Here is a 95,446-nt window from a genome sequence, read left to right on the forward strand (position 1 = left end):
ATGCAGTTAAGTTAGTCGGTAAGAGCTATCGTCAGGGCAATAATTTTAGTTATGTAGTAGAGCCAACCCTATACAAAGCTGATGCGACTGAATTTAGTGTTAGCAATAATCTTAATTTTATTAAATTAGTCGGTAACTATATTGGCGAACTAGCTTTCATGGGCCAAGGTGCTGGTAAGTTACCTACTGCAAATGCAATCATCCAAGATATCAATGATATTCAAGAAAATTGTATTAGTAAGAACTATCCTCTGGATAGCAAAATTAATATTAATAATGACATTGCCCAAGGCGAATACATCATACGGACCAAAGCACCAATTGATAAATACTTCGATAAAAACCAAGTTATCAAATCAGATAATGGTTATTACAACATCAAAAATATTTCAGTGGGTGTTTTCCATAAGATTATTAAGAAACTACAAAAAATCGATTCTAATCTTTTCATGGCAAACATTTCTTCTAAACTTGAGGAGGCTAACGTATGATTTTAGCAAAATTTGGTGGTAGCTCAGTCGCTAATAGTCATCAATTTAAAAAAGTAAAAAATATTGTAAATTCAGATGCAAATAAAAAATATGTAGTGGTTAGCGCTCCTGGAAAAGATGAACAGCATGCTTTTAAAATCACTGAACTTTTAATTAAGTTGTATCATGCCCGCCCCAATTCAATTAATTTTAAAAATTTACATGCAGAAATTATGCAACGTTTTTATAACATTATTGATGAACTCAATTTAGATAAAAGTTTAAAATTGTTGGTAACAAATACTTTCAGTAATGTAAAAAAACTAAGTTACGCAAAATTAGTTTCTCGCGGTGAGTATTTAAATGCTCAAATTATGGCTAACTACTTAGGCTGGCATTTTGTCGATACTAATGATTTCTTAATTATCGAAAATGGCCAAATTAATTACGTTGCTTCTCAATTACGGTTAGCCAACATTATGCATAATGACGATAAAATCGTCTTTCCTGGTTTTTATGGTGTGAACTTTAATGGCGAAATTCAATTATTACCCAGGGGTGGTGGTGATACATCTGGAGCAGCAATTTCGAATTTATTAGGTGTTGATAAATATGAAAATTGGACTGACATTGATGGAATTCAAGTAGTTGATCCCCATATTATTAAAAACTCAGTTAAAATTGATAGTTTGTCATACGACGAACTACAGGAATTATCCTATATGGGATTATCAGTATTTCAAGAAGATTCAATTAATCCACTAAAAAATAAAAATATTCCTCTCGTAATTCGTAATACGAACCATCCCCACCGCCTTGGTACTACCATTTCTAATCAAAATTCTAGTAGTGATATCACTGGTGTAATTGGCGATCAGGAATATAGTCTGATTAGCATTAAAAAGTATGGCCTAGCTAAGGAAACTAACAATATGATTGCTATTTTAAATGTACTCAATCAATTCAATCTTGAAATAAAATGTATGGTCTCAGAATTCGATTCAATTAACTTATTTGTCAAAAATATCGAAAAAATAGGGCAGTTAGAAGCCTTCTTAGTTAAGAATAATATTAGTGCTAAAGTGCAATCAAACATTGCCCTGGTTGCGGTAATCTCTCAAAAAGTTCTGGCTAATAATAAATTGCAGCGTCGCATTATTGATATTTTAGAAAAGCACCACATTAATTCATTTATGTTTAATCAAAGTAGCAATGATATTAAATTTTTATTTGGTATTTATGCTAAAGATTATCAACGGGCCATTAAAATAATCTATCAAAGTTTGTTTGAAAAAAATTTGGTAACTCAAGCATTATAGTAAATTATTAAACATATATTTATGTAAAAAAGCTAGCATTTTGAATGCTAGCTTTTTAGTCACACGACTTATTAAATATCTTAGGATTAAAGTTCTTAAACTCAAGCTGATGCTTATCATTTACTTTTCCAACAATATGCTTAGTTTTGCTACTATCTTTCAAATCTATAAAGATTGATTTTCGACTTTGTGTATAGTTTCCAATTACTGTACTTTTAGAATTACGATTATATGTATATAAAATTGCATCATGATTAGAAGCAAGTGTTAAAGAATAAACCTTCCCCTTATTAGAACTTGTATAAACACCAGTTATGTTAGGTGTATAGCTAAGCCACCATAAAAATCCTGCTACTATGACCAGCAAAATTAAAATTAATTTAGGAATATTTTTATTAATATATAAAACCACCCTTTTATTCTATAATGTAATCGGTAGGAGTTTAACACAATTAAAGTTAAGGGGTCAAAATAATGCTAATAGTTAAAAATACTAATGATTTAACTCCAAAGGAACTAGTTAAAATTTTTATGTTGAGAACCAGTGTTTTTGTCGTAGAACAAAATTGTCCTTATCAAGAAGTCGATACAGATGATTTAAACGATATTCATGTTGTACTGGTGGATGATAAAACAAATAATATTAATGCATATACCAGAATTATCGATCATGATAAATATGTATCTTTTGGTAGAGTTATCGTTGCTAAAAACTATCGAAAACAGGGACTAGGCAATAAAATAGTTGCTGAAACGCTCAATGTTATTAATAAAAAATATCCTAAGCTACCCATTAAAATTCAAGCACAAGCCCACTTGCAAAAATTTTACGGAAGTTTTGGATTTAAAAGTACATCTTCTACCTATTTGGAGGATGGCATTCCACATATTGACATGGAAAAAATTGAATAAGCAAAAAAGAGTGGTTGTTACCACTCTTTTTTAGTATAAATTATTAATTAACTTCTCTATTTCATTAGCATTTTCAATTCCCAGAACTAATAAATCATATTTTTCATGATTTAAAGTTATTACCAGCGGTGTTTCACTTTTGGAAACGTTCCAGAAACTTTTCTCACCATCTAGTTGGAAAACACCACACCACTTTTGTCCTGAAACTGACAAGCCTGGACGCTTTAATCCTTTATAAGTATGAACTATATCTTTATCTATGGTGGCACCATTAATATGTTCAAATGGAATTGTTAACTTATTGGTTAATGAAAAAATCTTATCCAACGAGCTAGGTTCAACTATCATTTTATTACCCTTTAAAGTGATTTTATTACTCATGTTTGTCATCTCCATTAATTTTACTGCGTTGAATTATCATTTTTCCTAATTTATCACTCAACTCAGCATCGTTAACATCTACAAAGATAGCTTTTAATTTATCTCGCACGAGTTGATCTTGTGCAGATAATTCCATCATCCCTATTAAAATAATCTCCCATGTATCTTTATCATGTAGATGTTGCTTTAGACATGTATCTAAAACTGACACAAACATTGAACGTTTACTGCCAAATTCGGCATACAAACTCCCTCTCAACAATCCAGTAGCTTTAACTAAATCATCTAAAGAAGTTGCTTTATAACCATTTACTAAAAAAACTTGTTTCATTTTCTGAATGATATTTTTTACATCATATGTTTTTCTTCTTCCCATATCGCTATCATACATATTGTTGACTAATCAGTCAACAATAAAATAATAAAAATATGTTCTCAAATAAATGAAAACATATTCTTAGATTTACAGTATCACCACTGACATGAAATATATCATCAAGGTTAGTATCAGCCATAAACGATAATTACTAAATGCATGCACAGCCGCATATTGCCAACGCTTAGCAAAAGATCCAGTTTGATTTTCTTTCAACTTTATAATTTCATAGACGTACATATATAACAGATAATTACTCATGAGCATTATGAAACCAATAAAGAAATAAATAAACGCCCAACTAAGCACAAAAGATTTTAAAACTGCAATTCCTAAAGTTACAAAGTAAGAAATTCGGATTAATTCAAATCCATAGATAAATAGTAAAACAAATTTATTTTTAAATAATGACGCCACAATGTATAACAGTACTACTAAAAACACTTCATGTGCCCCATCAAATAATCGACCTAAACTGAAACCCAATTCAGGTGTTGGGCCATCTAAACCAGGTAAATTAGAAAAGATTATAGTTACTAAAAAAATGGCTAACACACTACCAACGTTGGTCAAGGGATGTGATTTCATTTTTTCTATCATAAATTATCACCACCAATCTAGTTTAAATGGTATTTTAGTTTATTTATAATAAATTGCAACTTTAGTGTTGTATAATTCTCAAAGTAATATTACAATTATATGTATAAATTGTTACGAAAATGTTACATAGTTTTTAGAAAGCGTGATTATCATGAAAAATATTGCTAAATCAATTTTATTTTTAACAGGAACAACTATTTTAGCACTAAGCTTAACCGTTGGCGTTAAAGCAGACAATCAGTCTATTCAGAAATGGCCTGCGGAACACATTTATGTAGATAAAGCTGTAACTCATCGCCTGCAACAAGAAGGCTACGCATATCGAATTAGTTCATCATCACGCGATGACATTCAAATTTTAGGCCAAAAAAATAAATATAATAAAAAAATAGCTAACAAAATTGTCAAAGATAAAATTAATTTTAAGGTTAAAAAAGTTTGGGTATATAGTGGTGCGACTGGTTCTGAAAGTATTGAATTAGTCTCTAAAAACAATAAATACCACGTTAGCGTGGACTATATCATCGATTACTACCATAAAGACACTAAAATTAAAGCTTTAAAGCCAGTCATTAAGCAGGAATTACGCATGTTAGATAAGAATGAACGTGGCAAACTATTTCAAAAGGATTTTGCTAAATTAAACAAATTAATTATCAAAATTAAGAATCCTAATAATCGTCAGATTGCGGAAAAATCATATCAACAATTACAACAGTTCGTTAAAAATAATAAATACGACATTCCATCTATTTTAGTAGGACAAGGATTTTATTAATAAAGCCTATGATAACCAACTTTACGGAGTTGGTTATTTTTTGTGCTTATTATTTGATAACTAAAAAAATTACATTTAAAGTTAGTAGTATAAATAAAGTTCACGAAAGGAATAAATTATGAAAGTTATTACGTCTAAAAGTGTTAATAAACGCAAAGTAATTGAAAACGCTGATATTCCAACTATTGTTGATGGTCAGGTACTTATCAAAGTCCATAATGCTGGAATTAATCACATTGATTTAACGCAAGCCCAAAATTTTAAAAAAATTGATGAAAAAATCTTAGGAGTAGAAATATCGGGTGAAATAGTTGCTAGCAAAAGTGACAAAGTTGAAGTTGGTCAACGTGTCGCTGCATTATTAGATCAAGGTGGCTATGCTGAATATGTGGCTACTAGTGCTGACCGTATAATTCCAATCCCCGATAACATTAATTACCGTCAAGGTGCTAGCATCCCTGAAAGTTACTTAACTGCCTACCAAGCATTATTTAATATCGGTAATTTACAATCTAATCAAAGCGTACTAATTCATGCTGGAGCGAGTGGTGTTGGTGTAGCTGCTATTCAGTTAGCTAGAGCGATTGCTAATGCTAAAATCATTACTACTTCCAGTAGCAGCAAAACTAAGATTTGCATCAATAATGGTGCAGATAACGCAATCGACTATAAAACTCAAGATTTTGCCGAAGAAGTGGCCAATCTAACTAACACACAAGGTGTTAATTTAATTTTAGATTTTATTGGAGCTAGCTATTTTCAACAAAATATTGATTCATTAGTAATCGATGGAAAATTGGTATTGATTGGAAATCTTGGTGGTAATGAAGTTAAAAAAGTCGACTTATTGCAACTAATGATAAAACGTTTATCAATTACCGGAACGCTCTTGTCATCTCGTTCAGATGTTTATAAAGCGGATTTAATTGCTAAATTCAATCAAAATACTGCCGAAGCTTTTAAAGATAAATCTTTAACACCTAGTTTTAATAAGGTATTCCAGATGGAAGACGTCAAATTAGCTTACGATTACATTAAATCTGGTCAAAATATTGGGAAAGTTTTATTAGAAATGGAATAAACAAAAAGTCACCACTATCGAAATAATAGTGATGACTTTTTTAAATTAATTTCAATAATTCTTGTACATTTTTTTCAGGCGTTGCCCAACAAGTTGAAAATCTAATGACTGAATGCGTATCATCATATCTCAGCCAACGCGCAAACCTTACTTTTTGTGCTAAAGCTTTAATTTTAGTATCTTCTACAATAAAAAATTGTTGATTGGTATCTGAATTTAAATATGGACGATAACCTTTTTCAAGGAATCCTTTTTTAACTATTTGGGACATTTCATCGGCATGTTTACTTAATTCAAAGTACAAATTATTACTAAACAATTCTAAAAATTGAATTCCAATCAGACGACCTTTCGCTAACAAAGCCCCATGTTGTTTTATGGTAGTAATAAAATGTTTAGGCTCATTATCACTGGTAAAGACCACTGCTTCTCCACATAAAGCCCCTGTTTTAGTTCCACCAATATAAAACACGTCACATAGTTGCGCTAATTCTTTAAATGTTATATCAGATGCTGAACTCATTAATCCATAGCCTAAGCGTGCTCCGTCAATAAATAACGGAATTTGATACTCTTTACAAACTTGATGCAACTCGGTTAACTCTTTTTTACTATAAATCAATCCATATTCAGTCGGATAAGAAATATATACCATCCCTGGAAACACCATAAATTCGTGATGGTCATCATCATAAAAAGTTTCTAAATATTTGCGAACTTCCGCAGCTGTTAATTTACCATCAACCGTAGGCAATGATAATAATTTATGGCCAGTATATTCAATAGCACCAGCTTCATGCACGTTCATATGGCCCTTATCAGGTGTAATGACCCCTTCATATGGTTCTAATAAGGCATCAATAACGATTTGATTAGTTTGAGTTCCACCTTGTAAAAAATGAACACTTGCACTGGGATTATCAATTACAGTTTTAATTTTAGCTTTAGCTTGCGCAGTAAAACTATCTTCACCATAACCAGCTTCTTGATGCATGTTGGTTTCCACCAATTTTTGTAAAATTCGGGGATGCGCACCTTCCGAATAATCATTTTCAAATGAAAGCATGTATATTCCTCCGCATAATTATTTATGAATATATATTATTATCAAATAATTATTCAATGTCAATATATTTGAATAATTATTTATAAATGTATTAATAATTATTGTTCAGAAATAATGATACATTTTAATTTTTATGTCTGGTAAACATTTCAACATGCATACTCAATTTATATTTATCTCTCAAATGAGCGATTTCACTCATCATATTACTTTTGTGATGGGCATCTAAATCATCAGCTGTTTTCCATTCATCTATTAATAATAAAGTCTCTGAGTCATTTATCGGAGAAAAATAATCGTACTTAATGTTGCCAGGCTCATTCCTAACTTTTTGAACTAAACCACTATTTATCATATCTTTATAAAATTTATAAGCTGAACCATTGTTACCTTTATAATATATGTTAATTACCAAACTCATCAAAAAACTCCTTTTTTAAACATTAATTTTTATTTTATTAATATCATAATCTGCATTTTTAGGATAAAAAATATCTTTAGAAAGAAGCTCTTTTACCCTAACAATACTATCAACGTTTAGAATTAAAAAACCCGAATGAGTTTTATCTTCATATGCTCCCGATAGAAATAAATGGTTTGCTATAGATTTTAACCAATCACGATGCATTTTTATTTTACTATCAAAATTATTATCATTAATTCTAATATTAACTAAATACATAAAAAGCTCCTTTCTTTATTCAAAATGACCTAGCAAAGATATATTTTCATTATTAATATACTTTAAATATACTTTCGATTGTTCTGATAACTTTTCATCATTAATTGACGATGCACCCGTTGTTACAAATGGTTTTAAAAATTTTGCACCAATTAAGTTACTAGTGGCTTGAAACGGTCTTAAAAAATCATTTACCGTGTATCCAAATCCACTTTCACGTCGGTAATATTCATCTTTTGCTCCGGGTGAAACTGCTATTAATATTTCTTTTCCTTTTAAAGCATTACCTTTAGATCCATAAGCCCATCCATGTGTTAAAACGTCGTCCAACCATTTTTTTAAAAGCGAAGGACTACTATACCAATACATAGGAAATTGTAAAACTATTCTATCAGCATTTAACAACTTCTTTTGCTCTGTTTCAATATCAATATTAAAATCCGGATACAAATCATACATATAACTAATCTTAATATTAGGCTGATCAGATATTCTATCAGCAAGACATTTATTAACATGTGAGGTTTTAATTGTTGGATGAAATACTAAAACTTGGACTTTCATACGTTATCAAACTCCTTAGTGTTTATGTGTTAAATTTTGCTTATTCTTATTATCTTTTTCTATTTCCTTGGCTATTTCATATTCTTCAAAATAACTTTTGTGCTTTTTTATCTCGCCACTATTATAAAGTGCAATCTTACTATTTAATCGGTCAATTGATTTTTGAATATCATTTTGCTTACTAACTAAAATATTAACCTGGTCTCTTAATAAATTTTCACGAGTTTTTAAAGTAGCATCACCAGCTTGTAAAAGCTCAACGTATTCATACAAAACCTCAATAGATATTCCCGAATGCCTTAAACATAAAAGCATTTCTAACCATTTTTGCATTTTATCATTATAATATCGATTACCATTACTTTGACGAGGTACACGTGGCAATAAACCAATTCTTTCATAATATCTAATTGTATTTTGATTAATATTATATTTATTGCTGATTTCTGTAATCGTTAAATTTGACAATTTAATGTCACTTCCTTTCTAAACCTTTAAATGAATTATATTAGTTTGACTAAGGTCAAAGTCAACAACAATTTTTAAATTAATTTTTTATATTATTAATTATGTTCTATAATTAATAATATAAAAATTAAAAAGGCGACAATTAACAGAAAGGCGTTCAAAGTTGCTAAAACATAATGAAAATGAAGACACTAAAATCAAAACCAAAAAGCGTGTATTGTCAGTAGATAAAAGATTTTTAACGGATACTTTTTTATCCATTTATTATGATTTTCACAACGGTAACTGGAAAAATGGTATGTCTTATTTCAGTAAACATCCCGAAAAAATAGTCATTAAACATACAAAGCGTGAATATATAAATACATTAGATGAACTAGAACACATTAAAACTAAGCATACTGTTAAATATCCACTAATTAAAATTACAAAGTATATTACTTCTGGATACTTATTAACTTTTTTATATCAGTATATAAACAGTCTTTCAAAAAAGTGGCTTTATTTATTTGCATTTTTGCCTGGTTTAATTGTTTTTTTATCTGTAATGATTCCATCTTATCTTTCTGATTATTTTGATTACATGAATCCCTTAGCAAAAATTAAAAATCGAATCTATTTTGAAAAATATTTAAGACAATGTATCAATAAAATTGATCAAAGTAAAAAAACAATTAGTTAAAAATAAATTTCAATTAAACATTACATTAAATAAAAAAATAAGCATCTTAAAATCTAAAAACTTTTAAGATGCTTATTTTTATAAATTATGATAAAGATATTTCATATAGAATCATATGGTTAGCAGAATTAGACAACCCACCTATATAAATAGTTTAATCTCCAAAACTTCTAACATAGTAAATTTTTGCACCATTATACTTGTTACTGGATTATTGGAAAATTTTATCGAATCTATGATTAATCAAATACTCATAGGTTCTATAATTGATAAAAATTCTTCTCAAATTCACATCCCTATTCAAAGCTGAACAAAACTGTGACTACATGGAAGTTCATACTGAACAGTGATTAATTGATGATAAATTCAATTATTAAGTATATCTTTGTTTTCAGCTTGCTTTATTTCTGATTCTAGCTGAGCTGTGTGGTCATAAAAGTTAGTGATTTTATAGTCTAAATGATTAATCGCTAGTTGGATGTCATCCCTTTTTTCTTCCATAATAGCTTTTTGTTCTTTTAATAGTTGAAGCTCTTCTTTTTGATGATTTTGCATTGAATCAAAAAGTTTAATATATTTTTTTAGAGCTTCAATAGTCATGCCAGCTAAACGCATTGTTTTAATAAATTTAATCCTACGTATCATATGTTCGTCGATATCTCTAACACCATTTTTGTCACGGCTGATATATGGAATTAGCCCTTCTTTTTCATAATATCGGATAGTTGAAGAAGAAACACCAGTAATCTTATAAGCTTCTTTAATGTTCATTATATTCCCCTCTATTCTGGTCGATTAATTCCTAAACTTTCATGATTAGCATAGTTTAAATTAGTTAAAGTTTTACTTGCTAAATCGGCAATCGCATTCCTAGATACATTATGTCCACCAAACGGACTCCCCTTAGCTGTAATCTCATATTCATCATCTCCATTATCAAACCAAGCGGGTCTAATAATAGTGTAATTTAAATCACTATTTTCTATAATTTTAGCAGCTTCTTGATATGGTTTAAGCATTGCATTAAACTTAACATTTCCCATCGCACCAATTGTATCAGGAATTTCATTATATATTCCCATTGAAGCAATAAAAACTATTTTTTTAACGGAAGTATCAATAACAACCCTAACTATATTTTTTATCATTGCTGGTAAATCCCCGATTAACGCAATAAAAACTGTATCAATATTATTCATAGCAAATTTTAAATCATTGTAATTCATTACATCACCATTAATTCTAGATACATTATCCAGCTTAGGTAATGTAGTTGCTTTTCTGGAAAACAACGTTAAGTTTACATTATATTCATTAACTAACTTGTGAGTTACTGCTTTACCAATAGAACCTGTTGCGCCAATTATTAAAATATTCATAATACATATACTCCTTTAATTTTTTTGAAATGAAATATTAAATACTGCTATTACAGCAATCAACATCAATCCAGTTATAACAATTAATGAATGATTAAATGATTCAACCGGAGAAACATAGTGTCCAGTCAAAGCGATAACTACAGACAATCCAAATGAGCTACCGACTTGATGAACCGTATTTACAACGCCTGAAGCTGCACCTGATATTTTTGCATTGGTATTAGCTACTCCAGAAACTGTTAATGGGCTTAAAGAAAAGCCTTGACCAATTCCAATAATAACCATAGGAATGCCTATTGAAAGCCAATATCCATTTTCAACTCCAATTAGCGTTCCCGTTAATAGTCCTATAAAAGTAGTGATAACTCCAAATAGTAAAAACTGTTTATTGCTATACTTATGATTCAATCTAGTTAATAACGTTGCACTTAAAAATTGCGGAATAGTTTCAGGTAAAAAGCCGATTGCAGCTAAAAGCGGTGTATATCCATAAACTTTTTGCATTGCTTGTGGAGTTAAAAAGAAATAGGCAATCATAGCACCTAAGAAAAAGAATCTAGCAATATAAGCACTACTGCGCTCATTACTTTTAAATATTTCTAATGGCATGATTGGATTATTACTGCGCTTTTCTTGCAAAATAAAAATAATTATAAATAATATTGATAAAGCTAAAAATATAAATCTATTCTTATTGACAGTAATACTATAAATAAGTGAACTCAATCCCAAAATTGACCACAATGAGCCTAGCCAATCTAAAGATTCTTTAATTTTGGTATCTTCCTTAACATACTTAATAGTTAAAATCGACATAATAATTCCTATGGGTACATTTATAATAAATCCATATCTCCAAGAAAAGTAACTGGCAATTAAACCACCAATCACCAAACCTAAACTGGCTCCCAAACCACCAGTCGCTCCATAGTATTCAATAGCCTTAGTTCTCGTTTCGTCATGATAATTATCCATTAACAAAGCTAAAGTTGTGGGAGCTAAAATTGCGGATCCTAATCCCTGAACAGCACGCATCAAAATAATCATTAGACCATTTATAGATAAGCCTACCATTAAAGAACCTACGCTAAATATAATCAGGCCCAGCAAAAAAATTACTTTCCGCCCATACACATCTCCAGCCTTACCCGCTAATAATAAAAAGCCACCAAATGTTAAAGCATAAGCATTAGTAACCCATGATAGAATTTGTGGGCTTAAACTTAATTCATTAGATATTTTAACTGTACTAGTAAAAATAAGTGAATTATCTAATAAAATCATAAAATAGCTTAATAGAATTATAGGTAAAACAATTCCAAATTTATTTCTATTCATAATACTAAAATACTCCTTTGTAATTTGTAAGAGTATCGTAAACCTTAAAGCTAACTTCAAGTCAAATAAATAATCATTAAAGTAGATATTGTTGTATATTAAAAAGGTTTTATCAGGTACGTAATCTAAATTAGCAATTTACAGATAAAAATATGCTAAGATTAAGCTGACTTATGAATTATGAAGGGACTCTTAATTACGAACAATCAAGAAAGAATATCAATTTTAGAAAAAACAGTTTCAATAAATACCGAAAATAATAATGAAGAACAACTGGCTAATTACTTGCAAGATTTACTTAATCAACATGGCATAAAATCAGAAAAGTTGCCTTTTGCTCCTAATCGATCTAACTTAATAACTTCGATTGGCTCTAATGAAAGTAAAAGTATATTAGCATTGACTGGCCATATGGATACCGTGAACAGCGGTGAAATTAGTGCTTGGAAAAATAATCCTTTCAAGTTAACTGAAATTAATGATAAATTATTTGGTCGCGGAACTTCTGACATGAAAAGTGGCTTAATCGCAATTGTTATCGCTTTAATTGAATTACATGACGAAAAAATATCTATTCCTGGACAAGTTCGTCTAATCGCTACCGGTGGTGAAGAAAAAGGACAATTAGGCGCTGCAGATTTATTAGGTCGCGGATTAATTCAAGATATTGAATCATTAATTGTCGCCGAACCTTCGCGCTTATCTAATCCCACTGGTGGCAAAGAAACTCAGTTTGCTATTTTTGCTCAAAACGGTGTCTTAGATTATGAAATAGTTTCACATGGCAAATCAGCGCATAGTTCAATGCCCAATTTAGGTATTAACGCTATCGATAATTTAAATTACTACCTAAATCAACAAAAGCAATACTTTGATGATTTGATGAAACATGACGATAAGGTTTTAGGAAAGATAGTCCCAGTAAACTCCATGATTACCGGTGGTGAACAAATCAACTCAGTCCCTGAATATGCTAAACTTACCGCTAAAATTAGAACTACTAAATTATATGATGCCGATAAAATTATTAGTGACCTGAAAGCGTTGATTGATAAAATAAATCAACTACCAAATATGAACTTAGAATTCAAATTGTTGCGTAAATTATCACCCGTCATTACTAATACAAATTCTAAAATTATTAACTTAGTTTCTAAATATACACCTGAATTCTTTGATCAAAAAATAACCCTAAGAACCGTCGCAGGCACTACAGATGCAGCTACATTTGTTTCTGAAAACCAACACATGAATATCGTTCAAGTTGGACCAGGTAATGAAAGCAGTCATATGGTGAATGAATATGTAAATAAATCTGCATTTATCAATTATATTGATTTTATTAAGAAAATAATTGTCGAGTATTTTAAAAATTAATCAATAATTAAAGAGCCATTGGAATATCTCCAGTGGCTCTTTTTTATAATAAAGTTGGTGCTTATTTTTTTAAATATTTATAACACATTAGTATAAAGAAAACACTAAAGACGAATGATAATGCTTGTACTAAATTTTTTATAAATGGAGTATTACCTATAAAAACAAATATAAACAATGGTAATAAGAATATAACTATTAGATACAATATAATCACTGAAATAAATTTATTTATCATAAAATCTCCTAAATATGTATTTCCATAGAGCTTAACATACTAAAATAATGTTGTTAAACCTATAGTCATAAAATAATTATCTTATATACGCATTAACCCAGTTATGGTAGAATTTTTATTGTATTTATAAAAAATTATGGTGCCATTAAATACAATCACAACATTTAAAATATAAAGGGAGTCAAAAATGCTGTTTAAAATTATATTCGGTTCGTTAAGTGGAACTGTTAGATTGGCTGTAGCTATTATTGAAGGATTATTTTACATTGGTTGCTTAATTGTTTTGTTTCAAATTTTGAATTATTTCCACGTTTGGATTTATCTTTTAGAATTTTGTGTTGGTGCTTTTATGCCTTTGGCTGTTTGGATTTGGATAAAAACGTCAGATAAATAAAATTTTTGTACAATTTAAAGATTTGATTGAAGGAAACTATCTAAATGTGTGAAATAAAGTTAACAAAAACTTGCAGAGTGGCTTATTTGAACAAGAATCACTCCCGCGTATGCAGGAGTGATCCAAGAATAAGGCATTATTAGGATTAACTTCTGCTTAGGCATCCAAAATTATTTAGGCATTTACGATATTTATTTTTCACTTAAAGCTAAGCGTAATGACACATGGATATCTACTTAATTTAGAAATGAAATCCACTTAAAATAAGATACATAAAAAGGACAGTAGCTCATTTATTTGAGTTACTATCCTTTTTTGCTTTGGTCAAAAGAGACCCCTATACAAATACCTACGCCTATACATAAAGATAACCAGATTATGTTATTTAAAATAGTGTTCAAAGCAGATCCTAAAGAACACCCTAACGAAATACCTATAATTAATCCGTAATGCTTATCGTTATTTTTCTTCCCCATTGTTTTTCTCCTTAATCCATGTAAATATTTTTAAACAATATGAAGATAGCGAACCGCTGAATATAATAATTAAAAATCCTAGAGCGAAAATAAACATTTCCAAGTCTCCCGAAATTAAAAATGAACTAAATAAGCTTATAGTAAATCCTAAAGCCTTGAAGAAAACGACAAGTCTTTTTTTATATGATTTCATATTTTTCTCCTCGATCAATTTAAAAAATGCTAGCAAATTAAATACTTTAAGTCAAATATAAAAAGACTATCAGCTCATTATTTGAGTTGATAGCCTGTTTAAAGTTATTAACATAATTTTATTTATTTAATTTTTCATAACCAAACATTGTCAGGTACACAATGTAAGAAAACATTGGAAACAAGTAGATTATAGTCATCCCAGAATCTTTATTAGTAGTTAAAGTGAGGATTACAAACACAATTGTAGCTACAGCAAAAAACGCTTTTATTTTTATATTTATAAACACAATCATCATTATTATAGAAACAGAAACCATGCTTGCTAATAAATTAATAGTAACTATATTATGAATCTGATTACTTGTTAGATAATTACTTCCAGAATCCCACACGATAAGTAATGGGAAAATACTGGAAAAAATATATGCAAGATTAATAATTATTATTAACGTATTTACTATTATCCTACGTATTTTAATATGAACTTCACTCCAACTGGTATTATGATATTTCTATTTCTCAAAATATTAATTTTTATAAAAATAATCTAAAATTATTATCCCAAAAGCAGCAGTTAATGCTGCCGCAATTGCACCTAAAGTTCTTGGAAACCAAACACTAAAATTAGTTAAGAACCTACTTGATATTGAAAGAACAAGATTACCAAGAAAGATAGCAAGCAGTATAATTGAAAAGTTTAAGCATGCCTTAGTTTTATTCATAAAATCTCCTCTAAACCATTAAAAAGTTTATTCAGTTATTTGTTTACGGACAATGTCCCATTTCCAATGAGGATTGGCACCTGAATAATGATAAACTCTTTTAACTTGATGCTTGCCAAGCATCACAGAGAATAAACTACTATTAAACTTATTGCCAGAATAATTACAAAAGGCTTCAAAAACCTTGTTCCCTAAGGCTATGATAGGCGCATCGTCAGCTATACCTACTTCACGTATTCGTTTCAAAAAACGCTCTACATTGGAGTTATCCAACTTAACTTTTTTAATATCGCTGCTGACTTCTGAGCTTAAGTCAGTCATGTAACTTCCCCAAAATTTAGTACCGTATAAAACTGAAGCTAATCGAGCATCTTGGCTGGACTTTGGACCATGAAAGTTCATCATTTCCCCTTCTGGCAATAAATCTCCAGGGTTACATGCGACTACCACAGCATTCATATTTCTGTCTTCAATCCAATCATAGTTAAAAAAATTAGACTTATAAACATTTTTAAAAGCATTAACTTTATCATCTGGATTTAAAGAATCGAAATTTTTAATATCAGGCGTGTTCCAAATAGCTAAACTTTCTATTCTTTCATAACTACTTTTATCAGACATGTCCATACGTATCACTCCTATGTATAGTTTAATCTAATGCTAACATAAATTTAAAAAATTTATACCTCTACAATACATAAAAATAATTAAATTACATATTTTGATATACTAAAAAAATATTTAGATCAAATTAATGAAGATAACGAAACCGTGTATGTAACTAGAAGTAATAATGAATCAGTTGCTGTAGTTAATCAAAATAAATTAAATTGGTTAGAAAAATATGCTAGATCAGAAGAAGGCTCTAGAGAACATGCTATTGCAAGAGATCAACTAATTAGGCAAAAATTTATCTCTCCTGATCCAGTAGTAAAATCTGATGATAACTACTGGGGCCAATTCTATGAGTAAGCTAAGATTTAGACCTAGTAAGGATTTCAATGTTGAATTAAAGAGATTAGCTAAGTTAGATAAATCAATTGTTTCAGAAGTAAAGTCCGCCATAGATATACTATTGGAAAACTATGAGCTACCAAGTGAATTCAGAGATCATCAATTAAATGGAGAGCTAAGTGACTACAGGGAGTTTCACATTAGAGACACACCCAAAAATAAAAAGCCTTCCGAAATTAACGATATAATTATTACTTATTCTATTAATTATGGTGATCTAGTTTTAACTGCAATCCATATCGGTACTCATAAAAAAATTTTTAATAATAAAAATTAAAACATCAAAAAGGCTCAGACTTTAAATATCTGAGTCTTTTATACTTCACTTACTTTTTATTTTGCAATTTTAATTCATTCTAAAATTATACCATTATTACTTACTCAATTTTCGTATCAGCTTTTTTGGATGGTTGAAAGTATGAAACTCTTTATTGGACACTCTAAAGGTAACTGGTCCAACTATTCCAGCGATGTTGCTAACAGTCATGTATTTTACGTTCGAAAAAGCTTTCATTGTTACATTCACATTACCCTTGTTTTGATGCATTAAATATCGATAAATAACTTTAGCGTGATCAGAAGTTTTCACGGGCTTGGAATCAACTGAGTCCCCACCCTTATCGCCTACGAAGTCTGAAAAATACGCAATACTTTTAGCATTACTCAAGGTCTTAATTAATTTATCATGACGATTATATATTTTCACATAATCATGGCCATGTGCATTAGTTTGCTGCTTGCCACAACCAGCTAGACCAATACCTAAAAGTAGTACAAAAAATAAACTTGACCAACATACTATTTTCTTTGAAAATTTCATTTCAATCCTTCTTTATTAAAAAATAACTTATAGAAACATTGTATCATTGTTAAGTGCTGTTATTGTGATAAAGGATTTAATTATACATATCAAAGGAGATGATAAAATGAAGAAATTATTAATTGGATTAGTATGTTTACTTTCATTAACTATGATGGCTATGAGAACCAGTGTAAGTGCTAGCAGTAAACCAGGCTTTAATTCTAGCTACTGGAACAAGGCTAGAACTGTTAAGGTAACTAAACAAGTTAAGGCACAGCTAGTAACTTTAAAAAATGGTAGTTGGGCTAACAATACTACTATTTTAAAAACTAAGTTATTGAGAAAAGGCAGCATCATTAAAGTTCAAAATGGTGGCGCTAGTTGGGGCTGGATAATAACTGGTAATGGCTTTAAGCATTCTCACAAATCATTTTGGGAAATGAGTAAGCAACTGAATACTAAATGGTTTAACGTTGTAAAATAGGTAAACCAAAAAAGCCTCACTACTAAAATTAAGTAGTGAGGTTTTTTAAATCTATATATTTAAGTTAGTATTTATCAATAATTGACTGCAAATTGTTTAGATTCTCTTTTTGATAAGGCGAACCTAGTACTAAATTAGGCAAATAGAACTTACTAGTTTCATTACGCACGGTAAATTGTAGCACTCGGCGTAACATTCCATGCCTAAACTTAATGTTTTGAATTTCGGCTTGCGGAATAAAAATGTTTTTACCATTAAAAAAGCCAAACTCATCTAAATCTAGCATAACAATTCCTTCATCTTCAAATGAAAAAATGAAAAATTTAATCGACAGCATAGCCCAACACACTGATATCAACATCTTTTTCATATCAGCAACTTGACCAATGAAAACATTTTCAATGCCTGTATCCAAGCCCATATTATGCTTATATGTAAGAATATTTGGTGCTTTTAAATCACGATTCAACTTCTTATGGTAATTTTCAGGTACTGGAATATCAACATCTATGTTCTTAGGTTTATTAACTTCCGATGCAACATTAATTTGATAACCACACTTGGGGCAAAATTTGACCCCTGCATTTAATTTATGACCACATTGTTCACAAAAAATCCATAATCGCCTCCAATGTTTATTATAAACATCTAGAAGGAAAATGAATAGCTACAAAGCTTAGCAGTCAGTCCTGTTAGGATTTTTTAGTAATCGTTAACACCGTTAAATAACGCGTATCATCGTACCTACTATACATTTGACTAGCTGTATTATAATTGATTCTAGTGCCACCCATTTTACGACTACCTACGTTAATGGTAAATTTATCAGCAGTAAATGGAGCTAGAAATGCTGATACTTTTTCATCATTAGTCGTTTTTAGAGTTTTAACAATCGTTTGGCCAGGTTGCATATTAGCTGCAATCTGTGGTGCTTGTGAAATAAATTGACTTAATTTTTTAATTCGATAATAATTGATAGCCATCATAAACAGTGTACAAAATATGCACATTAAAACTACGCTAATAATTAAAAAAGCAACAATATGATGATTAAAAAAATCCATTTAATAATCCCTCCAATAATACTAACATCTTATCAGAAAGGACTTTATTCACCAAATTAGCGTAAACGATTCTATTATTGCATTGCTAAATAGGCATTCGCCTGTTCGTCAAATAACTGCATACACGCTCTCATGATGTATCCATTCGGATTATGTGCTTTACGATTAGCATTTACGATAATCGACTGCATACTGGCGGTTAACTTCTCGGTCAGTAAATGATTAATTTCAAACCGAAACGGACTGTATGCATTTTCGATAAAACGACTTGCTCGCTTGCTAACAGCGTGTTTAGCTTTAAAAATTAAACTAGCATATTCATATAATTTATCACGACTGCCAAATGCATACACTTGCAGAATTTCAACTAACCGTTTGGGCAGGCCACCCTGTTGCACTAGTCCTGCTGCTAATGTATCCAAGGCATCATGATTGAGCTTTTCAACGTTATTGTTAGTGTCATTTGTGTCATCTGTAGATTTATTTTGATTAAAAGTGTTTTGATTAGATGTTACTTTTTGGGATTTAGTAATTGTAGAATGTAAACTTTGGGTATTTTTACTAGGTTTAGTATCAGGTAAAAAGATGCGAGTAGCATGACTAAAAACACGTTGCTTAATAATTAGTCCCAACGTAGCTAAATGTTTTAAGATTTTCACAGCAGTATTTTTACCGATGTTAAGCGTTTGAGCTAACTCATCAACTGAATAAATAACATAGTGGGCTTGACGTTTACGATCAAAGAATTCCGAACGTTTTACTGATGATTTCATACGATCCATGATTAATGATAAAGCTAGTTTTTCATCAGAATTAAGTGCTTGATTATGTAAAATTGGTGTTTCAACTTGTATGAATTGTGTCATTTGATTTATCCCCTTTAGATAAAAAAAGAGTGCAACAAGATATACTCTTGCCACACCCTTGCATACATTATGCACAATAAAGATTGAAACCGCCCCTAAAATGTTATATACTCAATTTATAAGTTATATAACTTTATTAAGAGCGTTAAAAGGCGAGCAGGTAGTCGGTTTACTTGTAAGCTGATAGATAATTACTTGCAATAATTATCTATCAACGCTCTTTTTCTATGTAATTTTATATTTATAACTATACAGTAGTTGTCACGAAAAGTGAACTGTTTTTTGTTGTAAATATATTTAGAAAGGAGATTTATGTTTAAATTATTAGCTGCATTACCCACTTTACTAACTATAATTGTTGGTATCATTGCATTTGTAGTCCTATCGTGGATATTGTGGGAGTTAATGACTACCCCACCATATCAGTTGGATTTTATTTTTAGATAACAAAAAAGCTTAAGGCCCTAGAATTAATTGCTTAAGCTTTTATTTTGATTTTTGGAAAATTCAAGATATTCATCAGTTACTGAATATTTATTATTTGACAATTCCAATTGTGGCTTTAAATCACCTTTTTTGAAATAACCCTTTGAGTTATTAACTTTATAGTAAGCAATATCTTTACTACTACCTAAATAGTCCTTATGATGATCAACCATCCCATTTAAAACAGATTTTAAAGTCCCCATTGTACAATCTTCGTCAAGTTTGGAAAATATTTCCTCTATTGTCAAAGGAGTATTGCCACCTGATTGTAAGATATCCTGAACTTTTCTGGATAAAAATTTACGAGTCATTATAATTCATCTCCTTAAATAAATTATAATACTATAATTTATAAATGCATAGAATTACTTTCTATTTTAGTTTTAATTTAATAATGTAATCTTTAAGAGTATGTTTTTCCTTTTTATTAGAATCATTAAAGAAATCAAATTTATCTAAAAAGTAAAAAAACAAACACTGAGATATTTTAAATAGGTAATCAACATCCCATTTAGTAACTCTAATTGTACCACCGTGACTAATAATGGATCTTTTATTATAAAGTTTAGTCATCTTGGTATAAATTTCTTTTCTTTTATCAAAAGTTTTACCAATCAATAATGCAGTTCTTTCACATACCTGTTCGGTTATGCTCTGATTGAATGTTTTTTGTTCAACAAGAGCTTCAATTGCCGACATAAATTTAACCATACTGGTATTATAATCATCAGTATATAATCCTGAAGCCACTAAATTTACGACGTTTAATAAAGATCTTTCAAGTGGTAAAGTTTTTTCATTGTTGTAAATTTTGCTTTGTATGCTAAACATTTTATTTAGATATTCATTACCATTATCATTTAATTTATTGAAATTTACGCTAAAAGGAAGAAATTTAAAAGGATGTGATTTTAAAGCCTTATTTAATTCATTAGATCCAACTATAAATTCTTTATCGAATATAGATGAACTCTTTTTACCTACGCCTAATTGATATAAATCATCTAAATTATAATTAAAAAGAAATTTTATAACATTAAGTGCTTTATATACCTCAGAAACTGCTATTTCGGAAGCCCTTTGAGATGATAATGATTTTACACTTATGGTAACAAAATTTTCGCCATCAAAATCGCCAACCTTACTACTCTTGCTAGTTAAAAATTTAGTAATATTTTTATTATAATTAGCTTTTATAATTTTATTTTTCATTTCGGCAGGATAAAAATTAACAAATCCAAAATTATAATTTTTCCCCAAGATAACACCATGTATCGGTATTATACAAAAGAACACTTTAGGCTCTGAATTAATTAAATTCATAATATCTTTAAAAATTAAATCATCATTTTTATTAGATGTAAGACCATTAGAAAATATATTAATAATACTTTTAGATAAATCTTCTTTTTCTGAAAAATAAAATCCCGAATCTGCATGCAATATTATATACTTTACAACGTCTTCCATTAAAACCGAAGAATAAGATAATGATGTTCTATCGTAAGTAAAGAAATCCTTACTAACGTTAGAATCACATGATTTTATATTATTTAAAAGCGATATTACTTTTTTTTAAAATATTAACATCAAAATTCTTTTTCAAATATAAATCTCCAAACGTTATTAGATAAACTAAATATATCATAAACACGGTCTAACTAAATAACATATTGATTTAAATCCTAAAATAATGATAGAATAATACGTTAACATTTTATAAATACATAATTAGGAGTTTATTACTTTGAAAAATATAGATAAAAAGTCACTACTAATTGCACCAATGGCAATAATGATTTTTGGGGGTTCTCTAAGTTCAAAAACAATTAAGGCTGATGAAGCAAATTGGTCACAACAAGAACAACAAAAAAATGACAAACAACGTATAAATGATTTTAAAAATAAATATAACGATGCCAGTCTTGAAATATTAGCGAGTCAATACGAACAAGTTCTAAGTAATCAGGTAAATAAATCAATTAACGGAATAAATGACAGATACAGTAGATTAAAATCTCAAATAGATTCAATAAATAAAGACAAATATTTTTTTGAAAATTTTGATTCAAATACCGAAAATAGAGATGACATGAACGAACTGAGTAATAAAGTTTACTCAATCAACATATATTATTTATCAGGTACAATGAAAAAAGTAGATAGTTTAAAAAATTATATTAATAATATAATGGTTCATTCTAATTTAAACAAACAACAAATTGAATACTCCAAAAAAGGTGCTTTAGACATATGTAATGAAGTATTGAATAATTTAGAAAGTGAATATAACGACAATACTCTAAGAAACAATATTATAAAATTACAAAACTAATACAATCAACTAATGAAAATGTCTCAAATTTATAAAAGTAAATACGAAAATAAATTAAATCAAAATACATTATCAAAAGAAACGTTTGAAGACATTAAAAATGTTTACAATGATTTTGAATTTTTACAAAGTGTTAAAGGCTTTGCCTATGAAGATAATGAATTCTCAGATGTATATACTAAATTAATGCGTATATACAATACAATGTCTGAAATATTTAAAGACGCAACAGAAAATAGTAAGGAAAGTACTAAAAATTCAACAGGGATAATTCAAAATAGTAACCCAGATGAATATGACAACAATCAAAGCATAATATATTTAAAGAATGAACTTCTCAATAATAAAAAAGAAATAAATTCCTTAAAACAGCAAATCAATGATTTAAAAAATTCTATTAACAATAAAAAGAATAAAAAAAATAAAAAAGCTAAACATGTTAAGAAAAAAACTATTAAAAAACATAAAATATACTTACACCCAGGAAAAACTAATCACCTTAAAAAGTCTGATTTAGTTAGCAAATAAATCATTATACAATATAGTTATGACATCAAGTAGAAAAATAAAAAAGAAACCTTCGAAAAATCATTAATTTTTCAAAGGTTTCTTTTTAATAATAAATAATAATATATACAAATAAACATTCTATATGTTTGATGATATTTCACTTCCTAAAAATATATATCATAATTTTTTGTTATTTATAAATAGCTAAATCAACCAAAACGTTGTAGCCACAAGTATATTATATAAACCGGACAAGTTAACAACGGCATAGTAAATGAAGAAAGTAAGTTAATATTATTTACAGTTTCTAACATTATAATGAGCAATAACGAGTTTATAAAATACAAAGGCATCCTTTTATTTTCCTTTAAATTAACCAGAAGAATCATAATAATAGAGAAAAGTGTCATAGCTAGATAAGGTAAACTGTAGTATAAAAACTGAAAAAAGCCACTATAACTAGAATAGTCAGCTGCAGCTATTGATAAGATTCCACATAGAGAAAACAAACTATTTGTGACAACTATACCTAATTTTATAAAAAGCTTTAAAAAATCCATAAATTATAATAACCTCAAATGTAAATAATAAAATTAACGTTTTATTAACAGATTTTTAAAATCAAAATTTGAGTGCTTACCATATTGATTACAATTCAAACTTTTTTAAAATAAAGCGTTATTCCTTTGTAAGGATATATTAATTATAAATATTTGTAAAACTTTCATAAGATATTCAAAGTAATATTTTTTGAAAGAAAAAGAGATGCTTTCAAACATCTCTTTCTAATCCAACCATTATCCAAAATAAGATACGACTACTATCTATCAACATGTGACCAGCTGGACGTTTTATCTTTTTTATTTAAAATTTTTTTACAGTTTTTAATACACCTAATTAAAGATATATAATCTACAAAATTAATAATTTGTAGAAAAATATACGTAAATGGCATAGAGAGACAAATTATAATTTTAACTTTTTTGCTTCTCAAACTTAAAATGCTGTCGGATAAAATAGCCGATCCTAGCAAAGTACCATATAAAAATAAAATTGAAACGCATGAAATCCAAGAAAAACTATGCCAAATACTATAGAGCACAAAAATAGTCAAAAAAGGATCAAATAACATGTAAGCTTCTTCCAACAAAACTTTAGGAATTTTCCAAAAAGTTAAATTTTTGTAGAACCTGTAATCGCTATTAAAGAAAAGGCTATGGTGTTTATACAGAGCCTTAAACCTGCCATATTTCCAACGATATCTTTGCTTAATTAGTTGCCTAAGGTTATGCACAGGTTCAGTGTATACTATGACATCTTCAGCAAAGCCTTCTTTATATACTTTGTTTCCATAGTGACTAATGAGCTTTAAGGTAAAATCTATGTCTTCAGTAACACTATCTGTATCGTAATACCCGACTTGCTTCATTGCACTTTTTCTAAAAGTTGAACCAATACCACCAATAATATACTCTAACTTTAAAATTTCTTCCGAGCCTTTCAACTCATGCGATATTAAATACTCTATAAGCTGTGCGTATTCTATAAAATTAGTAAACTTGCTTATCTTAACATTGGTTGCCATTGCTATAATAGAGGAATCTTTAAAGTGCATCACCATCTTTTGTATTGCATCTGGTGATAACACAGAATCAGAATCCAAAATCATTATTAGTTCTCCGTGCGAATAATTCTTTACAGCGTTATTAATTGCCCTAGACTTACCACTATTTTTCTGGTTAACAATTTTTATATTAGGATGATAATATTTAATTTCATTTAAAGCTTCTAAGGTGCTATCAGTAGAACCATCATTTACAACAATTATTTCTTTATTTTCATACGAGTTGTCAATAACAGACATAATCGTTCGCTTAATTAATTTTTCTTCATTAAATGCAGGTATAATAACAGATATAACAGGATTATGTATTAATGAAATATCATTAAAACGCGATTTAACCAAATTTATCTTATGAATGTTCGAGAGTAATATTCCAATCATAATGCGAAGAAAAGAAAAGAATCCTAAAAAAACAACTATATAATATAATATATACATATTAATACTTCTTACGATAATGAGATAATTTTAATTGTGATATAAAAACAATAACTATCAATAAAATGCCAACTAAAGTAATAAAATCATCAACAAAGTTGTTGCCACCAAGTTGTGGTAATAAAGATATTCCCATACCACTGGTCATTGTCGTTTTTATGTGTCCATACATAAAATCACTTCCTAAAGTAAATCTATTCATACAAATATCAGCATGTATAGACATTGTATATCCATGGTTTACAAAGTTAAACAATATATACTCAAGCTTATAAAATATATAATAATTAACCGTTTTTAGTTCAATTATAATTAGACTAAAATCTTTTGGATAATAAAAGAAAGTACTTAGTATTTATCTCTGATGTTACCTTTATTTAATAATTTTATAAAAGAGTCATATGAAATTTATAGTTGACATTCTAATATCCAATTACGTCATATTCAATTGCACTAAGTACGTTGGCATCTATCTCATCAATCGATTTACTATATAACATATTCAAACGTGGGTTAAAAATAGCTAATGTATTAATTGATTGGAAATGTTGATTAGTCGAATGCCTGCCCATAAGATAATACATCGCAATTTGTAGCGTATATTTATTGGTGATGTTGTTTTTAGAAACTTTTAAATCCACAAGGGTATGCGTAGTTAAATAATCACCATCCCCAGTACTAACCATCGTGGTATAACCACCCGGCATTACAAACCCATTTTCCACGATTGGTTCATACTGTTCAAAAAAGTCTAATGTGCGCTGTACCATTACTTTAATATTATTAATGGTGGCTGAATTAGGGCATAGTTCATAGTTTTCTTTAGCTAAAACAGCTGCTCTAGGATTACGATACCAGACATCAAACGTGGCTAACTTACAAGCATTAATAATAGAAGCATCATCTAATCCTTTAACTTCTAAAGCGGTTAAATCGACTGTGTCATGTGTGACGATTTGGTAATTTTTAATGCCCATTAGTGAAATAGCAAAAGCTGATTCAAATGATTCATGCTGACAAAAACGTGTTAAATAATCGACTGCCAAACCTACCAAAGAAGCTGAAATGTTTTCTTCATCTGATTTGATTTTCTTGGAATCATCAAACTGTGTTTTATTAAAAGTCCTAACTGGTAAATAACCTCCGTAAGGCTGTTTAACCATTCTGGATCGTTGCGTTAACGTATAATACATATAATTATCATCCTTTTAATTGTTAAGTATTCGTTCTATCGTAACTCTATTTGAATTGAGCTTTCAACATATTAATGAGCGCTTTATTTCCATTAACATAAAATATGCCTTACAATGTAGTTGCTCTGATAAATAAGAGCTTTCTTCAAAGTCAAAACCATCCTTCTTTCTAATACGAAAGTTTCGTACAAAGAACCAATTCTATGAAAAATTCTAGCCAGTAATTAATATTGGCTAGAATTTTTTGCGTTCTTAAAACGGATTTACATAACTTTGCCAAAAATTGAACAAAGTCAAAACTTGTGGTAGTCTTTTAGAAGTATAAATTATAGAAAACAAGGATTAGGTGATATATGTTTAAGCAATTTAATAGTTTTAAGTATTATCTATATTTGCTGTGTCTAATAATTAGTAGTGCAGGAATGATGATAATCCGTAGTGATAATACGGTTGTTACGCCAATTTTATCATTTGCGGTCGCTATACTTGGGTTGAGTAATGTTTACTTTACCTATCAAGGACTGCAAACAAGACCGGTGAACATAAATATCGCCAAACGAGTTGGCATTAACACTGGGATTTCCACTATACTACTATTTATAATGATTTTATTTTTTGCTAGAACTAATAATGGATTCTTGTTTATCAATAATTTCATTGGTACATTGCAATTAATTTTTAAAAGTAGCAGTATGGCCATTGCAATTACCGTCTTACTGCATGCGCTAACTGGTGCTGAAAGTAAAAAGCATACGTTAGGTACTTCATTGATAGTTACTTTACTACTATATGTAATCAACTTTTTTGATCATGACAACACACATATTTGGAATGTATTAGACTTTTACAATGGCACCATCTTCAACGGTGGACACACTTTTAACGACGCTGAATGGTTCAAAACTTTCACCGTCTTATTGATGGCGATGGCAATTGGTCAAATCGGTTATGTTGTTAAGAACCATTTCAAGCCCAAATCCATCATGTTTTTAACGTGTTGGGTGCTATTAGCCGTTATTGGATGCATGGGCTACAGTAGTTCATATACTAACTACCGTTCTAATGCATTAGTCAAAACGCAGTTAGCCAAGTCTTATCAAATTACTATGTATAACGATAAAATTGACACTACGGTCAACTTAAATCGACCTAGTAGCGGTTGGATTAATTTTAATTTTTATAGTGGTTTCCAAATCAATTATTTAAAAGCGATGAATCAAGATGGTAAATACGAACGCGTTGACTACCAAGTAAAAGATAATTATTTAACAATCAAACTACCTAAGAATCAAAAATATACTGCTGTTAAGCTTAATTACTATGGTGAATTTAATTTAAGTGATGACTCAGCTTACTTAAATAAAAAGTATATTAATTTAGACAGTAATGTAATCGCTTGGTATCCAGAAACCCAATTCGTTGATGTAGTTTCGTTCACCAATCAAACTGGTCATACTTTATACACCAATTCAACCGGCAACAAATACGAAACTATTGGCAATGGTAAAACCGTTAACAATAAACTAGCTAAGTTCAAAGTTTTCAAAGATCCAATCGTTTTAAAAAGTATTAAAGAATCCGTTGTTGTACACAACAAATAAATTAAGCATCGCCATAACTTCATGGACGGTGCTTTTTTATTTGACTGGATTTGATACAATGTTTATTGAATATATAAAGGAAGTGAAGAAATGAAACATAAGCAGATAATGGTTATTTTATCGGTAGCTATCGTTTCGTTTTTAGGAACTGTGGATATGAGTATTGTGAATACTGCCCTACCCCAGATTTCTAAAGACTTAAACGTTCCGATGAACCAAGCTGAATGGATTTCATCCGCATATTTAATTCTAATCTGTATGTCACTAATTCTATTTGGTAAACTAGGTGATCAACTTAGTAAATCAAGGATTTTCCAACTAGGAACTTTAGTCTTTACGATTAGTTCATTAGTTTGTGGGCTTAGTACTAATTTAATCGTTCTACTGGTTGCTCGATGTCTACAAGGCCTTGGGGCTTCCATGACAATGGCTACCAATCTAGGTATCATTACTGAATCCGTACCATTTGATAAACGTGGTAAGGCGTTAGGTATTAACACTACGATTGGTCAACTCGGTTATATTGCTGGACCCGCAGTGGCTGGAATTATCCTGTCATTTGCCAGTTGGAATTGGATTTTTCTATTTAATGTTCCAATCGGAATTGCAGCCTTTATTTTTGGTGAATTTGTCTATCAAAAACCTAATAAAGCAAAGCCACGAGCTAAATTAAATTTAGATTATAGAGGATTTATAACTTTAGCTGCTGCCATTGGTTTATTCTTTGTTACCATTTTTATCGGCCAAGAAATCGGCTTTCATAATCTAGGTGTAATTAGTGCATTTATTATTACCGCAATATTAGTTATCGCCTTTATTCGGATTGAATTAAAAGTTGCTGAACCCATTTTAGATTTATCATTATTTAAAAATCCGGGTTTCACGATTAGCATTATTGCCCTAATGTTTATGTACATCATTATTTATTTCAACAACGTTTTATTACCATTTTACATTCAAGACAGTCTCAAGTTCTCACCTGCCAACACCGGTTTTATCATGAGTATTTTACCCGTTGTAAATGTCTTTACGGCTTATCTCGGTGGCGTGTTATGCGATAAATATGGAGCAGTCAAAATGTCTTTTAGAGCATCCATTATTTTTGTGATTGCCGAGGTAATTTTTGCGTTAGTACGTCCAAGTTGGCCATTAGCAATATTACTATTTGGATTTGTAATTTTTTCCACTGCCAATGGCTTATTTCAAAATAATCCTATGGTCATGGAAAATGCGCGCAAAGACCAACAAGGTGTTGCCGGTTCAGTGCTAGCTTTAAGTCGAAATATTGGTTTTACAGTCGGCTTATCACTTTCCACATCGTTACTTTATACTGGAATGAGTATAAAAGCGAACCGCACAATTACTACTTATCCCTTTGGCCACGATGATTGGTTCATTTTTGGGATGCACTTCACATACTTGATTGCTGCAATCATTATGCTATTAGTTGTGGTGATGCTGGTTTGGTTAATGCATCATCGTAAAAAAATCGCTAAATAAAAATAAAAGCTCACAATCGTTATAATACGATGTGAGCTTTGTATTTATAATGAATTAATTTGCAATATCAAACCATTTCCCAGAATTTTTAATAGTTTTCCATAGTTTATCTGGGAGTTTTAATTGATCTAATTCGGATAATTTTATACTACTTTGAATTTTTTCTTCATTATTGTTGGATATGTTATACATCCAATCAGGATTAATAATCAATCCATGTCCCACAGCAGCAAAGTCTAGTCCGTTTTTAAGGGCATCTTCTACTAATCGAGGATTAGTAAGAGCACCGGCTGCTATAAATGGAACTTTATTATTTATGTGTTTATTTATTAAACTGAGATAAGTTTCACTGCTATTTTTTGTGTCAACTGGTTTAGAAGTTAAAGCATTGGAAAGAGAAGCGTGAATATAGTCTACCTTTTTGTTAATTAAAGCATCAATCAATCCATAAGTGTCATCAATTCTAAGCCCCCCATTAACAGACTCTTCTGGGGAAACTCTATAACCCAAAATAAAAGGACCGTCTGCATATTCATCAATTACAGATTTAACCTCGTCAACAATGCATAGTGCAAATTTCATGCGATTCTCTAACGATCCTCCCCAATTATCATCACGTCTATTATAATATGGAGATAGAAAATTTTGAATTAAAAATCCATGGGCTCCATGTAGTTCTATCCCATCAAAGCCAGCTTGTATGGCACGTCTAGTGGTATCTCCGAAAGCTTTTATAATTTTCAGTATGTCATCATTATTTAACTGTTTAGGGACTAAAGAATCTGCGAATGATGTCTTACCGGTAGGTACATTACTTGCACTAACAACGTTTTCCTTACCTACAACTTGAGGTATTGCTTTATTTCCAGCATGAAAAATTTGCAAAATAGCTTTAGCACCACCACTTTTGGCGGCTTTAGACAATTTCTTAAGACTAGGTATAAATTTATCATCATAAGCTGCAAACTCATTTGTAAATCCGATTCCATTGGGCATAACTGGTGTACATCCAGTAATAATCAATCCTGGTCCTTTAGCTCTTTTTTCATAATACTTAATTTCTTCTTTTGAAACAGTATAATCACTATTGCTAGACCAAGTTGTCATTGGAGCCATTACCAACCTATTATCTACTTGGATACCATTTTTAAATTCAAATGACTCAAACATTCTTTCGTATTTTTTATTCACAATAAAAACTCCTTATTTTTTTACAGCTTCCCAACTCATGTTGATAATATGCTGCAATTTTTGTTCATTCAATATTTCAGAACCCTTAAAGTACTCTTTAACAAACTGCATAGCAGGGTAATGAGTAAATATAATCAATAAGTTTATTTCAATGTTTTTTAAATATCCTTCTTTTTGTCCCCTTTGATAAAATTTATTATGATTATAAATTATTTTTGAATATTCTTCTTTTGGAATTTTTTTTTCAAAAGGTGAATTATTAAATTGTTCCACAAAAAGAAAGACTTTAGGATTATCAATAATATAGTTAATAAAGTTTAATAAAGCACTTTTGTATGATTTTTTAAAATTATCATTTTCATTAATACCATCATATATTTTCAGCATCATTTTTTCTTTCAGCTTAACATATAAACTGATTAATAAGTCCTCCTTACTTTCAAAATAAACATATATAGTAGATGATGAAATACCTGCTTTTCTGGCTATTTTAGAAACCGAAGTTTCTGATAAACCTACTTTAGTTACTAAATCAATTGTTGCATCGAAAATACTATTTAATTTTTCTTTATTTTTATATCGCATAATTTAAAATTATAAACGAACGTTCGTTTATAATCAAATTAAAAATAAAAAAAGTTTATTAACTTACTTTTTCTATAATAAACGACCGTTCGTTTAAAATCAAGTAAAATTAGAATTTAATTGTTTCAAAACACTTCAATCCCAAATAGATGTATACTTAAAGTAAATAAACGTAATAAGGAGTTAGCTATGAAACCTACAGAATTTTTCAACCAAGCTAAACTGGAACTAAAATTACCTGAAAACACCCCACTGCAAAGTAGCTATCAATTCGGTGCTGAAGCTGATAAACTTGCTGAACTAGTAAAGAAAGGAATCAAAACAGCTACAACTAGTGCTTACGATTTATATGAATCAAATGAGCCATTACCACAAATTGGCGCATACGATGTTATTTTAAATAGTCATGATGAACCTGTTTGTGTGACCTATACCGACAATGTTCAGGTTGTACCCTATAATCAAGTCGATGCAAAACATGCTTATGAAGAAGGTGAAGGTGACCGTAGTTTTAGCTATTGGAAAAAAGTCCATGACCAATTTTTTATTGAAGAATATAAAAGTATGGGTAAGATGTTTAATCCAGATACTGCCACTATGGTACTAGAGAAATTCCATGTCGTTTATCCTAAGGTTAAGCAAAATGGATAAACTAACAATAGAGGAATATCAACAAAAATATTTTTATAAAATTGAACTGGTCCAACTATGTAGACAGTATAAACTACCAACTTATGGGACTAAAGCGGAATTAAACCAATATATCATTAAATATTTATCTGGTGTTCCAGCTAAAAACATTAAAGCTAAACGTTGTCCTAGCAAAAAAGCTCAACATTTGCGTGCAAATCAAATTACTTTAAACACTAAGTTAATTAATTCAGGATTTAGTTTTAATAACGAAGCACGCCAATTTTTTGCAAACTACTTTCAAGTAGATAAATTTTCTTTTAAAAAATCTATGGCAATCATTAAGCGTAGAGCTGAGCTTGAAAATGATGATACAATTACAGTTGGCGATTTAATTAAAAAAATGCAAACAGTTAATACTAAAGCAACCCATGAGGAACATACTTACCAATGGAATAACTTTGTAAGTGATTTTTGCAGTTGCAAGCAAAGTAATATTTTTACAAATAAATTAAAAGTAGCTGCTATTTTATGGCAACATGTTAAAAAGTCAACGCATACAAAAACATTCGATACACAGTTGCTTAATCAATATCATGCCGAAATTAAATCGTTTATCAAATAAAGGAGGAGTAATTTATTAAATCAAAAAGTATTATCGGATTAGGAATCTTTAACATTTTATTAGGTATCGCCATATTCTTTGTTCCATTTGCAATTCTTTTAGTGGGGATGGGCAATTATGGCGGAGATAATGGTGGTCTGATTATGGATATTGTGGTTCTAGGACTATACACATTAACCTTAATTGCTTTAATTATGCATATACATTTACTAAGGAATAACAATGACAAAACTAACATTGTTGGTTCTATTATATGTATAATTGCTAATTTGTTACCCACCGGATTATCTATTTTAATTTGTAGTCAAATCATAATATTAAATGACCTATTTATTATTCTTTCGATAACGGCAGTTTCATATTTAATTCTAATAATTATTGGCGTTACTTGTGAATTATGGTCGTTAAAAATTAAAAAGATGTAGCTAAATCAGCTACATCTTTTTTAATGACTTTGTACAAATTTTTGAATACGTTCCACAGCTTTTTTAATATTATCATTACTAGCAGCGTAACTTAAACGAATATAACCTTCGCCACCCTTACCGAAACTGCTACCAGGGATGACGCCAACTTTAGCCTCATGGGCTAATTGACGACTAAATTCAAAATCATCTTGCGTAAATTGTTCTGGAATTTTAGCAAAGATATAAAAAGCTCCACTAGGCTGTGGACTATGAAAACCGGCTTTTTCTAAGCCCGCACGTAAAATATCACGTCGAATTTCATAGGTCTTCTTCATTTCTAATCCATCATCAGCACCGTTAGTTAGTCCTTCCAATGCCGCAAATTGTGCATTATCTGTCACACAAGTAACTGCGAACTGGTGAACAACATTAATACGATCAATTAAATCTTTTGGTCCCAGAATAAATCCAATACGCCAACCAGTCATAGCATGTGATTTGGACATACCATTTAACAAGATAGTATTATCTGGAGCAAGTTTAGCAATTGAAATGTGCTGACGACCGTAAGTTAATTCACTGTAGATTTCATCACTAATGCAAAATAAATTATGTTTTTTAATCACTTCTGCCAAAGCTGATAATTGTTCAGCGGTATAAGCTACCCCTGTCGGGTTACCCGGTGTGTTAATAATTACTGCTTTAACATTTCCATTATGTTCTTTGATCACATTTTCTAGCTTGTCAGCAGTTAAAACAAATCCATCTTTCTCAGTATCTACAAAAATAGAATTAGCCCCGTTTAGAATCACGTCATCTTGATAAAGTGGAAATGTTGGGGTTGGAATAATCACATTGTCGCCTGGATTTAAAATAGTTGCTAAGACATCGTAAATTCCTTCTGTAACTCCAGCAGTTGTAATGACTTGTGTGTCAGGATTGTATTTTAAATTATATTTATTGTCTAAAAATTGAGTTACCGCTTTTCTTAATGCATCGATACCACGAGGGTTGCTATAATGACTTTCGTTGTTCTCAATTGCCGCAACAGCTGCTTTTTTAACATGTTCAGGTGTATTGAAATCTGGTTCACCTAACGTTAGCGGAATTAAATCTTCTATCTGAGCAATCTCCTTATTGAATTGTAAAATGGAGTTCTCCTTAGCATTTTTTAAATTGTCATTAATCTGATCAATTAATTTAGTCATTATATCAACATCCTCTCGCGAAACATCGTTTTTTCATTAAATTTTAATGTTATTCTAATATTAGTTAGAGTGGATGTCAAACTGTATTTAATACTTAATAAAAAATGGTATTAGAATGAAATATTCCAACACCATTATAAAATCTAAAATTTATCTTTATATCCATAATTCAATAATAAAATTGCCGAAAGTAAAATTAAAATTGGCAAAACAATCGCATTAATCTGTAGCCATAATACTGCTAGACCTGATACAAGTGCCCCTAATGTAAAACTAATTAAGACGAGTGTGGTATCTTTAACTCGTTGGTAAGCTAAGACTTTTTTATAAAAAATTGAATCAAATGATGCTTCTGCTAATTTTCTTAGGTTCCCTGTCATCATTAAAGGTGTAAAAGATACACCTTTTAATTTGCGAAATTCTTGAAGTTCAGCTGCCGCGGCCATCGATAAAAACATAATTACTACAATACTCGGAGCAACGTAACTAGCGCCCCACCCAATTAGTAGAAACAAAATTGCATATATCAATATCCAACGTTGCCGATGCACTGGTGTTGGCATATCTGCAAAACGATATTGCAATATGCGGACAATAATCGTCCCTATAAAGAAAGCCAAAATAGATAGTACATAGTGAAAAGCATTTAAAAATTCTAACCGACCTAAATGAATTCCAAATAAAATTAAATTACCTGTTTGTAGACCTGCAAAAACTTGCCCATGTGCTAAGTATGAGTAAGCATCTAATGAACCAGCGGCCATTGTTAGCAGACTGGCAAATGGTAATCGTTCATGAATTGGGTATTGATTATCCGCCATGTTTAATTCTTCTTTCTGTGAATAGATTAAATAAATTATATCAAATTTTAAAAACACATAAATACAAAAAAGGACTTCTAAATTTAGAAGTCCTTTTAAATATTAATTTATTTTTTATTAATTTTAGTTGAAATAATAGCTAAAAATTGTATGAAACCTAGGATTAGTAAAAATAACAGGGCAAACTTGAAACCAACCGTTGCATTTCCACCACTATATGAACTATTAATACTTGTGATAATAGTTGAAATAATAGCCGTTCCAATTGCTCCGGCAAATTGTTGAACAGTAGTTAAAATAGCATTTCCATCTGAAGTTAGCTCACTTGATAAATATGATAAGCCTTGGGTCATTAGGTTTCCATATGACATACCAATTCCAATCATGACTATTATATAAGCTACTAAGAATATAGTGTCACTTATGTTAGATGATAATGTGAATAAAACCAACAATGATAAAATAACCATTGCAATACCAGTTAGTATTGGTTTTTTAGCTCCCATCCGGTCTAATAAACTTCCAGATATTGGCGACATAATAGCCCCCATGATTGCACCTGGTAATAAAATCAAACCTGCTAAACTAGAACTACTTTTATTAATAATTTGAATGTAATTTGGCACGATAAATGCTAAACCAAGAATAATTAACTGATTAATAAAGAAAGCTACAGTATATTTAGCGTAAGAAACATTTTTAAGTATATCTACTTTTAAAATTGGATTTTTAGATTTATTTTGCATTTTAGTGAAAATAATTAATGCTAAAACACCAATTATTATTGGAATAAGTACTTGATAACTAAGCAGTGAATTTTCACTAACATTACTGATTCCAATTATTAAACCGGCAAACATCAAAATTATTAGCACAAAACTTCCATAATCAAATTTAACATCATGTAATTCGTTTTGGAAAGTTTTAGGTATTGAAAAAGAACCTAGCAATAGTGATATGAGTAAAACTGGGATTAACAGGATAAATATATATCGCCACCCTAATGAGTTAACTACTAATCCACCAAAAGCTGGTCCTATAGCAGAAGCAGAGGCTGTAATTAGCGATCCCACTCCCATCATAAATCCTAACTTACTTTTCGGTACGTTATCTAAAATAATATTAAACATTAACGGAAGCGCTATTCCAGTTCCAATTCCTTGAACAAATCTACCTAACAATAATATAAAAAAGTTAGGTGAAAAGGCATTCAGAATTAACCCAATTACGAATATTACATTAGAAAACAAAAATAAGTTATAAGTTTTAAACTTATTTTTCAAAAATCTAGATAGTGGGATTATTGTCGATAAAACCAATAAATAAAGAGTTGTAATCCATTGAACCGTTCCTAAACCAACGTTGAACTCCGACATTAAAGTTGGAAACGTTATATTCATGGAGGTCTCAACAGTCACACCTCCAAAGGTCATGACTCCGACCGATAATACAGCAAATAAAACATTAATTGATAATTTATTTTTCATTAAATAATCATTATATTTCTTCTCCTATAATTTTTTTACGTCAAAGACGCAAAGTATTTCGAATTATAAAACATGAAAAAAATTATTGCAAGCATAAATTATTAAAAGAATAAACTAATATGTTAATATACCGGATTTTTTATATTATAATAAGAACTGTTCAAATATAATTAAAAAGGAGTGTATCTTCATGAGTGAAGAAAAAGATAAAAATATTTTTTCTCGTAAAATAACCGAGGAAGGTATGAAAATTCCATTTACTAAAATGTATTTGGTGAATACCCAAAAAATTGGTAAACGTTTTATTAACGAAGATAAGTACAATCGTCTTAGTAACCGTTTTTTAAAGCTATATGAATTTTTTATTAAAGCCGAAAAGGGTAATAACGAAGAACTTGACGAAAAATATGATAGTTATGGAAACGATGACTTATACGTAAGTCCTAATGACTTTAGTACCTTTGTTAAATCTCAAAATTTAAATTCTAATGATATTGATGATTTAATCGCTGAAGCTAATGAATTAAATCAATCTGTCGCTGACGACGGAAGTAATATTTCTGGAATGGCTCAATTGTTTGCTCTTATTATTGGAATTGTTATTGGAGCTGGTTTCATAAATTTAATTACTTCACGTCCAATGCTAACCTTACTTTTAGTAGTTATTTTATTAGCAATTGGCGCTTTAGTTGGCTATGCGCAAAAGAATTTACATAACTACTTCATACCTAAAAAAGATGACTTTTACACTTTTAAGAAGTACTTACGTAATACTAAAAATAGTATGGAACAATAATTTTAAATTTGAAGTAGGTAGCTAAATTGCTATCTACTTTTTTAAATAAAACTGGAGTTTTTTATGAATAATATTTGGCAATCAATGTATCAAACAGCAACTACGTGCAATGAACCGCGTGAAATTTCAAAAACTATATACACAGGTAGTGTAGCTGCTTGTATCGCAACTGCTGACAATCATTTATATACTGGAATTTCTATTGATACCGCTTGTTCCATTGGCTTTTGTGCTGAAAGAAACGCTATTGGATCAATGCTTACAGATGGTCAAAACAAACTTACTAAAGTTTTAGCAGTAAAAGACGGTCAAGTAATAATGCCTTGTGGCGTATGCCGAGAACTAATGATGCAGATTGACCCCAATATTAAAGTATTGACTAGTATCAATCCCCTTAAAACAGTTGCTTTAAATAAATTGATGCCTAATTATTGGATGTAAACTATATATGCAATGTATACAAAGTATATTATATTTACTTGTATTCTAAATATACAAAATATGCAAAATTTACTTATATAATATGTATACATAAAAATAACCGTTAAAATCAAAATATTATAACGGCTATTTTTTATTTAAAATTTTAATAATATGTTCAACAACTTGCTGTTTATTTAAATTATCAACCTTAATTACATAATCAGCTAACTTATTGTAAATTGAATGACGTTGATTTTTTAATTCAATTAAACCACTATATCCTAATTCTTCGACTAGTGGACGGTCATTAACTTTATCTTTTTGAATTCGATTTTCAATCACTGCATCAGACGCGTCCAAATAAAATGTTGGGCAATGACTTTTCTGAATTGTTTTAAATCCTTCAGCATTGATAGGAGTTCCACCACCAGTCGATAAAACACCATCTAAATGTATAACTTTATTTAAATTTTCATTTTCCAATTTTCTGAACTGATTCTCACCGTACTGATTAAAATATTTAGAAATTGGCATTTTAATAGTATCTTCAATTACTTTATCTAAATCATAGGTCTTCAAATTAGTTTGTTCTGATAATAATTGGGCTGTCGAACTTTTACCGCTCCCCATAAATCCAATTAAGATTGCTTGCATTTGTTATCCCTCCATTTCTGTACGTGCTTTATTAGCTCGTTCAATCATTGAAAATATTGCATCTTTATCTTTTTCTTCCATAAAATGCTTAAAGTCCTGCAAATTCTTTTCATAAATATTTAGTTGCTCTAAAATTTTAGAAGAGTTATTTAAAATTACATCCGTCCACATTTGAGCATCTCCCATAGCAATTCGAGTAGTATCGTATAATCCACCACCTGCTAAAGTTAAATCCACTCCTAATAATTTAGCTTCTTGGCTAACACTATCCATAAAATTAAAAATTAATGCATGCGGTAAGTGACTTACTAAACTTACAAAATCATCATGTTTACTAGCAGGCATATTTTTAAATATTACATTCGCTGGTCGCATTAATGCTTTAAACATATCTATTTGATTTTCAGTAGCGTTTTGGTTAACTAAAAAGTAATAATGCTTTTTAAATAAGTTAATATCACTAAACTGACTGCCACTTAAATGTGAACCTGACATTGGATGACCACCTAAAAATTTAATCTTTGGATTAGTTAATTTTTCTGCCATTTTTAAAATGCTAGCTTTACTACTACCTACATCAGTAACTAAAACTGAGTGGTCAAACTTAATTTTGTTAAGTTCATTAAGGTTTTGCTTAATCACATTCACCGAAGCAGCTAATATAATTATGTCCGCTGACTTTGCGCCTTGTACAAAGTTATCAATATATCTAACTATATTTTGTTTTTGTAGATAATCGATGTTTTGCTTATCAATATCAAAAGCAGTAATTTGAGTGTCTACTCTACTTTTTGCAATAATTTTTGCAATTGAACCACCAATTAAACCTAATCCGCTAATGAAAACATTCATACAATTAACTCCTTAATGATTTTAAATCTTGAAAAAAGTTAGGATAAGATATATCCACACAATCCGCATTTTCAATAAAAATATCACTATTAAATAACTGACTGGCAATTTTAAGGGTCATTGCAATTCGATGATCATTATGACTATCTAAATGACTATTTTGTAATTGCCAATTACGGTTTCCATGAATTAAAAAGCCATCATCTAATTCTTTAATATTAATTCCCAATTTTTTAAATTCTTCAACAACCGTTTTGATTCGGTCTGACTCTTTAAACCTTAATTCTTTTAAATAATGTAACTCGCTAATTCCATCTGCTCGGGCAGCTAACAATGCCAGTAGTGGCGCTTCATCAATTAATGCTGGAACTTCTTCTTTATTTAAGCTAATTGGATTTAATTGTGCCGACTTAACCACTAAATCAGCAGTTGGTTCAACGGTGTCTTTAAAATTAATAATCTGGATGTTAGCCCCCATTCGTTGCATCACTTTAACTAATCCCATGCGAGTAGGGTTCAAGCCTACTGATTTAATGATTAAATTAGAGTTAGGTATTATCGTAGCCGCAACCATCCAAAATGCAGCTGAGGAAATATCACCTGGCACGATCAATGTTTGAGCTTTAATATCACAATGTGGAGTTATGATGATTGAATTGTCTATTTTTTGAATACTTTTAGGACTGAATAACTTTAGCATCCGTTCGGTATGGTCACGTGATAGGGTTGGTTCGATAATAGTAGTTTTATTTTTAGCATTTAAAGCTGCTAAAATAATCGCACTTTTAACTTGAGCGCTAGGAATTGGCAATTCATAATTAATACCATTTAATTGTTTTCCATTAACATCAACTGGTAAAGTTCCGGTCTCACTAGTTTGAATGTCAGCATTCATTAATCGCAGTGGTTCAGCTACACGTGACATTGGACGCCTAGATAATGATTCATCACCAACTAAATTTGCTTTAAATGGTTGGGAGGACAATAAGCCCATTATTAATCGAGTTGTTGTTCCAGAATTACCCATATTTAAAGTATTGATAGGTTTACTCAAGTGTCCATTACCATGAATAACAACTTGATTTTCATGTTTTTCAATTTTAACCCCCATCGCTTGAAATGCTTTAATAGTGGTCTGACAATCCGCAGAATTTAAAAAATTGTTAACAGTTGTTACTCCATTGCTCATTGCTCCAAAAATAATGCTACGATGTGAAATGCTCTTATCACCTGGTACCGTAATTATTCCGTTTATGCCCATTGCCATGTTTAAAACCTCTTTTCTAAAATGCTTTAATTTCTGCTCGGTAGTTATCTATCTGTGTTTTTAATCGATTAATATTACTACCATCGAAAGTATCTGTAATTATTTTTGCTAATTCAATAGCGACTACGCTTTCAATCACAATGGATGCCGGTACGATTGCTGTGGTATCAGACCTTTCAACATTAGCCTTCATCGTTTCTTTAGTGTTAATGTCTGTACTTTGTAAGGCTTTGTATAAAGTTGGAATTGGTTTCATGGCAGCTTTAATAATTAAAGGCATTCCATTGGTCATTCCACCTTCAAAACCACCTAAATGGTCAGAGTTACGGCCAAAGCCAGCATTTTGATGCCAATTAATTTCATCCATGACCTTACTGCCAGGATTATTGGCATCTTGAAAACCATCACCAATCTCAACACCCTTCATAGCGTTAACGCCCATTACAGCTGCCGCTAATTTAGCATCTAATTTGGTATCCCAACTAACGTAGCTGCCTAGACCGGCTGGCACATTGTTAGCAACTACGCGAATTACACCACCTAAAGTGTCACCAGCTCGCTTAGTGTCGTCAATTAGTTCATAGATTGCTGACACATTTGATTCATCAAAAATTCTTAAATCATTTTTTTCCACTTTATTAACGATTTCTTGAACATTAACTGAATTTTCCTTATCAGCCTTAATTCCTCCAATCGATTCAACATAGCCCACTAAAGAAATATCTAACTGGGACAACAGCTGTTTACATATATTTCCAATCGCAACACGCATAGCTGTTTCACGAGCTGATGAGCGTTCCAACACATTTCTCAAATCATGGTGTCCGTATTTCATACCGCCCACTAAATCTGCATGTCCTGGACGCGGACGGGTTACTTTACGCAGTGTGTTTTGTGCATTTTCAGGTTCAGTCGGACTCATAATTGACGACCAGTGTGCGTGGTCACGATTTTTAATCGTTAAGGCAATGGGAGAACCTAGTGTTTTTTGATGTCTTACGCCACCAGTAATAATCACTTGATCATGTTCAATTTTTTGACGATTGCCACGACCGTAGCCGCCCTGTCTTTTTGCTAAAGCCCTATTAATTTCATCTATATCAATGTGTAGACCTGCCGGAATGTCAGTTAAAATTCCACTTAATTCGGGTCCATGTGATTCACCTGCAGTTAAAAAATTCATATTATCTACTCCTTGTTCATCGTCTTTAATAGTTCTTGGTATTTCTTAGAATTATCCATGATATTTTGGAAAATATTTTGATTAAAACCTTTAATTTCACTTTTATTCGTCATTTCATTAATTCGTTTTAAGACTACATTTTCTCTACTTTGATCCTTAGTCGCAATATTTTGTTGCTTTTTAGCAGCGTAAACATCTTCTACCACTTTGAAACGTTTTTCCAAAAGTCTAACTATTTTAGAATCAATATTATTAATCTTATTACGTGATTTTTCTAAATCATTATTTTGCGGAACTGTTTCGAAAATAACAATTGCTGAAATTAATCCCACAATCGCCACAATAATATCTCCATTAACAATTTGTGGTGAACCGAATTTTGCCAGCAACCCAGTAATAATCGGTACCGTAAATGAAGCAATACTTCCAAAAATGAAGTATAATCCGGTAAAAATTCCCTTATGCTTTGGGAAAATATTAAGTAAAATATTCAAAGCAATTTGCATAGCTCCACCTGATGCACTAAAGCCAAACAAGAAAGCAAATATCATTGAAACTAAAGTAATACGACTAAATGCAATAGTAGCAATGGATATAGTTGCTAGCATATTCATACCCAATAACCAATGGTTTCGCAAATTGAACTTTTTCATCAATACAAAACTACTAAGCACTCCGGTAATCGATCCAATACTGTATAGTGATAATAAAAAATGTGCTGACCAATCATTAAATCCAATACTGTTAGCAAAAATGGTTATCCACTGGGTAAACCAAATCATAACTGCCATAGAAGTGTACCCGTATACTAATAATGCTGAAGTTGCCATTATCTTACTTTTACCGTTTAAATTCAATTGCGATTTAAGATTGCTATTTGCGTTAACTGATGCATGTGGAAATTTAATGGTCATTAAGTTTAATAAATTAAGTACCAAGATAATAGCTGGAAAAATAAATGATAAGCCAAACCACATTTGATTATCTTTTAGGAAAATAACCATTAATGGTAATATAAATTCTCCAATAGAGATAAAGGCCTTAATCAAGATGTTATTAGAACTGCTTTTCGCGTTAAATTCCGTAAATAATGGGTAGGTGGCTGAATCTAGCGCCGAATTAGATATACCCGCTACAATTGATAGTAAGTAGGCTAAGAAAATTTGATGATTAAAAGGAGTTGCAATGAAGAAAATTAGGTAAGACAACATTCCAATTATTAATGTAGTCTTTCGACCAAATCGATCTGAAATGGCCCCCATGATTAAGTATGCTAATAATCGGCCAATTCCAATTCCCGATAAAACAAATGATGCTGTTGCTAAATTACTATGCCAGTTGGCAGATAGTTCTATTAAATTTTGTGTCAAAATAATTAAGGCAAACCCATGCACTAAGTAATTCATGAATAACCCTATTTTTAAACGACTCTGCATTTTTTCCATACATATCACATCCTAACTATTTACTATTGAATGGTTTTTAAAATGTTCTTTAGATTTTTTACACATATTTGACCAGGTGCTGATTCGTTATGCTGACTTAAGCTACCAAAGGTAAGGACCGAACCGCTAGTGTTACCACTAATGCGACTTGTTTTTCCTAACGCTCCCATAGACATCGTAATTATTGGCTCATCGTAACTATCAGCAATATTTCTTGTAATTGTCATTAGTCTTAAGACGTCTTGGCTATTAGTTGGCATAAATGCTAACTTAAATATGTCTGCACTAACTGCTTGCATGTTAGCAATTTTATTCAAGATAAAATCATTATCCGGAGTTATGCGAAAATCATGTAAGCTACCTAATGCTAATTTTTGATTAGCATGTAATTGCTGAATAACTTTACTAATTAATTTAGTATCATGATTAATTTCTATATCTAAAATATCAAGACTATTATCTTGTGATAGCTTACTCAGCAGTTTTAAGTATTGCTGCTCTGATAAATGATAATTGCCACCCTCGGCAATACTTCTAAAAGTGCATATTAGAGGAATCGATTTAGTTAGTTGACGAATCTTAGATAAGATAGAATGTAAGTATTCATAATTGGGGATGCAACTTAAATAGTCAATTCGCCATTCAACTACGTCTGGTGCTAACTTCATAATTTGATTAACTTGCGATATAATTTGCAGCTTATCTTTGCCAGTTATTGATACAGCAATCTTAGGAATTCCTGAACCTAATAGTGTATTGTTAATTTTAATTGGCTTCGTCATGTGCTTTATCCTTTTCTAAAAGCTGTTGTTTAACAAAATCGATTGGCATATCTTGACCAGTCCATAGTTTAAAGGCTGCTGCCCCTTGTTCAATCATCATGCCTAAACCGTTATATACGTGCTTTACACCAGCTTGCTTAGCAATTTTCATAAGTTTAGTTTCACGAGGCGCATATACTGTATCAAAAACCACCATATCTTTTTTAAACCAAGCCGGATTATTTACTAAACTAACATCTGATAATTTTCCCATGCCTACGCCAGTTGCATCACAGTAAATGTCACATACTTGTAATGAACGTTTGAATTTTTCAGTATCCGATAAATCAAATAATTCAGCGTGACTGTTGGTTTTTTGATTTATAATTTCAACATTTCTTTTTGCATTATCCCAATGCTGATCATGTTGATTAACTATGATAACTTTACTAGCACCATCTAAAGCTGATTGAATTGCAATCGGTGTACCGGCACCACCTGCTCCTGCTACTAAAATAGTTTTATCACTTACTGTATGTCCTTTACTCTTTAAATCATTGATAAATCCAATTCCATCAGTTGTATAACCAGTAAGTACACCATTATCATTAACAACTGTATTAACAGCTTGATTTAGTTCGGACGTAATATCTAATTTATCTAGATATGGAATTATTTTTTGTTTATTTGGCATTGAAACATTAGATCCGCGCATTTCTAAGGTTCTAATAGCTTTTACACCATCCGATAAATGTTCAGCATCAACATCAAAAGCTAAATAAACAAAGTTTAAATTAAGTTTTTGAAACGCTGCATTGTGCATTGTAGGTGACATGGAGTGGCGAATTGGGTATGCCATCAAACCAATTAAAATTGTATGTCCATCAATAAAATTATTCATAAATAAATTCCTTTCTAAAACAAAAAAACCAGCTAGACGATAATCATCTAGCTGGTTAATAATATTTAAGTTCCGCAAAAAAGAACTATCCTACTAATAATCAATTAACTAGATGAATTTCACACCTAGTTAATCAAATCAAAAATGACTTTATTACTTAGATGCGAACGCATGTGTACGCTCGCATCATTAATACGATCGTACTTTACAAGTAATAATAGCCATAATATTGATTTAATTTAATAAATTGATTATTCATAATTAAGTTCTTCCTTTCTCGTTTAAGTTGTTATCATTAAAACATTAATAAAATTAAAAATCAAGACTTTTTCTAATTTTTTTCTAATTTAGCATAAATATCAAATGAAAAAAATTAAAAACTAATGTTTAGAAATTTAACATCCATTATCGTTATAATAAAAATAATCACATTAGGAGGAAATAATCATGATAATGAATTTAGCACAAATGCAATACATTCAAAAAGCTTTAAACTACGTTACTGAAACTTTAGATACTAAATATAAATACGTTCCTGTTTTTAAACTAGATCATCAAATGATGACTGCTGAATTTTTTACAGAAGATGCTAATGGACAACCCGCTGAAATTAATATCGATGAAAATAATCAGTTAAGTGGATTTTATAACACGAATGAAATTTATAAAAATTTAAAATTAGCGATTACGCAAGCTTATTTAGATTTTAATAACACTGAGAATTTCAATCATTCTATTATAGAAAATCCGCGATTATTATTTAAGTGGTTAAGTCAAAAGGCCACCACCATTAAAAATAAGAAACCGATTGATTCCGAATTAATTAATGTTAAATTTTTCGATAATAGTAAGTTATTAGAATTTATGAATGTATCAGAATATGCTGCTTTTGATTTTGTCAGTATACTCAAAGTAATGAAATAGTATACTAAGTAAATTATGTATACATTTAATTTAAAGCAAAAATGGCATGAGATTATTATTCTCATGCCATTTTTACATACATATATAAAGTATATTTAGCATTCTTTGTATACATGTATACAAAATATTCTTAGTATAAATGTATACAAAATTAATTTTATTGGATATTATTCAGCATTTGATAGAACATATCGCGTTGACGGTCTGTTAAATTTTTATTAACGTAGTCGTCCATTAAATCATTTAATATATCGTTAAAAGAAGTATGCACACTACCTTTTTCTTTTGGAAAAAAGAAGTAAAGTAGTTTTAACTTTTCAACAGTTTCATTGCTAACCCGTTGAGTGCTATTAATTGGTTGTTTTTTAGCTGGCTTTGTAACTGAATCATCTCTATTATTTAAAGCATCACTAATACTTCCAAAATCATTATTACCCGAAATATTAACTTGTTTATCCTTAAGGTTAGATTTATGCTTCAAAATTGGTTGTAATTTCTTAGTATCTTCACTCATTAAAATATCCCTCTTAATTTAATTCTTGTTCATGGGCATCTAGTTCAGTTAATACATCATCAAATAAATCATGTGCTCGTTTATCCCATTGGTCTGGTTGGCCAGTGTAAGTAGTATTCAATGTAATGCCTTCAGAATCATATGCTTTCAAACGTTCTTGATGTTTAACAATTGTATGTAAAACATTGTCACCATACATTTCACGTGCATCGTCCAATATTTTTTCGTCGACACGACCACCTGGACGTAGCATACAAGGTAAAATTCCTAAAATATCAATATTAATATCGTAATTATCAATTAAATATTGCATATAGTTAATGTAAGTTTTTGCACCATCTAAACTAAGTTCTTGTGTTTGTAAAATGATAATACAATAATCGGCTGAAACCATGGCATTATCAGAAAAATCACTAATAGTAGGTGGTACATCTAGATATATCGCATCATATTTAGCTTTTAAGGGTTCAATTAGAGTTCTCAAGTAGCTAATTTGTTTAGTGTTATCGTCTGGAAACTTTTTCATTAGAATTTTTGGTAAGTCTTTAAACTGTGTATTGGCAGCAATTAAATCTAAATTAGGTAAAATTGGAGTAATTTGATTTTCCAAGTTACCTTCCAAAAATCCATTTGTAATCGTTTTTTCGATACTTGTTAAATTGCCAGTTTTAGCTAATACACTGGTAGCATTACCCTGTGGATCTAAATCAATAACTAAAGTTTTACGATTTTTTCTAACTGCCGAAATATAAGATAGCATTGTAACTGTTTTAGTCTTACCAACGCCACCTTTAAAGTTTCCAACTACGTAAGTTTTACCCACAAATATCACGCTCCATTTTATTTATAATTATTATGCTAGACTAATTCGTAAAATATATCAAGTGTATACATATTTAAATGTTTGTTTTGTATACATTATTGAAAAAGGGTTAATACAGAATAAAATAGCGAATACAAAATATGCATGGTATATTAAATTTACAAATATACAACGTATACTTGTATACTTAGAATACTAAGTATATAAAAAGATGCCTATTTTTAATTGAAGGCATCTTTCAAATTATACTAATAAAGCATTATATTTATCTGTATGTTCAAAAAATTTCACTGCATAGGAGCACACTGGTTTAATTAATAAATTATGCTGTTGTGCATAACTGATTACCTTTAAAATTAATTTTCTGGCAATTCCTTTACCACGATAATTATTATTAACAAAAGTGTGATTGATGCTTAAAACATTATTGTTAATCTCAAATTTAATTTCAGCAATCAACTCATTATCATTTTGCATATAGAATCGACCTGGTTCATAACTAAAATCCATACAAATCACCCCATACATTATTTATACATACTATAGTACAAAAAAGCCTAGAAAATAAATTCTAGGTTTTTTATTATTTATTTTTCTTACTAACATCACGTGCCTCTAAGGTATTAGCTTGTAAATCTACCGCTTCACGTTCATTTTTAGTAAGACTTTCCATGTAAGCAGCTAGGGCAATTTCAATTGCATCCTTTTGATTTTCTGCTAAACCAGTTAGGGCCATCGCCTGCAGCTTATTCCGAATATGATTATTAATCTTCAAGTTGGTATTAAAAGTAACCGAAGTTACATTTTTATCATTTTTATTACTATCTTTTTTTTCCTTAGTAGATTGTTTTTTATTGAAATCTTCAATACTAGCTTGATTTTTAGGTTTAATATCGCGATTGGATCGAACTAAACTACTCATTTTCCATCACTCCAATTCTCTCAATTAATTCTTTCACCACTTTATCATAAATAGCAAACACGCGACGATCAAACATCGTATTACTAGTAATTCCAGTTAACCCAAATCGTTTGATGCGTTGCATATAGTGAATTTTAGTTGCAAAAATATTACTATCACCAAACTCATCAAAAGCTGCTTGCATCGCTACTTCGTCTACTGGGGCTGAAGCCTGCATCAATACAGCTAAAATTCCAATTACATCTAACCGTGGAGCTTTATATGTATCAATGACTTGAGTTTGAATATATTCAATATATGCTTTAGCACCTTCAAATGAGTGTTCATGGGTTTGCATAATTACTAAACAATAGTCACTAGCATACAAAGCTGAATCAGTAATTAATGAAATAGTAGGGGGCGTATCAATAATTACATAGTCATAGTTACCCTTAATCTTAACTAAAAGATTATTAAAAGCGCGAACTCTTTCATTATAATCGGTATATTTTTCCATATACCTAGGAAATAGCGAAAAGTCTGGAGCTGATGCTAGTAAATCTAAATTGTCTTTAATATTAACTAATGATTGTGACAAGTCTTCATTTTCAATTGAAACCATTAAAGAATTATCAACATGACTAACTTGTCCATCAATATTTGCTTTTGTGTTCAATAAAATATTAGTGGCATTGCCTTGTGGATCTAAATCTGCAATTAAAACTTTTTTATCCATTTTACTTAATTCATACCCAACTAAAGTTGCGTTAGATGTTTTACCCACACCGCCTTTGAAATTACCAAAAGTAATTACTTGCGTCATAAAAATTACCCTCTTTTTTATAAAAATTGCGAATCCTTTTGCCTAATATTATAACAGCTAAAAATTATTTTTTGTAGTGCTGTAGTGCTGGCACTAGGTAGTGCTGTAGTGCTGTAGTTCTATAGTGCTGTAGTGCTGGCACTAGGTAGTGCTGTAGTGCTGTAGTGCTTATGCTTTTATTTTTCATAGTGTTAGAAACGTTGATTTAACAACGTTTAAAATTAAAAAAAGTAGTGCTGTAGTGCTGGCACTAGGTAGTGCTGTAGTGCTGTAGTGCTGGCACTAGGTAGTGCTGTAGTGCTGTAGTGCCGCTTGTCAAAACGTATTGACTTTACCAAAATTAAGTAATAGGATTAATGCATAAACAAAAAAGCGACAAACCATTTTGGCTCATCGCTTTTCAAATTAAATACATAGAAATAGAAAAAGAGCGTTGAATTATAATTACTGGTAATAATCATAATTCAGCTACAAGTACCACAACTACTTGCTCGCCTTACGCTCTTATTATTTACTATTTAGTTATGTTAGCAACAAATGTTACTAACTATTCAACTACCATTATAGTAGATAATGAGAGATTTTTCAATATATTACATAATATTTTGAGGGCAGCAAGTTTAAAACTTGTTGTCCTTTTTCTATCTATAAACAGAGGAGATAGAAATATGAATCAATTTATACAGCTAGACATAAATATTTTAAACAACAATGATCTCAATTCAGATGAAAAAATAACTTTATCACTTATCCTAGATCGTATGAAGTCATCAATAAAACGTCGTAGTTTCTATGATGACCGTAGGGGAGATTACTATGTAGTGTACCCAATTCAAGAGTTAATGGATATTTTAGGGGTTGGAAAAAATACGGTCATTAAAGTTTTGAAGAAACTAGAATATTTAGGACTTATTATTAAACAGCGTGCTTTTAACCAAGCTACGCGAATTTTTATCAGTTCAGCTATGATGGCTAAAAATATTGTTGATGAAGAGATAAAAAAAGCAAGTGTAAATATTAAACCTTCTAAATCCCAAAAAATAAACTTTAATCAAAAAACAAATCATAAAAAACATAATAATACAGTTAATACAGCATCAGTTGCTGAAAGTGAATCCGTAGTGGATAAAGTTAAACAATGGAGTCAAGCAACGCAACAGAAGTTAGGTTTAACTTTTAGTTCAATTCAAGCTATTCAAAAATTCTGTAAGAACAACGTTGAAAAGTGTAAACACGTTGTCCGTTTAATTTTAAATGCACGGAATGCTGTAGCTAAACAGAATCAAATTGCCAAAAGTAATCTAACGCAATTTGAATCTAATCTAAATATCAAACATGGACTAGCTAAACAACTAGAACATATCTTTTCATATGCTCTAAATTTACCTAAAAGCAACTATGCTGGCTACGTAACCAACGCTTTAAAGACTTACTTTACCCAAGCTTTTGGATTAGAAACTACTCAAACCGTAAAACCTAAAATACATCAAGTAAAGTTTAATAATGGTCAAAAACATATTCATGAAGAACTACCCGAATGGGCAAAGGATGACTATGTGTATGTCCCAGATAAACATGTAGACTTGAAGAAACAAGCTAAATTAAAGGCGATGTTGGCAGATTTGTAGGAGTTTAATGGATTTAGTATGTTAAAAAAATTAATTTATATATGCAAATGGATAATAACCGCAATGATTTTTTCCTTAGTGCCAGCCATAACTGATGGATTTTTAGGAGGTAACTATAGCTCACTACAAAATTTTTTGAAAGAGATTTTGATAGTGTATGTGGTTTCAATTGTCATTTGGATAATAATTTTTATTTACTTATACTTTAAAAATTAATTTATAATTGTTGAAAAATCATCATAACTAAACAACCATTAACAATGTTATTGTCGAAACTTTTCTACTTAAATAAATTTTATTGTTAATAAGATTAATAAAGTTTTGATGTCATTATTAATATCATTATTTATTTTTCTAAAAAACAAGTTTGTATTTATTTATAAAAAAAGTGGTTGATTTTATTGCTCTAAGGATGGTATTACATTTGCTGGAATTTAATAATTAATTGTTTATTATACTTATACATAAATGCAATCAGCATGATGCTATTAGTTATTGACTTCTTAGTCTGATATTTTCTAAATAATAATCCATACCAAATTTTAAATGAAATATTTTTTTGATATTCAGAATGTAATTTTTTGAGACTATTTTCTAAGTAAAATAAAATCCAGTCAAAAATAATAATCCAGTAAAACTAACACTTATTTTAGATATAAAAAATCGAATTATAAATTGTTCAAAAAATTTAATTTATACAATTCTTGAAATATATAATCATAATAGATTAAAATATAATACTTTGATTATTTTATTTAAAGTTTTAATAAGTTTGCACTACTCACTATAGTAGATAAAAAATAATCACTTATTATTTATCATTACTCCGTTAATTTAATTACATATTTTTTAAAATTATTTTAAGATTATTATTATTCTTATATGTTTTTTATATAATTTTTTTATAAACATTAAATTTTATTTAACTAAGTATGTACTTATAATTAAATTAAAAGTATCCTTAACCATTTAGTGTTAGAATTTCAATTGAGGTGATATATATGAAATTTAATTCACAAAGATACGAATTGGCTAACAAAAAGGTTTTACATAAAGTAAAAAAACAATGGGTAACCTTTTCAATCGTGGGTTGTTCATTATTAGGTTTTTCTGGAATGATGGCTTTATCCGATAATATCATATCTAAAGCTGATATTACTTCAAACTATTCGGATACTGGTTTGGTTAAAGAATCACAAAATATTAGACCTAAACCTAGTGACAATTTAATTAACAATCCAAGTCAAAAAAATGATTTAAATGGTGTTGATCATGAATCTTCTCAACATGAAAATAAAGAATCACAAAATATGGATATTGAATCCAATGACATCTCTACCAACAATGCAAGTCAAAAAAGTGGTTCAAATAGTTTTAATCAAGAAGTTTATGAAAGTGGAAACAATAAAGAAAACAAACAAATACAAAACACAAAAAGTACTCCTAGTAATGATAAAATGAATAATCAATCTAATAAAGAAAGTTCAGATAATGGAGTTAATCAAAAAACCTATCAGACTAACAGCGATAATAATATTCAAGGATCACAAAAAACAAATAGATCTACTGGCAATATTTTAAGTGACAGTCAATTGCAATCAAACAATAAAAATGTTTTATCTGGTTTTAATAATCAAAAAGCTTCTCAAAAAACAAATAGTAAATTTAATGATTTCAATGTTTCTGGTGATTATTCATTAGATACACAACAAAACACAGGTTTAAAGACTAATCCAGCTAATGTTAACAATTACAATACTTTTGAATCTAAACTACAAATGAATAAAAGTACTTATAGTGTTGATGACAATGGAGTACTTAGAATTAACGAAGGGACATTAGGCAGAGGAGATAATTTATCTTGGAGTAATAAAAAAGATTTTATAAATACTATATCCTTCGATGGTGACGTATATTTAAATAACGATTCTTCATACTTATTTTCTTACCTACCTAAATTACAAAAAATTGTTAATGGCAATAGATTGCATTTTGATAATGCAACAAATGTTACAGGTTTATTTTCGTCTAATAACAATTTAACCTCGTTCGATAACTCTAATTGGAATACAAGTAATGTTAAAAATATGAGTAGTATGTTTAGTGACTGTTATAGTTTAAAAAGTATTGACACATCAAATTGGGATACTTCTAATGTTATATATATGGATCGTATGTTTGCCAATGATAATTCACTAGAAAATATAGACACATCAAATTGGAATACTCAAAATGTTGAGGATATGAGTTGGATGTTTTATAACAGTAGCAATCTAACTAGTCTAGATGTATCAAAGTGGAACACTAGTAATGTTACAAATATGGGGATAATGTTCTACGGTAATGGTAAATTGAAAAACCTAGATGTTTCTTTATGGGATACGAGCAATGTTACAAATATGTACTCAATGTTTAACAGTGATTTGAATCTAAAAAAATTAGATGTATCAAAGTGGAACACTAAAAATGTTAAAGATATGAGTTGGATGTTTTTCAATACAGGGGTATCTGATTTAGATGTATCAAAGTGGAACGTAAGTAATGTAAACAATTTATCAGCAATGTTTTTCAAAAGCAATAAATTAAATACTATAGATGTGTCAAATTGGAGCACAGACAGTGCCACTAACATGAGTTCTATGTTTAGAGATCTAAATCTTAAAAAATTAGATGTATCAAATTGGAATACAAGTAATGTTAATAACATGAGTTCTATGTTTTATAATACAGTAATATCCGATATAGACGTATCAAAATGGGATACTTCGAATGTTAAAGACATGAGCTATATGTTTCAAAATTCGCGTATCTCTATTTTAGATTTATCTAACTTTACTACAAAATATAACACAAACATTAAAAACATGATGTCACAGATACCTAACTTAAAAATTATTATACTTGGTAATAATTTATATAATATAAAAGATTCCGGTTTGAATTCAAACGTATTATGGAGGGCAGTTGGAAATGGAGATATAAGTAATCCAAAGGGAAATATTTTGTATACCTCAAATTCGTTATCAAATTTATATAATCCGTCCATGGCAGATACTTATGTTGCTTCTAATTCAATTGATGTCAATTCAGATAGTCCTAAATTAGCTAATAGTTTAGTAAATCCTGATGACTCAACTGGTCCAAAGTATCCAAGCGGTTTAAGCGAAAGTAATTTAAATATCAAAGCTACTAGAACAATTGAATATGTAGATAATAATGGTAAAACACTAAAATCTCCAGTTGTTCAAACTGTTGAATATAAGCGTAATGCGATAGTCAACTTTAGCGATGTAAACAATCCAACAGTAAGTTATGGATCTTGGATGCCAGCAGACAGTAACATAGATAGTTATCCGGCCGTAACCGATTTACAAATAGATGGCTACGTAACTAATCAAAAAGCAGTGTCGTCAGCTAAACCCTTCAGTAATAGTGAAAACATTACTGTTCAAGTAAAATATATTCCTAATAAAGTAACTGTCGATAATGTTATTAAAGAAGGTACACCTGTAGATTCAAATAATCCAACAGGTCCAAAATATCCAAGCGGCTTAAGCGAAAGCGATTTAAATAGCACGTCCACTAGAACAATTGAATATGTAGACAATAATGGTAAAACACTAAAATCTCCGGTTGTTCAAACTGTTGAATATAAGCGTAATGCAATAGTCGACTTTAGCGATGTAAACAATCCAACAGTAAGTTATGGATCTTGGATGCCAGCAGACGGTAACATAGATAGTTATCCGGCCGTAACTAGTCCTCAAATAGATGGTTATTCATCAAACATAGGAGTAGTTAACTCAAAAGTGTCCAAGTTTGATGATGGCAATCTTAAGATAACGGTTGTCTATACCCCTATTATCAATAGCTTTTATAATGAGCGTATTGACATTTATGCTTACCATTTTAGAGGATACACAAAGCCTAATACTGTTAAGTTTTATGATGATAGTAATTTAGTTCAATTTAATAACAACTTGAATTCTTACAAAAGTGAGAATGGTTCTCCAATGTTCAAAGTATTAGAAAAGGTCCATAACTCCAACGGTTCAACTTCATATAAAGTTCAAATGATTAGTAAGTATACTGGACGTTTAAGTTCTAAGATAGCTTACTTATTATCAGAAGATATTAATAAAGTATTACCGCTTTATTATACTAATGAAAATAGGCCAAATAGGATAAAGGTTATTGGTAGTCTTGTATGTGGATACAAAAATGCTAACTTAACTGGTCGTAAAAACATCTATAACCAAGGTAAAATTTTATATGTAAGTTCAATCGTTAAGGATGGTTTGGTATACCGCCTTCAACTAACTAATGGTGAATATATAACTGCTAATAGACTTTATGTTAGTGAAGTTAAATAAATTTTTTAAGACTTCGTATTTAATATGCGGAGTCTTTTTTATTAATTTGCAAATGCAAGCGCTTTCATAAAATGGATATTAATGATAATATGAACTTGTAATATCACTTATAAAACTAAGGATGATGTAATTATGACTAAAATTATCATGGATTGTGACCCTGGAATTGATGATGTTGCAGCACTATCAGTCGCTATTAATAATAAAAGTTTAGATTTAGAATTAGTAACAACTATTGCCGGAAATGTAACTGTTGATAAAACAACCAGTAACGCTTTACAAATAATTAATTTTTTCCATAAAGATAATGATATTAAAGTTGCATCCGGAGCTAGTTGTCCACTAATTAAACCATTTGAAGATGCCGCTCGCATCCATGGAAGTTCAGGCATGCGTGGGTATAATTTTAAGTCTACAGTTGCATTTAATCCTATGAAAAAGGGTGCAATACAGGCTTTACATGATTATATTATGAATAGTGATGAACCAATTATCCTAGTTGCCACTGGCGCTTATACTAATATAGCGTTACTAATTTCTGAATATCCAGAAGTTAAGGCCAATATTTTCAAGATTATTGCGATGGGGGAAGCTTAGGCTATGGGAACATGACTAGTGCCGCGGAATTTAATTGTTTTACTGATCCACATGCAGCTGATATTATGTACAATTCAGGCATTCCAATTGTGATGGTTGGTTTAGATGTAACTAAAAAGGCCTTATTGACTGATGAAACTCTAACAAAAATTAAGCAACTCAACCGTGCTGGTGGAATGCTATATAGCATTATTTCTTCTGATGGAGATAAAAGTGAACAAGGGGTAGCTATGCACGATGTAAATACGATTTTTATTTATTACATCCAGAAGCCTTTGTAACGAAAAAATATTGGATTGATGTACAAACCATTGGACATGCTAACGGTGCTACTGTTGGTGATATTCGTGGAGCTTACCATAATGGAAAAACCAATGCTGATGTTTGTATCAATATCGATTCCAATGAATTTAATCATTGGTTTATTGAAGAAGTCAAAAATATGTAGGTAGTTATAATTATTTTAAATGCTAAAAAATCCACCATTAACTTAAACAAGTATAATGATGGATTTTTATTTTACCAACCGAATGAGTTTTGTAACTGTCTTACCTTGATGTTGCTTTGATACATATTTCCTTGTTTCTTATCTCCTAAAACATCAAATCTTGTCTTCTTAGTTACATTTAAATGTTTAGCTCGGATTATTGTTCCTTTGTAATTAATTGTGAACTGGTCTTTGCTCCATCCTCCATATGAAATATTTATAGTATATTTATTTCCGGATTGTTTATATTCCATTTTTCTAAAAATTGGTCTATTTCCAGCGTAGTGCATCATCAAATCTGCTGCACATTTGTTGTTTGTAAACTCTATAAAGTTAAAGTGTCTAGCACAAGTTTGTGGTTTCTTAGTTGAGTAATAAGTTTTATTTCTCAATGCGCTAGGTACACCCTCGTGCCAATCTTTATTACTACTAGCATTTATATTAACAGTGCCTATAAGAATCATTGTGATTGCTACTGATAAAATCATTGCGACTACATTAAATCTTTTCATGTATAAATCTCCTCCCTAATAAAAGTTTTAACATAACAAATTTTATATTTCAATATAATTTTAATGTAATCAGCGTTACTTATTAATGATAAAAATGTTATTATATGTATATAATTTTAAGGAGTGATTTTTTGAAAAAATCTATTATATTTAAAGTTTTACTAATTCCATTAGTTACTGGATTGTTATTTCAAACTGATGTACAAGCTCGTAATAAATCTCATAAAGTAATCAAGCATACATTGGTAGTTAAAAAGCACCATAATAAACATATTCATCAGAATAATAAAAATAAGTTACATAAAAAAACAGGTAAAGTTAAAAAAAGCAATAATTTGCCAGCTGGTTTTGTGAAATATTCTGATAATTCTAATTTTGGTTATGGTTCTAAATCTATTGCGACCTCCAATGCAACTGACACTATAAATATTCCTGCTGGTTTTCCATTTTATTTTCAAGATGGCAAGATAAATATGCAAAGTAGTTTTAGTAATGAATTCACTAAGACCAGTTATAAAATCAATAAATTTAATCCGAACACCAATGATGTTAACGAAAAAGTTAATCTTACAAGTGTTACTAAAGCTCAACAATACGAAATGACTAAATATGCAGCTGACTTAATTAATTCAGTTAGACATAGAATCTCCAATAATGTTAGCTATACTGCTGATTTATCAGCTGATGACACTGCAATGAATATGGCTAATGATATTGTAGCTAAGTACAATCAAGATAAATGGAGTATCTTTAATGGACATGACGTCAAGGCTATTAATGAAGTGGCTAAGAATTATGGATTGGATTATTCTACTGACTATAGTACTGTCGATAATCAACAATACTATGAAGATGCTGCAACATCTAACTTGAGTAACCATACAACGATGGCTAATGTTAAACAAAACATTTATGAAGCTATATGTGCAATGTTATTTGATGATGCTGATTCTGCGTGGGGACATACGAAGAGTTTCCTATCTAGTGATAATTTAGGTGAACAATTTGAACACTTTGGGGTTGCCATTGATGACTTGAAGCAAATTCACTTTGAAACGATTCCATATTCATATACGCAAGGCTATCAAAATAACTATGATGATAGCTATTAATTAAAAGAAGTCCATTTATGTCTATGGGCTTCTTTTTTACATAAATGTTATAATCAAAACCAAAAAGGAAGAGAGGTTGAATAGTATGCAAACTAATGATTATCGAAAAACATCTAAATTAGTTGTAGCCAATTATATTATGTTAATCGTAAGTTGTATTCCCGGTTTTGGAACATTATTAAATTTTATAGGAATTTTAGATTTGGCGATATTAATTCTTAGCTCGATTATTTTGGCACGTAGAATCGTTAAATCTAAAGTAGCAACTTGGTTAGCTATTGTTGGAGGTTCCATTCATTTAGTTTTATCAATAACGACATTTATATCTTTAGCGATATTTTTTATGAAAAACATTAATAAAACACCGATTGATAACGTTACTTTTGGTACGAATACGACAGGGGTAGTGATGATTACAATCGCCATAATAACTTGGGTATTAAGAGTTATTGCGATAGCTCTATATACAAATGGAATATTTGGTAAAAATAAGCAAGTCTAAGGAGTATGTACTTTTGAATGAAATTGGTAAAAAATTAAAAGAAATGCGTGTAGGCAAAAATATTGATATTGACACAGTGGCTAAAGCTACGAATATTTCTGCAAAAACGATTTTAAAAAATGAGCAAGGGTATTACACTCCAGAACTACGATTAGTTTTTCAACTATCGCGATACTATCAAGCTTCCTTAATCGATATTTATGGAGCAAACGTGCTAAAGAAAAAGTTAAATACGGCATTTTGGGTATATTTGATTGCATTTCTATTTTTTAATTTTATTTTATTGACGCTTGATGTTTTTGACATTTGCTGTTTTGCGATTGCTTTTGTTTCTAGTTTGAATGCCATTTTATTGAATATGCATATTAGAAAAGAATATAAGATTCCTAACCCAATTCAACATTATTTAGGCAACTTATTTAATATATGTATATATGCTCTTTTAGGATTATTATTAATGTTTTCAATAATATATGTATTTTATAATTATCTGATGATTCATCCATATTTAACGATTATTTTAACTATTTTATTTATTGCAGTAGTTATTTTTGATTTAAATATGTACTATCGAAAAGTTGCATCTGATTAATAGGATAGCAACTTTTTATTTGGATAATATGAAAATTGTTGATTAGTAATGTTACAATTATTAATTATAGACTGCAAGAAAGGCTGGCTGTTATGAAAAATAAAATATTAATTATATTCTTATTTTTTGTTTCTTTCACTTTTTTTGCTACTAATGCAGAAGCTAAGACTTTGGCTAATAAGAAGTCTAATACATATGATGAAGAAACAAATCAGTTGAGTGCTTATCAGCGCTTACTAACTAATCGATATAATATATCGATAGATAATTCTATAGAAAGATCGAATAAGTATAAACTAATTTGGCGAAAACATATTCCCAAAACTTTATTATATTTAACCGGTGTTGAGGGATTATATTCACCAAATTTTAGAACTAGATATTACTATGGACCTAATTCTAATCAACTATTTGGAGTTCCTTATCATGCTGTTGAAAAAGAAAAGGTATACAATAAGCTTGATAAAAATAGTTACACTTTTTATAAGCTAGAGAAAAATAGCAATATTCCTTACAACGCCTGGGTTCTAGACTACGGAACTATCTTTAGTGATGGTATGGGATACTCCGTTTACAAAAAGATGCTTGCTAGTATTGAATATGCTAAATATGATAAAAATCTTCAGAAATGTGCGTTTATAGCTGCTACACATTTTGTACAGGGAGATACTTCTGATGATAGTTTTGCTGAAGACTACTCTGATACAATATATGAACAAACTCATAAAACTAATTACAATCAAAAAATCATTAAGCCAGATGCTGATGCATATAGTAAAAAAATATTTAGTATGCTAAGTAATGGCAAAATTAGTTATGTTGAATACTTTAAGCTAATGTTTAAACACCAAATTGGCAATATTAATGCTTGCGGAAATAGAATTGGTGTCTACGCATATCCTCCATACAGTTCAATTTATGGACGTGTAGTTTTATTTTACCTTCATAAATAAAAAGCCCTTAAATAAGGGCTTTTTATATGCAAAGTAGTACAAATATACAAAATATACTTGTACATAATATATACTTTGTATACAAGTATACTTAATTTACATAAATTTTATCTATTTTATACTTAGGAAATAATATGTTTATTCCATTCATATTAATTTTTCCGCGAATTCCGATACTTTTAGATCCATATTCACCGCAATAATAAAATATATGTCGACTGCCTTGATTATCAGTCATGTGCTTTAACTGATTGTTTTTATGACTAATAAAATAACGTAAATCTTTTTGATTGCAGTATTTAGCAATCGATTGTTTTTTAGCATGTAGGATATTTTGGGTTTGCCATTTGACAATTATGCTATCCCCAAATCCCCAGACAAAGCCAAAATACATGCCTATTAAAATAAATAAACTCGTTAATATAATACGGTGTTTTGATTTAACTACAATACATATAGCAATTAATATAAAGAGAATTCCTAATAAAACTATGTTTAACATATAATGCCTTCTTTTCAATATTAGTTAGCTGACAAATATCGCTTAGTTCCATTTTGCCAAACTAACTTAGAAATATAAAATAATATCACTTCAAAAATAATTACATAAATTAAATAATTCCAACTGCCTGCGTGTTTAATCAATAAAACAGGTAGATTAGTAACTAGTAAAATAGGAAAAATGGTTGTAAAAATCATTTGAATTATTTGGGGGAATATTTGCATAGGACGGCTAAACAAATTAACGGTATTTTCAATGATACCACCTAGTGCTGAAAATCCATCCAGCCAAAAACTTAATGATACTGCGATTTGATTAGCTAAAAAGATAAAGCCAACTCCTAAAATAATTGATAATATATATACAAATATATCTAATAGGTGAACGTGTTCTTGAATGAGTAAAAATGCTGAAACTACTAATGAAATTATTAAATTAAAAATACTTGGAATATCGATGCGGTTGGTTACTATATACCAATAGGAATTCATTGGTCGGATTAAATCATAGTCCAATTGCCCACCTAAAATTTTCGTACTTAAATTTTCGTGACCAATAATGAAGAAAATGTTGTATAGATATACAATATTGCTAATGGTGGTTACTAATAGTAGGTAGTCAACTTGTTGCCAACCGTTAACGCTGTTTTCCATGGAAAAGTAAACTAATCCAGTGATTATTTCAACTGAAAAGAACATGGTAGCCAATATAAAAGTTAAAATGCTAGTAGTTCGATATGCTAAGAATTCCTGTAGACTGAGTCGCCATGCTAAGCGTAAAAATTTCAAAATTAGATGCCAATCCCTTCATATTTTTTAATACCCACTTTAATTAATATTCTATAAATCAAAAGAGTTATTATAAGCCAACTAGATACAGCTATGAAATATGGCGTTGAATCATTGATTAGATGCGTTACCATACGTGCAGGGACATCGGCAACTAGGGAAAATGGATTGAATTGTAGCCATTTATAAATACCTTTGCCTAAAAAGGTGAGCGGAAATGACAATCCGCCTAGAATTAAGTAGCAGGCGTTTACTGCCGAACGTAATGGCCACATGTTAATTAACCAAAAACTCAGCGTCCCAATCACTAGCATAGTAGTAAAAAACATGATGAATGCTAATGTCAAATACGTAATTAAAATAAGTTTAGACTGTAAACTTTGATTACTATAAATTAGTAGTAGGCCAAAATTAATACATAGATATGGGAACTGACTGCCCACATAGTAAGTGATTTGTTCGCCATAAATAGAAATGGGCCTTAATAAAATGGTAGTTAGTTGCCCGGACTTAACCTGGTTAGCCATCCTAAAAATTGGACTAGCTGAAAATAAAATAGCAGTTAAATTAGTAATTACTAAATACTGAATCATTTGGGATAGAGCCATGTTATTTAAAGTATGCCGGTCAGTGCCATGATAAATGCTTATCCACATTAAAATACTAATTACCATTTGCAAGCATTGCGTTAATAAATACGTAATTTCATTGCTGCGATAAACTAATTTAGCAGTTAAACTATTAAAGCCGATAATAAGATATTTCATTTATTTTTATACTCCAAATATAGTTTCTGAACAAATGCCTCTAGTGATACACCTTCACGCTTTATACTGATAATATTTTCACTATCTATTTGATTGATAAAAGTCTTGAGTTGATTGCTAGGAACTTTTTCTGTGACTGTCTGGTTATTTTTTAAATACTTGCAGGTGAAGTTATCTAATTGATTAGGCTGGATGGGAATATTATTAGTCTGACCCTGATAGACAAAATTACCATCTACTAAGATTAATAGTTTATCGGATAACATTTCGATATCCTTTAAATAGTGTGATGTAATTAAAATAGTTGTATGGTTTTGTTGATTTTCTGCTCTTAGAAATTTATAGATATGTTGTTGAGTTAGTAAATCTAGTCCCAAAGTGGGTTCATCTAAGAAAAGATATTTAGGTTCATGAATGAGCGCACAAATTAATTCACACCGCACGCGTTGACCTAATGACAGCTTACGTACAGGCTGATTGATAAATTCTTGAGCATCTAGCATGTTAATTAAAGTTTGCTTACGGTTAATATATTTATCGTGTGGGATTTTATAAATGTAAGCTAACATGTTTAGGGTATCAATCGCTGGTAAATCCCAGGTAAGTTGCGATTTTTGACCAAACAAAATGCCAACTTGTTTTAAATACTTATTGGCTCTATAGGTCGGAATTTGATTATCTACAATTACACTACCGTGGGTGGGGGATAAAATACCAGTTAATAATTTAATGAAGGTGGTTTTACCAGCACCATTAGGGCCAATTAAACCAACCATATCCCCATCATTGATGGTAATACTATTATTCTTTAGAGCCTGAATAGTTTTAGTTTTTCGTTTAAAAAAATCACTGATGGACCCTTTAAGACCAGGCTCTTTAACAAATGATTCGTATTCAAAACTAAGCTGTTTAGTTTTTATCATGATAGCCTCCTTATCTTTTATCAAATAATTAGTTCAAAATATTTTAATTTATTTTTAATTTAAATATAATCTTATTTTAACACAAAGGCTGAATTTAAAAATACTTTTTAATTTTTTCTTAAGCCGAATGTTTTTATTTATAAAAAAATTAAGGTATACTCCAGATAGGGACTGTTATAAGTTAAGACTACTTTTAGTGAGAAGTGGAGCAAAATTATTCTTTGCGTCAGTTATCCGAGAAAGGAGTCCTCTAATAATTATTTTCCTAAATTGTTTAGAATTAGTGCTAGAACTAGCTATTCTAATTATAGCCGCGACGGCACTAATTATTGGGCTGACTAAAATCAATCATAAAGACAATCGTTAAAGCCCGGAAAACAACTTACGGTTTTTGATTGATTCTGAGAAAGTCCTATATCACTATATGGGACTTTTTTTTGTCTGTATGGTTATGTAAAAGGTGATTATATGAATAAAAAATCTAACTTAATAATAAGTATTTTGACATTGTTTATTATGTTTAGTATCGGTGTGGAAAATGTAAAAGCTAACTCACGCCAATTAACTAATATTCCTAAAATATTTCGTGGTGATTGGTACAACTATTTTTATCATAATAAACAGTATACTAGAATAAAAATAAATCCTAAAACCATTAATTATTATGCTGATGATAATAAAACAGTTGATTATACTTTGCATGTGCATGCTTCTAATAATAAATTTTTAAAAAGCAAAAGGGGTAATGACGATATATCGGTTAGTAAAATTGGTCATTCCACCAAAAATAACCAATCGATTATAATGTTTGCTTTGCATAGTAATGGTGTAGGTAATACTTTTCATGTTTATAAGCAGGGCTACCACTGGATTATGGTCAACGAAAGTGGATCGCATATAGGCTCTAAAGATTATTATTATCACAATACGAGATTAGCTAAAAAATTATATACCAAAAATAAATAAAAGGGCATCAACTCGTTAAAGTTGATGCCCTTTATCATGTGATAACATAGCAATGTTCCCTATAATTATACCATATTAAATTATTTAATTATAAATCATTATTATACTTAATATAAAAATGAATCAGCTCTATGCAGTAATCTACGTTATTTTTAACAGTGTTACCCCAAAAATGTAAGGAAATCCATCCAATTTTTCTTAACTCATCGTCTTTGTGTTTATCTCTTTTCATATTGGTTTCAATTTTATTGATCCAATATTCTCGGTTTCTTTTTAATCTTTGTTTTCTTTGTTCCCAATTAAAACCATTCCAAAATTCTCCATCAATAAATACTGCTATTTTATATTTTGTTATAGCTATATCAGGTAATCCAGGCAAATTTTTGTAATTTCTTCGATATCTAATGCCTTGATACCATAATTTTTGGGCTAAGGTATTTTCTAAAGGGCCACGCTTTAGTTTAACTTTCGACATACGTTTACTAGTTTTCTTATCAGTCTTAAGATTATATCTTAGTTCTAAATCCTTACGCAAAAATCACTTCTTAAATTTTTAACCTATTAAGTCTTTAATTACTGATTTAATGTAGGAATTATTTATCCAAAAAGATTGCGTTGTCATATATTTTGGATCATAATCACTAGGCTTATTAATCCAATTTGCTGGAGTTGGTAGTTCGTTAGAATATGGACTTTTTTTGTAGCAAGCTTTTGATGCATGTGGTCTTACATGAACAACTAGTTGATTTTTTAGCTTGATAAAATTATTGTGAACTCGTCCTTTTTTATAGTTGAGTTTTATACCTTCTTTTAATTTGTTTTGGGTATCTAACCAAACCTGCTGAATTTGATTATCTAATACGTTAATTGGAATCTGGTGAAAAATAATTCCCTTGAAAATTACATTATTGTTTTCATCTTCTTGAAATACAACAAATAAAAATTTACTTTCTTTTAAATAATTTTTTAAAGTACAGTCTTCGTTATCCCAATTTTGTTCTGATAAATCTTTAAATTTAAACGGCGGTAATGACATGCTTTCCTTATTTTTCTTGTTTTGACCCACTTGAATTGTTTTAGGAATAATTGAAGCTTTTTCAAACTCGTCTATTCCTTTAAAACTATTCTTTGAGTCATCTAATCCTAACATTTTTCTAGCTATTATATTGTTTATATTTTTGGCTTTACTAGTAATGTTGAATTGTTTTCTTAATGTTTTTGTACTCTTACCAACATATGGTGCAACTTTATCTTTAATAAGTTCTTCTAAAGATTTTCCTTTTATTTCAATAGGATCTTTAATGATTGCTTTATTATTTTTATTTCCAATAACGTAGTTTCTGAGTATCGTAGTCATGAAACTAGCTTTAAAAGAAAAAGCTCTTTGCTTAGCCCTTTTTTTAGAGTAGGGCTGGTCTCTTAATGAATTGTGATTTTTACCTTTAGTACACGCAGCTAAGTAATTAGTCAAGCCTTCACTTAATTCTTCTGCTTTGCCTTGTTTTACATATTTTTTAATTGTTTCCCAATCATTTTTTATGACTTCATAATCTACTGGAGATTTTTCCATTTGATACATGATTACATATTTAAAAAACCAATTATCTTTAGAAGTTTCATTGATATATTCATAGAATGCGATTTCTAAGTTATTATTTTTATTCATAAAATGGCTGTGTTCAAAGTCTTCATTAACTAGATCAAAATAATTTATAATATTTAAAACTAACCGTTCCTTAGCACTATATTGAGCCTTGCCATTTTTAGTTGTTTTTAATTTTTTAAAGGGTGTAGCTTTTAATTCGGCTACACCTAAGTCTGGTTGACTAGCTGAATCTTTTTCTTTACCGAACCATTTTTCAAATACATCGCCCATAGCATTTTTGTTACCTTTGATATGCATGTTCAATTCTTCTACTAATTCTTTTTGAGGCTTATTCAATATCTGGATAGCCTTGTTATGTACTTCTTCTTTATTTTTAAATTTCACTTGCAACACCTCATGTTATATAAAAAGTTTGATCTTTTTTCGTACATATTATATAATAGTACATAAGATTTCACTAGGAATGGACGGTGCAAAATGACTAAATCACTAAAAGTATTAGAATTATTCGCTGGAGTTGGCGGATTTAGAGTTGGTTTTGATAAGGCAGACGCTGATTTCTTTAAAACTAAATGGGCTAATCAGTTTGAACCCTCTCGTAAAAGTCAAGACGCTTTTGAAGTATATAACTACCATTATAAAGATTCCGATAATATAGGCATTGATATCAATGATATTACGGATGATAAATTTAAGTCTATGGACGCCGATATGATAGTAGGGGGATTCCCATGTCAAGACTATTCAGTCGCTAGGTCAAAGAGAGATGAATTAGGGATTCAAGGTAAAAAAGGGGTCTTATTTTGGCAAATTATAAGAGCTGCCCAAGACATTAATCCTAAATATATGTTATTTGAAAATGTTGATAGGCTTTTAAAAGCACCATCTAAACAACGTGGTAGAGATTTTTCAATCATGTTATCAGCTTTGAACAAACTTAATTATTCTTTAGAATGGCGAGTTATTAATGCTGCTGATTATGGAGGAGCTCAACGTAGAAGGAGAGTTTATTTATTTGTTTTTCGCAATGATTTATCTTACGCTAAGCATTTAGATGATGAGTACGAAAGCTTTTTTATGAATAACGATGACACTTATGACGAATACCTATTTAAAACAGGCCTATTCGCTAAAAACTTTCCTGTTAAATCAGTACCTTACAAGGATAGAAAAGCCTTCTATGAGTTACCAGAAGACATAGTTGAAGTTTCAGACGAATTTTCAGGTAAAGTTTTTAATACTGGCATCATGCGACACGGTAAATATTATACTATCGACACTCAGGCTTTAGGCGATGAAAAACCTAAGCCATTAAAGGATATTATTCAACCTGAAAGTGACGTTGACGATAAATATTATGTGGCTGATGAAAATAAAATTAACAAATTTGAATATCTAAGAGGTTCTAAAAAAATAGAACGAACTAGTGCGAACGGACATAAATACATCTACAGTGAAGGTGGTATGTCACCGTATGAAGATTTAAACTTGCCTGGTCGTACTATGTTAACTTCTGAAGGTACCGTGAATAGATCTACACATTGGCTAAAAATAAATAACAGATACCGTACGTTGACACCGATTGAAGCAGAACGTATGCAGTCATTTCCAGATGATTGGACTAAATATAAATTAGTTGACGGTAAAGTTGAAGAAGTTTCAGATAGAATGAGAATGTTTTTTATGGGTAACGCATTAGTAACTGATGTGGTTAAACGTATTGGTTTGGGAATTAAAGATATTGTAAATAAATATGATGAGTAATAAATAAAGACAGCTAATAATATAGCTGTCTTTATTTATTATAGGTAATAGGTATTTATTTTTCTACTTTACATAACGTGTATTATGCGAAGTTGTCATATAATTATTTTAATGACCACTTGTAACTTTAATTCCAATAATTCCAACAACTAGCATGACAATAAATACCCAAGTAATTGGTGAAATCTGGTCTTTAAATAAAACAACTCCTACAATGATTGATCCGACTGCGCCAATACCAGTCCAAATTGGATATGAAATGCTTAGTGGTAAGTGTTTAATAGCTAAAGCTAAGAATCCAAAACTTAAAACCATGCCAACAACCGTACTAATTGAAAATACCAAGTTGGTAAATCCATTACTTAATTTCATGGTCGTTGACCAACATACTTCTAATAACCCAGCAATAATTAAATATATCCAAGTCATAGTAATAATTCCTCCTAAAAATAAAAAACTCAAGCAAGCTCTTCTATGACCTAATGAGCTTGTTTGAGTATAAGTTACCCGGTGGCAACTGATTTATTACGAGTATTATAATAAATTAGCCAACAGTTATCAATATAATTTGATTAGTTTAATGTTTTCGAAACATTTGTCATATTAATAGCTTAGTGCTAATATTTATTTTCAAAGGAGATAATCAAATGAAAATTAACGTACCATTAATGGACAACGGTTATCTAGATGATAAATATACTAAACATACCACTGCAGAAAATATTGTAAATGGACTTCCTGCTGTATCATTTCCTATTGATATTGCGGATGTGTCTAACAATGCTAAAACATTAGCTATTACACTAACTGACTTGGATGCTATTCCGGTCTGTGGATTTGAATGGATTCACTGGATTGCAGCTAACGTGCCCGCTGATTGCACTCATGTTCCTGAAAATGCAGGCAAAGAAAATCCATTAGGCTGGAATCGTGGTTATAATAGTTTGGCTGGTCGTTTATTAGACCGCAAAGATGATCCACTTAGTTTAGGATTTGTTGGCCCTGCACCACCTAGAGATATTCATGATTATACTTTGACTGTCTATGCACTAGACGAAAAATTACCCCTAGCCGATGGTTTCTGGTACAACGAATTGTTACACACCATCAAGGGCCATGTGCTAGATAAAGCTACTTTAGAACTACCAGTTAAATCATAAAATTTACGAAATGAACTACTTTCAATTAATTTTGAAAGTAGTTTTTCATTTTGTTTGACTTCGAGTTTACTCGAAGTATTATTATCGTAATATCAATTGATAAAGGAAAGATTTTCATGGAAAAATACACAATCGGCGAATTCGCTAAAAAAGTGGGATTAACTACCTACACCCTGCGTTATTATGAACAGCAACAATTAATCATGCCTAGACGTGATGACCATCAAAGACGTTATTATACCGATGAAGATGTTAAATGGCTGGGCTTTTTAATATGCCTAAAAAATACTGGTATGACAATGTCTGAAATTGGTGAATATGTACAGTTACGTAGTCAAGGTGATAAGACGATGGAAGCTCGAAAGAACTTGTTAGCAGTCGTTAAAAAACGTAGTGATGACCAAATCAAGGACATGCAGGCTAATTTAAAAGTAGTTAAGCATAAGATTGATTGGTACAACGGTAAAATGGACTGTTCAATTGACCAAGATGAAGATTTTGAGTCCTACTTAGCACGATTTAATAATTAAGGAGATAATTAATATGCAAAATGAAAATGAAGTTCACAACACTACTTTTCCTATGGGCGATAAAAATACCGCTTATGCTAAATTTTTTACAGGACAAAGCTACCTAAATGGTTTGGTTGCACCCGCTAAAGATGTGAACGTGGGCGTTGGGAATGTAACTTTTGAACCGGGTTGTCGAAATAATTGGCACATTCACCATGATGGGTACCAAATACTATTGGTAACCGCCGGACAAGGAATTTACCAAGAATGGAATAAGCCGGCTCGCTTATTGAAGCCTGGTGACGTAGTGGTAACGCATGATGGAGTTAAGCATTGGCATGGGGCAATACAAGATAGTTGGTTTGCACATGTTGCAATAACTGCTGGTAATCCAGAATGGTTATCCCCTGTTTCAAATGATGAATACGTTAAAGCAAATGCCGAAGTAAAGGAGTGATTAATATGAAAAAACAAGATGCCGGTCGTAAAATGTTAGGTGATTTAGCCCCTAAATTTGCTGAATTAAATGATGACGTATTATTTGGCCAAGTCTGGTCACGAACGGATAAATTATCAGCACATGATCGTAGTATGATTACAATTTCAGCCTTAATCTCTGGTGGCAATCTAGCCCAGCTACCCGCCCACCTAAAAATTGGTAAATCAAATGGCATTACTAAGACTGAAATAGTAGAAATGATTACACATTTATCATTTTACGTGGGTTGGCCTAAAGCATGGTCAGCTTTTGGGATGGTCAAAGAAATATATGCTTAAAACATTGACACTTCACTTGATATTTATAATTTAAGTATTAGAATACAATCAATTATAAGTACGTATGGAGGTTTTTAATATGTCAGAAAAAAAGCTAAATATTCTATTCATTATATTCTTATTAGCTAGTCTAGGCTTTGGGGCCCTTTTTAAGTATCAAAATAACAATTTCCTCTTAGCCTTGTCGGTAGCATTTGCCGTAGCGTCATTTGTTATTTTGGTTATCTGGGTTATTCGTTTAGTTAAACTAATTCTAAAAGCTCATAATTAGTTAGCGAGTCACAAAAATAGTTCAAATTCAATCTTGAATTTGAATCCAGATGTTTGTATATTTTACAGGAACTTAATAATTTAAAGATTGGAGAACTATAATGAAACAATTAAGAATATACACTTTAAAAGACCAAGCTGCTGCCCATGAATATCTAGAAAATCATTGGACTAAACACTTAGTTAGTCTACCTAAATTCGGCATTCACGTTGAAAAAGTGTTTGGTGAAAATAATCCTAGCGGAAATTGTCGAGTATTCGCCCTAGTATCATCTAGTCAAGATAACTTGCATGAGCTCAACGCTAAATATATGCAAAGTGATGCTTTCAAAGATGATATGCAAGGCTTTGATATGACTAAAATCGTCAGCGTTGAAGATGTTGACTTATTCCCTGGTGAAAATATAAGTAATTTATTCTAACGTGAGTAGCTTAAACGTCAGTAAACATGTCGTTAGGTTTACCGTGACATTGCGTTAAGTATTCATTTGAATTCTCTTCAAAAAATGTGGTCAAAGCGCGCATGATGTATGCATTTACATTGTGTGCTTTTTTATTAGCATTAATAATAATGGATTTAATCTTGGTAGTTAATTGTTGATTAATGGATGCATTCATTTCAAATCGGAGCGCTCCATAGCCATTCTCACACCTTTTAGCCTCTTGATAGACAAAGTTTTTAGCTTTGAAAATGAGTCCAGCATATTCGTATAACTTCTGTCGACTACCAAATGCATACACTTTTAAAATATTGACTAATTTGGGTGAAAGGCCCCCTTTTTCAATCAGACTATCCCCCAGAACATCTAATTCATCAGCGGCTTGATATTTTTCAGGCGATGGTTTGGTGTCATCTGTGTCATTTGTAAATTGATTAGTATGATTAAGTTCAGTCTGATTATAATCGCATTTTGAACTTTTAGGCTCTTCATGATGGCGTTCGTGCGTTTTAGGTAAAATAAAATGTGGCAAAAAGACACGGTTCGGAGCATTAAATTGTTGTTTCAAAACAATCCAGCCTAGCTTGACTAAGTGTTTACAAATTCGCGTGATTGTCGACATGCTCAAATTAATACGTTGAGCCATTTCTTCTCTAGTATAAATTACGAAATATCCATTATATTTTTTGTCATAAAAATTATTATTTTGAATACTTAAATGCATGCGATCATAAAGATGCGTTAAAATTGACACTTCATTAGGCTTTAAACCGGCTTCTTCAAAGACGTGGTACTGTTTATAAAATTGTGTATTAGTCATATTTCTATCCCCTATATAGATAGAAAAAGGTGCACAAGAATAGACTTGTACACCTTATATTATGTAATATATTGAAATAACACCGTAAATGTCATATAATAATCAAGCATTAGCAGAATTATCTGTTGTGCATTTAGGGCGTTAAACGGTGAGCAAGTAGTTCAGGTACTTGTTAGCTGATAGATAATTACTACCAATAATTATTTATCAACGCTCTTTTTCTATGTGATTTTTTGTTGCGCAAGCAGTGAAATTACTTTTTGCGTATATAGATACTTTATAGAAATAGTTGTTGAATGTCAATGTTTTTATGTGATTTATTTTAAATAAAATATTATTGGTAAAATATAAAAATTCTTATAAAGTAAAATTTGCTGTTTTACGTATATTATAGAAATTGTGATCTAAGATTTTGATGCATTAATACATTTCAAATACATAGATGTTATAATCACAGCTTTCGGTTTAGTAAACGCCATTGTGTTATTAATACATTACAAATACATAGATGTTATAATTCTATCTTTGTGTTCGCTCATTTTTTATCGTTATTAATACATTACAAATACATAGGTGTTATAATTTTCTCATTACTATCTGCCGGAATGACCGTGTTATTAATACATTACAAATACATAGGTGTTATAATAGCAAAACCCAACTGTTGTCTTGTTTCTGCGTTATTAATACATTACAAATACATAGATGTTATAATATTTAAAAATATTGTCTAGCTGCTTATCCGTTATTAATACATTACAAATACATAGATGTTATAATATTCGAGTAGAACAACCCATAGTTCGAGTTGTTATTAATACATTACAAATACATAGATGTTATAATCCACTTGATGTGGTAGTTATAGTGAGTTTTGTTATTAATACATTACAAATACATAGATGTTATAATTTGTTCAGCAAGCTTGATGATGTCCTCGACGTTATTAATACATTACAAATACATAGATGTTATAATTTTGCAGTTGTACTTGTGGTAGTGGTTGAGGTTATTAATACATTACAAATACATAGATGTTATAATATACGGACTGGGCTTAAAGTTTGAATTTTTGTTATTAATACATTACAAATACATAGATGTTATAATATAGCACTGCTTATAGTCATTTTTATAGCAGTTATTAATACATTACAAATACATAGATGTTATAATAACGTTATTTTCTGACCAATCAGAACTGTAGTTATTAATACATTACAAATACATAGATGTTATAATTTTGCGATAAAACTATCACTAACCCAAGCTGTTATTAATACATTACAAATACATAGATGTTATAATAACTTACAGTATGCCGAGCGTACAGCCGAGGTTATTAATACATTACAAATACATAGATGTTATAATTGAGTTTGTAACATGATTATCAACCAGTCAGTTATTAATACATTACAAATACATAGATGTTATAATTGTCGTTTATGTTTACGTGTTAAATCTCTGGTTATTAATACATTACAAATACATAGATGTTATAATGCCTAAAAACCACGTTATTGGTATGGTTTCGTTATTAATACATTACAAATACATAGATGTTATAATACTATCTTTTAAAAATTCTTATGTATCAACGTTTAATTGCTTTAGGATATGAAAATATTTTTATATAGTTGTGTATATTTTGTTAATTTTGGTTTTCGTGTTTAAAATAAACACAGTAATGTATTAATAATAAAGAATTATCCATATGATAATTTCTGCAAAGCAACAGCCGCATCCACTGTTTAAGATAGTGGCGACTGCCTTTCTTACATATTGTTTAAGGATTTAGTTTTATCTTTTTGTTATTGATACATTTTCATATTTGCATTAACAATTCTTAGTGTTATAATTTACTTGTAATGTATTAATAATAAAGAATTATCTATGTGATAATTTCTGCAAAGCAACAGCCGCATCCACTGTTTAAGATAGTGGCGACTGCCTTTCTTACATATTTTAAAATTTAATCTTATCTTTTTGTTATTGATACATTTAAGTATTTCATTTGTGTATTAATAATAAAGAATTATTTTAATAATAATTTCTGTAAAGCAACAGCCGTATCCACTATATAATGATGGCGGCTGTCTTTTTTCTTTTTGAACTGATTGATTTACATATATAAAACCTTATTGATATGAGTTATTAATACATTACAAATACATAGGTGTTATAATTAGAGTTGTTTTAGACGTGGAAAGTCCATCGTTATTAATACATTACAAATACATAGATGTTATAATGATACTCCTGTTCTAATGTACTTGTTATGTGTTATTAATACATTACAAATACATAGATGTTATAATTAATGATTTGAGAGCTAAACAAGGGCTACCGTTATTAATACATTACAAATACATAGATGTTATAATATTGTGGTTAAAATCGCCTGACACCAGTACGTTATTAATACATTACAAATACATAGATGTTATAATTTTAGAAACGCCAATATGAACGTGCGCACCGTTATTAATACATTACAAATACATAGATGTTATAATTGCTCAAGGGACTACTGAAACGACCACTTTGTTATTAATACATTACAAATACATAGATGTTATAATATGGTTTCGATCAAGACGCTTTAAAGCAAGGTTATTAATACATTACAAATACATAGATGTTATAATTTAAAGTTATTACTATCTCCAGCAGAATTAGTTATTAATACATTACAAATACATAGATGTTATAATTGTAATAGCGTTCAAAAGGTTCTGCTTATCGTTATTAATACATTACAAATACATAGATGTTATAATGGTGGTGTAATTTTATAAGCAATTGAACCGGTTATTAATACATTACAAATACATAGATGTTATAATGGGTTGGCTTTTGTCGTCAATGCCCAAAGCGTTATTAATACATTACAAATACATAGATGTTATAATTTCAACTTCAATAAAGTATCGGCGAGCTTGGTTATTAATACATTACAAATACATAGATGTTATAATACTAAGCTAGTTGCTGTACTAGGCTGGCTTGTTATTAATACATTACAAATACATAGATGTTATAATATTGGCGGAATTATCATGTCTGGCATTGCTGTTATTAATACATTACAAATACATAGATGTTATAATCTTGCCAAACTTTTTTAGTGGTGGACTTATGTTATTAATACATTACAAATACATAGATGTTATAATCGACCAGAGTTGAACCATGAGCCACTGCCGGTTATTAATACATTACAAATACATAGATGTTATAATTTCATTTTCATTAACCTTTCAATAAGTTCAGTTATTAATACATTACAAATACATAGATGTTATAATCCACTATAATCGTATATATCGACCATAAAGTTATTAATACATTACAAATACATAGATGTTATAATCAACGTTTCTATATGCTTTATGTGTAGTTTGTTATTAATACATTACAAATACATAGATGTTATAATTGACAGCCTACGCTATGTAGTGATGTATGTGTTATTAATACATTACAAATACATAGATGTTATAATACTAACTTTTAAAAATACTTATATATCAATGTGTAAGCGTCTTTAAATATAAAAATATTTTTAATATAGTTGCGTATATTGTGTTATTTCATATTTTGTGTTTAAAATAAACACAGTAATGTATTAATAATAAAGAATTATCTTAATGTTAATTTCTGGAGAGCAACTGCCGAATCTGTTGACACGAATCAATAGCGACAGTCTCTAATTATAAAGATCAGACAAGTTCTGGTCTTTTTTTATTGCAATATTAAATAAAAATGCTAGAGTTGAAAGTATTAGCTAATAATTAGTTAATTAATAAATAATTGTGGAGGTTACATAATGCATAAACATTATAAATATGCGTTAGGTTTAGATGTTGGAGTTGGTTCAGTTGGTTATGCTCTACTTAAACTAGATGAAGCTGATCAACCTTGTGGATTGCTTAAGGCTAATTCAGTGACTTTTCCAATGTCCCAAGACCGCACAGGCAATACTTTGGCATCCATTGCTCGTAATTATCGAAGTGGTCGACGTTTAAACCGTCGTCGTAAATTAAGAAAACAGTTAGTTAGTAATTTATTCACTAAAAATGGATTAATAAATCGTAATGATGTATATAGTCCTTATACTAAGCATCCCAATTTTGATTTATATCGGATTTGGCATGATAGTTTTAATCAGCAAATATCCAATCAAGATTTATATCGCCTACTATATTATTTTGCCGGTCATCGTGCTTTCAAGTCTAATCGAATCCATCAACTAAAAAGTTCTGGTGATAAAGATACGACTAAGCTACTTAGTTCTATTGACACCAATAAAGAATATTTTAACAATAGTCAATATAACCATTTAGGTGAAATGTTTTACTGTGACCCTAAATTTGCTCAACGTAAACACAATAAGGGCTATGATGATGGATATTTATTCAATATTGATCGTGGTACGTTGTTAAGTGAAATTAAAGAGATATTAAATGCTCAATCAAAATTTGGAAATCCTGCTATCAATGATGATTTCAAAGCTCGATACTTAAAAATTTTGAGTCAACAACGTAATTTTGATGTTGGCCCTAGTAATCCATCTAGATTTGCTTTAGTTGACAGTTCAGGAAATATTAAATTAAGGAACAAAAAAGATAAATTAAATTTATCATTCAAAACTAGTGCTAAAGCCAGTTATACTTTTCAAAAATTTCAGATTTTACAAAAGTTAGCTAACACCCGTTATAAGTTAAATTCACAATCCAAATATCAATCTCTCAATGCTGAAACCATTGATAAGATTTTTAATAAAGCTATAACGAAAGCTAACTATAAATATAGTCAACTTAAAAAAGATTTGAAATTACCAGATTCAGCTCGCTTTAATATGGTTATGTATGAAACTAGCGATGATAAATCTGCTAAACAAGCTGAGACTAAAACGTTTATTATAAAAGATAATACCTACTACATATTATCCAAGATATTGTCAGATAAATTGCAGCATGATTATACGGTAATTGATCAAATAGCAGAAATACTTACTAGGTATACCAGTGATGAACCTAAAGCAAAGGCTTTAAAGAGACAATTAGGTGAAAAACTATCTGATGAAAAAATAGAATCTTTATTGGCTCTAAACTTTACTCAATATGGTAGCTATTCAATCGATACCATGCAGTGCTTAATTCCCTATTTAGCCAAAGGATACGATGTAACAACTGCGATTGATGCATTTAATGAAGACCAAGCATCATTAGAAAATGGCCATAGCCCATTGATTGATGCCAGTATGAACTACCATGAAATAATTAGTAGTATCAAGAACCCTGCTTTATTACAGTCATTTACCAAGACAGTTAAGGTGGTCAAAGCACTTATTCGTCGATACGGGAATCCATATACCATTCACATCGAAATGGCTCGTGAGTTGAGTTTAGGTAACAAGGGCAAAGCTGAATTAATTAAGAAACAAAACGAAAATCGTAAACGCAATGATAAAGTTATTACCGAAATGAAAGAAAATTTTCCCAATGTTTCGATTAATGGTGAAAATATTATTAGGTTAAAGCTTTATCATGAACAAAATGGAATTGATATTTATGACGGTCGAATGATTGATTACCAACATGTCTTAGATAATAATTACGAAGTTGACCATATCTTGCCTTACAGCATTAGTTTTAATAATAGTTTTAATAATAAGGTATTAACCTCTAGTCGTAATAATCAACTCAAACGAAATCGTACCCCTTATGAATGGTTACACAACGATAAAGTTCGTTGGGATACATTCACGTCGATTGCTGAAAATGTAAGAAATTATCCTAAAAAGAATAACTTATTAAAAATGCACTACGATGAAAGTGACATGAAGAAATGGAAAACACGGAGTTTAAACGATACCCGTTATGCCACCCGATTGCTATATAACTACTTTAAACATAATGAGCAATATTTTGATGCAAAGCCTTCAGTCATGACAATGAATGGTAGCATGACGGCCCAATTACGTTATTATTGGGGAATTGTTAAGCAACGTGCCGCTAGTGATAAACATCATGCGGTAGATGCTTGTGTGATTGCCACTTGTTCTAATTCAATGGTTAATCTAATTAGCAAGTATCATACTGCTCGTGAAAAAGAACAGTTATCCTCTAAGTTCCCTATGCCTTGGCCAGATTTCCGCAATGACGTGATGAATGCTAAGCAACAGATGAACGTTAAAAGAATCTTTAGCCACAGTATTGCTGGTAAGGTGAACGAGGATGGACTAAAAGGTGCCAGATACATCAACACCGATAAAGTAGTTGTTATACATGAAAAACTAGCTAATTTAAAGCTCAAAAAAGTTGGCGATGATTATATCATTGTTGGACACGGTAATTCTCGCTATTTGCGTCCAGACGATTTAACCAGTATTTCAAATCGTAATAGTAAAAATGACTTGAATTCGGTCATTTATGACCATATTTATAATGCTTTATCTAAGGATAAAAAAGCTTTTGAAAAGCAACCTTATTTGGAATTTGAGCATAAGGGACATAAGTATACTGTTAGAAGAGTAAAAGTGATTAGCGACTATAAGGGTGGTGTCATTTTAAATCGCGATGCGGATGGTAACCCTATTTCAGTGGCAAACCGTGGTAAGATGGTGCGCAACGATATATTTAAATGTCTCGATAAGAAGGAAAGAGTCGTATACCGTTTTGTCCCCATTTATGAGCATCAAATTTTAGATACACACTTACCTAATCAATATGCTCCATTTGCTAAAAATATTTTTGTGAATGATAAAGACCAATTTATTTGTTCTTTGAGTAAGGGGGATGCGGTTGAAGTGAAACTTAGCACTCCTAAGAAAGTAGAAAATTGTGATGAGCCATATGTATGTGATCATTTTATTGGTTATTTTGATGGATCAGATATCAGTAGTAATCGAATAAAAATTAATGCATTAGATAATTCTTGTTCAATTCGCGCCTCTATGAGTAAATTGATTAGCATTCAAAAATGTGATGTTACCATTTTTGGTAGTATTCATAAGGTGCATGAGAAAGTGCGTCAACCTTTCAACTTGAAGCATAAATAATGGCATTCCGACATGTTTACATTGAGCATCCCGTTTATATAAGTATTAAGTTAAAGCAATTGAACATTTATTCAGAACATGATCAATACACTTTTACCATTCCATTAGAAGACATTGAGAGTATTATATTGGACAACTATAAGTCAGTTATTACTGCTTATGCCCTTATGGAAATAACAAGGTATAAAATTACGATGGTTATTTGTGGAAGTAATCATCTACCGCAAGGTATTTGCTTACCACAACACCAATATTATAAAAAGTTTACAATGTTAAATGAACAATTTAAGATGTCTAAACAAGTGATTGGTAGATTGTGGCGTAACATAGTTAAACAAAAACTAAAGAATGAATCTACTACCCTATCTATTTTGAATCGACCTTATACTTCAAATATTGAGAAATTAATTAAGCTAGTAAAGCCTAATGATGTTAACAATGTTGAAGCTCAAGCAGCAAGAATATATTTCATAGCCCTATTTGGCCAAGATTTTCAAAGAAGAGATGAAAATCCTTTAAATGACGTTTTGAATTATGGATATGCCATTATCAGGAGTATGATTAGTCGAGATTTATGCGCTTACGGGTTAGAGCCTTGTCTAGGATTACATCACCACAACTATTTAAATTCTTTTAACTTATCTGATGATTTAATAGAACCATTTAGAAGCTATGTAGACTTATATGTTTTTTATAATATGCAAACTTTTAACAAGGGTCTGAGTAGTTCTAATAAGAAATTATTGGTCAATATGATAAATGGTTATGTCTATATTGATAATCAATATGAAACTGTTACTAATGCTATTCACGGAATGGTTTCAGCTTATAATAACTGTTGTATAAACAAGTCGTCTAGAATTGTGTTACCAGAGATAAGAGATGAAAAATAATTAGATTTATGAGACTAATTGTTATGTTCGATTTACCAGTTACTAAAGCTCAAGAACGCAAAGCTGCTAGTAAATTTCGTAAATATATTATAGAAAATGGATTCTATATGTTGCAATATTCGGTTTATACTAGAATTGTTAATAATTTTATTTCTATTGAAAAATATACTAAAAGACTAAAGAGTCATTTACCAAATCGCGGCTCCATATATTTATTGACGGTTACTGACAATCAATATTCTAATATGAATATATTAGTTGGTAAGCCACCTACTAATGACGAAAGAGTTAATTCAAATTCAATATCATTATTTTAAATTAAAAATAATACTAAAAGAGCCTGCACTTTTTGCAGTCTTTTTTAGATTGAATTACTTTGTCGTACATTATGAATTCATCATAAAATTTATTTTTATTGATATATAATTAATATGTAATCGAAAAATAGAAATAATAGATAGGAGTAATTTTATGCATTATATAAAGAAATTGATTTATTCAATACTATTGTTAACCTCATTTATAGGTTTAATTAGCGTTTCTAGTGTTACATCTAAAGCTAACAGCGACTATTCAATTAAAGCTACTACTAAGGTTCCGCTTAATTATCAAATTTTAGAGTTGGCTAAGGATAATATTCATTACAGATTAGCTAGTAGTAGTTACGCTAAGTTTTTAAAATCGGACGGGATGACTCCAGATAAAAAGATTTCCGCTGGTACACGTATTAAAATTTATAATCAACCAGCGCTTAAACATGGTGGTTATAAATATTATCCTGTTACTTTTCTAACTAAAAAATATGCTCATCTATATAAATTTGAAAAAGGTGTTTTCCCTACCATTGCAATAAAGAATTTTCATCAATTAAAGCATGTAAATAAGGTTAATTAAAAAAGAGTCTGCAAACAATATGTTTGTAGGCTCTTTTAGTTAATATGTAATCTAATTATTTTGATATTCAATGGAACCTTTTAATTTTATTATCAAAATCAAAATTTATTACTTGCCTTAGAGTTCACTCCAGGGTTTATGATTGTATTCAGTAAGTGAGGTGATGATAATGAATATTGAAAAAGTTAGTCAAGAATTCAATTTATCAAAGGATACTTTGCGATATTGGGAACGAATTGAACTATTGCCGCCCGTTCAGCGTAATTCTAGCGGTTATCGTGATTATACTGAACAAGATTTAAACTGGATTTTCTATGTCAATTCTTTACGAAATGCGGGGATGTCAATTGAAAGACTGCTTGATTTTGTGAAGTCATATCGATTACAAAGCAGTAGTAACGAATATCGCAAGCAACTTTTAATTGAACAACGTCAGATTTTAAAACAGGAAGTTGAAAATCGCCAAAAGACTATTAATTACTTATCTTACAAAATTGAACATTTTGCTGACCACACCTTAACTTATGAAAATGAAAAGTTAGCATACGATAAAGACAACGAAGAGGAGAAATAATTATGAATAAAAGAACCCTTAACAATCAAACCACCATCCCTACTCTAGGTTTTGGAGTGTTTCAAATTGATGAAAATGGTACTACCAAAGCGGCAGTGTTAGATGCTATCAAAGCTGGTTATCGTCTAATTGATACAGCAGCAAGCTATTGTAACGAGCGCGAAGTTGGTGCTGCCATTAAAACGGCAATTGATGAAGGCTTAGTTACACGTGAAGAATTATTTGTAACATCAAAATTATGGGTAGAAGATGTGACGGCTGAAAGAGCACCTAAGGCTATTCAAGCATCCCTAGACCGTCTACAACTAGATTATTTAGATTTATTGTTAATTCACCAACCATATAATGATATCTTCGGGGCATGGCGTGCTATGGAAGCGGCATATCGTGATGGCAAATTAAAAGCAATTGGAGTTTCAAATTTTGATGAATCACAAATTACTAATTTAGCTGAATTCAGTGATATTAAGCCTATGGTTGACCAAATTGAAGTTAATCCATTTGAGCAAAACATCGAAAAGGTTAAATATTTACAAGCTTACGGTGTACAAGTTGAAGCATGGGCACCATTTGCGGAAGGTAAAAATGACCTATTTAAAAATGATCTTTTACAATCGATTGGTGACAAATATGGTAAATCAATTGCTCAAGTTATTCTACGTTGGCTATACCAAAGAAATATTATTCCATTAGCTAAATCAGTTAAGCCAGCTCGGATGGCACAAAATCTAGACGTTTTAGATTTTGAATTATCAGCAGATGATATGCAACAAATTAGTACCTTGGATACTAATAAGAGCCAATTCTTCAGCCATCGAGATCCAGATATGATTAAATGGATGGCTAGTCGTCATATTGAATATTAATGTTAAAAAGAGCTTGCAAATTAATGCAAGCTCTTTTTTAGTATAATTACTTTATATTATATCCCAGCACTGTCACGTTACCATCGCTATCAAAGTGTAACTTAGTCAAGCTACCATTTTCTGGGCGTTTTTCTAAATCATATTTACCCTGACCATAGCGGTCAATTAAGCTTAAAATAGCTGGCCCATGACTAACTAATAAGACTTTACTGCCGTCTTGGACATTTTTATCATTTTGAATTTTTTCAAATCCTTTGTGCCAGCGTTGCCAATATTCATCATTGTTCTCGGCTTGATGAAATGGATCGGATTCATGGAAAAAGTCTTTAATTTTAACTTGTCCATATTTATTAACTAAATCATGGTAATTACTTTCGCCATGAGTGGCGCTTACGATGTGATTAGCTTCATCGATATTAGTACCTTCATAATATCCATAAAAGACACCGCGTAAAAGTGGCGTTGCAATAGCCCTATTAATTTTAGAAGCTTGGTTGTGCTTTAAAATGACTTCAGCTGTATATTCAGCCCTGGTCATATCACTGGTATATGCAGCATCAAATTCAATGTTAGCTAATTTTTTAGCGATGTTTTCTGCATCTTTTTGGCCTTGGTTAGTCAAGGGTGAGTTGCTCCAGCCCTGCATTTTTCGATAAATATTATAATAAGTTTGACCATGTCGAACGATATATAAGTCAAATGTTTTCATGATTTTCACCTCGTAGAATTATTAACTAATCCTAACATATTTAAATCTTTGTTACACGTCATTATCTTTTTAGTAAAGTATTATAAATTTTTTATAAATGAATTCCTGACACCTCTAATTTAAGTATTGTAAATTTAATATAGTTATTTAAACGATGCTAAAATTTTAAAAAATTAAATTTTATTAAAGATATTAATAGTGGTATTATATATGTTATAAATGTTTTTTCTATAGGAACATTATAATAATATACTTTTGTATATTTACTATTTTATGATTTAAGGATGAACATACATGAAAATCTACGTTAAAAGTTATTTTTGTCTAGTTTTAGGGTTACTTTTATCACTTAGCTCCATTGTTCATATAATTAAAATGATTCAAGGCGACAAAGATTTAAATATAGTTGTTGTTTTAATTTTATTTTCTATTAGTAATTTCATTCTTGGCATAGGTATTAAAAAGTAAGCTTGTCTATCGTTGAAAAACTATTAAACAAAGTTAAAGATTAGTGTAAAATTGATATAATATTAATTCTAATTAGGGTGGTATATTTTGGGGATAACTATTAAAGAAATCGCATTAGAACTTGGCATTACTAAGCAAGCAGTGCAAAGTCGAATGAATGACATTGATAATTTTAGACAAAAATACACAACTAAATCTGGAAATAAATTAATTGTTAACGATGAAGGTTATAAATTATTGTCTAGTGGCAATAATAAAAAGATATCTAACTTGAGTATTGGTTTAAATGCTCTGGTTGCGGAACAAATCAAGGATCAAAAAGCTCAGATAAATAAACAAAATAATCAAATAAATGAATTACACAAAATGTTGAATGATGCACATAAAATACATTTAAAATTATTGAATGAAAATAATAATTTAAAAGAACGTGTAAAAGTTTATGAAAAACAAACGGACGTTGATGAAGATAATGAGAATATAGATAAAAAAAATAAGCCTATTTTTAGTCGTTTATTCCATAAATAATAAATAAAGGGAATGCAATCTAATGCATTCCCTTTATTCTATAACAATTGAAAACATGACTATGGCTAATAGTGCTATTTTAAAAATAATATTAAAGAGTGAATTAACGATTTGAGGCTTGTGCTTGGCTATAAAAACATTCGCAATTGTTTCAATTAAAAATAAACAAAATGCTATGGTAATAATTATACCCTCGTATTTATATGTATTATGTAATAGTAGCGAAGTCATAGAAAATAATGCAAGGCCAACAATTCCTAAATACATAGTTAGGTGCAAGAATTGTTTTTTCAATCTAAAAAAACTAAAGACAAAGGTAAATAAAGAGTAGCTAGCGGTTAGGGACAATATCATTATATATTCATACCTCCTTAAATTTTTACTTATCATAGCCTCATTCTAACACTTTAATGAGAAAATGATTTCTCATGTGTCTGAAATTATATAAATAATTAATAATTTAATAAAAATGCCATATTGATAATATCAATATGGCATTTTTTGTATAAAGTTATGCTTGGTTTTGTTGTTCAAATAGTTTTGCAGTTTTCATTAATTGTTCAGGGGCATCTTTCATACCCATGTTGGCTTGTATAACGACTAATTTATCAGGTTCTTGACTAGCCTTGTGCATAGCGTCAATTAGTTCTTTTTCAGTTGAAACGTTTATGAAATCATATTCATTAGCGTTAGCACCGAAAGCTTCTGGAACTAAGTCGTATCTTAACTTAGGAACGTCGTTGTATGATTCATTCATTCCATGAATAACTCTTTCAACTGTATAACCACTATTTTCAATTATGAAAATAACTGGTTTGATTTGTTCACGGAAAGCTAAACCAAATTCTTGAATCGTTAATTGTAAAGAACCTTCACCAGTTGATAAAACAGTACGGCGGTTTTTATTAGCAATTTGACTACCTAATGCAGCAGGAAAAGCATATCCAATTGATCCCCATAGAGGTTGACCAATGAAGTTAGCTCCCTTAGCTAAGCGTTGACTAGCTAAACCAAAGAATGATGTACCTTGTTCAGCAACCAACGTGTTATCACGCTTAATAAATTGTTGCATAGCTTGGTCGTAAAATGCTTGAGTTAAGGCATTATCACTAGCAGTAAGTTTGTCACTTATTTCAGGAACTTTAACTTGTGGTAATGAATTGTTCAATTTAGTATCAGCTAATTGGTTTAAGACACTAACAAAATCAGTTTCACCATCAATATTTTCACCGTAAATGCTACTACCATCAATACTTATCGCAACAGTTTGGCTAGGATTAAATTGTTGAGTGAAACCACCGGTTACGGAATCGGTTAACTTAGCTCCCATTAAGATAACACTATCAGCAGATTTCACAAATTCATTAATATTATCATCAGAAATAGAACCGTTGTAAGTACCAACAAAATTAGCAAATGTTTCATCGATGGCACCCTTACCAAGTCCTAAATCAACAACAGGAATATTATTGTTCGAAGCAAATGTTTCAACTTGTTTACCGAGATTGAAACGACTAATTTCATGACCAACTACGATAACTGGTTTTTTAGCTTTTTCAATAGCTTGAATTAGTTGTTTTACAGCTTTATCAATATTAAATTTACGTTCAACAAACAATTTATCAATGTTTGATTTGATTGCTGGGTTAACTGGAATGTTTACCAAGTCACTAGGTAAAATCATGTATGCTGGTTTTTTAGTATAATGAATGTATTGAAGTGTTTCATTGATTTGGTTAATAGCTTGTTCTTTATTTAAACGAGTTACTTTAATACCTAATTTTTCATGAGCTGCTTCAAAACGCTTGAATTCGTGGTCACCTAGAGTGTGGTGAACCAAAGCACCTTCGTTTTGTACTTTGTTAGTAGGTGCCCCTACGATTTCTAGCACGGGAACATGTTCTGCGATGCTTCCGGAAAGTCCATTAATACCACTTAATTCCCCTACTCCGAAGGTAGTTACAAATGTTGCCAATCCTTTTTCACGAGCGTAACCATCAGCTACGTAAGAGGCATTTAATTCGTTGGCATTACCAATCCATTTCATATCATCACGATGTGTAATATGATCTAGGAATTGAAGGTTATAATCACCAGGAACTCCAAAAATTTCATCTTCACCTAAATGTTTAATTACATCTAATAAATAATCTGATACAGTATATTCAGACATGTTTACACATTCCCCTCATTTCTAAATTAGGTAAACTTTATTGACCTATGTTTAATAGTATATACTGTAAAAATAAACAGGTCAACTAAATTGACGTAAAAAGGAGAAAATATTTTGGATAATGATAAAAGACTATCAACCATTTTCTTTGCATATCAACAGTTTGCATCTATGATTGATTTAAAAAAATATAATTTAAATAAGAATCAACATCGAATGTTGTATATTATCTATGCTTTGGATGATGTTAGCATCAAAGACATCTTAAAGTTATTAAATATTTCAAAACAAGCGGCTAACGTTAGTATTCGTGACTTGATGGAGCGCGATTTAGTTACTGAAAGTAAATCAAAAGTAGACAAGCGGGTTAAAATTTTAAATTTAACCGATGCTGGATTAGCTTTAAACAAAACCATTAATCAAGAACAAATAGAGCTTCTAAACCATTACTTTGATGCAGCAAATGATGATTGGAAGCAAGTCATGGAAAAACTAGCTGATAGTTATATTCATAGTTTAAGGTGAAAAAGGCAACCACGAAGGTTGTCTTTTATTATTATTATTCTACCTCTACAAAACTATTGTTAGTAGTTATAAACTCACCATTTCCAATGTCATATCTGGTTATATCTTGGTTTAAATGCACAATGTTATATACTCTTAAAATTGTACCAAATTTAATTAACCTGGCACGATTATTTTCATTAAAGTGAATATTTCTATACGAATAAATCCCCTTTTTAAAAATAATTTTAATTTTTTTAACATTATTTTGTTGATATACGCGTTTATAGTATTTTTCACTTAAAATCTGTCCATTATCTAACATAAAGTCTACAGAATTAGGTGCATATGAAACATTGTAGTATTTAAATAATTCATCATACTTAGGATATTTTTTCATCACTTTAAAATTAATATTGTTTGGGGTAATTATATCTGTATTTGAATTTTCATCTGTGTTACTTGATTTTACTACTGTTACTAAAGCATTTTTACTAATTACATTTCCGGCTTCATCGGTGTAATTATATACCAAGTTGTACTGACCAATTTTATGAGTATCTACATTTCCGTCTAATGTAATATTATAATTATTAGTTTTTTTACCGTACATATCATATACGTCTATTATGTTATCGTTTTTATTAAAAGTTGAACCCTGAGTAATGATAGTGTTTTTAAGATTTAAATTAGCCTTACTCATCAAAACCTTAACATTTATTGTCTTTTGAACGTTTTCACCAGCGGCATTTATATAATTGTAAGAGATGTTGTAAACACCTGGTTTATTATCAACATTGCCATTAATACTAATCTTTGATAAATCTACAGGGTCTCCGTACATATTAGTTGCGTTAATGAAATTATCAGCAGCATTCCAATTCATTTTTGGACCATAAATAATCTCCGAATCTTTAGCATTTATATTTGTATTGTCTTTTTGCCATACGTACGTACCTGGCTGCATAAACTTACTATTTGTAAGACTACTAGAACTATAAATGGGGCCGCTTGGTAAATTGTTTTGGATATATTGCCATTTTCCACTATATTTATTAGAAGCATTGTTAACATCTTTAGGAATGATTTCAGCTAATGATACTTCAGGATATAATGTTGTTTTTGAGCCTAGCATTAAAGTCTGGATACCAGGAGCATAAAATAAATTTCCTTTTTCATCTGATACTAAAACTCCCAAAGTATAACTTAGCATGTCGTTCATATTCTGTACAGAACTGGTGTCGAAAGAACTTAAATTTAGTTTATTTAGACTAATATTATAACTAAACATATTTTGCATATTTGTAACTTTATTAGTGTTAAAATTGCTAACGTCCACTTCTTGTAAATTGTAGTCTCCGTTAAACATATGATCCATGTTTACTACGGATGAAGTATTTAAATCTTCTAAGCCAGATATCTTATACATAGATATTAATCCATTAAACATATAGCTCATATCATTAACATTACCAGTGTTTTTCCCAAACTTTCCACCTACGTTTAAATTAGATAAGCTATTGCAAGAAAAAAACATATAACTGGTATTATTTAAATTTTTAGAATTCCATGATGAAACATCAATGTTATCTAACTTTTTTGAATCTGAAAACATACTTCCCATATTTTTAACGTTTGATGTGTCTATATTATTCATATTTTGAATAGATTCTAAGTTTGGCAGGTTATAGAACATACCACTGGAATCTTCTGGTAACAAAACTTTATTATTAAATTTAATTGTTTTAACATTGTTATTTATTTCATTGTTATTTTTCCAAGGCGCATTGTTAATATTATCTATATTACCGCCATCAATGTTTACAGTATTGTCTGCATTATTATAGTTCCAAGCTGCTGTTCCCCAATTTCCATTAATAGTTGCCTTATCTTTTGCAGTATCATCAGGTTTTAAGCTACCGGTATCTGTTTCAGGTGATGTTGAAACAATCTGACTTCTACCATGTCTAGAAAGATCTTCTAATGGTGTTTTAGAGCTTTCTATTTTACTTTCATATATTGGATTCTTTGAATCTGTACTATCATCTAATTCTTTATTAGTTTGATTTTTGATTGTTATATTGTTGTTTAGATTACTTTCACGTGATTGAGTATTTTCGTTATTTCTTTGAAGAGTGACATTGTTTTTTATGCTAGAATCGCTATCACTATTGTTAGAATTTGTTTGATTATTTTTTGTATTTAAGACATTTGTATTTTTTGAATTATTATTTCGATTAACATTATCGTTGCTAGAATTCATAGAATCTGCAAAAGCAGTGTAACTTTTACTATTATTAATAAACATTCCTAGTGATAAAGAACAGAATACAATTCCTCCCATTATAAGACGCCTTGCATTTGTATCCTTTTGCATTTTTAGATTATTATTTTTCATATTTACAATCTCCCATCCCAAACTGGATAGTTACATTTTTATTAACACATTATTTAAAATTAAGGCCTTATGAATTAACAAACTAATTGTATATCCTTTGACAGTTTACATAGATTTAAAAGCGTTTTATTAATCATAGCTTAACCTTTTTATTAATTTTATAATAAATTAAAACTTCTTATTTTATGTTTAAAAATTAATTGTGTTATTATCATGGTAATTTAACTAACAAAGGGTGATTATCTTGGATAATGATATACTAGAAACTTTATTAAATCATCGTTCGGTTCGCCAGTTTAAACAGCAAAAACTAAACGATGCAGAAATTAATCAATTACTTAAAGCAGCGCAACAAGCCTCGACCAGTCAGTTTGAGCAACAATTTAGTATCATTAGCGTTACTGACCCTAAAAAGCTACAAGTATTAGCTGATGTAACCACGTATGATTTAGTCAAAAATGCGGGGCATTACTTTTTATTTATTGCCGACCAGCATCGTAATGAACAGATTTTAAAACACTTAGACTCTAATGCTGATACTACTAATTTACATTCTACAGATAAGTTATTAGCTAGTATTCATGATGTGGATTTAGCTCTACAGTCCATGTTTACAGCTGCAGAAAGTATGGGAATGGGTGGTGTTGTTATGGGTAGTATCTACAATGATACTGATAAAATTATTGATGCTTTTAACCTACCCCAATTAACTTTTCCAGTTTTAGGCTTAGCGTTAGGTTATCCAGCTGAAACACCAGAAGTTAAACCACGCATTACCTCATCTATTATTCACTACGATAACGTTTATGATGATGAAATTGATTTTGAGAAATTAGATACCTACGACCAACTGGTTCATGACTACTATGCTAGCCGTAAAGGCAATCCACGGGAAGAATCTTTTACGCATCATCTAATGCATGATTTGACTAAAAGTCCAGTTCGAAAGAACATTTTACCAGCTCTAAAACGGCAAGGATTTTTAAAATTATAATAAAAATAAAAAGACGCTTAGAATTAATATTTCTAAACGTCTTTTTTTAAATAATTATTTAATAGTTTTAATATTTTTATTAAGGCACAAGAAATTAACTAAAGCAATTAGCGTAGTAGCAACGAATACACCTCGATAGCCTCCAATCAACACTACTGCTGAACCAATCATTGGGCCGGATACATTCCCAGCAGCTTGAAAGCTTTGGTTCCAACTAAAAACCTGACTGATACGCTCCTTGGGACTATAGGTGGCTAATAATGCTTGCACTGCGGGGAGTAAGGCGGCGTCAGAAATGCCGACCAATAGGCGCATAGCTCCTAATTGCCAGACATTTTGCACAAAAATAGTAATGAAAAACGGTAACATAGAAAATAATACCCCAAACATTAATATTTTGTGTGAACCGATACGATCTCCCAATCTACCGAAAATGGGCGCAACTAAAATCATGGCGACCCCATTTAACGCTTGTATAATTCCAGAGACTAAAGCGATATTGTGGGATGTTGGATCTAACTGTTTAACGTATAAACTTAGGATTGGCGAAATTGAATTGTTAGTTGCTTGAACGAATAAAGTTGTTAAAAACATCCCTAGTAAAATAGGCGCAGTATCAATTCCACTTAGGAAATGAGGTTGCTTTTGATTGCTTTGATTTTTAACTGGTGTAAAGTTTTCATGAACGAAAAAGATAGTTAATATAAAGGCTGACAACATCGCGACCCCAGTTATTACAAAAGTATAACGATAGCCAAATAATTCAGCTACAACGCCCCCTACCATTGGACCAATTAAAGTTCCGGAAACGTTTCCAGTAGATAATTTACCCGAAGCCTGCCCAATGTGTTCTGTGGGAGTTTCAGCGGCAATTAAAGCGTTGGCGTTACTAATGAATCCAGAAAACACCCCTTGCAATAGACGCAAAATGATTAGTTGCCATACGTTGGTGACTAAACTCATGGCACCAATGACGATAGCCATACCTAGCGATGCTCTGAGTAACATGGGTTTCCGCCCGTATTTATCAGCTAAGTAGCCCCATAAAGGCGATACAATCATTTTAATGACAAACGGTGCCGCAAAAGCCATTCCACTGTATAGTGAAGTTTGAGTATCACTATAGTGCCCTAATTGCCCAATAAATAAGGCAATGAATGGTCCTATACAGCTAAAACCAATTCCAGCTATAAAGTTTCCAAACCAGAGCACATTTAAATTTTGCTTCCAATTAACTGCTTTTGAAGCCAATTAAAAGTCATCTCCAATATTTTGGGTTTAAGGTTATTATGCAATTAAATATTTAGTAAAGCAAGTTGATAATTTTGGATATTTTATAATGTTTTTATTTAAGTTTTTATGTACAAAAAGTATAAAGTCATTATCAAACTTTATACTTTTAAAATTATAGTAACACTCCATCTGTTCCTGGTTCGTTTATACCAACACTTGCGTAATTATCTAACGAACTATTTTTAACTAATCTTATAATATAGTCTGCAATACTAGCTCTTGAAACAATACAGCCTTTGAAAAATGTTCCTTTTTGAGTAGTTTCGTAGCTTATTTTAGATTCATTATTCATATAAGCAGCTCTAATGATAGTATAATTAATCGAGGATTTTTCAATGATTTTTGCTGCACGTCTAGTGTCATCCATGATTTCTTTACCAATTGATTTTTCAACCCATTTTCCAAAGTCTCCTGGAACTTCATGGTATAGTCCTAACCCAGTAACGTAAATTAACCTTTGGTTATTGTTTTTTTGCATGGCCTTAATGATATTTTTGGCCATAGGCTCAAAACGTCCACCTAGATTAGCATATACAATATCTTTGTCTTTCAATGCATCATTTAACTTATTAAAATCATTAACATCACCATCGATGATTTCTTCTCTATTGGGATTAATATTTTTAATACGATTAGAATTTCTTAGATAAAGTGATAAATGTGCACCTGTTTCATTTAAAATCCTTTTTCTTACAATTTGAGCTATTTTACCATTAGCACCTAATATAATTATTTTTTTCATTTTCATTCCTCCCTTATGTACAATCTACAACTTAAAGTTAAGTCTAAGTCAAGAAGTTAAAATAAAATAGACCATCAATCATATTATTTATGATTGATGATCTATTAATATTCGAAATAAATCAAGAAATGATTAAATTACCAAATGCTAAGTCTGTTGTTTTTGGAAACCCACATAGGTGAACCTTTTTTAATATCATATGCTTTGTAAAATTCATTAATGTTTGGTAATTGTGCATTAACACGCCAAATATCAGGTGCATGTGGGTCTGACATCATTTGAATTTGGGCTACTTGAGGTCTAGATTTACTTCTCCACATTGTTGCATAACTTCTGAAAAATTCTTTAGAATTAAAGCCATGTTCTTTTTTAGCTGTCGCGATAGAGGCTCTTATACCTTCCAAATCTGCAGTGTTTTCAGTTAAAGTTAACTTCCCATTAACTTTATTACCCATGAATTCTAAACCGTTAAAACGCTTTACTATTCTGTTTGTGCGTTTGTTGAATTCTTTATAATCCTTTTTAGTCCACCAGTTCTTCATATTTCCTTTTGAATCAAATTTAGAACCGTTAGTATCAAAGGCATGAGAAATTTCATGTCCAATAACTACTCCGATAGCTCCATAATTAGCACTAGCACTTTGTTTTAAGCTAAAGAATGGGTATTGTAAGATTCCAGCAGGAATAGTAATACTGTTGCTGGTAGGGTCATAGAATGCATTTACAATTTGTGGACTAGTTGCCCATTCATATCTACTTGCTTTTTGTGACAGGCTCTTCAAGAGACTTTGTCTTTGTAGTTTATTAATATTAGCATTATTTTCAAAGAAACTTTTGTTTTTGTTTATTTTAATTTTGTAATATATAGAATCAATTTTTTTAGGATATCCAACTTTTATTACCATATTATCAAGTTTTTTAATAGCATTTTTTTTGGTACTTTTACTTAGCCAGTTATTGTTTTGTAATTCTTGCTTATATGTTTTAATTATGTTTTTAACCATTAAATTAACTTTTTTATCGGTCTTTTTATTAAAATTATTTTTTACATATAATTTTCCAAGAACTGGTGAGAAGCTAGCATTAGTTTTTTCAAATGCTGAATCTTTTAGATTTCTTTTTGCATTAACCCCTAAGATTTTATTATATAAATTATTAACTATGTTTTGAAATTCAGGAGATAGATTATCTGCATTTTGTATTAGAGTAGAAACGTAAGTCCAATCTTTAATTTCATTTATATCGTTTAAGTCAAAAATTTTATTATAGTTCTTTAAAGTATTTTGATCAGATATTAGAAATTTATTAACTTTTTTGGGACAGACATCATTAATCATTTTTACTATGTTTATTTCTGAACTAGCCTCTTTTGTAACCTTTTTGGCGCTAACATTTTTAATATTTGACATATCAGCCGCACTTTCACTGCTTGGCATATATTTTGCTATTTTAGCATCGAGTTTCAAACAGTTGTTCAGTCTTTGTTGAGCAACATTATTACTTACGCCCATTTTATGCATAAGTTCTAAAACTGCTTTTGAATATGCTTTAATGATTTGGGTTCCTTGTTCATTGCCATTTTCATATAACGATTTGTCAGACAATATGGTTCCAGGAAATCCTAAATTAACAACTTTTTTCTTTGAATTTAAAGTGTCTGCTGTTACATCAAAATTGAAAGGCATTGCTTGAATACCTTTTCCTTCAATGTTCCATTTTCTTATGGCATTTAAATAATCATTTTTATTTTTGATGTTTTCAATTGAATTTAAATAAGGTTTTAGTGGCTTTCCACCAAGCTTATTAAGCTGTTCTTTATCTAATGCTTGTTTATAATAAGTAATCATATTATTTTCATCTGTACCTAAATTTTTATGATTACCGTTGGCTAATTTACTTATATCATTTTTTAAAGTTTTCTCGTTCTTATCAGATAGGTTTGCGATTGAACCTACAGACGCCTTATCATTTGGAATCTTAACCTTGTTTAACCACTTATGATTGACATAATTGTAAAAGTTTTCAGAAGGTTTAGCATTTTTAATAGTTTCTTTTGTGGAACTTGCATTTACATTAACATTTCCAACAGTAGCAATACTACCCATAAAAAGCATCGAAATAGATATTAACTGAAAAGATTTATTTAAAAATCTTTTATGATTTGATATAAATTTATTTTTGTCCATGTGTAAGTCCTCCTCTTATACTATTAAGATTAGCATATAGAATTATTTATAATTATTATATATATTTTAATTTAATAATTTTTTAATAATTTAATATACTTACTAATCAAACGGATTAGTGCTCTTTTGATCAAAATCTTTACGATAAGGAATATGTGATGTTCCTAAATTATCGCGTATCATACGTGGAATTTCATCACGTGTAATTAAACGAGCTCTTCTAACGTATGAACCTTTGTATTCTACGAACGCATAGTTCATCCCTTTTTTGGGAATTGCTCCAATTTCAAATGTAAGCCATTCACCATCGCCAAATGGTGAGAATGTAACGAAAGCTTTAACTGGCTGAGGTTCGTCAATATACTGTTTAGTCTTTTTACCTTTCTCATCAGTAACGGTAGCCTTAATTTTTTTAGTAGGTGTCTGTTCGGGTACCACAGCGTAACCGTATCGATATGGGATAAATGGATTGACTCGATTAACTAAATCATTACTACTATATCTGCCCCAACTTAACAAGAATAAAAAAATAATAGATAATCCAATTATAGATGAAGCTACGATTGACCAAATCTTATAACGCTTTTTTAGTTTAACATCCTTACTGATTGAACCAATAGTCTTTAAATTATCGTGCTTTAGTAGGTCGTCTAGTGAAATATCTAATTCGTCACTAATATCATTTAGCGTATCTAAATTAGGGATAGTTTGATTATTTTCCCATCTAGATACCGTTTGTCGTGTAACGTGTAATTTTTGAGCTAACTCAGTTTGGCTCATCCCCACTTTTTCACGTTGTGCTTTAATCTTATTTGCTAAATCCATGTGATTCCTCCTTCATTTATGAGTATTAATGTAAATGAAAAAGGTTATCATGACAAGCAACCATCGTGTTACATGGGGTGTTACATAAAGGTTTGATAATTATTGATTTATTTAACTATAAAAATAAGTTTTATTAAATGGGGTGTTTGTGATAAAAGCAATTATATTAGCAAAATTGGTCAATAGAAAAAAGATTAGTAAATAATTACTAATCTTTTTTCATACTGTCAATATGTGTATGTTGAAAATTATCATTATACTTTAAACCATATCCTAAGCTACGATCCATAAAAATGTGAATAAACCATATTATTAAAAAAGTATTTACATGATAATGTAAAAATATAGTTATTATTAAAAACATAGTTGGTAGTACTAAACTATGCATCAAGTTATAAGTATATGCGCCTAATTTGTTGTTGAACAAGTATCCGACAGCACTGATGTCAGGAATTAAGATTAAAATTATTAGCCATATCAACGAAAATTTAAATTCATAAAAATACATGACTAAACTACATATTAGCAACAAACCATATTCTGACTTAATAAGTTTATTCATTTTATCATCACCTCACCTTTGTAATATTAGCATTATTAAGTAAAGTGTGTATTGATATAGCTTTAAAATATCATTCAATTTTTTGGCATCGATACTGATTATGATATGATATTTTTATAATTATCTTGAAGGAGAATTTTTATTTTGAACTTAGAATTTTCGAATGCTAAATTAGAAGATTTACCTAAGATTATGGAGATTGAACGTGCTGGATTTAATGCATCAGAAGCATCCACTGAAGCATCTATGTCAGAAAGAATAAGTTTATTATCTGACACCTTTATTGTAGCTAAATTGCAAAAAGAAATAGTTGGTTTTGTAGTAGGTCCGGCTTATAACAAGCGTTATATTGATGATGAGTTATACGAAAAATCATTACCTAATGATGATAATGATGCATATCAAACTATTTTAAGCATTGCAGTTGACCCTAAGCATCATGGTAAGAATATTGGCAGCCAATTACTAAATAAAATGGTTGAGATAGCAAAGAATAACAATCGAAAACTAGTGACGTTGACTTGCTTAAGTCGTTTGATTCCCTTTTACGAAAAAAATGGTTTTGTAAATGAAGGTAAATCTAGTTCTGAACATGCCAATGAGACTTGGTTTAACATGGTTAGAAATGTCTAAATGAAAAAAGACGCCTGTTTTTACACAAGCGTCTTTTTATTACTTAGAATTATTTCTCAATTTTAATGATAAACCAAAACCAACTACTGCAATAACTAGCATAAAGATAAATGCAAAGTGATAACCACTGCTAAGTGCCGTAATAGAGGTCTTTTCTATGGTATTATTCCCAACGATTAGTGTCACAATTAACATTGATAAAGCGGTTCCCACAGATCCACCGACTTGACGTAAAGTAGATGAAGCTGCGTTACCGTCAGCACTTAATTCGCTAGGTAAACCATTAATACCATCAGTAAATGCATTCATCATAATGAATGCAACCCCAGTTAAACGGTATGCATATACAATCGCAATTAAAATAGTATTGGTGTGTGCGTTAAAGAATAGCATTGGGATGGTTCCACTAACTAGAATAAAGAATCCAATTAGGGAAACTTTACGA

The 95,446-nt window shown here is 30.2% G+C and carries 103 protein-coding genes, 4 pseudogenes and 2 CRISPR repeat arrays; of the genes and pseudogenes, 47 read left to right on the forward strand and 60 right to left on the reverse strand.

Annotated features, from left to right (window positions below; translation table 11 throughout):
* Positions 1–491 (forward strand): annotated as a pseudogene (locus tag FD06_RS07755) (homoserine dehydrogenase); the annotation flags it as partial.
* On the forward strand, positions 488–1,789 hold the full coding sequence (locus FD06_RS06890) for an amino acid kinase family protein (RefSeq protein WP_056967012.1): 1,302 nt from the start codon (positions 488–490) through the stop codon (positions 1,787–1,789). The pseudogene FD06_RS07755 and the gene FD06_RS06890, both read left to right, overlap by 4 nt.
* A gap of 55 nt (positions 1,790–1,844) precedes the next feature.
* Here FD06_RS06890 and FD06_RS06895 read toward each other — a convergent pair whose 3' ends face one another.
* Positions 1,845–2,201: a hypothetical protein gene (locus tag FD06_RS06895; RefSeq protein ID WP_054658177.1), complete on the reverse strand. Its 357-nt coding sequence runs from the start codon at positions 2,199–2,201 to the stop codon at positions 1,845–1,847.
* A gap of 62 nt (positions 2,202–2,263) precedes the next feature.
* Here FD06_RS06895 and FD06_RS06900 point away from each other — a divergent pair, with 62 nt between their 5' ends.
* Complete coding sequence (locus FD06_RS06900; RefSeq protein WP_056967014.1) at positions 2,264–2,701, forward strand: GNAT family N-acetyltransferase; 438 nt, start codon at positions 2,264–2,266, stop codon at positions 2,699–2,701.
* A gap of 30 nt (positions 2,702–2,731) precedes the next feature.
* On the opposite strand, the gene FD06_RS06905 is transcribed toward FD06_RS06900, so the two are convergent.
* The 3 genes from FD06_RS06905 to FD06_RS06915 form a co-directional block, all read right to left on the reverse strand.
* Positions 2,732–3,082, reverse strand: coding sequence for a hypothetical protein (locus tag FD06_RS06905; protein ID WP_056967016.1), 351 nt, complete (start codon positions 3,080–3,082; stop codon positions 2,732–2,734).
* Entirely contained in the window at positions 3,075–3,473 is a 399-nt protein-coding gene (locus FD06_RS06910; protein WP_056967018.1) for a TetR/AcrR family transcriptional regulator, read from the reverse strand. Before FD06_RS06910 ends, FD06_RS06905 begins: the two co-directional genes overlap by 8 nt.
* Positions 3,474–3,545: 72 nt before the next feature.
* Positions 3,546–4,058, reverse strand: a complete 513-nt coding sequence (locus FD06_RS06915; RefSeq protein ID WP_054658182.1) for a hypothetical protein — start codon at positions 4,056–4,058, stop codon at positions 3,546–3,548.
* Positions 4,059–4,209: 151 nt separating this feature from the next.
* Between FD06_RS06915 and FD06_RS06920 the strand changes: the two genes are divergently transcribed.
* Positions 4,210–4,836 (forward strand): hypothetical protein, encoded by a 627-nt coding sequence (locus tag FD06_RS06920; protein ID WP_056967021.1) that lies wholly within the window; start codon positions 4,210–4,212, stop codon positions 4,834–4,836.
* Between the two features lie 118 nt (positions 4,837–4,954).
* Entirely contained in the window at positions 4,955–5,917 is a 963-nt protein-coding gene (locus tag FD06_RS06925; protein ID WP_054658189.1) for an NAD(P)H-quinone oxidoreductase, read from the forward strand.
* A 40-nt stretch (positions 5,918–5,957) separates the two neighbouring features.
* Here the strand turns inward: FD06_RS06925 and FD06_RS06930 are convergent, their stop codons facing one another.
* The 5 genes from FD06_RS06930 to FD06_RS06950 form a co-directional block, all read right to left on the reverse strand.
* Positions 5,958–6,983, reverse strand: coding sequence for a threonine aldolase family protein (locus FD06_RS06930; protein ID WP_056967023.1), 1,026 nt, complete (start codon positions 6,981–6,983; stop codon positions 5,958–5,960).
* A 124-nt stretch (positions 6,984–7,107) separates the two neighbouring features.
* On the reverse strand, positions 7,108–7,404 hold the full coding sequence (locus tag FD06_RS06935; protein ID WP_054658191.1) for a putative quinol monooxygenase: 297 nt from the start codon (positions 7,402–7,404) through the stop codon (positions 7,108–7,110).
* 15 nt (positions 7,405–7,419) lie between these two features.
* Positions 7,420–7,665 carry a YciI family protein gene (locus FD06_RS06940; RefSeq protein WP_056967025.1) on the reverse strand — a complete coding sequence of 82 codons (246 nt, stop codon included), beginning with the start codon at positions 7,663–7,665 and terminating at the stop codon, positions 7,420–7,422.
* 15 nt (positions 7,666–7,680) lie between these two features.
* Positions 7,681–8,229 carry an NAD(P)H-dependent oxidoreductase gene (locus FD06_RS06945; protein WP_056967027.1) on the reverse strand — a complete coding sequence of 183 codons (549 nt, stop codon included), beginning with the start codon at positions 8,227–8,229 and terminating at the stop codon, positions 7,681–7,683.
* A 15-nt stretch (positions 8,230–8,244) separates the two neighbouring features.
* Positions 8,245–8,697: a MerR family transcriptional regulator gene (locus FD06_RS06950; RefSeq protein WP_054658193.1), complete on the reverse strand. Its 453-nt coding sequence runs from the start codon at positions 8,695–8,697 to the stop codon at positions 8,245–8,247.
* A gap of 163 nt (positions 8,698–8,860) precedes the next feature.
* Here FD06_RS06950 and FD06_RS06955 point away from each other — a divergent pair, with 163 nt between their 5' ends.
* A complete protein-coding gene (locus FD06_RS06955; protein ID WP_056967029.1) occupies positions 8,861–9,379 on the forward strand; it encodes a hypothetical protein in 519 nt (172 codons plus the stop codon).
* Positions 9,380–9,745: 366 nt separating this feature from the next.
* On the opposite strand, the gene FD06_RS06960 is transcribed toward FD06_RS06955, so the two are convergent.
* The 3 genes from FD06_RS06960 to FD06_RS06970 are packed head-to-tail and all read right to left on the reverse strand — an operon-like array spanning position 9,746 to position 12,099.
* Positions 9,746–10,150: a MerR family transcriptional regulator gene (locus FD06_RS06960; RefSeq protein ID WP_056967030.1), complete on the reverse strand. Its 405-nt coding sequence runs from the start codon at positions 10,148–10,150 to the stop codon at positions 9,746–9,748.
* An 11-nt stretch (positions 10,151–10,161) separates the two neighbouring features.
* On the reverse strand, positions 10,162–10,758 hold the full coding sequence (locus FD06_RS06965) for an NAD(P)H-binding protein (RefSeq protein ID WP_056967032.1): 597 nt from the start codon (positions 10,756–10,758) through the stop codon (positions 10,162–10,164).
* Between the two features lie 15 nt (positions 10,759–10,773).
* The gene (locus FD06_RS06970) at positions 10,774–12,099 is read right to left on the reverse strand and encodes an MFS transporter (protein WP_056967034.1); all 1,326 of its coding nucleotides are present in this window, start codon (positions 12,097–12,099) and stop codon (positions 10,774–10,776) included.
* Positions 12,100–12,279: 180 nt separating this feature from the next.
* Here FD06_RS06970 and FD06_RS06975 point away from each other — a divergent pair, with 180 nt between their 5' ends.
* Together FD06_RS06975 and FD06_RS06980 are read left to right on the forward strand one after the other, a co-directional pair.
* Positions 12,280–13,476: an ArgE/DapE family deacylase gene (locus tag FD06_RS06975; RefSeq protein ID WP_056967036.1), complete on the forward strand. Its 1,197-nt coding sequence runs from the start codon at positions 12,280–12,282 to the stop codon at positions 13,474–13,476.
* A 425-nt stretch (positions 13,477–13,901) separates the two neighbouring features.
* Positions 13,902–14,108 carry a hypothetical protein gene (locus tag FD06_RS06980; protein ID WP_054658765.1) on the forward strand — a complete coding sequence of 69 codons (207 nt, stop codon included), beginning with the start codon at positions 13,902–13,904 and terminating at the stop codon, positions 14,106–14,108.
* A 459-nt stretch (positions 14,109–14,567) separates the two neighbouring features.
* Here the strand turns inward: FD06_RS06980 and FD06_RS06985 are convergent, their stop codons facing one another.
* The 3 genes from FD06_RS06985 to FD06_RS06995 form a co-directional block, all read right to left on the reverse strand.
* Positions 14,568–14,777, reverse strand: a complete 210-nt coding sequence (locus FD06_RS06985; RefSeq protein WP_056967038.1) for a hypothetical protein — start codon at positions 14,775–14,777, stop codon at positions 14,568–14,570.
* 529 nt (positions 14,778–15,306) lie between these two features.
* The gene (locus tag FD06_RS06990; protein WP_054658769.1) at positions 15,307–15,501 is read right to left on the reverse strand and encodes a hypothetical protein; all 195 of its coding nucleotides are present in this window, start codon (positions 15,499–15,501) and stop codon (positions 15,307–15,309) included.
* Between the two features lie 27 nt (positions 15,502–15,528).
* On the reverse strand, positions 15,529–16,128 hold the full coding sequence (locus tag FD06_RS06995; protein ID WP_056967040.1) for a hypothetical protein: 600 nt from the start codon (positions 16,126–16,128) through the stop codon (positions 15,529–15,531).
* Positions 16,129–16,212: 84 nt separating this feature from the next.
* Between FD06_RS06995 and FD06_RS07000 the strand changes: the two genes are divergently transcribed.
* A complete protein-coding gene (locus FD06_RS07000) occupies positions 16,213–16,473 on the forward strand; it encodes an antitoxin (protein ID WP_054658775.1) in 261 nt (86 codons plus the stop codon).
* Positions 16,466–16,792, forward strand: coding sequence for a type II toxin-antitoxin system mRNA interferase toxin, RelE/StbE family (locus tag FD06_RS07005; RefSeq protein ID WP_056967042.1), 327 nt, complete (start codon positions 16,466–16,468; stop codon positions 16,790–16,792). The genes FD06_RS07000 and FD06_RS07005 overlap by 8 nt, the downstream gene beginning before the upstream one ends.
* Positions 16,793–16,888: 96 nt before the next feature.
* Here FD06_RS07005 and FD06_RS07010 read toward each other — a convergent pair whose 3' ends face one another.
* Entirely contained in the window at positions 16,889–17,335 is a 447-nt protein-coding gene (locus tag FD06_RS07010) for a hypothetical protein (protein ID WP_056967043.1), read from the reverse strand.
* Between the two features lie 106 nt (positions 17,336–17,441).
* Here FD06_RS07010 and FD06_RS07015 point away from each other — a divergent pair, with 106 nt between their 5' ends.
* Positions 17,442–17,801, forward strand: coding sequence for a hypothetical protein (locus FD06_RS07015; protein ID WP_054658781.1), 360 nt, complete (start codon positions 17,442–17,444; stop codon positions 17,799–17,801).
* Between the two features lie 64 nt (positions 17,802–17,865).
* Here FD06_RS07015 and FD06_RS07020 read toward each other — a convergent pair whose 3' ends face one another.
* From FD06_RS07020 to FD06_RS07040, 6 genes and pseudogenes are all read right to left on the reverse strand, one after another.
* Complete coding sequence (locus FD06_RS07020; protein ID WP_054658783.1) at positions 17,866–18,270, reverse strand: hypothetical protein; 405 nt, start codon at positions 18,268–18,270, stop codon at positions 17,866–17,868.
* An 84-nt stretch (positions 18,271–18,354) separates the two neighbouring features.
* A pseudogene (locus tag FD06_RS07830) lies at positions 18,355–18,462 on the reverse strand (zinc-ribbon domain-containing protein); the annotation flags it as partial.
* 31 nt (positions 18,463–18,493) lie between these two features.
* Positions 18,494–18,865: a hypothetical protein gene (locus tag FD06_RS07025; RefSeq protein ID WP_056967045.1), complete on the reverse strand. Its 372-nt coding sequence runs from the start codon at positions 18,863–18,865 to the stop codon at positions 18,494–18,496.
* A 74-nt stretch (positions 18,866–18,939) separates the two neighbouring features.
* Entirely contained in the window at positions 18,940–19,731 is a 792-nt protein-coding gene (locus FD06_RS07030; RefSeq protein ID WP_054658787.1) for a replication initiator protein A, read from the reverse strand.
* Between the two features lie 470 nt (positions 19,732–20,201).
* The gene (locus FD06_RS07035; protein ID WP_056967046.1) at positions 20,202–20,528 is read right to left on the reverse strand and encodes a hypothetical protein; all 327 of its coding nucleotides are present in this window, start codon (positions 20,526–20,528) and stop codon (positions 20,202–20,204) included.
* 61 nt (positions 20,529–20,589) lie between these two features.
* Positions 20,590–21,660, reverse strand: a complete 1,071-nt coding sequence (locus tag FD06_RS07040) for a HEPN domain-containing protein (RefSeq protein WP_054658791.1) — start codon at positions 21,658–21,660, stop codon at positions 20,590–20,592.
* A 304-nt stretch (positions 21,661–21,964) separates the two neighbouring features.
* On the opposite strand from FD06_RS07040, the gene FD06_RS07045 reads away from it, so the two are divergent.
* Positions 21,965–22,552 (forward strand): hypothetical protein, encoded by a 588-nt coding sequence (locus FD06_RS07045; protein WP_056967049.1) that lies wholly within the window; start codon positions 21,965–21,967, stop codon positions 22,550–22,552.
* Positions 22,553–22,564: 12 nt separating this feature from the next.
* On the forward strand, positions 22,565–23,080 hold the full coding sequence (locus tag FD06_RS07050; protein WP_237757247.1) for a hypothetical protein: 516 nt from the start codon (positions 22,565–22,567) through the stop codon (positions 23,078–23,080).
* 802 nt (positions 23,081–23,882) lie between these two features.
* Here the strand turns inward: FD06_RS07050 and FD06_RS07055 are convergent.
* From FD06_RS07055 to FD06_RS07060, 3 genes are all read right to left on the reverse strand, one after another.
* A complete protein-coding gene (locus FD06_RS07055; protein ID WP_162256018.1) occupies positions 23,883–25,028 on the reverse strand; it encodes a glycosyltransferase family 2 protein in 1,146 nt (381 codons plus the stop codon).
* Between the two features lie 97 nt (positions 25,029–25,125).
* Positions 25,126–25,296: a hypothetical protein gene (locus tag FD06_RS07620; RefSeq protein ID WP_156403112.1), complete on the reverse strand. Its 171-nt coding sequence runs from the start codon at positions 25,294–25,296 to the stop codon at positions 25,126–25,128.
* Positions 25,297–25,546: 250 nt separating this feature from the next.
* Positions 25,547–26,317 (reverse strand): hypothetical protein, encoded by a 771-nt coding sequence (locus tag FD06_RS07060; RefSeq protein WP_056967055.1) that lies wholly within the window; start codon positions 26,315–26,317, stop codon positions 25,547–25,549.
* Between the two features lie 353 nt (positions 26,318–26,670).
* Between FD06_RS07060 and FD06_RS07065 the strand changes: the two genes are divergently transcribed.
* The gene (locus FD06_RS07065) at positions 26,671–27,918 is read left to right on the forward strand and encodes a hypothetical protein (RefSeq protein ID WP_056967057.1); all 1,248 of its coding nucleotides are present in this window, start codon (positions 26,671–26,673) and stop codon (positions 27,916–27,918) included.
* Between the two features lie 90 nt (positions 27,919–28,008).
* Positions 28,009–29,418 carry an MFS transporter gene (locus FD06_RS07070; protein ID WP_056967059.1) on the forward strand — a complete coding sequence of 470 codons (1,410 nt, stop codon included), beginning with the start codon at positions 28,009–28,011 and terminating at the stop codon, positions 29,416–29,418.
* Positions 29,419–29,472: 54 nt separating this feature from the next.
* On the opposite strand, the gene FD06_RS07075 is transcribed toward FD06_RS07070, so the two are convergent.
* Entirely contained in the window at positions 29,473–30,609 is a 1,137-nt protein-coding gene (locus FD06_RS07075) for an NADH-dependent flavin oxidoreductase (RefSeq protein ID WP_056967061.1), read from the reverse strand.
* A 12-nt stretch (positions 30,610–30,621) separates the two neighbouring features.
* Positions 30,622–31,194: a TetR/AcrR family transcriptional regulator gene (locus FD06_RS07080; protein WP_056967063.1), complete on the reverse strand. Its 573-nt coding sequence runs from the start codon at positions 31,192–31,194 to the stop codon at positions 30,622–30,624.
* Between the two features lie 189 nt (positions 31,195–31,383).
* Between FD06_RS07080 and FD06_RS07085 the strand changes: the two genes are divergently transcribed.
* From FD06_RS07085 to FD06_RS07095, 3 genes are all read left to right on the forward strand, one after another.
* The gene (locus FD06_RS07085; RefSeq protein ID WP_054658548.1) at positions 31,384–31,845 is read left to right on the forward strand and encodes an ASCH domain-containing protein; all 462 of its coding nucleotides are present in this window, start codon (positions 31,384–31,386) and stop codon (positions 31,843–31,845) included.
* Positions 31,838–32,449 (forward strand): SAP domain-containing protein, encoded by a 612-nt coding sequence (locus FD06_RS07090; protein WP_056967065.1) that lies wholly within the window; start codon positions 31,838–31,840, stop codon positions 32,447–32,449. The genes FD06_RS07085 and FD06_RS07090 overlap by 8 nt, the downstream gene beginning before the upstream one ends.
* 107 nt (positions 32,450–32,556) lie before the next feature.
* Entirely contained in the window at positions 32,557–32,874 is a 318-nt protein-coding gene (locus FD06_RS07095; RefSeq protein ID WP_156403113.1) for a hypothetical protein, read from the forward strand.
* A 20-nt stretch (positions 32,875–32,894) separates the two neighbouring features.
* Here the strand turns inward: FD06_RS07095 and FD06_RS07100 are convergent, their stop codons facing one another.
* The 3 genes from FD06_RS07100 to FD06_RS07110 all read right to left on the reverse strand — a co-directional run bounded on the left by FD06_RS07100 (position 32,895) and on the right by FD06_RS07110 (position 36,372).
* The gene (locus FD06_RS07100; protein WP_056967067.1) at positions 32,895–34,064 is read right to left on the reverse strand and encodes an aminotransferase class I/II-fold pyridoxal phosphate-dependent enzyme; all 1,170 of its coding nucleotides are present in this window, start codon (positions 34,062–34,064) and stop codon (positions 32,895–32,897) included.
* A gap of 143 nt (positions 34,065–34,207) precedes the next feature.
* Positions 34,208–34,885, reverse strand: a complete 678-nt coding sequence (locus FD06_RS07105; protein WP_056967069.1) for a YoaK family protein — start codon at positions 34,883–34,885, stop codon at positions 34,208–34,210.
* A gap of 107 nt (positions 34,886–34,992) precedes the next feature.
* Positions 34,993–36,372, reverse strand: a complete 1,380-nt coding sequence (locus tag FD06_RS07110) for an MFS transporter (RefSeq protein WP_056967071.1) — start codon at positions 36,370–36,372, stop codon at positions 34,993–34,995.
* Between the two features lie 190 nt (positions 36,373–36,562).
* On the opposite strand from FD06_RS07110, the gene FD06_RS07115 reads away from it, so the two are divergent.
* Complete coding sequence (locus FD06_RS07115) at positions 36,563–37,168, forward strand: hypothetical protein (protein ID WP_056967073.1); 606 nt, start codon at positions 36,563–36,565, stop codon at positions 37,166–37,168.
* 63 nt (positions 37,169–37,231) lie between these two features.
* Complete coding sequence (locus tag FD06_RS07120) at positions 37,232–37,609, forward strand: cytidine deaminase family protein (RefSeq protein WP_054658537.1); 378 nt, start codon at positions 37,232–37,234, stop codon at positions 37,607–37,609.
* A gap of 126 nt (positions 37,610–37,735) precedes the next feature.
* Here the strand turns inward: FD06_RS07120 and FD06_RS07125 are convergent, their stop codons facing one another.
* From FD06_RS07125 to aroE, 7 genes are read right to left on the reverse strand one after another with little or no spacing between them, the layout of a single operon-like run.
* Positions 37,736–38,245, reverse strand: a complete 510-nt coding sequence (locus FD06_RS07125) for a shikimate kinase (protein ID WP_056967075.1) — start codon at positions 38,243–38,245, stop codon at positions 37,736–37,738.
* 3 nt (positions 38,246–38,248) lie between these two features.
* On the reverse strand, positions 38,249–39,097 hold the full coding sequence (locus tag FD06_RS07130) for a prephenate dehydrogenase (protein WP_054658533.1): 849 nt from the start codon (positions 39,095–39,097) through the stop codon (positions 38,249–38,251).
* 4 nt (positions 39,098–39,101) lie between these two features.
* Complete coding sequence (aroA, locus tag FD06_RS07135; protein WP_056967077.1) at positions 39,102–40,364, reverse strand: 3-phosphoshikimate 1-carboxyvinyltransferase; 1,263 nt, start codon at positions 40,362–40,364, stop codon at positions 39,102–39,104.
* A 16-nt stretch (positions 40,365–40,380) separates the two neighbouring features.
* Entirely contained in the window at positions 40,381–41,547 is a 1,167-nt protein-coding gene (gene aroC / locus FD06_RS07140; protein WP_054658531.1) for a chorismate synthase, read from the reverse strand.
* A 5-nt stretch (positions 41,548–41,552) separates the two neighbouring features.
* The gene (locus FD06_RS07145; protein ID WP_056967079.1) at positions 41,553–42,992 is read right to left on the reverse strand and encodes an MFS transporter; all 1,440 of its coding nucleotides are present in this window, start codon (positions 42,990–42,992) and stop codon (positions 41,553–41,555) included.
* Between the two features lie 23 nt (positions 42,993–43,015).
* A complete protein-coding gene (gene aroD, locus FD06_RS07150) occupies positions 43,016–43,774 on the reverse strand; it encodes a type I 3-dehydroquinate dehydratase (protein ID WP_054658525.1) in 759 nt (252 codons plus the stop codon).
* Positions 43,758–44,654 carry a shikimate dehydrogenase gene (gene aroE / locus FD06_RS07155; protein ID WP_056967155.1) on the reverse strand — a complete coding sequence of 299 codons (897 nt, stop codon included), beginning with the start codon at positions 44,652–44,654 and terminating at the stop codon, positions 43,758–43,760. Before aroE ends, aroD begins: the two co-directional genes overlap by 17 nt.
* A 447-nt stretch (positions 44,655–45,101) precedes the next feature.
* Here aroE and FD06_RS07160 point away from each other — a divergent pair, with 447 nt between their 5' ends.
* On the forward strand, positions 45,102–45,578 hold the full coding sequence (locus FD06_RS07160; protein ID WP_054658523.1) for a hypothetical protein: 477 nt from the start codon (positions 45,102–45,104) through the stop codon (positions 45,576–45,578).
* Positions 45,579–45,735: 157 nt separating this feature from the next.
* On the opposite strand, the gene FD06_RS07165 is transcribed toward FD06_RS07160, so the two are convergent.
* From FD06_RS07165 to FD06_RS07185, 5 genes are all read right to left on the reverse strand, one after another.
* Complete coding sequence (locus tag FD06_RS07165) at positions 45,736–46,092, reverse strand: hypothetical protein (RefSeq protein WP_056967081.1); 357 nt, start codon at positions 46,090–46,092, stop codon at positions 45,736–45,738.
* Positions 46,093–46,105: 13 nt separating this feature from the next.
* Positions 46,106–46,915 (reverse strand): ParA family protein, encoded by an 810-nt coding sequence (locus FD06_RS07170; RefSeq protein ID WP_056967083.1) that lies wholly within the window; start codon positions 46,913–46,915, stop codon positions 46,106–46,108.
* Between the two features lie 243 nt (positions 46,916–47,158).
* Positions 47,159–47,425 carry a GNAT family N-acetyltransferase gene (locus FD06_RS07175; protein ID WP_054658517.1) on the reverse strand — a complete coding sequence of 89 codons (267 nt, stop codon included), beginning with the start codon at positions 47,423–47,425 and terminating at the stop codon, positions 47,159–47,161.
* Positions 47,426–47,498: 73 nt separating this feature from the next.
* A complete protein-coding gene (locus FD06_RS07180) occupies positions 47,499–47,837 on the reverse strand; it encodes a DUF5388 domain-containing protein (RefSeq protein ID WP_054658515.1) in 339 nt (112 codons plus the stop codon).
* Positions 47,830–48,639: a ParA family protein gene (locus FD06_RS07185; RefSeq protein WP_054658513.1), complete on the reverse strand. Its 810-nt coding sequence runs from the start codon at positions 48,637–48,639 to the stop codon at positions 47,830–47,832. Before FD06_RS07185 ends, FD06_RS07180 begins: the two co-directional genes overlap by 8 nt.
* A gap of 668 nt (positions 48,640–49,307) precedes the next feature.
* Here FD06_RS07185 and FD06_RS07190 point away from each other — a divergent pair.
* The 3 genes and pseudogenes from FD06_RS07190 to rihC all read left to right on the forward strand — a co-directional run bounded on the left by FD06_RS07190 (position 49,308) and on the right by rihC (position 55,685).
* Positions 49,308–50,267 (forward strand): replication initiator protein A, encoded by a 960-nt coding sequence (locus FD06_RS07190; RefSeq protein WP_056967085.1) that lies wholly within the window; start codon positions 49,308–49,310, stop codon positions 50,265–50,267.
* Positions 50,268–51,268: 1,001 nt separating this feature from the next.
* On the forward strand, positions 51,269–54,640 hold the full coding sequence (locus FD06_RS07195) for a BspA family leucine-rich repeat surface protein (protein ID WP_056967087.1): 3,372 nt from the start codon (positions 51,269–51,271) through the stop codon (positions 54,638–54,640).
* A 129-nt stretch (positions 54,641–54,769) separates the two neighbouring features.
* Positions 54,770–55,685, forward strand: a pseudogene (rihC, locus tag FD06_RS07200) (ribonucleoside hydrolase RihC).
* Positions 55,686–55,756: 71 nt separating this feature from the next.
* Here the strand turns inward: rihC and FD06_RS07205 are convergent.
* On the reverse strand, positions 55,757–56,236 hold the full coding sequence (locus FD06_RS07205) for a hypothetical protein (RefSeq protein ID WP_054658499.1): 480 nt from the start codon (positions 56,234–56,236) through the stop codon (positions 55,757–55,759).
* A 131-nt stretch (positions 56,237–56,367) separates the two neighbouring features.
* Here FD06_RS07205 and FD06_RS07210 point away from each other — a divergent pair, with 131 nt between their 5' ends.
* From FD06_RS07210 to FD06_RS07225, 4 genes are all read left to right on the forward strand, one after another.
* On the forward strand, positions 56,368–57,348 hold the full coding sequence (locus FD06_RS07210) for an SEC10/PgrA surface exclusion domain-containing protein (protein WP_056967089.1): 981 nt from the start codon (positions 56,368–56,370) through the stop codon (positions 57,346–57,348).
* A gap of 85 nt (positions 57,349–57,433) precedes the next feature.
* On the forward strand, positions 57,434–57,850 hold the full coding sequence (locus FD06_RS07215; RefSeq protein WP_056967090.1) for a hypothetical protein: 417 nt from the start codon (positions 57,434–57,436) through the stop codon (positions 57,848–57,850).
* Between the two features lie 13 nt (positions 57,851–57,863).
* Complete coding sequence (locus FD06_RS07220; protein ID WP_056967093.1) at positions 57,864–58,442, forward strand: helix-turn-helix transcriptional regulator; 579 nt, start codon at positions 57,864–57,866, stop codon at positions 58,440–58,442.
* Positions 58,443–58,534: 92 nt separating this feature from the next.
* A complete protein-coding gene (locus tag FD06_RS07225; protein WP_156403115.1) occupies positions 58,535–59,395 on the forward strand; it encodes a hypothetical protein in 861 nt (286 codons plus the stop codon).
* Between the two features lie 91 nt (positions 59,396–59,486).
* On the opposite strand, the gene FD06_RS07230 is transcribed toward FD06_RS07225, so the two are convergent.
* From FD06_RS07230 to FD06_RS07245, 4 genes are read right to left on the reverse strand one after another with little or no spacing between them, the layout of a single operon-like run.
* Positions 59,487–59,897 carry a hypothetical protein gene (locus FD06_RS07230; RefSeq protein WP_056967096.1) on the reverse strand — a complete coding sequence of 137 codons (411 nt, stop codon included), beginning with the start codon at positions 59,895–59,897 and terminating at the stop codon, positions 59,487–59,489.
* A 20-nt stretch (positions 59,898–59,917) separates the two neighbouring features.
* Positions 59,918–60,685 carry an ABC transporter permease gene (locus FD06_RS07235; RefSeq protein WP_056967098.1) on the reverse strand — a complete coding sequence of 256 codons (768 nt, stop codon included), beginning with the start codon at positions 60,683–60,685 and terminating at the stop codon, positions 59,918–59,920.
* A 2-nt stretch (positions 60,686–60,687) separates the two neighbouring features.
* Positions 60,688–61,452 (reverse strand): ABC-2 family transporter protein, encoded by a 765-nt coding sequence (locus FD06_RS07240; protein ID WP_056967100.1) that lies wholly within the window; start codon positions 61,450–61,452, stop codon positions 60,688–60,690.
* Positions 61,449–62,375: an ABC transporter ATP-binding protein gene (locus tag FD06_RS07245; RefSeq protein ID WP_056967102.1), complete on the reverse strand. Its 927-nt coding sequence runs from the start codon at positions 62,373–62,375 to the stop codon at positions 61,449–61,451. The genes FD06_RS07240 and FD06_RS07245 overlap by 4 nt, the downstream gene beginning before the upstream one ends.
* 468 nt (positions 62,376–62,843) lie before the next feature.
* On the opposite strand from FD06_RS07245, the gene FD06_RS07250 reads away from it, so the two are divergent.
* Entirely contained in the window at positions 62,844–63,341 is a 498-nt protein-coding gene (locus tag FD06_RS07250; RefSeq protein WP_056967103.1) for a hypothetical protein, read from the forward strand.
* Between the two features lie 88 nt (positions 63,342–63,429).
* On the opposite strand, the gene FD06_RS07255 is transcribed toward FD06_RS07250, so the two are convergent.
* Both FD06_RS07255 and FD06_RS07260 read right to left on the reverse strand, forming a co-directional pair.
* Positions 63,430–63,876 (reverse strand): very short patch repair endonuclease, encoded by a 447-nt coding sequence (locus tag FD06_RS07255; protein WP_237757248.1) that lies wholly within the window; start codon positions 63,874–63,876, stop codon positions 63,430–63,432.
* Positions 63,877–63,894: 18 nt separating this feature from the next.
* Positions 63,895–65,331 (reverse strand): Sau3AI family type II restriction endonuclease, encoded by a 1,437-nt coding sequence (locus tag FD06_RS07260; RefSeq protein WP_056967105.1) that lies wholly within the window; start codon positions 65,329–65,331, stop codon positions 63,895–63,897.
* A 93-nt stretch (positions 65,332–65,424) separates the two neighbouring features.
* Here FD06_RS07260 and dcm point away from each other — a divergent pair, with 93 nt between their 5' ends.
* A complete protein-coding gene (dcm, locus tag FD06_RS07265; protein ID WP_056967108.1) occupies positions 65,425–66,711 on the forward strand; it encodes a DNA (cytosine-5-)-methyltransferase in 1,287 nt (428 codons plus the stop codon).
* Positions 66,712–66,819: 108 nt separating this feature from the next.
* Here dcm and FD06_RS07270 read toward each other — a convergent pair whose 3' ends face one another.
* The gene (locus FD06_RS07270) at positions 66,820–67,140 is read right to left on the reverse strand and encodes a DMT family transporter (protein WP_054658473.1); all 321 of its coding nucleotides are present in this window, start codon (positions 67,138–67,140) and stop codon (positions 66,820–66,822) included.
* Positions 67,141–67,358: 218 nt separating this feature from the next.
* Here FD06_RS07270 and FD06_RS07275 point away from each other — a divergent pair, with 218 nt between their 5' ends.
* The 6 genes from FD06_RS07275 to FD06_RS07300 all read left to right on the forward strand — a co-directional run bounded on the left by FD06_RS07275 (position 67,359) and on the right by FD06_RS07300 (position 69,852).
* Positions 67,359–67,871, forward strand: coding sequence for a YbhB/YbcL family Raf kinase inhibitor-like protein (locus tag FD06_RS07275; RefSeq protein WP_054658472.1), 513 nt, complete (start codon positions 67,359–67,361; stop codon positions 67,869–67,871).
* A gap of 116 nt (positions 67,872–67,987) precedes the next feature.
* The gene (locus tag FD06_RS07280; protein WP_056967109.1) at positions 67,988–68,401 is read left to right on the forward strand and encodes a MerR family transcriptional regulator; all 414 of its coding nucleotides are present in this window, start codon (positions 67,988–67,990) and stop codon (positions 68,399–68,401) included.
* 13 nt (positions 68,402–68,414) lie between these two features.
* Complete coding sequence (locus FD06_RS07285; RefSeq protein ID WP_056967111.1) at positions 68,415–68,840, forward strand: cupin domain-containing protein; 426 nt, start codon at positions 68,415–68,417, stop codon at positions 68,838–68,840.
* A gap of 5 nt (positions 68,841–68,845) precedes the next feature.
* The gene (locus FD06_RS07290; protein ID WP_054658470.1) at positions 68,846–69,160 is read left to right on the forward strand and encodes a carboxymuconolactone decarboxylase family protein; all 315 of its coding nucleotides are present in this window, start codon (positions 68,846–68,848) and stop codon (positions 69,158–69,160) included.
* Between the two features lie 79 nt (positions 69,161–69,239).
* Positions 69,240–69,431 carry a hypothetical protein gene (locus FD06_RS07295; RefSeq protein WP_056967113.1) on the forward strand — a complete coding sequence of 64 codons (192 nt, stop codon included), beginning with the start codon at positions 69,240–69,242 and terminating at the stop codon, positions 69,429–69,431.
* A 100-nt stretch (positions 69,432–69,531) separates the two neighbouring features.
* A complete protein-coding gene (locus FD06_RS07300) occupies positions 69,532–69,852 on the forward strand; it encodes a hypothetical protein (protein WP_054658468.1) in 321 nt (106 codons plus the stop codon).
* Positions 69,853–69,862: 10 nt separating this feature from the next.
* On the opposite strand, the gene FD06_RS07305 is transcribed toward FD06_RS07300, so the two are convergent.
* Positions 69,863–70,690 carry a hypothetical protein gene (locus FD06_RS07305; protein WP_056967115.1) on the reverse strand — a complete coding sequence of 276 codons (828 nt, stop codon included), beginning with the start codon at positions 70,688–70,690 and terminating at the stop codon, positions 69,863–69,865.
* 416 nt (positions 70,691–71,106) lie between these two features.
* Positions 71,107–72,263: a CRISPR direct-repeat array (repeat unit 36 nt; unit sequence GTTATTAATACATTACAAATACATAGATGTTATAAT).
* A 580-nt stretch (positions 72,264–72,843) separates the two neighbouring features.
* Positions 72,844–74,198: a CRISPR direct-repeat array (repeat unit 36 nt; unit sequence GTTATTAATACATTACAAATACATAGATGTTATAAT).
* 324 nt (positions 74,199–74,522) lie between these two features.
* Between FD06_RS07305 and cas9 the strand changes: the two genes are divergently transcribed.
* From cas9 to FD06_RS07335, 6 genes are all read left to right on the forward strand, one after another.
* Positions 74,523–77,759 carry a type II CRISPR RNA-guided endonuclease Cas9 gene (gene cas9 / locus FD06_RS07310; protein WP_056967117.1) on the forward strand — a complete coding sequence of 1,079 codons (3,237 nt, stop codon included), beginning with the start codon at positions 74,523–74,525 and terminating at the stop codon, positions 77,757–77,759.
* Positions 77,759–78,652 carry a type II CRISPR-associated endonuclease Cas1 gene (cas1, locus tag FD06_RS07315; protein ID WP_056967119.1) on the forward strand — a complete coding sequence of 298 codons (894 nt, stop codon included), beginning with the start codon at positions 77,759–77,761 and terminating at the stop codon, positions 78,650–78,652. The genes cas9 and cas1 overlap by 1 nt, the downstream gene beginning before the upstream one ends.
* Before the next feature lie 8 nt (positions 78,653–78,660).
* Positions 78,661–78,969, forward strand: a complete 309-nt coding sequence (gene cas2 / locus FD06_RS07320) for a CRISPR-associated endonuclease Cas2 (RefSeq protein ID WP_054658452.1) — start codon at positions 78,661–78,663, stop codon at positions 78,967–78,969.
* Between the two features lie 154 nt (positions 78,970–79,123).
* Entirely contained in the window at positions 79,124–79,546 is a 423-nt protein-coding gene (locus FD06_RS07325) for a hypothetical protein (RefSeq protein ID WP_054658450.1), read from the forward strand.
* 169 nt (positions 79,547–79,715) lie between these two features.
* Complete coding sequence (locus FD06_RS07330) at positions 79,716–80,120, forward strand: MerR family transcriptional regulator (protein ID WP_054658448.1); 405 nt, start codon at positions 79,716–79,718, stop codon at positions 80,118–80,120.
* Between the two features lie 2 nt (positions 80,121–80,122).
* The gene (locus FD06_RS07335) at positions 80,123–80,986 is read left to right on the forward strand and encodes an aldo/keto reductase (protein ID WP_054658446.1); all 864 of its coding nucleotides are present in this window, start codon (positions 80,123–80,125) and stop codon (positions 80,984–80,986) included.
* A gap of 46 nt (positions 80,987–81,032) precedes the next feature.
* Here the strand turns inward: FD06_RS07335 and FD06_RS07340 are convergent, their stop codons facing one another.
* Positions 81,033–81,695 carry a histidine phosphatase family protein gene (locus tag FD06_RS07340; protein WP_054658444.1) on the reverse strand — a complete coding sequence of 221 codons (663 nt, stop codon included), beginning with the start codon at positions 81,693–81,695 and terminating at the stop codon, positions 81,033–81,035.
* A 294-nt stretch (positions 81,696–81,989) separates the two neighbouring features.
* On the opposite strand from FD06_RS07340, the gene FD06_RS07625 reads away from it, so the two are divergent.
* Together FD06_RS07625 and FD06_RS07345 are read left to right on the forward strand one after the other, a co-directional pair.
* Positions 81,990–82,163 carry a hypothetical protein gene (locus FD06_RS07625; protein WP_156403116.1) on the forward strand — a complete coding sequence of 58 codons (174 nt, stop codon included), beginning with the start codon at positions 81,990–81,992 and terminating at the stop codon, positions 82,161–82,163.
* A gap of 87 nt (positions 82,164–82,250) precedes the next feature.
* On the forward strand, positions 82,251–82,691 hold the full coding sequence (locus FD06_RS07345; RefSeq protein WP_054658442.1) for a hypothetical protein: 441 nt from the start codon (positions 82,251–82,253) through the stop codon (positions 82,689–82,691).
* A gap of 511 nt (positions 82,692–83,202) precedes the next feature.
* Here FD06_RS07345 and FD06_RS07355 read toward each other — a convergent pair.
* On the reverse strand, positions 83,203–84,864 hold the full coding sequence (locus tag FD06_RS07355) for an alpha-keto acid decarboxylase family protein (protein WP_054658057.1): 1,662 nt from the start codon (positions 84,862–84,864) through the stop codon (positions 83,203–83,205).
* Positions 84,865–84,978: 114 nt separating this feature from the next.
* Between FD06_RS07355 and FD06_RS07360 the strand changes: the two genes are divergently transcribed.
* Positions 84,979–85,389 carry a MarR family winged helix-turn-helix transcriptional regulator gene (locus FD06_RS07360; protein WP_054658059.1) on the forward strand — a complete coding sequence of 137 codons (411 nt, stop codon included), beginning with the start codon at positions 84,979–84,981 and terminating at the stop codon, positions 85,387–85,389.
* 34 nt (positions 85,390–85,423) lie between these two features.
* On the opposite strand, the gene FD06_RS07365 is transcribed toward FD06_RS07360, so the two are convergent.
* Complete coding sequence (locus FD06_RS07365; protein ID WP_056967122.1) at positions 85,424–87,766, reverse strand: BspA family leucine-rich repeat surface protein; 2,343 nt, start codon at positions 87,764–87,766, stop codon at positions 85,424–85,426.
* A 244-nt stretch (positions 87,767–88,010) separates the two neighbouring features.
* Between FD06_RS07365 and FD06_RS07370 the strand changes: the two genes are divergently transcribed.
* Complete coding sequence (locus FD06_RS07370; RefSeq protein ID WP_420834754.1) at positions 88,011–88,760, forward strand: nitroreductase family protein; 750 nt, start codon at positions 88,011–88,013, stop codon at positions 88,758–88,760.
* A gap of 54 nt (positions 88,761–88,814) precedes the next feature.
* Here the strand turns inward: FD06_RS07370 and FD06_RS07375 are convergent, their stop codons facing one another.
* The 5 genes from FD06_RS07375 to FD06_RS07395 all read right to left on the reverse strand — a co-directional run bounded on the left by FD06_RS07375 (position 88,815) and on the right by FD06_RS07395 (position 94,368).
* A complete protein-coding gene (locus FD06_RS07375) occupies positions 88,815–90,011 on the reverse strand; it encodes an MFS transporter (protein ID WP_054658073.1) in 1,197 nt (398 codons plus the stop codon).
* A gap of 154 nt (positions 90,012–90,165) precedes the next feature.
* The gene (locus FD06_RS07380; protein WP_054658075.1) at positions 90,166–90,795 is read right to left on the reverse strand and encodes an NAD(P)H-binding protein; all 630 of its coding nucleotides are present in this window, start codon (positions 90,793–90,795) and stop codon (positions 90,166–90,168) included.
* 137 nt (positions 90,796–90,932) lie between these two features.
* Positions 90,933–92,981 carry a M13-type metalloendopeptidase gene (locus tag FD06_RS07385; RefSeq protein WP_056967124.1) on the reverse strand — a complete coding sequence of 683 codons (2,049 nt, stop codon included), beginning with the start codon at positions 92,979–92,981 and terminating at the stop codon, positions 90,933–90,935.
* A gap of 102 nt (positions 92,982–93,083) precedes the next feature.
* Positions 93,084–93,806, reverse strand: a complete 723-nt coding sequence (locus FD06_RS07390; RefSeq protein ID WP_056967126.1) for a helix-turn-helix domain-containing protein — start codon at positions 93,804–93,806, stop codon at positions 93,084–93,086.
* 208 nt (positions 93,807–94,014) lie between these two features.
* Positions 94,015–94,368: a DUF4260 family protein gene (locus tag FD06_RS07395; protein ID WP_054658085.1), complete on the reverse strand. Its 354-nt coding sequence runs from the start codon at positions 94,366–94,368 to the stop codon at positions 94,015–94,017.
* 144 nt (positions 94,369–94,512) lie between these two features.
* On the opposite strand from FD06_RS07395, the gene FD06_RS07400 reads away from it, so the two are divergent.
* Complete coding sequence (locus tag FD06_RS07400; protein WP_056967128.1) at positions 94,513–95,001, forward strand: GNAT family N-acetyltransferase; 489 nt, start codon at positions 94,513–94,515, stop codon at positions 94,999–95,001.
* A 39-nt stretch (positions 95,002–95,040) separates the two neighbouring features.
* On the opposite strand, the pseudogene FD06_RS07705 reads toward FD06_RS07400, so the two are convergent.
* Positions 95,041–95,446 (reverse strand): annotated as a pseudogene (locus FD06_RS07705) (MFS transporter); the annotation flags it as partial.

The organism is Apilactobacillus ozensis DSM 23829 = JCM 17196 (genome assembly GCF_001435995.1).
Classification (GTDB): Bacteria; Bacillota; Bacilli; order Lactobacillales; family Lactobacillaceae; genus Apilactobacillus; species Apilactobacillus ozensis.

Coding starts and splice junctions, on each gene's coding strand:
- FD06_RS07105 (WP_056967069.1), bottom strand. CDS start 34,885: ATGGCGGATAATCAATACCCAATTCATGAACGATTACCATTTGCCAGT.
- FD06_RS07340 (WP_054658444.1), bottom strand. CDS start 81,695: ATGAAAACATTTGACTTATATATCGTTCGACATGGTCAAACTTATTAT.
- FD06_RS06925 (WP_054658189.1), top strand. CDS start 4,955: ATGAAAGTTATTACGTCTAAAAGTGTTAATAAACGCAAAGTAATTGAA.
- FD06_RS07080 (WP_056967063.1), bottom strand. CDS start 31,194: ATGCGATATAAAAATAAAGAAAAATTAAATAGTATTTTCGATGCAACA.
- cas9 (WP_056967117.1), top strand. CDS start 74,523: ATGCATAAACATTATAAATATGCGTTAGGTTTAGATGTTGGAGTTGGT.
- FD06_RS07190 (WP_056967085.1), top strand. CDS start 49,308: ATGAATCAATTTATACAGCTAGACATAAATATTTTAAACAACAATGAT.
- FD06_RS07245 (WP_056967102.1), bottom strand. CDS start 62,375: ATGATAAAAACTAAACAGCTTAGTTTTGAATACGAATCATTTGTTAAA.
- FD06_RS07335 (WP_054658446.1), top strand. CDS start 80,123: ATGAATAAAAGAACCCTTAACAATCAAACCACCATCCCTACTCTAGGT.
- FD06_RS07625 (WP_156403116.1), top strand. CDS start 81,990: ATGAAAATCTACGTTAAAAGTTATTTTTGTCTAGTTTTAGGGTTACTT.
- FD06_RS07025 (WP_056967045.1), bottom strand. CDS start 18,865: ATGGATTTTTTTAATCATCATATTGTTGCTTTTTTAATTATTAGCGTA.
- FD06_RS06900 (WP_056967014.1), top strand. CDS start 2,264: ATGCTAATAGTTAAAAATACTAATGATTTAACTCCAAAGGAACTAGTT.
- FD06_RS07355 (WP_054658057.1), bottom strand. CDS start 84,864: ATGTCTGAATATACTGTATCAGATTATTTATTAGATGTAATTAAACAT.
- FD06_RS07330 (WP_054658448.1), top strand. CDS start 79,716: ATGAATATTGAAAAAGTTAGTCAAGAATTCAATTTATCAAAGGATACT.
- FD06_RS07095 (WP_156403113.1), top strand. CDS start 32,557: ATGGGCAATTATGGCGGAGATAATGGTGGTCTGATTATGGATATTGTG.
- FD06_RS07280 (WP_056967109.1), top strand. CDS start 67,988: ATGGAAAAATACACAATCGGCGAATTCGCTAAAAAAGTGGGATTAACT.
- FD06_RS07145 (WP_056967079.1), bottom strand. CDS start 42,992: ATGGAAAAAATGCAGAGTCGTTTAAAAATAGGGTTATTCATGAATTAC.
- cas1 (WP_056967119.1), top strand. CDS start 77,759: ATGGCATTCCGACATGTTTACATTGAGCATCCCGTTTATATAAGTATT.
- FD06_RS06930 (WP_056967023.1), bottom strand. CDS start 6,983: ATGCTTTCATTTGAAAATGATTATTCGGAAGGTGCGCATCCCCGAATT.
- aroA (WP_056967077.1), bottom strand. CDS start 40,364: ATGGCAATGGGCATAAACGGAATAATTACGGTACCAGGTGATAAGAGC.
- FD06_RS06945 (WP_056967027.1), bottom strand. CDS start 8,229: ATGAAAGTCCAAGTTTTAGTATTTCATCCAACAATTAAAACCTCACAT.
- FD06_RS07305 (WP_056967115.1), bottom strand. CDS start 70,690: ATGACTAATACACAATTTTATAAACAGTACCACGTCTTTGAAGAAGCC.
- FD06_RS07250 (WP_056967103.1), top strand. CDS start 62,844: ATGAATAAAAAATCTAACTTAATAATAAGTATTTTGACATTGTTTATT.
- FD06_RS06935 (WP_054658191.1), bottom strand. CDS start 7,404: ATGAGTTTGGTAATTAACATATATTATAAAGGTAACAATGGTTCAGCT.
- FD06_RS07365 (WP_056967122.1), bottom strand. CDS start 87,766: ATGAAAAATAATAATCTAAAAATGCAAAAGGATACAAATGCAAGGCGT.
- FD06_RS07035 (WP_056967046.1), bottom strand. CDS start 20,528: ATGACTCGTAAATTTTTATCCAGAAAAGTTCAGGATATCTTACAATCA.
- FD06_RS06910 (WP_056967018.1), bottom strand. CDS start 3,473: ATGTATGATAGCGATATGGGAAGAAGAAAAACATATGATGTAAAAAAT.
- FD06_RS07215 (WP_056967090.1), top strand. CDS start 57,434: ATGCAAACTAATGATTATCGAAAAACATCTAAATTAGTTGTAGCCAAT.
- FD06_RS06915 (WP_054658182.1), bottom strand. CDS start 4,058: ATGATAGAAAAAATGAAATCACATCCCTTGACCAACGTTGGTAGTGTG.
- FD06_RS07165 (WP_056967081.1), bottom strand. CDS start 46,092: ATGAGTGAAGATACTAAGAAATTACAACCAATTTTGAAGCATAAATCT.
- FD06_RS06970 (WP_056967034.1), bottom strand. CDS start 12,099: ATGAATAGAAATAAATTTGGAATTGTTTTACCTATAATTCTATTAAGC.
- FD06_RS06980 (WP_054658765.1), top strand. CDS start 13,902: ATGCTGTTTAAAATTATATTCGGTTCGTTAAGTGGAACTGTTAGATTG.
- FD06_RS07395 (WP_054658085.1), bottom strand. CDS start 94,368: ATGAATAAACTTATTAAGTCAGAATATGGTTTGTTGCTAATATGTAGT.
- FD06_RS07300 (WP_054658468.1), top strand. CDS start 69,532: ATGAAACAATTAAGAATATACACTTTAAAAGACCAAGCTGCTGCCCAT.
- FD06_RS07380 (WP_054658075.1), bottom strand. CDS start 90,795: ATGAAAAAAATAATTATATTAGGTGCTAATGGTAAAATAGCTCAAATT.
- FD06_RS07010 (WP_056967043.1), bottom strand. CDS start 17,335: ATGAAATTTTCAAAGAAAATAGTATGTTGGTCAAGTTTATTTTTTGTA.
- FD06_RS07290 (WP_054658470.1), top strand. CDS start 68,846: ATGAAAAAACAAGATGCCGGTCGTAAAATGTTAGGTGATTTAGCCCCT.
- FD06_RS07390 (WP_056967126.1), bottom strand. CDS start 93,806: ATGGATTTAGCAAATAAGATTAAAGCACAACGTGAAAAAGTGGGGATG.
- FD06_RS07205 (WP_054658499.1), bottom strand. CDS start 56,236: ATGAAAAGATTTAATGTAGTCGCAATGATTTTATCAGTAGCAATCACA.
- FD06_RS07120 (WP_054658537.1), top strand. CDS start 37,232: ATGAATAATATTTGGCAATCAATGTATCAAACAGCAACTACGTGCAAT.
- FD06_RS06985 (WP_056967038.1), bottom strand. CDS start 14,777: ATGAAATCATATAAAAAAAGACTTGTCGTTTTCTTCAAGGCTTTAGGA.
- FD06_RS07125 (WP_056967075.1), bottom strand. CDS start 38,245: ATGCAAGCAATCTTAATTGGATTTATGGGGAGCGGTAAAAGTTCGACA.
- FD06_RS07070 (WP_056967059.1), top strand. CDS start 28,009: ATGAAACATAAGCAGATAATGGTTATTTTATCGGTAGCTATCGTTTCG.
- FD06_RS07225 (WP_156403115.1), top strand. CDS start 58,535: ATGAAAAATAAAATATTAATTATATTCTTATTTTTTGTTTCTTTCACT.
- FD06_RS07385 (WP_056967124.1), bottom strand. CDS start 92,981: ATGGACAAAAATAAATTTATATCAAATCATAAAAGATTTTTAAATAAA.
- FD06_RS06975 (WP_056967036.1), top strand. CDS start 12,280: ATGAAGGGACTCTTAATTACGAACAATCAAGAAAGAATATCAATTTTA.
- FD06_RS06995 (WP_056967040.1), bottom strand. CDS start 16,128: ATGGACATGTCTGATAAAAGTAGTTATGAAAGAATAGAAAGTTTAGCT.
- aroE (WP_056967155.1), bottom strand. CDS start 44,654: ATGAATAATTTTATTGATGGACATACAATTTTAATTGGTTTGATGGCA.
- FD06_RS06990 (WP_054658769.1), bottom strand. CDS start 15,501: ATGAATAAAACTAAGGCATGCTTAAACTTTTCAATTATACTGCTTGCT.
- FD06_RS06920 (WP_056967021.1), top strand. CDS start 4,210: ATGAAAAATATTGCTAAATCAATTTTATTTTTAACAGGAACAACTATT.
- FD06_RS06965 (WP_056967032.1), bottom strand. CDS start 10,758: ATGAATATTTTAATAATTGGCGCAACAGGTTCTATTGGTAAAGCAGTA.
- FD06_RS07060 (WP_056967055.1), bottom strand. CDS start 26,317: ATGTATTATACGTTAACGCAACGATCCAGAATGGTTAAACAGCCTTAC.
- FD06_RS07110 (WP_056967071.1), bottom strand. CDS start 36,372: ATGAAAAATAAATTATCAATTAATGTTTTATTTGCTGTATTATCGGTC.
- FD06_RS07185 (WP_054658513.1), bottom strand. CDS start 48,639: ATGACGCAAGTAATTACTTTTGGTAATTTCAAAGGCGGTGTGGGTAAA.
- FD06_RS07050 (WP_237757247.1), top strand. CDS start 22,565: ATGAAAATGTCTCAAATTTATAAAAGTAAATACGAAAATAAATTAAAT.
- FD06_RS07275 (WP_054658472.1), top strand. CDS start 67,359: ATGAAAATTAACGTACCATTAATGGACAACGGTTATCTAGATGATAAA.
- FD06_RS06940 (WP_056967025.1), bottom strand. CDS start 7,665: ATGTATTTAGTTAATATTAGAATTAATGATAATAATTTTGATAGTAAA.
- FD06_RS07100 (WP_056967067.1), bottom strand. CDS start 34,064: ATGACTAAATTAATTGATCAGATTAATGACAATTTAAAAAATGCTAAG.
- FD06_RS07160 (WP_054658523.1), top strand. CDS start 45,102: ATGATAATGAATTTAGCACAAATGCAATACATTCAAAAAGCTTTAAAC.
- FD06_RS07180 (WP_054658515.1), bottom strand. CDS start 47,837: ATGAGTAGTTTAGTTCGATCCAATCGCGATATTAAACCTAAAAATCAA.
- FD06_RS07175 (WP_054658517.1), bottom strand. CDS start 47,425: ATGGATTTTAGTTATGAACCAGGTCGATTCTATATGCAAAATGATAAT.
- FD06_RS07090 (WP_056967065.1), top strand. CDS start 31,838: ATGGATAAACTAACAATAGAGGAATATCAACAAAAATATTTTTATAAA.
- FD06_RS06960 (WP_056967030.1), bottom strand. CDS start 10,150: ATGAACATTAAAGAAGCTTATAAGATTACTGGTGTTTCTTCTTCAACT.
- FD06_RS07270 (WP_054658473.1), bottom strand. CDS start 67,140: ATGACTTGGATATATTTAATTATTGCTGGGTTATTAGAAGTATGTTGG.
- FD06_RS06905 (WP_056967016.1), bottom strand. CDS start 3,082: ATGAGTAATAAAATCACTTTAAAGGGTAATAAAATGATAGTTGAACCT.
- FD06_RS07030 (WP_054658787.1), bottom strand. CDS start 19,731: ATGACACAATTCATACAAGTTGAAACACCAATTTTACATAATCAAGCA.
- FD06_RS07295 (WP_056967113.1), top strand. CDS start 69,240: ATGTCAGAAAAAAAGCTAAATATTCTATTCATTATATTCTTATTAGCT.
- FD06_RS07240 (WP_056967100.1), bottom strand. CDS start 61,452: ATGAAATATCTTATTATCGGCTTTAATAGTTTAACTGCTAAATTAGTT.
- FD06_RS07195 (WP_056967087.1), top strand. CDS start 51,269: ATGAAATTTAATTCACAAAGATACGAATTGGCTAACAAAAAGGTTTTA.
- dcm (WP_056967108.1), top strand. CDS start 65,425: ATGACTAAATCACTAAAAGTATTAGAATTATTCGCTGGAGTTGGCGGA.
- cas2 (WP_054658452.1), top strand. CDS start 78,661: ATGAGACTAATTGTTATGTTCGATTTACCAGTTACTAAAGCTCAAGAA.
- FD06_RS07285 (WP_056967111.1), top strand. CDS start 68,415: ATGCAAAATGAAAATGAAGTTCACAACACTACTTTTCCTATGGGCGAT.
- FD06_RS07325 (WP_054658450.1), top strand. CDS start 79,124: ATGCATTATATAAAGAAATTGATTTATTCAATACTATTGTTAACCTCA.
- FD06_RS07065 (WP_056967057.1), top strand. CDS start 26,671: ATGTTTAAGCAATTTAATAGTTTTAAGTATTATCTATATTTGCTGTGT.
- FD06_RS06890 (WP_056967012.1), top strand. CDS start 488: ATGATTTTAGCAAAATTTGGTGGTAGCTCAGTCGCTAATAGTCATCAA.
- aroC (WP_054658531.1), bottom strand. CDS start 41,547: ATGAATTTTTTAACTGCAGGTGAATCACATGGACCCGAATTAAGTGGA.
- FD06_RS07005 (WP_056967042.1), top strand. CDS start 16,466: ATGAGTAAGCTAAGATTTAGACCTAGTAAGGATTTCAATGTTGAATTA.
- FD06_RS07620 (WP_156403112.1), bottom strand. CDS start 25,296: ATGTATGGACACATAAAAACGACAATGACCAGTGGTATGGGAATATCT.
- FD06_RS07115 (WP_056967073.1), top strand. CDS start 36,563: ATGAGTGAAGAAAAAGATAAAAATATTTTTTCTCGTAAAATAACCGAG.
- FD06_RS07085 (WP_054658548.1), top strand. CDS start 31,384: ATGAAACCTACAGAATTTTTCAACCAAGCTAAACTGGAACTAAAATTA.
- FD06_RS07130 (WP_054658533.1), bottom strand. CDS start 39,097: ATGAATGTTTTCATTAGCGGATTAGGTTTAATTGGTGGTTCAATTGCA.
- FD06_RS07015 (WP_054658781.1), top strand. CDS start 17,442: ATGAAGAAATTATTAATTGGATTAGTATGTTTACTTTCATTAACTATG.
- FD06_RS07230 (WP_056967096.1), bottom strand. CDS start 59,897: ATGTTAAACATAGTTTTATTAGGAATTCTCTTTATATTAATTGCTATA.
- aroD (WP_054658525.1), bottom strand. CDS start 43,774: ATGACGAAGCCAATTAAAATTAACAATACACTATTAGGTTCAGGAATT.